This window comes from Serratia sp. CY33802 (assembly GCF_052169095.1).
GTDB classification, from domain to species: domain Bacteria; phylum Pseudomonadota; class Gammaproteobacteria; order Enterobacterales; family Enterobacteriaceae; genus Serratia; species Serratia bockelmannii.
Genome location: NZ_JBJNLL010000006.1, coordinates 171,036 through 255,013 on the forward strand (window position 1 = coordinate 171,036; position 83,978 = coordinate 255,013).

Annotated in this window: 86 protein-coding genes; 39 read left to right on the forward strand and 47 right to left on the reverse strand. The window is 59.8% G+C overall.

The window, feature by feature from the left end; translation table 11 throughout:
- Positions 1–39: 39 nt before the first annotated feature.
- Positions 40–978 carry a TIGR01212 family radical SAM protein gene (locus tag ACJ8HA_RS18355; RefSeq protein WP_151428201.1) on the reverse strand — a complete coding sequence of 313 codons (939 nt, stop codon included), beginning with the start codon at positions 976–978 and terminating at the stop codon, positions 40–42.
- Between the two features lie 691 nt (positions 979–1,669).
- Here ACJ8HA_RS18355 and gltB point away from each other — a divergent pair.
- From gltB to ACJ8HA_RS18370, 3 genes are all read left to right on the forward strand, one after another.
- Entirely contained in the window at positions 1,670–6,130 is a 4,461-nt protein-coding gene (gene gltB, locus ACJ8HA_RS18360; protein WP_049208322.1) for a glutamate synthase large subunit, read from the forward strand.
- 14 nt (positions 6,131–6,144) lie between these two features.
- Positions 6,145–7,563 (forward strand): glutamate synthase small subunit, encoded by a 1,419-nt coding sequence (locus ACJ8HA_RS18365; RefSeq protein ID WP_043141970.1) that lies wholly within the window; start codon positions 6,145–6,147, stop codon positions 7,561–7,563.
- Between the two features lie 164 nt (positions 7,564–7,727).
- The gene (locus tag ACJ8HA_RS18370) at positions 7,728–8,207 is read left to right on the forward strand and encodes a hypothetical protein (RefSeq protein ID WP_025304364.1); all 480 of its coding nucleotides are present in this window, start codon (positions 7,728–7,730) and stop codon (positions 8,205–8,207) included.
- Between the two features lie 62 nt (positions 8,208–8,269).
- Here ACJ8HA_RS18370 and sspB read toward each other — a convergent pair whose 3' ends face one another.
- The 6 genes from sspB to zapE form a co-directional block, all read right to left on the reverse strand.
- Positions 8,270–8,770, reverse strand: coding sequence for a ClpXP protease specificity-enhancing factor (gene sspB / locus ACJ8HA_RS18375; protein WP_025304365.1), 501 nt, complete (start codon positions 8,768–8,770; stop codon positions 8,270–8,272).
- A gap of 5 nt (positions 8,771–8,775) precedes the next feature.
- Positions 8,776–9,417, reverse strand: coding sequence for a stringent starvation protein SspA (gene sspA, locus ACJ8HA_RS18380; RefSeq protein WP_025304366.1), 642 nt, complete (start codon positions 9,415–9,417; stop codon positions 8,776–8,778).
- A gap of 52 nt (positions 9,418–9,469) precedes the next feature.
- Entirely contained in the window at positions 9,470–9,682 is a 213-nt protein-coding gene (locus ACJ8HA_RS18385; RefSeq protein WP_197770759.1) for a hypothetical protein, read from the reverse strand.
- Positions 9,683–9,742: 60 nt separating this feature from the next.
- Positions 9,743–10,135: a 30S ribosomal protein S9 gene (gene rpsI, locus ACJ8HA_RS18390; RefSeq protein ID WP_004937080.1), complete on the reverse strand. Its 393-nt coding sequence runs from the start codon at positions 10,133–10,135 to the stop codon at positions 9,743–9,745.
- A 15-nt stretch (positions 10,136–10,150) separates the two neighbouring features.
- A complete protein-coding gene (gene rplM / locus ACJ8HA_RS18395) occupies positions 10,151–10,579 on the reverse strand; it encodes a 50S ribosomal protein L13 (RefSeq protein WP_004937079.1) in 429 nt (142 codons plus the stop codon).
- Positions 10,580–10,854: 275 nt separating this feature from the next.
- Positions 10,855–11,982 carry a cell division protein ZapE gene (zapE, locus tag ACJ8HA_RS18400; RefSeq protein ID WP_197770758.1) on the reverse strand — a complete coding sequence of 376 codons (1,128 nt, stop codon included), beginning with the start codon at positions 11,980–11,982 and terminating at the stop codon, positions 10,855–10,857.
- 231 nt (positions 11,983–12,213) lie between these two features.
- Between zapE and zapG the strand changes: the two genes are divergently transcribed.
- The 3 genes from zapG to degS all read left to right on the forward strand — a co-directional run bounded on the left by zapG (position 12,214) and on the right by degS (position 15,307).
- Complete coding sequence (gene zapG, locus ACJ8HA_RS18405) at positions 12,214–12,615, forward strand: Z-ring associated protein ZapG (protein ID WP_004937074.1); 402 nt, start codon at positions 12,214–12,216, stop codon at positions 12,613–12,615.
- 174 nt (positions 12,616–12,789) lie between these two features.
- Positions 12,790–14,160 (forward strand): serine endoprotease DegQ, encoded by a 1,371-nt coding sequence (degQ, locus tag ACJ8HA_RS18410; protein WP_442515436.1) that lies wholly within the window; start codon positions 12,790–12,792, stop codon positions 14,158–14,160.
- 88 nt (positions 14,161–14,248) lie between these two features.
- Entirely contained in the window at positions 14,249–15,307 is a 1,059-nt protein-coding gene (degS, locus tag ACJ8HA_RS18415) for an outer membrane-stress sensor serine endopeptidase DegS (RefSeq protein ID WP_025304369.1), read from the forward strand.
- A gap of 71 nt (positions 15,308–15,378) precedes the next feature.
- Here degS and murA read toward each other — a convergent pair whose 3' ends face one another.
- The 7 genes from murA to mlaF all read right to left on the reverse strand — a co-directional run bounded on the left by murA (position 15,379) and on the right by mlaF (position 20,190).
- Positions 15,379–16,638 (reverse strand): UDP-N-acetylglucosamine 1-carboxyvinyltransferase, encoded by a 1,260-nt coding sequence (gene murA / locus ACJ8HA_RS18420; protein ID WP_004937068.1) that lies wholly within the window; start codon positions 16,636–16,638, stop codon positions 15,379–15,381.
- Between the two features lie 55 nt (positions 16,639–16,693).
- Positions 16,694–16,948: a BolA family iron metabolism protein IbaG gene (gene ibaG / locus ACJ8HA_RS18425; RefSeq protein WP_025304370.1), complete on the reverse strand. Its 255-nt coding sequence runs from the start codon at positions 16,946–16,948 to the stop codon at positions 16,694–16,696.
- A gap of 140 nt (positions 16,949–17,088) precedes the next feature.
- Complete coding sequence (mlaB, locus tag ACJ8HA_RS18430) at positions 17,089–17,391, reverse strand: lipid asymmetry maintenance protein MlaB (protein WP_025304371.1); 303 nt, start codon at positions 17,389–17,391, stop codon at positions 17,089–17,091.
- Positions 17,391–18,020, reverse strand: a complete 630-nt coding sequence (gene mlaC / locus ACJ8HA_RS18435) for a phospholipid-binding protein MlaC (protein ID WP_442515437.1) — start codon at positions 18,018–18,020, stop codon at positions 17,391–17,393. The genes mlaB and mlaC overlap by 1 nt, the downstream gene beginning before the upstream one ends.
- Positions 18,021–18,034: 14 nt before the next feature.
- Positions 18,035–18,583, reverse strand: coding sequence for an outer membrane lipid asymmetry maintenance protein MlaD (mlaD, locus tag ACJ8HA_RS18440; protein ID WP_004937061.1), 549 nt, complete (start codon positions 18,581–18,583; stop codon positions 18,035–18,037).
- Between the two features lie 4 nt (positions 18,584–18,587).
- Positions 18,588–19,370 (reverse strand): lipid asymmetry maintenance ABC transporter permease subunit MlaE, encoded by a 783-nt coding sequence (gene mlaE / locus ACJ8HA_RS18445; protein ID WP_004937059.1) that lies wholly within the window; start codon positions 19,368–19,370, stop codon positions 18,588–18,590.
- 4 nt (positions 19,371–19,374) lie between these two features.
- Complete coding sequence (gene mlaF / locus ACJ8HA_RS18450) at positions 19,375–20,190, reverse strand: phospholipid ABC transporter ATP-binding protein MlaF (protein WP_043141965.1); 816 nt, start codon at positions 20,188–20,190, stop codon at positions 19,375–19,377.
- A gap of 303 nt (positions 20,191–20,493) precedes the next feature.
- On the opposite strand from mlaF, the gene ACJ8HA_RS18455 reads away from it, so the two are divergent.
- The 13 genes from ACJ8HA_RS18455 (at position 20,494) to ACJ8HA_RS18515 (ending at position 29,553) form a co-directional block, all read left to right on the forward strand.
- Positions 20,494–21,471: a calcium/sodium antiporter gene (locus ACJ8HA_RS18455; protein WP_033644493.1), complete on the forward strand. Its 978-nt coding sequence runs from the start codon at positions 20,494–20,496 to the stop codon at positions 21,469–21,471.
- 16 nt (positions 21,472–21,487) lie between these two features.
- Positions 21,488–22,474, forward strand: a complete 987-nt coding sequence (gene kdsD / locus ACJ8HA_RS18460; RefSeq protein WP_025304376.1) for an arabinose-5-phosphate isomerase KdsD — start codon at positions 21,488–21,490, stop codon at positions 22,472–22,474.
- 17 nt (positions 22,475–22,491) lie between these two features.
- On the forward strand, positions 22,492–23,046 hold the full coding sequence (gene kdsC / locus ACJ8HA_RS18465) for a 3-deoxy-manno-octulosonate-8-phosphatase KdsC (protein WP_021505108.1): 555 nt from the start codon (positions 22,492–22,494) through the stop codon (positions 23,044–23,046).
- Complete coding sequence (gene lptC, locus ACJ8HA_RS18470; protein ID WP_004937047.1) at positions 23,043–23,621, forward strand: LPS export ABC transporter periplasmic protein LptC; 579 nt, start codon at positions 23,043–23,045, stop codon at positions 23,619–23,621. The genes kdsC and lptC overlap by 4 nt, the downstream gene beginning before the upstream one ends.
- Positions 23,590–24,129, forward strand: a complete 540-nt coding sequence (gene lptA / locus ACJ8HA_RS18475) for a lipopolysaccharide ABC transporter substrate-binding protein LptA (protein ID WP_025304377.1) — start codon at positions 23,590–23,592, stop codon at positions 24,127–24,129. Before lptC ends, lptA begins: the two co-directional genes overlap by 32 nt.
- Before the next feature lie 6 nt (positions 24,130–24,135).
- The gene (gene lptB, locus ACJ8HA_RS18480) at positions 24,136–24,861 is read left to right on the forward strand and encodes an LPS export ABC transporter ATP-binding protein (RefSeq protein WP_004937040.1); all 726 of its coding nucleotides are present in this window, start codon (positions 24,136–24,138) and stop codon (positions 24,859–24,861) included.
- 52 nt (positions 24,862–24,913) lie between these two features.
- Positions 24,914–26,347, forward strand: coding sequence for an RNA polymerase factor sigma-54 (rpoN, locus tag ACJ8HA_RS18485; RefSeq protein ID WP_004937039.1), 1,434 nt, complete (start codon positions 24,914–24,916; stop codon positions 26,345–26,347).
- Between the two features lie 23 nt (positions 26,348–26,370).
- A complete protein-coding gene (hpf, locus tag ACJ8HA_RS18490; protein WP_004937038.1) occupies positions 26,371–26,658 on the forward strand; it encodes a ribosome hibernation promoting factor in 288 nt (95 codons plus the stop codon).
- Positions 26,659–26,813: 155 nt separating this feature from the next.
- Positions 26,814–27,275 (forward strand): PTS IIA-like nitrogen regulatory protein PtsN, encoded by a 462-nt coding sequence (ptsN, locus tag ACJ8HA_RS18495; RefSeq protein WP_016930212.1) that lies wholly within the window; start codon positions 26,814–26,816, stop codon positions 27,273–27,275.
- Positions 27,276–27,404: 129 nt separating this feature from the next.
- Positions 27,405–28,259 (forward strand): RNase adapter RapZ, encoded by an 855-nt coding sequence (gene rapZ / locus ACJ8HA_RS18500; protein ID WP_015379177.1) that lies wholly within the window; start codon positions 27,405–27,407, stop codon positions 28,257–28,259.
- Complete coding sequence (npr, locus tag ACJ8HA_RS18505; RefSeq protein ID WP_043141958.1) at positions 28,256–28,528, forward strand: PTS phosphocarrier protein NPr; 273 nt, start codon at positions 28,256–28,258, stop codon at positions 28,526–28,528. Before rapZ ends, npr begins: the two co-directional genes overlap by 4 nt.
- 294 nt (positions 28,529–28,822) lie before the next feature.
- On the forward strand, positions 28,823–29,134 hold the full coding sequence (locus tag ACJ8HA_RS18510; RefSeq protein ID WP_004937033.1) for a type II toxin-antitoxin system HigB family toxin: 312 nt from the start codon (positions 28,823–28,825) through the stop codon (positions 29,132–29,134).
- Positions 29,131–29,553: a helix-turn-helix domain-containing protein gene (locus tag ACJ8HA_RS18515; protein WP_049208318.1), complete on the forward strand. Its 423-nt coding sequence runs from the start codon at positions 29,131–29,133 to the stop codon at positions 29,551–29,553. Before ACJ8HA_RS18510 ends, ACJ8HA_RS18515 begins: the two co-directional genes overlap by 4 nt.
- A 4-nt stretch (positions 29,554–29,557) precedes the next feature.
- Here the strand turns inward: ACJ8HA_RS18515 and ACJ8HA_RS18520 are convergent, their stop codons facing one another.
- The 10 genes from ACJ8HA_RS18520 to ACJ8HA_RS18565 all read right to left on the reverse strand — a co-directional run bounded on the left by ACJ8HA_RS18520 (position 29,558) and on the right by ACJ8HA_RS18565 (position 38,487).
- Entirely contained in the window at positions 29,558–31,474 is a 1,917-nt protein-coding gene (locus ACJ8HA_RS18520; protein ID WP_261464288.1) for a BglG family transcription antiterminator, read from the reverse strand.
- Between the two features lie 51 nt (positions 31,475–31,525).
- The gene (locus ACJ8HA_RS18525) at positions 31,526–32,740 is read right to left on the reverse strand and encodes a lactonase family protein (RefSeq protein ID WP_197813186.1); all 1,215 of its coding nucleotides are present in this window, start codon (positions 32,738–32,740) and stop codon (positions 31,526–31,528) included.
- A 211-nt stretch (positions 32,741–32,951) separates the two neighbouring features.
- The gene (gene dagF, locus ACJ8HA_RS18530) at positions 32,952–33,692 is read right to left on the reverse strand and encodes a 2-dehydro-3-deoxy-phosphogluconate aldolase (protein WP_025304381.1); all 741 of its coding nucleotides are present in this window, start codon (positions 33,690–33,692) and stop codon (positions 32,952–32,954) included.
- Complete coding sequence (locus ACJ8HA_RS18535; protein WP_043141950.1) at positions 33,689–34,807, reverse strand: DgaE family pyridoxal phosphate-dependent ammonia lyase; 1,119 nt, start codon at positions 34,805–34,807, stop codon at positions 33,689–33,691. The genes dagF and ACJ8HA_RS18535 overlap by 4 nt, the downstream gene beginning before the upstream one ends.
- The gene (locus ACJ8HA_RS18540; protein ID WP_099816649.1) at positions 34,791–35,930 is read right to left on the reverse strand and encodes an amidohydrolase/deacetylase family metallohydrolase; all 1,140 of its coding nucleotides are present in this window, start codon (positions 35,928–35,930) and stop codon (positions 34,791–34,793) included. The genes ACJ8HA_RS18535 and ACJ8HA_RS18540 overlap by 17 nt, the downstream gene beginning before the upstream one ends.
- 63 nt (positions 35,931–35,993) lie before the next feature.
- On the reverse strand, positions 35,994–36,644 hold the full coding sequence (locus tag ACJ8HA_RS18545) for a DUF4310 family protein (protein WP_004937013.1): 651 nt from the start codon (positions 36,642–36,644) through the stop codon (positions 35,994–35,996).
- An 11-nt stretch (positions 36,645–36,655) separates the two neighbouring features.
- Complete coding sequence (locus ACJ8HA_RS18550) at positions 36,656–37,432, reverse strand: DUF4311 domain-containing protein (RefSeq protein ID WP_004937006.1); 777 nt, start codon at positions 37,430–37,432, stop codon at positions 36,656–36,658.
- Between the two features lie 30 nt (positions 37,433–37,462).
- A complete protein-coding gene (locus ACJ8HA_RS18555) occupies positions 37,463–37,759 on the reverse strand; it encodes a DUF4312 family protein (protein WP_004937003.1) in 297 nt (98 codons plus the stop codon).
- On the reverse strand, positions 37,759–38,124 hold the full coding sequence (locus ACJ8HA_RS18560) for a glycine-rich SFCGS family protein (protein WP_004937000.1): 366 nt from the start codon (positions 38,122–38,124) through the stop codon (positions 37,759–37,761). The genes ACJ8HA_RS18555 and ACJ8HA_RS18560 overlap by 1 nt, the downstream gene beginning before the upstream one ends.
- A 36-nt stretch (positions 38,125–38,160) precedes the next feature.
- Positions 38,161–38,487, reverse strand: a complete 327-nt coding sequence (locus tag ACJ8HA_RS18565; protein WP_089180543.1) for a glycine dehydrogenase — start codon at positions 38,485–38,487, stop codon at positions 38,161–38,163.
- Positions 38,488–38,931: 444 nt separating this feature from the next.
- Here ACJ8HA_RS18565 and rnk point away from each other — a divergent pair, with 444 nt between their 5' ends.
- Positions 38,932–39,342, forward strand: a complete 411-nt coding sequence (gene rnk, locus ACJ8HA_RS18570; RefSeq protein ID WP_004936993.1) for a nucleoside diphosphate kinase regulator — start codon at positions 38,932–38,934, stop codon at positions 39,340–39,342.
- Positions 39,343–39,379: 37 nt separating this feature from the next.
- On the opposite strand, the gene ACJ8HA_RS18575 is transcribed toward rnk, so the two are convergent.
- Genes ACJ8HA_RS18575 through ACJ8HA_RS18585 form a run of 3 tightly spaced genes read right to left on the reverse strand, consistent with a single transcriptional unit; the run spans position 39,380 to position 42,493 of the window.
- A complete protein-coding gene (locus ACJ8HA_RS18575; protein WP_049204363.1) occupies positions 39,380–40,168 on the reverse strand; it encodes a sulfite exporter TauE/SafE family protein in 789 nt (262 codons plus the stop codon).
- Positions 40,161–41,042 (reverse strand): formyltransferase family protein, encoded by an 882-nt coding sequence (locus ACJ8HA_RS18580; RefSeq protein WP_049204362.1) that lies wholly within the window; start codon positions 41,040–41,042, stop codon positions 40,161–40,163. The genes ACJ8HA_RS18575 and ACJ8HA_RS18580 overlap by 8 nt, the downstream gene beginning before the upstream one ends.
- A complete protein-coding gene (locus tag ACJ8HA_RS18585) occupies positions 41,039–42,493 on the reverse strand; it encodes an FAD/NAD(P)-binding protein (protein WP_049208308.1) in 1,455 nt (484 codons plus the stop codon). The genes ACJ8HA_RS18580 and ACJ8HA_RS18585 overlap by 4 nt, the downstream gene beginning before the upstream one ends.
- A 283-nt stretch (positions 42,494–42,776) precedes the next feature.
- On the opposite strand from ACJ8HA_RS18585, the gene ACJ8HA_RS18590 reads away from it, so the two are divergent.
- Entirely contained in the window at positions 42,777–43,559 is a 783-nt protein-coding gene (locus ACJ8HA_RS18590) for an AraC family transcriptional regulator (protein ID WP_025304388.1), read from the forward strand.
- Positions 43,560–43,563: 4 nt separating this feature from the next.
- On the opposite strand, the gene cybC is transcribed toward ACJ8HA_RS18590, so the two are convergent.
- Positions 43,564–43,950: a cytochrome b562 gene (gene cybC, locus ACJ8HA_RS18595; protein ID WP_016930224.1), complete on the reverse strand. Its 387-nt coding sequence runs from the start codon at positions 43,948–43,950 to the stop codon at positions 43,564–43,566.
- Positions 43,951–44,088: 138 nt separating this feature from the next.
- Positions 44,089–45,429, reverse strand: coding sequence for a metalloprotease PmbA (gene pmbA, locus ACJ8HA_RS18600; RefSeq protein WP_025304390.1), 1,341 nt, complete (start codon positions 45,427–45,429; stop codon positions 44,089–44,091).
- A 179-nt stretch (positions 45,430–45,608) separates the two neighbouring features.
- Here pmbA and yjgA point away from each other — a divergent pair, with 179 nt between their 5' ends.
- On the forward strand, positions 45,609–46,157 hold the full coding sequence (yjgA, locus tag ACJ8HA_RS18605; RefSeq protein WP_004936968.1) for a ribosome biogenesis factor YjgA: 549 nt from the start codon (positions 45,609–45,611) through the stop codon (positions 46,155–46,157).
- Between the two features lie 30 nt (positions 46,158–46,187).
- Here yjgA and ACJ8HA_RS18610 read toward each other — a convergent pair whose 3' ends face one another.
- The 5 genes from ACJ8HA_RS18610 to aaeX all read right to left on the reverse strand — a co-directional run bounded on the left by ACJ8HA_RS18610 (position 46,188) and on the right by aaeX (position 50,354).
- Positions 46,188–46,487, reverse strand: a complete 300-nt coding sequence (locus ACJ8HA_RS18610) for a barstar family protein (RefSeq protein WP_004936963.1) — start codon at positions 46,485–46,487, stop codon at positions 46,188–46,190.
- Between the two features lie 5 nt (positions 46,488–46,492).
- Positions 46,493–46,960: a ribonuclease gene (locus ACJ8HA_RS18615; RefSeq protein WP_043141934.1), complete on the reverse strand. Its 468-nt coding sequence runs from the start codon at positions 46,958–46,960 to the stop codon at positions 46,493–46,495.
- 280 nt (positions 46,961–47,240) lie between these two features.
- Positions 47,241–49,208 carry a p-hydroxybenzoic acid efflux pump subunit AaeB gene (aaeB, locus tag ACJ8HA_RS18620; RefSeq protein ID WP_323711933.1) on the reverse strand — a complete coding sequence of 656 codons (1,968 nt, stop codon included), beginning with the start codon at positions 49,206–49,208 and terminating at the stop codon, positions 47,241–47,243.
- Positions 49,208–50,143 (reverse strand): p-hydroxybenzoic acid efflux pump subunit AaeA, encoded by a 936-nt coding sequence (gene aaeA, locus ACJ8HA_RS18625; RefSeq protein WP_033644462.1) that lies wholly within the window; start codon positions 50,141–50,143, stop codon positions 49,208–49,210. The genes aaeB and aaeA overlap by 1 nt, the downstream gene beginning before the upstream one ends.
- A 7-nt stretch (positions 50,144–50,150) precedes the next feature.
- Positions 50,151–50,354, reverse strand: a complete 204-nt coding sequence (gene aaeX / locus ACJ8HA_RS18630) for a p-hydroxybenzoic acid efflux pump operon protein AaeX (protein WP_004936952.1) — start codon at positions 50,352–50,354, stop codon at positions 50,151–50,153.
- Positions 50,355–50,668: 314 nt separating this feature from the next.
- Here aaeX and aaeR point away from each other — a divergent pair, with 314 nt between their 5' ends.
- Positions 50,669–51,580 (forward strand): HTH-type transcriptional activator AaeR, encoded by a 912-nt coding sequence (aaeR, locus tag ACJ8HA_RS18635; RefSeq protein WP_025304394.1) that lies wholly within the window; start codon positions 50,669–50,671, stop codon positions 51,578–51,580.
- Here aaeR and ACJ8HA_RS18640 read toward each other — a convergent pair.
- Both ACJ8HA_RS18640 and ACJ8HA_RS18645 read right to left on the reverse strand, forming a co-directional pair.
- Positions 51,571–51,915, reverse strand: coding sequence for a hypothetical protein (locus ACJ8HA_RS18640; RefSeq protein ID WP_043141909.1), 345 nt, complete (start codon positions 51,913–51,915; stop codon positions 51,571–51,573). The two genes, aaeR and ACJ8HA_RS18640, sit on opposite strands and share 10 nt — an antisense overlap.
- Entirely contained in the window at positions 51,912–52,187 is a 276-nt protein-coding gene (locus ACJ8HA_RS18645) for a zinc ribbon domain-containing protein (protein WP_025304396.1), read from the reverse strand. Before ACJ8HA_RS18645 ends, ACJ8HA_RS18640 begins: the two co-directional genes overlap by 4 nt.
- Positions 52,188–52,394: 207 nt before the next feature.
- Here ACJ8HA_RS18645 and uriH point away from each other — a divergent pair, with 207 nt between their 5' ends.
- Both uriH and ACJ8HA_RS18655 read left to right on the forward strand, forming a co-directional pair.
- On the forward strand, positions 52,395–53,336 hold the full coding sequence (gene uriH / locus ACJ8HA_RS18650; RefSeq protein WP_025304397.1) for a uridine-preferring nucleoside hydrolase UriH: 942 nt from the start codon (positions 52,395–52,397) through the stop codon (positions 53,334–53,336).
- Between the two features lie 694 nt (positions 53,337–54,030).
- Positions 54,031–55,713 carry a Wzy polymerase domain-containing protein gene (locus tag ACJ8HA_RS18655; RefSeq protein ID WP_442515438.1) on the forward strand — a complete coding sequence of 561 codons (1,683 nt, stop codon included), beginning with the start codon at positions 54,031–54,033 and terminating at the stop codon, positions 55,711–55,713.
- Between the two features lie 60 nt (positions 55,714–55,773).
- Here ACJ8HA_RS18655 and ACJ8HA_RS18660 read toward each other — a convergent pair whose 3' ends face one another.
- From ACJ8HA_RS18660 to csrD, 10 genes are all read right to left on the reverse strand, one after another.
- Positions 55,774–56,523, reverse strand: a complete 750-nt coding sequence (locus tag ACJ8HA_RS18660) for a CDP-diacylglycerol diphosphatase (RefSeq protein WP_240275318.1) — start codon at positions 56,521–56,523, stop codon at positions 55,774–55,776.
- Between the two features lie 120 nt (positions 56,524–56,643).
- The gene (tldD, locus tag ACJ8HA_RS18665) at positions 56,644–58,089 is read right to left on the reverse strand and encodes a metalloprotease TldD (RefSeq protein WP_049208303.1); all 1,446 of its coding nucleotides are present in this window, start codon (positions 58,087–58,089) and stop codon (positions 56,644–56,646) included.
- 25 nt (positions 58,090–58,114) lie between these two features.
- Entirely contained in the window at positions 58,115–58,957 is an 843-nt protein-coding gene (gene nit1 / locus ACJ8HA_RS18670; RefSeq protein WP_038629939.1) for a deaminated glutathione amidase, read from the reverse strand.
- Entirely contained in the window at positions 58,954–62,757 is a 3,804-nt protein-coding gene (yhdP, locus tag ACJ8HA_RS18675; RefSeq protein WP_342117262.1) for an AsmA2 domain-containing protein YhdP, read from the reverse strand. Before yhdP ends, nit1 begins: the two co-directional genes overlap by 4 nt.
- Before the next feature lie 88 nt (positions 62,758–62,845).
- Positions 62,846–64,315 carry a ribonuclease G gene (rng, locus tag ACJ8HA_RS18680; protein WP_025304418.1) on the reverse strand — a complete coding sequence of 490 codons (1,470 nt, stop codon included), beginning with the start codon at positions 64,313–64,315 and terminating at the stop codon, positions 62,846–62,848.
- A 38-nt stretch (positions 64,316–64,353) separates the two neighbouring features.
- Complete coding sequence (locus ACJ8HA_RS18685; RefSeq protein ID WP_004936921.1) at positions 64,354–64,938, reverse strand: Maf family protein; 585 nt, start codon at positions 64,936–64,938, stop codon at positions 64,354–64,356.
- A 10-nt stretch (positions 64,939–64,948) separates the two neighbouring features.
- A complete protein-coding gene (mreD, locus tag ACJ8HA_RS18690) occupies positions 64,949–65,437 on the reverse strand; it encodes a rod shape-determining protein MreD (protein ID WP_004936918.1) in 489 nt (162 codons plus the stop codon).
- Complete coding sequence (gene mreC, locus ACJ8HA_RS18695) at positions 65,434–66,450, reverse strand: rod shape-determining protein MreC (RefSeq protein WP_025304420.1); 1,017 nt, start codon at positions 66,448–66,450, stop codon at positions 65,434–65,436. The genes mreD and mreC overlap by 4 nt, the downstream gene beginning before the upstream one ends.
- A gap of 94 nt (positions 66,451–66,544) precedes the next feature.
- Positions 66,545–67,588, reverse strand: coding sequence for a rod shape-determining protein MreB (gene mreB, locus ACJ8HA_RS18700; RefSeq protein WP_003855260.1), 1,044 nt, complete (start codon positions 67,586–67,588; stop codon positions 66,545–66,547).
- A 413-nt stretch (positions 67,589–68,001) separates the two neighbouring features.
- Positions 68,002–69,936, reverse strand: coding sequence for an RNase E specificity factor CsrD (csrD, locus tag ACJ8HA_RS18705; protein WP_025304421.1), 1,935 nt, complete (start codon positions 69,934–69,936; stop codon positions 68,002–68,004).
- 204 nt (positions 69,937–70,140) lie between these two features.
- On the opposite strand from csrD, the gene acuI reads away from it, so the two are divergent.
- From acuI to fis, 11 genes are all read left to right on the forward strand, one after another.
- Positions 70,141–71,118 (forward strand): acrylyl-CoA reductase (NADPH), encoded by a 978-nt coding sequence (gene acuI, locus ACJ8HA_RS18710; RefSeq protein ID WP_004936902.1) that lies wholly within the window; start codon positions 70,141–70,143, stop codon positions 71,116–71,118.
- A 156-nt stretch (positions 71,119–71,274) separates the two neighbouring features.
- A complete protein-coding gene (msrP, locus tag ACJ8HA_RS18715) occupies positions 71,275–72,276 on the forward strand; it encodes a protein-methionine-sulfoxide reductase catalytic subunit MsrP (protein ID WP_025304423.1) in 1,002 nt (333 codons plus the stop codon).
- Positions 72,277–72,876 carry a protein-methionine-sulfoxide reductase heme-binding subunit MsrQ gene (gene msrQ, locus ACJ8HA_RS18720; protein WP_004936895.1) on the forward strand — a complete coding sequence of 200 codons (600 nt, stop codon included), beginning with the start codon at positions 72,277–72,279 and terminating at the stop codon, positions 72,874–72,876.
- A gap of 287 nt (positions 72,877–73,163) precedes the next feature.
- Positions 73,164–73,616: a type II 3-dehydroquinate dehydratase gene (gene aroQ, locus ACJ8HA_RS18725; RefSeq protein WP_004936891.1), complete on the forward strand. Its 453-nt coding sequence runs from the start codon at positions 73,164–73,166 to the stop codon at positions 73,614–73,616.
- A 32-nt stretch (positions 73,617–73,648) separates the two neighbouring features.
- Entirely contained in the window at positions 73,649–74,116 is a 468-nt protein-coding gene (accB, locus tag ACJ8HA_RS18730; RefSeq protein WP_004936889.1) for an acetyl-CoA carboxylase biotin carboxyl carrier protein, read from the forward strand.
- A 12-nt stretch (positions 74,117–74,128) separates the two neighbouring features.
- Positions 74,129–75,478 carry an acetyl-CoA carboxylase biotin carboxylase subunit gene (gene accC, locus ACJ8HA_RS18735; RefSeq protein WP_019453177.1) on the forward strand — a complete coding sequence of 450 codons (1,350 nt, stop codon included), beginning with the start codon at positions 74,129–74,131 and terminating at the stop codon, positions 75,476–75,478.
- Between the two features lie 152 nt (positions 75,479–75,630).
- Positions 75,631–75,873: a YhdT family protein gene (locus ACJ8HA_RS18740; protein ID WP_025304424.1), complete on the forward strand. Its 243-nt coding sequence runs from the start codon at positions 75,631–75,633 to the stop codon at positions 75,871–75,873.
- Positions 75,863–77,308, forward strand: coding sequence for a sodium/pantothenate symporter (panF, locus tag ACJ8HA_RS18745; RefSeq protein ID WP_049208301.1), 1,446 nt, complete (start codon positions 75,863–75,865; stop codon positions 77,306–77,308). Before ACJ8HA_RS18740 ends, panF begins: the two co-directional genes overlap by 11 nt.
- Positions 77,309–77,319: 11 nt before the next feature.
- The gene (gene prmA / locus ACJ8HA_RS18750; protein ID WP_049208300.1) at positions 77,320–78,201 is read left to right on the forward strand and encodes a 50S ribosomal protein L11 methyltransferase; all 882 of its coding nucleotides are present in this window, start codon (positions 77,320–77,322) and stop codon (positions 78,199–78,201) included.
- Between the two features lie 393 nt (positions 78,202–78,594).
- On the forward strand, positions 78,595–79,599 hold the full coding sequence (dusB, locus tag ACJ8HA_RS18755; protein WP_025304426.1) for a tRNA dihydrouridine synthase DusB: 1,005 nt from the start codon (positions 78,595–78,597) through the stop codon (positions 79,597–79,599).
- Positions 79,581–79,877 (forward strand): DNA-binding transcriptional regulator Fis, encoded by a 297-nt coding sequence (fis, locus tag ACJ8HA_RS18760; RefSeq protein WP_000462905.1) that lies wholly within the window; start codon positions 79,581–79,583, stop codon positions 79,875–79,877. Before dusB ends, fis begins: the two co-directional genes overlap by 19 nt.
- 451 nt (positions 79,878–80,328) lie before the next feature.
- Here fis and ACJ8HA_RS18765 read toward each other — a convergent pair whose 3' ends face one another.
- A complete protein-coding gene (locus ACJ8HA_RS18765; RefSeq protein WP_016930249.1) occupies positions 80,329–80,670 on the reverse strand; it encodes a hypothetical protein in 342 nt (113 codons plus the stop codon).
- A gap of 248 nt (positions 80,671–80,918) precedes the next feature.
- On the opposite strand from ACJ8HA_RS18765, the gene lpxO reads away from it, so the two are divergent.
- From lpxO to ACJ8HA_RS18780, 3 genes are all read left to right on the forward strand, one after another.
- The gene (gene lpxO / locus ACJ8HA_RS18770) at positions 80,919–81,824 is read left to right on the forward strand and encodes a lipid A hydroxylase LpxO (protein WP_025304427.1); all 906 of its coding nucleotides are present in this window, start codon (positions 80,919–80,921) and stop codon (positions 81,822–81,824) included.
- A 303-nt stretch (positions 81,825–82,127) separates the two neighbouring features.
- Complete coding sequence (gene lpxP, locus ACJ8HA_RS18775) at positions 82,128–83,048, forward strand: kdo(2)-lipid IV(A) palmitoleoyltransferase (RefSeq protein ID WP_016930250.1); 921 nt, start codon at positions 82,128–82,130, stop codon at positions 83,046–83,048.
- A gap of 114 nt (positions 83,049–83,162) precedes the next feature.
- The gene (locus tag ACJ8HA_RS18780; protein ID WP_442515439.1) at positions 83,163–83,861 is read left to right on the forward strand and encodes a CTP synthase C-terminal region-related (seleno)protein; all 699 of its coding nucleotides are present in this window, start codon (positions 83,163–83,165) and stop codon (positions 83,859–83,861) included.
- Positions 83,862–83,978: the final 117 nt, after the last annotated feature.

The following is an 83,978-nucleotide window of genomic DNA, read 5'->3' on the forward strand; positions in this document are numbered from 1 at the left end:
ATAAGGCGGCAAACGCCGAAGTGTGGCAAAGATTGCACTTCAGAACGGCATTCCAGGGCGGTAGCGCCACTTTTCATCCAGCGCGCTGCCCTGCCCACCGCGCTGTTGCAGATAAGCACCGACCGCCTGCATGCCACTCCAGCGGTTTTCGCACCACAGCGGCGCCAGCAGCGTCGGCCGACGGGCGCTGGCGGAAAGACGGTGATACACCACCTCGCCCGGCGTGTGGCGGATCATCTCCCCGGCGCTGACGGCGTAGTCCTCCAACGCCAGTTCGGACAAGCGCCCGGCGCGCCACGCTCGTGCCAGGGTACTGCCGGTCACGACGTGCAGCGGATGCAGTTTGATGCCATCCACGCCAGTCTCCACCACCCGCTGCAGCGTGAGCAGATGATCGCGCTGAGTTTCTCCCGGCAGCCCGACGATCAGATGGCAGCACACCTTCAGCCCGCGCTGCCGGGCCAGCCGCGCCGTCTGCTGATAACAGCGAAAATCATGGCCGCGGTTGATGCGCTTCAGCGTTTTATCGTGCGCCGTCTGCAGCCCCAGCTCCAGCCACACTTCATAGCCTTGCTCGCGGTATCCCGCCAGCAGATCCAGCGCGGCGGGCGGCACGCAGTCCGGCCGGGTGCCGACGCACAGGCCGACCATGGCGCTCTGCGCCAACGCCTGCCGATACATCGACGCCAGCCGTTCGATCTGCGCATAGGTGCTGGTATAGGCCTGGAAATAGGCCAGATAGCGCCGCGCCCGATCGACCCGCGCGGCCTGTTGCGCCAGCTGTTCGTCGATGCTCTGGCGCTGCATCGCTTCATCGGCGAACGAGGCGACATTGCAGAACGTACAGCCGCCGCGCCCCAACGTGCCGTCGCGGTTAGGGCAGCTGAATCCGCCGTGCAGCGTGAGTTTATGGATCTTTTCGCCATAGCGGCGCTGGAGATCTGCGCCAAACATATTGACTAATTGCGGCAACTGCATAATCTTGGTGATTCTCTGTGTTCAAAGCCGCGATGCTAATAAGAAACGGCTTTTCCCGCGATGACAGAGATCAACGCTTTCCCCGCAAGGCGCCACCAGGCATAACTATTCATCATAAACGCAAATCAATTCACTATAATTCTGATGAATTATTCTAATCGTCACGCAACCGTTAACGGCAATATGACAACACGGTGAAAAATAGTCATAAACATCATCCAAGCAATATCTTATAGAATAAAATTCTGGCATTAACCCCCGCACTAGCATGGTGCAGAGATTAAGGGGTTGCACTATAGTGAGACAGCTCACACTTCTGCGGGGATCGGTGTTGCCCCACGACAGTGCAAAAATGCATTAAATTACTTATTTATCAAATAAATAAACATCATTAATTCGATAAGAATCTATCTTAAGCCCACATTTGACCTGCGAATTCTTTCTCGCTAAGTTGGAAGTCCGCTGGAAGCTTTCTGGACGGGCAAACGTCTCGTCATATTTATGCAGTAATTGAAGACTCCCTCTTAAAACAAGTCCTATACCACTTGTGAGACCGTCACGAGAGGCCATTGATGGAGGGCGGAAAAGCAGATTGGCGGGGTTAACTTGCTGATTGGACTTCTGCCTGAAATTGGGAAGCCCCCTCGCAGTAGGTTGTGAGAGTCACGCAGAGCCTGGGGAGGTTCACGATATGTTGTACGATAAATCCCAAGAGAGGGACAACTGTGGTTTCGGCCTGATCGCCCACATAGAAGGCGAACCTAGCCACAAGGTGGTGCGCACCGCCATTCACGCGCTGGCCCGCATGCAGCACCGCGGCGCGATCCTGGCCGACGGCAAGACCGGCGACGGCTGCGGCCTGTTGCTGCAAAAACCCGATCGCTTCTTCCGCATGGTGGCGGAAGAGCGCGGCTGGCGTTTGGCCAAGAACTACGCCGTCGGCATGATGTTCCTCAGCCAGAATGAAGAGGAAGCGCGCCTCAGCCGCCGCATCGTGGAAGAAGAGCTGCAAAACGAAACGCTGTCGATCGTCGGCTGGCGTGAAGTGCCGACTAACCCGGACGTGCTGGGTGAAATCGCCCTCTCCTCCCTGCCGCGCATCGAGCAAATCTTCGTTAATGCCCCGGCCGGCTGGCGCCCGCGCGATATGGAGCGCCGCCTGTTCGTGGCGCGTCGCCGCATCGAGAAACGCGTGCAGGACAACAGCTTCTACGTCTGCAGCTTCTCCAACCTGGTGACGATCTATAAAGGCCTGTGCATGCCTGCGGATCTGCCGCGCTTCTATCTCGATCTGGCGGACCTGCGCCTGGAGTCGGCCATTTGCCTGTTCCACCAGCGCTTCTCCACCAACACCGTGCCGCGCTGGCCGCTGGCGCAGCCGTTCCGCTACCTGGCGCACAACGGCGAAATCAATACCATCACCGGCAACCGCCAATGGGCGCGTGCCCGTACCTACAAATTCCAAACGCCACTGATCCCGGATCTGCAGGCCGCCGCGCCGTTCGTCAACGAAACCGGCTCCGACTCCAGTTCGCTGGACAACATGCTGGAGCTGCTGCTGGCGGGCGGGATGGATCTCATCCGCGCCATGCGCCTGCTGGTGCCGCCGGCCTGGCAAAACAACCCGGACATGGACGGCGATCTGCGCGCCTTCTTCGACTTCAACTCGATGCACATGGAGCCGTGGGACGGCCCGGCCGGCATCGTGATGTCCGACGGCCGCTACGCCGCCTGTAACCTCGATCGCAACGGCCTGCGCCCGGCGCGCTACGTGATCACCAAAGACAAGCTGATCACCTGCGCCTCCGAAGTCGGCATCTGGGATTACCAGCCGGATGAAGTGGTGGAAAAAGGCCGCGTCGGCCCCGGCGAGCTGATGGTGATCGACACCCGCAGCGGCCGTATCCTGCACTCAGCGGAAACCGACAACGATCTGAAAAGCCGCCACCCGTATAAAGAGTGGATGGAGAAAAACGTCAAACGCCTGGTGCCGTTCGAAGATCTGCCGGACGATCAGGTCGGCAGCCGCGAGCTCGACGACGCGCAGCTCGAAACCTACCAGAAACAGTTCGGCTACAGCAGCGAAGAGCTGGATCAGGTGATCCGCGTGCTGGGCGAGATTGGCCAGGAAGCCACCGGTTCGATGGGCGACGATACCCCGTTCGCCGTGCTCTCCAGCCGGCCGCGCATCGTTTACGACTACTTCCGCCAGCAGTTCGCGCAGGTCACCAACCCGCCGATCGATCCGCTGCGCGAAGCGCACGTCATGTCGCTGGCCACCAGCATCGGCCGTGAAATGAACGTGTTCTGCGAAGCCGAAGGCCAGGCGCACCGCCTGAGCTTCAAATCGCCGATCCTGCTGTACTCCGATTTCAAACAGCTCACCACGCTGGAAGGCGAATACTATCGCGCCGAGACGCTCGATCTGACCTTCGATCCGCAGCAGCAGGATCTGGAGCAGACCATTCGCGCCCTGTGCGACGAAGCGGAACGCAAGGTGCGCGAAGGCGCAGTGCTGTTGGTGCTGTCCGACCGCGCCATCGCGCCCGGCCGCCTGCCGGTACCGGCTCCGATGGCCGTGGGCGCCGTGCAAACCCGCCTGGTGGAGAAGAGCCTGCGCTGCGACGCCAACCTGATCGTTGAAACCGCCAGCGCCCGCGATCCGCACCACTTCGCCGTGCTGCTCGGCTTCGGCGCGACCGCCATCTACCCGTACCTGGCCTATGAAACCCTGGCCAAGCTGGTGGACAGCCAGGCGATCGACAAGAAATACCGCGACGTGATGCTGAACTACCGCAACGGCATCAACAAAGGCCTGTACAAGATCATGTCCAAGATGGGCATCTCGACCATCGCCTCTTACCGCTGCTCCAAGCTGTTCGAAGCGGTCGGCCTGCACCGCGATCTGGCGGATCTGTGCTTCCAGGGCGTGGTCAGCCGCATCGGCGGTGCCAGCTTCAGCGACTTCCAGCAGGATCTGCAGAACCTCTCCAAGCGCGCCTGGCTGAAACGCAAACCGCTGGAGCAAGGCGGCCTGCTGAAGTTCGTACACGGCGGCGAATACCACGCCTACAACCCGGACGTGGTGAACTCACTGCAAAAAGCGGTGCACAGCGGCGAGTACAGCGACTACCAGGCCTACGCCAAGCTGGTGAACGAGCGACCGATCGCCATGCTGCGCGATCTGCTGGCCATCACGCCGAAAGGTGAACCGATCCCGGTCGATCAGGTCGAACCGGCGGAGTCGCTGTTCAAACGCTTCGACACCGCGGCGATGTCGATCGGCGCACTGAGCCCGGAAGCGCACGAGTCGCTGGCGATCGCCATGAACGGTCTCGGCGGCTTCTCCAACTCTGGCGAAGGCGGCGAAGATCCGGCGCGCTACCGCACCAACAAGGTGTCGCGCATCAAACAGGTGGCCTCCGGCCGCTTCGGCGTGACGCCGGCCTACCTGGTGAACGCCGACGTGATCCAAATTAAGGTCGCGCAAGGCGCCAAGCCGGGCGAAGGCGGCCAGCTACCGGGCGACAAAGTCACTCCGTACATCGCCAGATTGCGCTATTCAGTGCCGGGCGTGACGCTGATCTCCCCGCCGCCGCACCACGACATCTACTCGATCGAAGATCTGGCGCAGCTGATCTTCGACCTGAAGCAGGTCAACCCGAAGGCGGTGATCTCGGTGAAACTGGTGTCCGAGCCGGGCGTGGGCACCATCGCCACCGGCGTGGCGAAAGCCTATGCCGATCTCATCACCATCGCCGGTTACGACGGCGGCACCGGCGCCAGCCCGCTGTCCTCGGTGAAATATGCCGGCTGTCCGTGGGAACTGGGCCTGGTGGAAACCCAGCAGGCGCTGGTGGCCAACGGCCTGCGCCACAAGATCCGCCTGCAGGTGGACGGCGGCCTGAAAACCGGCGTGGACATCGTCAAAGCGGCGATCCTGGGCGCGGAAAGCTTCGGCTTCGGCACCGGGCCGATGGTGGCGCTGGGCTGCAAATACCTGCGCATCTGCCACCTCAACAACTGCGCGACCGGCGTCGCGACTCAGGACGACAAGCTGCGCCGCGATCACTACCACGGCCTGCCAGAACGCGTGACGAATTACTTCCAGTTTATCGCGCGTGAAACCCGCGAGATCATGGCCCAACTGGGCGTGAGCCAACTGGTGGATCTGATCGGCCGCACCGAGTTCCTGACCGAGCTGGACGGCATCTCCGCCAAGCAGAACAAGCTGGATCTGTCGCCGCTGCTGAAAACCGCCACGCCGCATCCGGGCAAAGCGGTGTACTGCACCGAAAGCAGCAACCCGGCGTTCGACAAGGGCCTGCTGAACAAAGAGCTGCTGGCGCAGGCGCAGCCGTACATCGAAGCGAAGCAGGGTAAAACCTTCTACTTCGACATTCGCAACACCGACCGCTCCGTGGGCGCCATGCTGTCCGGCGCGATCGCCGACGTGCACGGCGATCAGGGCATGGCGGCCGATCCTATTAAGGCGCACTTCTCCGGCACCGCCGGGCAGAGCTTCGGCGTTTGGAACGCCGGCGGCGTCGAGCTGACCCTGACCGGCGATGCCAACGACTATGTCGGCAAAGGCATGGCCGGCGGCAGCATCGCAGTGCGTCCGCCGATCGGCTCCGCCTTCCGCAGCCATGAAGCCAGTATCGTCGGCAACACCTGCCTGTACGGCGCCACCGGCGGCAAGCTGTTCGCTGCCGGCCGCGCGGGCGAACGCTTCGCGGTGCGCAACTCCGGCGCCATCACCGTGGTGGAAGGCATCGGCGACAACGGCTGCGAATACATGACCGGCGGCATCGTCTGTGTGCTGGGTAAAACCGGCATCAACTTCGGTGCCGGCATGACCGGCGGCTTTGCCTACGTGTTGGACGAAGATGGCGAGTTCCGCAAGCGCGTGAACCCGGAGCTGGTGGAAGTGCTGGATGTCGATCAGCTGGCGATCCATGAGGAGCACCTGCGCGGCCTGATCACCGAACACGTGCAGGCGACCGGCTCTTCCCGCGCGGAAGAGATCCTGGCCAACTGGCCGGAGTGGGCGCCAAAGTTCGCCCTGGTCAAACCGAAGTCTAGCGATGTCAAAGCGCTGTTGGGTCACCGTAGCCGCTCCGCAGCCGAGCTGCGGGTGCAGGCGCAGTAAGAGGTAGGTCATTAATGAGCCAGAACGTTTATCAATTTATCGACCTGCAGCGTGTTGATCCGCCAAAGAAACCGCTGAAGATCCGCAAAATCGAGTTCGTCGAGATCTACGAACCGTTTTCGGAAACCCAGGCCAAGGCCCAGGCGGACCGCTGTCTGTCCTGCGGCAACCCGTATTGCGAGTGGAAGTGCCCGGTGCACAACTACATCCCGAACTGGCTGAAGCTGGCCAACGAAGGCCGCATCATGGAAGCGGCGGACCTGGCGCATCAGACCAACAGCCTGCCGGAGGTGTGCGGCCGCGTATGCCCGCAGGATCGCCTGTGCGAAGGGTCTTGCACCCTGAACGACGAGTTCGGCGCGGTCACCATCGGCAATATCGAGCGTTACATCAGCGATAAGGCCATCGAAATGGGCTGGAAGCCGGACATGTCGCACGTGCAGCCGACCGGCAAGCGCGTGGCGATCGTCGGTGCCGGCCCTGCCGGGCTGGCCTGCGCCGACGTGCTGACCCGCAACGGCGTCAAAGCGGTGGTGTATGACCGTCATCCTGAGATCGGCGGCCTGCTGACCTTCGGTATCCCGGCCTTCAAGCTGGAAAAGGAAGTGATGGTCAAACGCCGCGGCATCTTCAGCGAGATGGGCATCGAGTTCCAGCTGAACACCGAAGTGGGCAAAGACATCAGCATGGAGACCTTGCTGAGCGAGTACGATGCGGTGTTCCTCGGCGTCGGTACCTATCAGTCGATGCGCGGCGGCCTGGAGAATGAGGAAGCGCAGGGCGTGTACGACGCGCTGCCGTTCCTGATCGCCAACACCAAGCAGCTGATGGGCTATGAAACCGAGCAGCACGAGCCTTACGTCAGCATGGAAGGCAAGCGGGTAGTGGTGCTGGGCGGCGGTGATACCGCCATGGACTGTGTGCGTACCTCGGTGCGTCAGGGCGCGACGCAGGTCGTCTGCGCCTACCGCCGCGACGAGGCCAACATGCCGGGTTCCAAGCGCGAAGTGAAGAACGCGCGGGAAGAAGGGGTGGACTTCCAGTTTAACCTGCAGCCGCTGAGCATCGAACTGAACAGCGCCGGCCGCGTGGCCGGGGTGAAAATGGTGCGCACTCAGCTGGGCGCACCGGATGCCAACGGCCGTCAGGCGGCGGAGCAGGTACCGGGTTCCGAACACGTTATCGACGCCGACGCGGTGGTGATGGCGTTCGGCTTCCGCCCACACCGTATGGACTGGCTGGCGGCGCACGACGTGCAGCTCGATAAACAGGGCCGCATCGTGGCGCCGGAAGGCAGCGACAACGCATTCCAGACCAGCAACCCGAAAATCTTCGCCGGTGGCGACGCGGTCCGCGGCTCCGACCTGGTGGTGACGGCGATCGCCGAAGGCCGCAAAGCGGCAGACGGCATCATGAACTACCTGGAAGTGTAAACCTTCCGTACCGCCAAAGGCCCGGCACGTTGCCGGGCCTTTGTTTTAACCGGCCACGCTTTGTAACAACCGCCCCTCTCCTCACTGCCTCAACGCGCTATAGTATTGAGTTAGCACCATTGCAGGGCGCGGCTGCGCCTGACACCGAGATAAGGATAGCGAACATGAAATGCTCCATTTCCCTGTTGGCCGGCGCGCTGCTGGCCGTCAGTTTCAGCGCCTCAGCCCTGGCGCTGGATTCGCAGGAGGTCGGTTACAATATCGAAGCGCGCGGCGCGCGGCCGGTCGTGGCGCAGTTGGGCAAGGCCGGGCAGTTCAGCGCCGTGGAAAACAGCATCCGGTTGGGGGACGACAACTGGATTGCTCTGGCGCCCAAGCTGGCCGGCGGCGGCAATGCCGGATTTACCGCCGGCATTAAATCTGCCCTCTCCGCGGCCCTGATCTACAACCCGGCAGCGGTATTGCAGGCGCTCAACAAAGGCAACGATCTGCCGCTCAATGACATCTGCACCGCGCCACCGGAAGTGCAAGGCGACACCGCCATCACCAGCTTCCGTGAGCGTGCAGCCCACGCGCTGTCCACCGTGCGCGTAGGCGATCTCAGCGCGCCGCGCGATGCCTGCATTGCCGCCTTGAAAGGCTGATCCGCTTCGTCCGGGCAAAAAAAAGCACCCCACGGGGTGCTTTTTCGTTTGTTCACGCGGGCTTATTTCACCACACGCAGCGCCGGGCGGCCACCGCGCGGCGGCTGCGGCGGTTCGTCGTCCGGGCCGTCATCTTCCGCGGTATCCGGGCGATCGCCGTCGATCACTGACATCAGGGTTTCCGAAGGGATCGTCTCATTGTCCAGACCTTCGAACACGCCTTCGCTCTCGTCGTAGGCGGCTTCCGGTTCGAACATCGTGCCGGCGCCGTTTTCACGCGCATAAATCGCCAGTACGGCTGCCATCGGCACCGAAACCTGACGCGGCACGCCGCCGAAACGTGCGTTAAACTGCACGTCTTCGTTGCCCAACGCCAGGTTGCCTACCGCGCGCGGCGCGATATTCAACACGATCTGGCCATCACGCGCGAACTCCATCGGCACCTGAACATCCGGGCGAGTCACGTCGACCACCAGGTGCGGCGTCAGCTGGTTATCCAGCAACCAGTCGTAGAACGCCCGCAACAGATACGGGCGACGCGGCGTCATCTGAGACATGTCCATCGCGCTTAGCCCCGGGTTTGCAGGCGCATTTCACGCTCGGCTTCGGTCAGGGAAGCCAGGAAAGCGTCGCGTTCGAAGACGCGGGTCATGTAGCCTTTCAGCTCTTTAGAGCCGGCGCCGCTCAATTCGATGCCCAGCTGCGGCAGACGCCACAACAGCGGTGCCAGGTAGCAATCCACCAGGCTGAACTCTTCGCTCATGAAATACGGCGTCTGGCCGAAGATAGGCGCGATCGCCAACAGCTCTTCACGCAGCTGACGACGGGCGGATTCCGCTTCCTGACCGCTGCTCTTCTCGATCTTGTCCATCAGCGAGTACCAGTTCTTCTCGATGCGCAGCATCATCAGACGGCTCTCACCACGGGCAACCGGGTAAACCGGCATCAGCGGCGGGTGCGGGAAGCGCTCATCCAGGTATTCCATGATGATGCGGGATTCATACAGGGTCAGTTCGCGATCGACCAGCGTAGGCACCGTCTGGTAAGGGTTGAGGTCAATCAGATCTTGCGGCAGGTTATCCATTTCGACCTGCTCGATCTCGACGCTGACACCTTTCTCCGCCAGTACGATACGTACTTGATGGCTAAAAATGTCGGTCGGGCCAGAGAACAGCGTCATTACCGAACGTTTGTTGGCAGCGACAGCCATGAAAACCTCCAAGTTATCTAGAAAATACTGCGAATAGCCAACTGACAGGCTGCTATCCTGAATAATCTTGCCGCAGGCCGGCAGCACGCAGCGCGACCCGAACCCATAAAAAACCGGCCCAGGAGATCAACTGCACGGCGAACAGGCGCAAAAGTGGGTGATAGTTTACCAGATTTTGCTTGTTTTGTGGGGGCAGTGCGGCGAATTCATGTTGAATTGTCTGATATGCCACATATTTTAGTCGGGGACGGCGGATTTCAGGCATAAAAAAACCCGGTGAAGCACCGGGTTTTTTGCGTAAATCGCACTGCCGAAGCAGCGAAAATTAACGCTTGGAGAACTGCGGACGACGACGTGCTTTACGCAGACCGACTTTCTTACGTTCAACCTGACGAGCGTCACGGGTGACGAAGCCAGCTTTACGCAGTTCAGAACGCAGAGTCTCATCGTACTCCATCAGTGCACGGGTGATACCGTGACGGATAGCGCCAGCTTGACCGGAGATACCACCACCTTTAACGGTGATGTACAGATCCAGTTTGCCAACCATGTCGACCAGTTCCAGCGGCTGACGAACTACCATGCGGGCAGTTTCGCGACCGAAGTACTGTTCCAGGCTGCGCTGGTTGATAACGATGTTACCGTTGCCCGGCTTGATGAAGACGCGAGCGGCGGAGCTTTTGCGGCGACCAGTGCCGTAGTATTGATTTTCAGCCATTGCCATTAATCCCGATTAAATGTCCAGAACTTGCGGTTGCTGTGCCGCGTGATTGTGCTCGGTGCCCGCGTAAACTTTCAGTTTACGGAACATAGCACGACCCAGCGGGCCCTTTGGCAGCATGCCTTTAACCGCGATTTCAATCACGCGCTCAGGACGGCGGGCAATCATCTCTTCAAAGGTCGCTTGCTTGATACCACCGATGTGGCCGGTGTGGTGGTAGTACACTTTGTCTGTACGCTTGTTGCCGGTTACAGCAACTTTGTCAGCGTTCAGAACGATGATGTAATCACCGGTATCCACGTGCGGGGTGTATTCCGCTTTATGCTTGCCGCGCAGGCGACGAGCCAGTTCAGTAGCGAGACGGCCTAAAGTTTTACCATCTGCATCAACAACGTACCAGTCGCGTTTTACGGTTTCTGGTTTAGCTGTAAAAGTTTTCATTAGAAAGCTTACCCAATAATTAGTTACACGTTGGTGAACACCCAAACGCTCGAAAACAGTTGAGGCTCACACGACCATACAAGTCCAGCAAACCTACCCCTTCGAATAGCCATTGCCGGCACTATAAAGTTTTTGGGAAAAAAAACTTTGTTGTAACGTGGGGTCGCAAGATTATAGAGAAGTCGCTCACAAAGATCGAACGGTTTTTGAATGGAAAATAAATTTATCGCCGGCGGCGGACAACCGGCGATATGGCGGCGGCAAGCCCGGCAGATTCAGGGCAGATGCGGCAGCTTGAGGTACTCTTCGCTCTGCATTTCCTGCAGGCGCGACAGGCAGCGCTGGAATTCAAATTTCAGCTGCACCCCCTGATAGATCTCGAACATCGACGCTTCGGCGCCGATCACCAGCTTGATGTGCCGTTCGTAGAATTCGTCCACCAACGCCAGGAAACGGCGCGCGGTATTCTCTTTCAGCGGCCCCATCACCTGCACATTATACAGGATCACGCTGTGATACAGCCGCGACAGCGCGATGTAGTCCAGTTGGCTGCGCGCCTCTTCGCACAACGTGTGGAAATCCACCGCCAGCACGCCGTCCACCGAACGGATCGCCTGCAGCGGCCGATGGTTGATCTGCAGCACCGGCGCGTCCTCCCCCGCCTTGCCCGCCAGCTTGACGAACATCCGATCCAGCGTCTCGCGCGTCTGGTCGCTCAGCGGCGTCAGGTAGAGGTGCGCCTGGGTCAGGGTACGCAGACGATAGTCGATGCCGGCGTCGACGTTCATCACGTCGCAGTACTCGTTGATCAGATCGATGGCCGGTAGGAAACGCGCCCGCTGCAGACCGTTGCGGTACAGATCGTCCGGCGGGATGTTCGACGTGGCCACCAGCGTGATGCCGCGCGCGAACAGCGCCTGCAGCAGCGTGGCCAGCAGCATGGCGTCGGTGATGTCGGACACGAAGAATTCGTCGAAGCACAGCACGTCGGTCTCGGCCTTAAAGCCGTCGGCGACGATTTCCAGCGGGTTTTCCCGCCCCTGCAACTCGGTCAGCTCTTCATGCACCCGCAGCATGAAGCGGTGAAAGTGCAGACGCATTTTGCGATCGCCCGGCAAACTGTGGAAGAACATATCCATCAACCAGGTTTTGCCGCGCCCGACGCCGCCCCACATATACAGCCCCTGCACCGGGCGCTGTGGCGCCGTGTCGCCGCCCTTGCCCAGCAAGCGGCTGAGCTTGCCGCGCAGCCTGCCGGCAGGCGCGCTCGCCGCCGGCTTTTGCAGCAGAGCCTGATAAATGCGATCCAGTTGAGTCACGGCCCGGCGTTGAACCTCATCGGCCTGATATTCACCCGCATCCAGCGCCTGCTGGTAGCGAGATAACGGTGATAGTGCCTGCATCTGTTCGATGTTCCCTAAGAACGCTTAGAAATTATTTAGCCAACGTTGGCGGCAAGTTGATGCCGATTCGCACCGTTATCGCCACAAATGCCCGCTGCGGGCACCGCTGAAAACCCTGTAAAAATTAGGTGGAAGCGCATCAGGATTCCACTCGGACAAGGTTAACGGTTATAGTGGATATTATTAAGTGAAAAATCCCTGCGGAACAACGAAGTCAAAATAGGAGTCATCATGACCTGGGAGTATGCGCTGATTGGTTTGGTCGTCGGTATCGTGATTGGTGCGGTGGCGATGCGTTTTGGCAACCGTAAATTACGTCAACAACAAGTCCTGCAGAACGAATTGGACAAGAGCAAAACCGAGCTGGAAGAGTACCGTCAGGAGCTGGTCGGCCACTTTGCCCGCAGCGCCGAGCTGCTGGACAACATGGCACGCGATTATCGTCAGCTGTATCAGCACATGGCGAAAAGCTCCAACAACCTGCTGCCGGACCTGCCGATGCAGGAAAATCCGTTCCGCTATCGCCTGACCGAAGCGGAAGCAGACAACGATCAGGCGCCGGTGGAAATGCCGCGCGACTATTCGGAAGGCGCCTCCGGCCTGCTGCGCGGCCAAAGCGCGCGCCGCGACTGATATCCCTTCGCCCGCGGGGCCACCCGCGGGTTTTCCCCGTTTACCGTCTTGACCTTCCCTCGTATTACCTTTACTGAACTTTGCACGCAAATTCACGGTCTTACCCTTCACTATGACAAGGTGATTGCCTTATCATCAAATTTTCATCGGCAGGTATTGAGAGAGTTATCATCAATGAAGAAAAAGTCTTTAATTCTTAGTGCATTGGCAATTAGCCTCGGCCTGACGCTCAGCTCCGTACCGGTGGCCAACGCGGCCCTGCCCGTTGCCGTTCAGGGGCAGCCGCTGCCGAGCCTGGCACCGATGCTGGAAAAAGTCCTGCCCGCCGTAGTGAGCGTGCATGTCGCTGGCACTCAGGTGCAGCGTCAACAGTTGCCGGAAGAGTTCAAACGCTTCTTCGGCCCTAACTTCCCCGGTCAACAGCAGAGCTCCCGCCCGTTTGAAGGGCTGGGTTCCGGCGTCATCATCGACGCCACCAAAGGCTATGTGCTGACCAACAACCACGTCATCAACAACGCCGATAAAATCCGCGTGCAGTTGAACGACGGGCGCGAGCTGGACGCCAAGCTGGTTGGCCGCGATGAGCAATCCGATATCGCCTTGCTGCAGCTCAGCGACACCAAAAACCTGACCGCCATCAAGATGGCCGACTCCGATCAGCTGCGCGTCGGCGACTTTGCCGTCGCGGTCGGCAACCCGTTCGGCCTGGGCCAAACCGCTACCTCCGGCATTATCTCGGCGTTGGGGCGTTCCGGCCTGAATCTGGAAGGGCTGGAAAACTTCATTCAGACCGACGCCTCGATCAACCGCGGTAACTCCGGCGGCGCGCTGGTTAATCTGAATGGTGAGCTGATCGGCATCAATACCGCCATTTTGGCGCCGAGCGGCGGCAACGTCGGCATCGGCTTCGCTATTCCGAGCAATATGGCGCAGAACCTGAGCCAGCAGCTGATTGAATTCGGCGAAGTGAAACGCGGCCTGCTGGGCATCAAGGGCAGCGAAATGACTCCGGATATGGCCAAAGCCTTCAACACCGACGCACAGCGCGGCGCCTTCGTCAGCGAAGTGTTGCCGAAATCCGCCGCCGCCAAGGCCGGCATCAAGGCCGGCGATATTCTGGTTTCCGTCGACGGTAAACCGGTGAGCAGCTTCGCTGAGCTGCGCGCCAAGGTGGGCACCACCGCGCCGGGCAAAACCCTCAAAGTGGGCCTGCTGCGCGACGGCAAACCGCAGGAAGTCTCGGTCACGCTGGACAACAGCGAGAGCGCCTCGACCAATGCCGAAACGCTGTCGCCGGCGCTGCAGGGCGTTTCCCTCAGCAACGGTGCGCTGCCGACTGGCGACAAAGGCGTGAAGGTGGAAAACGTGGACAAAGGCTCGACGGCGGCGCAGATCGGCCTGCAGAAAGGCGACGTGATCATCGGCGTCAACCGTCAGCGCGTGGACAACATCACTACGCTGCGCAAAGTGCTGGAGGCCAAGCCACCGGTGATGGCGCTCAATATCGTGCGCGGTAACGAAACCATTTATCTGCTGCTGCGTTAATTTGTGCAAAAACCGGGCTCGGTGACATACTGCGCCCGGTTAACTCATGCTATCCTCCGAACATCGTTCACCACACCACGAAAACTCCATGTTTGCTAAGCTCTTGCGTTCTGTCGTTATCGGTCTCATCGTTGCCGGCCTGCTGTTGGTCGCTCTGCCCATGCTGCGCTCTTCCAACGGCCTGTTTGCAGAGAAAACCGAGAATACCAGCGACGAAACGCCGGTGAGCTACAACAAGGCGGTGCGCCGCGCCGCGCCCGCCGTGGTGAACATCTACAACCGCAATCTGAACGGCGCCGCCAACGTGCTGTCGCTCGGTTCCGGCGTGATCATGAACGAACGCGGCTATATCATCACCAACCGCCACGTGATCAAAGACGCTCAGCAGATCACCGTGGTGTTGCAGGATGGCCGCCGCTACGAAGCGCTGTTGGTCGGCTCCGACGGCCTGACCGATTTGGCGGTGCTGAAGATCGATCCCGGCAATTTACCGGTGATCCCGACCAATAAAAATCGCGTTGCCCACGTCGGCGACGTGGTGCTGGCAATCGGCAACCCGTATAACCTGGGGCAAACCGTGACTCAGGGCATTCTCAGCGCTACCGGGCGCATCAGTATGAGCACCACCGGCCGCCAGACGTTCCTGCAGACCGACGCCTCAATCAACCGCGGCAACTCCGGCGGCGCGCTGGTCAACTCGCTGGGTGAGCTGATCGGCATCAATACCCTGACCTATGACAAAATCACCGACGGCGAAACGCCGGAGGGTCTCGGTTTTGCCATTCCGATCGAGCTGGCCACCAAAATCATGGACAAGCTGATCCGCGACGGCCGCGTGATCCGTGGCTATTTCGGCATTCAGGGCAAGGAGATCATTCCGCTGCGCTCCTCCAATTCCGGCATCGATCGCCTGCAGGGCATCATCGTGACCGAAATTACGCCGAACGGCCCGGCGAGCAGCGCCGGTTTCCAGATCAACGACATCATCATCAACGTGGATAACAAACCGGCGGTATCCGTGCTGGAAACCATGGACCAGGTCGCGGAGATCAGGCCGGGCACCGAGATACCGGTTATCGTACTGCGCGACGGCAAACGCATTACGCTGAAAATGACGGTGGGTGAATTCCCGGAAGACAGTAATTAAAAAAGGGCCGGCATTGATAGCCGGCCCTTTGATTTTCATCCTGCCGACGCAGCCGCGCCGGCGCTAATGACTTACTCGCCTTTCACACGCTCGATGTTCGCACCCAGCGCGCGCAGCTTGTCTTCAATACGCTCATAGCCGCGATCGATGTGATAGATGCGATCGACGACGGTCACGCCGTCGGCGATACAGCCGGCGATCACCAGGCTAGCGGAAGCGCGCAGATCGGTCGCCATCACCTGAGCGCCGGACAGCTGCTCAACGCCATGGCAGATCACGGTATTGCTCTCGATTTCCGCGTGTGCGCCCATGCGGATCAATTCCGGCACGTGCATGAAGCGGTTTTCGAAGATGGTCTCGGTGATAACGCCGGTGCCTTCCGCCACCAGGTTCAACAGGCTGAACTGGGCCTGCATGTCGGTCGGGAAGCCCGGGTGCGGCGCGGTGCGCACGGTGACCGCTTTCGGGCGTTTACCGTGCATGTCCAGGCTGATCCAGTCTTCACCCACTTCGATATCGGCACCGGCTTCGCGCAGCTTGGCCAGCACCGCATCCAGCGTATCCGGGCGGGTGTTGCGGCACATCACTTTGCCACCGGAAACCGCGGCGGCGATCAGGAAGGTCCCGGTCTCGATGCGGTCAGGCAGCACGCGATACACGCCGCCGCCCAGACGCTCGACGCCTTCGATGGTGATCTTGTCGCTACCGGCGCCGCTGATCTTCGCGCCCAGCGTATTGAGGAAGTTGGCGGTATCGACAATTTCCGGCTCACGTGCGGCGTTCTCGATAACGGTGGTGCCGGTCGCCAGAGTCGCGGCGCTCATGATGGTTACGGTCGCGCCCACGCTCACCTTATCCATGACGATGTGTGCGCCCTTCAGACGGCCCTCGACGGACGCCTTAACGTATCCTTCTTCCAGCTTGATCTCGGCACCCAGTTGCTCCAGGCCGGTGATGTGCAGATCGACCGGACGCGCGCCGATCGCGCAGCCCCCCGGCAGGGAAACCTGACCGCGGCCGAAGCGCGCCACCAGCGGCCCCAGCGCCCAGATGGAAGCGCGCATGGTTTTCACCAGATCGTAAGGGGCGCAGAACTCGTTCACGCCGCTGGCGTCCACGAAGACCGAACCGTTACGCTCAATCTTGGTACCCAACTGGTTGAGTAGTTTAATGGTGGTGTCGATGTCCTTCAGCTTCGGGACATTCTGCAGCTCGACCGGCTCTTCCGCCAACAGGGCGGCGAACAGGATCGGCAGGGCGGCGTTTTTGGCCCCGGAAATAGACACTTCACCGCTCAGGCGGGTCCGACCCTGCACACGAAATTTATCCATCTGACTACTCTCTGTTATCTAATCTGAAGCTGCCCGCCCAGCAGGGCAAACAGCCTTAAAATCCGTTGAGTTTGCGGTCTCGCTGCCACTCTTCAGGGGTGTACGCCTTGATAGACAAGGCATGAATGCGGTTGTCAGCAATGTATTCCATCAGCGGTGCGTAAACCGTCTGCTGTTTTTTGACGCGGCTCATGCCGGCGAACAGTTCACCGACCACGATCGCTTGAAAATGGCTGCCGTCGCCCGTCACATGTGCTTCATCCAGTGCCAATGCCTGCATCAGCACGTCTTTAATCTCGTTGGTTTCCATAGTATCCAGTTCTGCCGCTAAAGGATCATAAACAGCCTAGTATCTTAGTGGAATACGATGTTTTCTTAAACTAAAGAAAAAGCCCCTGCATAACAGGGGCTTTGTATCGTTTTACCACGCAATGGCGGCGTAAAACGCCGCTAACCGACGGTATCGACAGGCATTATCGCCTGCAGGTTGTAGAGCGCGATCAGCGTTTTCAGGCGCTCGGTGGCACCGAAAATTTTCAGCGCTACGCCGCGTTGGCGCTGCTCTTCCTGCAGATGCAGCAACAGCGCCAGCCCGGCGGAGTCCACGCGCTGCAGTTGCGCCACGTCGATCGCGGTTTTATCCGCCATCAGCGCGTCGCGCTGCCGCCACAGCGGCTGCAGCGTTTCCCGATCCAGTTCACCGCGCAGGATCAGCGTCTGCTGCTCTGATTCGAAGCTGAGCGCTGCCGACATCAGTTTTTCTTGTCCAGCGTGATAGGCTGCGCGGCGGCGGCCTGCAGCTGTTTGGTCAGGCCGTCGATGCCCTGAGTACGCAGCGTAGACGCCCACTCGTTCTGCTTGGTAGTGATCATGCTGACGCCTTCGGCGATCATGTCATACGCCTGCCAGTAGCCGGTTTTGCTGTTCTTACGCCATTGGAAATCCAGACGCACCGGCGGACGGCCGCCGTTGTCGATGATGGTGACACGAATAGCCACGATATCGGCATTGCCCAGCGGCTGTTCAGGCGCGATCTGGTAAGTCTGGCCGTGATACATCGCCAGCGCCTGGCCGTAAGCCTGCTCCAGGTAAGCCTGGAAGGCGGTGAAGTAAGCTTCGCGCTGCGCAGGCGTTGCCTCTTTGTAGTAACGCCCCAGCACCAGCGCGCCGGCGTATTTCACCTGCACGAACGGCATCAGTTCCTGATGCACGATGGCACGCAGGTAGTTCGGGTCCTGCTTGATCTTCGGCTGTTCGTTCTTCAAACGGCTGAAAGTCTTCTGCGCCGCGTCTTGCATCATGCTGTAAGGATTGGTTTGGTCGGCTGCGCTCGCCAGCGGTGCAACCACCAGCAGAACCACCATCAGTAAACGTTTAAACATGCAGGTATCCTCTCTTAATGATTTGGAACAGCGGGTTGCGGTGCGGCGCCGGCAGCCGGCTCAGCGGCCGCGTCTCCCGATTTGGCGCTGTCCTGACCGCCGCTTTTATACAGGAACTGGCCGATCAGGTCTTCCAGAACCATGGCTGATTTGGTGTCCTGAATGGTACCCCCGTCTTTCAGGATGGTGGTGCCCATATCAGGATCTTCAAAGCCCACGTTAAGCGCCAGATATTGCTCGCCCAGCAGGCCGGAGGTGCGGATCGCCAGCGAGCTGGTATCTGGGATTTGGTCGTACTTTTTCTGGATATCCAGCGCCACGCGCGGCGTGTAGGTTTTCGAATCGAGTTCGATGTCAGCAACGCGGCCGATCACCACGCCGCCAATCTTCACCGGCGAACGCGGTTTCAGGCCGCCGATGTTGTCGAACGTTGCGTAAATGCGGTAGGTCGGCTCGCTGCCGATCGATTTAAGGTTCGCCACCTGCAGGCAGATAAACACGATGGCGCACAGCGCGATCAGCATAAATGCCCCAACCCAGATTTCACTCTTCTTCGTTTGCATCGAATCAATTCCCAAACATCAGTGCTGTCAGCACGAAATCCAATCCCAACACCGCCAGTGACGAATGCACCACGGTACGCGTCGTCGCCCGGCTAATCCCTTCAGAGGTAGGCACGGCGTCGTACCCGTTGAAAATGGCAATCCAGGTTACGGTAATGGCGAATACCACACTCTTGATCAGGCAGTTGAGCAGATCTTTTTTCCACTCTACGGCGCCCTGCATCGCCGACCAGAAGAAGCCGCTGTCGATGCCTTTCCAGTCCACGCCGACCACCGAGCCGCCCCAAATGCCGATCGCCACGAAAATGATGGTCAACAGCGGCATGCTGATCAGCCCCGCCCAGAAGCGCGGCGCCACGATGCGCCGCAGCGGATCGACCGCCATCATTTCCAGGCTTGAGATCTGCTCCGTCGCCTTCATCAGGCCGATTTCCGCCGTGAGCGCGGAACCGGCGCGGCCGGCGAACAGCAGCGCCGTGACCACCGGCCCCAGTTCGCGCAGCAGCGACAGCGCCACCATCATGCCGAGGCTGGCCTCGGCGCTGTAGGTGGTGAGCACGATATAGCCCTGCAGGCCCAGCACCATGCCGATAAACAGCCCGGAAACCATGATGATCAGCAGCGACTGCACGCCGACGCTGTAGAGCTGTTTCAACAACAGCGGCCACTGCTTGCCGGGTTCCGGCCGGCCAATCAACGCGTTGAACAGCATCAACCCGGCGCGGCCGAAGCTGGCGCTGGTGTTGATGCCACTGCGCCCCAACGACGCTAACGCTCTTAATAACATGAGCTTATTTACTCCCTAAGCCTAGCAGTTCGGCCTGATAATCCCCGGCCGGATAGCGGAACGGCACCGGCCCATCCGCTATACCATCCAGGAACTGGCGCACGCGCGCATCAGGATTGTTCTGCAATTGCTGCGTGGTGCCTTCAGCGATCACCCGGTGATCGGCCACGATGTAAGCGTAGTCAGCGATGCTCAGCACCTCCGGTACGTCGTGCGACACCACGATGCAGGTAATGCCCAGCGCATGGTTCAGCTCGTCGATCAGCTTGACCAGCACCCCCATGGTGATCGGATCCTGGCCAACGAAAGGTTCGTCGAACATGATCATTTCCGGGTCCAGCGCGATCGCACGCGCCAACGCCGCCCGGCGCGCCATACCGCCGGAAAGCTCATTGGGCATCAGCTGAGCCGCGCCGCGCAGCCCCACGGCTTCCAGCTTCATCAGCACCGTGCTGCGCAACAAAGGCTCCGGCAGGTTGCTGTGCTCGCGCAGCGGGTAAGCCACGTTTTCGAATACGGTCAAATCGGTAAACAGCGCGCCCGACTGGAACAGCATGCTCATCTTTTTGCGCGCGTCGTATAACTGACGGCGGGACAACGCGGGAATGTTGTCGCCGTCGAACCAAATCTCCCCGCTGTCCGGCGCCAGCTGGCCGCCTATCAGGCGCAGCAGCGTGGTTTTGCCGATGCCCGATGGCCCCATGATCGCCGTGACCTTACCGCGAGGCACCGTCAGGTTGATGTCTTCAAATATCCGTCGGTCGCCGCGCGAGAAGCTCATGTCGCGCACTTCGACCAAATTATCTGCCTTTTGGAGCATGTTAATGGACCCTTTACGACTCATCTTTTGCTGAATCTACCCGTGATGTTAAAGCAATGGGCGCAATCCGTCTCATCTTTACAAAAACTTACTGCCATTTCGCAACCAATGGTGCCATTGGTTTTACTTTTCCGCGCCACCCGGTCAAAATTGGCGCCATAACGAAAAAAAACGAAACTGTTCAACAATTAGCCGGGAAAAACCGTTGCTGCGGCTCAAACGCGTGCAACGGAGGGCAAGCAATACCGCCGCATTGACGGCTTTAACCAACGAACCGGGATAATACCCGACAAAGGACCCTGCATGTTTCTCGCGATAGCATTATTAATCGTTGGTTTATTTCTACTGGTGTATGGTGCAGACCGCTTAGTTTATGGTGCTGCCGTGATTTCCCGCTCGCTCGGCGTACCGCCGTTGATCATCGGCATGACCATCGTCGGCATCGGCACGTCGCTGCCGGAGCTGATCGTGTCCACCACCGCCGCGTTGAACGGGCAGATAGATATGGCCGTTGGCAACGTATTAGGGTCCAACATCACCAACATCTTATTGATCCTGGGGGTGGCGGCGCTGATTCACCCGCTGGCCGCGCGCTCCGAGATACTGCGGCGCGAACTGCCGCTGATGTTAGCGGTCACAGTATTGTGCGGTTTCGTGTTGATGGACGGTACCCTGAGCAGGCTGGACGGCGTGCTGCTGCTGACCGCCGCCGCCGGCTTCATCTTGTTGATGCTGAAAATCGCGCGGCTGGCGCAGCGCGAGGGAAGCGACAGCCTGACCATGGAGCAGATCGCCGAACTGCCGCAGGACAGCAGCAATACCGTGGCGGTGCTGTGGCTGGTGCTGGCGTTTATCATTCTGCCGCTCTCTTCCAGAATGGTGGTCGATAATGCGACGGTGATTGCACACTATTTCGGCCTAAGCGAACTGGTGGTTGGTTTGACCATTATCGCCATCGGCACCAGCCTGCCCGAACTGGCCACCTCCATCGCCGGGGCGCTGAAGGGCGAGGATGATATGGCGATTGGGAATATCATCGGCTCCAATATTTTCAACACGGTGATCGTGCTGGGCGTCCCCGCCCTGCTGTCGCCGGGCAGCGTGGATGCCGCCGCCTTCCAGCGCGATTACTGGGTGATGCTGGCGGCCAGCGTGCTGCTGAGCGTGCTGTGCATCGGCCGCAAACATCGCATCGGCCACCTGGCGGGCGCGCTGTTATTATGCGGCTTTATTGCGTATCTTGCGGTGCTGTTCTTTAACCCTTTCAGTACTTTCGGCTAAACCGACGGGAATGAGTATGTCGAACATTGAGTTGCAACCGGGCTTCGATTTTCAACAGGCCGGCAAAGAAGTGCTTCAGATAGAGCGTGAAGGGCTGGCTCAGCTCGACAGCTACATCAACGCAGACTTCACTCGCGCCTGCGAAACGATCGCCGCCTGCGGCGGCAAAGTGGTGGTGATGGGCATGGGCAAATCCGGCCATATCGGCTGCAAGATCGCCGCGACCTTCGCCAGCACCGGCACCCCCTCATTCTTCGTTCACCCGGCGGAAGCCAGCCATGGCGATTTGGGCATGGTCACCCCGCAGGACATCGTGCTCGCCATCTCCAACTCTGGCGAGTCCAGTGAGATCCTGGCGCTGATCCCGGTGTTGAAACGCCAACAGATCACCCTCATCTGCATGACCAACAATCCGGAAAGTTCGATGGGCAAAGCGGCGGATATCCACCTGTGCATCAAGGTGCCGCAGGAGGCCTGCCCGCTGGGGCTGGCGCCGACCACCAGCACCACCGCCACGCTGGTGATGGGCGATGCGCTGGCCGTCGCGCTGCTGAAGGCGCGCGGTTTCACGCCGGAAGATTTCGCGCTGTCGCATCCGGGCGGCGCACTCGGCCGCAAACTGCTGCTGCGGGTTAGCGATATCATGCACAGCGGCGACGAAATGCCCCACGTCAGCGCCGACGCCTCGTTGCGCGACGCGCTGCTGGAAATCACCCGCAAAAATCTGGGCCTGACGGTTGTCTGCGACGACCTGATGAAAATCGCCGGCATCTTCACCGACGGCGACCTGCGCCGGGTGTTCGACATGGGCATCAACCTGCACGAGGCGAAGATCGCCGATGTCATGACGCCGGGCGGCGTGCGGGTGCGCCCCAACATCCTGGCGGTCGATGCATTGAACCTGATGCAACAACGCCACATCACCGCGCTGCTGGTTGCCGATGGCGACCAACTGCTGGGTGTGGTACATATGCATGACATGCTGCGCGCCGGCGTCGTTTAATTAAGGAATAGAACGGAATGGGTATGGTAGAAACCTGCTACGGGCCGGTAGAACAAGAGGTTATGGCGCGTGCCGGTAACATCCGCCTGTTGATTTGCGACGTTGACGGCGTTCTGTCGGACGGCCTGATCTTCATGGGCAACAACGGTGAAGAACTGAAGGCGTTCAACGTGCGCGATGGCTACGGCATCCGCTGCTTGAAAACCTCGGACATCGAGGTGGCGATCATTACCGGACGCTCCGCCAAGCTGCTGGAAGACCGTGCGCAAACGCTCGGTATCACCCATCTGTATCAGGGGCAGTCCGATAAGCTTTTGGCCTTCCGTGAACTGTTGGATAAACTGTCGTTAACGGCGGATCAGGTCGCCTATATCGGCGATGACCTGATCGACTGGCCGGTGATGGCGCAGGTCGGCCTGGCGGTCGCGGTGGCGGACGCCCACCCGCTGCTGACGCCGCGCGCCCACTACGTCACCCGCATTGCCGGCGGCCGCGGTGCGGTACGCGAACTGTGCGACATCATTCTTTTGGCTCAAAATAAGCTGGAGGACGCCAAAGGGCTGTCGATATGAGTAAAACCAAACTGTGGATCACCATCCTGTTGACGGTGATCGTTCTGGCGCTGATCGGCTGGAACATGACGGACTTCAGCGACGACACGGCCCCAGGCCCGGTCAACGATCAGGATCCGACTTACCAGAGCCAGCACACGGTCACCGTGGTGTACAACCCAGCCGGCAAGCTGAATTATAAACTGGTGGCGGAAGACGCGAAGTATTACACCGCCGGCGAGCTGAGCTGGTTCACCCAGCCGGTGATGACGCTGTTCGATGAGAATGCGGTGGCCACCTGGTCAGTTCGCGCCGATCGCGCCAAACTGACTAAAGACCGGATGCTGTATCTGTATGGTCACGTCGAGGTGAACAGCCTGACCACCACCTCGCAGCTGGAAAAAATTAAGACGGACAACGCTCAGGTAAACCTGGTCACCCAGGACGTCACCTCCGATGACGAAGTCACGCTTTACGGGACCAATTTTACCTCTAACGGCATGAAAATGCGTGGGAACCTGCGGACCAAAACCGCTGAGCTGATTGATAAGGTTAAGACCAACTATGAAATTCAGAACCAAAAACCAACTCCGTAACCTGTTGCTCGGCAGCTTAGTTTTGGCCGCCAGCGCCCCCGCTCTGGCGCTGAAATCCGACTCCAGCCAGCCGGTCAGCATCGACTCGCTCAAGCAGTCGTTGGACATGCAAAGCAACGTCAGCACCTTCACTGACAACGTGGTGATCAAACAGGGCACCATCGATATTCGCGCCGACAAGGTGGTCGTCACCCGCCCGGGCGGAGATCAGAATAAGACCTATATTGAAGCGTTCGGCAACCCGGTAACCTTCTACCAGATGCAGGACAGCGGCAAGCCGGTCAAAGGCCACGCGCAAAAAGTGCGCTACGACGTGGCGACCCAGCTGGTGACCCTGACGGGCAACGCCTATCTGGAGCAGCTCGACAGCAACGTGAAAGGCGATCGCATCACCTATCTGGTGCAACAGCAGCAAATGCAGGCGTTTAGCGACAAAGGCAAACGCGTGACAACGGTTCTGGTACCGTCGCAGTTGCAAGACAAAAACGGGCAAAAAAAGAGTAACTAATCACTTATGGCAACACTCATCGCAGAAAACCTGGCGAAAGCCTACAAGGGCCGTAAAGTTGTCGAAGACGTCAGCCTGAAAGTGAAATCCGGCGAGATCGTCGGCCTGCTCGGGCCGAACGGCGCCGGTAAAACCACCACCTTCTACATGGTGGTCGGCATCGTGCCGCGCGACGCCGGGCGCATCGTGATCGACGAAGAAGACATCAGCCTGCTGCCGCTGCACGCCCGCGCGCGCCGCGGCATCGGCTATCTGCCGCAGGAAGCGTCGATCTTCCGCCGCCTGAGCGTGTACGACAACCTGATGGCGGTGCTGGAGATCCGTCCCGATCTCACCAGCGAACAGCGCGAAGACCGCGCCAAAGAGCTGATGGAAGAGTTCCATATCTCCCATCTGCGCGACAGCCTCGGCCAGGCGCTGTCCGGCGGCGAACGCCGCCGCGTCGAAATCGCCCGCGCGCTGGCGGCCAACCCGAAATTCATTCTGCTGGACGAACCCTTTGCCGGGGTGGATCCGATTTCCGTTATCGATATCAAGAAAATCATCGAGCACCTGCGTGACAGCGGCCTGGGCGTGCTGATCACCGACCACAACGTGCGCGAGACGCTGGACGTGTGTGAACGCGCCTACATCGTCAGCCAGGGCAAACTGATTGCCCACGGCACGCCGGATGCTATTCTGGCCGACGAGCAGGTTAAACGCGTTTATCTGGGCGAAGAGTTCCGCCTCTAAGCGCCGGCGCGCCCTGCGGGGCGACACCGTTAACGGAAGTAGACAGAAAACTATGAAGCAAGGTTTGCAACTCAGGCTCAGCCAACAGCTGGCCATGACACCTCAGCTCCAGCAGGCGATCCGCCTGCTGCAGTTGTCCACGCTTGAGCTTCAGCAAGAGATCCAGCTGGCGCTGGAGAGCAATCCGCTGCTTGAACAGACCGATCTGCACGACGAAATCGACGCCAAAGAAACCCAGGAGACCGAGGGGCTCGATACCCGCGAGGCGCTGGAACAGAAAGACATGCCGGAAGAGCTGCCGCTGGACGCCACCTGGGATGAGATCTACACCGCCGGCACACCGTCCGGCACCGGCACCGACTACAGCGACGACGAGCTGCCGGTCTATCAGGGCGAAACCACCCAAACGCTGCAGGATTATCTGATGTGGCAGGTGGATCTGACGCCGTTCTCCGATACCGACGCCGCCATCGCCACTTCCATCGTCGACGCGGTGGATGACACCGGCTATCTCACCGTCCCGCTGGAAGACATTCTGGAAAGCCTGGGCGACGAGAACGTGACCCTCGAGGAAGTCGAGGCGGTGCTGAAGCGCGTGCAGCGTTTTGATCCGATCGGCGTCGCCGCGCGCGATCTGCGCGATTGCCTGCTGGTGCAGCTCTCCCAATACGCCAAAGATACGCCTTATCTGGCCGAAGCGCGGCTGATCATCAGCGAGCATCTGGATCTGTTGGCCAACCACGACTTTCGCAGCCTGATGCGATCAACCCGGCTAAAAGAAGATACACTGAAAGAAGCGATGCTGCTGATTCAGTCGCTCGATCCGCGCCCGGGGCAGTCGATCAATACCGGCGAATCGGAATATGTGATTCCGGACGTGCTGGTACGCAAGACGCAGAACAAATGGACGGTCGAGCTCAACGGCGACAGCGTGCCGCGTTTGAAGATCAATCAGCAGTACGCCGCGCTGGGCAACAGCGCCCGCAGCGAAGCCGACGGCCAGTTTATCCGCAGCAACCTGCAGGAAGCCAAGTGGTTGATTAAAAGCCTGGAGAGCCGCAACGAAACGCTGCTGAAGGTCACCCGCTGCATCGTCGATCAGCAGCAGGCGTTCTTCGAGCAAGGCGAAGAGTTTATGAAACCCATGGTGCTGGCGGATATCGCCCAGGCCGTGGAGATGCATGAATCGACGATCTCGCGCGTTACCACGCAGAAGTTTCTGCACAGCCCGCGCGGCATTTTCGAATTGAAATATTTCTTCTCCAGCCACGTGAATACCGACAGCGGCGGCGAAGCCTCCTCGACGGCGATCCGCGCGTTGGTGAAGAAATTGATTGCGGCGGAAAACCCCGCCAAACCACTCAGCGACAGCAAGCTGGCCACCCTGCTCGCCGATCAGGGGATCATCGTGGCCCGGCGCACCGTCGCCAAGTACCGAGAGTCTTTGTCCATCCCGCCGTCGAACCAGCGTAAACAGTTGGTTTGACCTCTATTGAGAAGGAAGACACTATGCAGCTCAACATTACCGGACACCACATCGAAATCACCGATCCGTTGCGCGAGTTCGTGAACAACAAGTTCGCCAAACTCGAACAGTATTTTGATCGCATCAATCAGGTGTATGTTGTATTAAGTGTGGAAAAAGTGCAGCAAATTGCGGAAGCAACGGTGCACGTGAATGGAGGCGAGTTGCACGCCACCTCGGAAGACGAGAATATGTATGCCGCAATTGATACGCTGATCGATAAATTGGCACGTCAATTGAACAAACATAAAGACAAATTGAAGCAACACTGACACCCTAACCCATTCCGTGAGGTTGCCTCCGTCGCAGCCTCGCCCTTCGGCGCGTGACCCGCATGGGTGACGCGCCGAACGGTAATCAGGGTTAAAACCGACGAAAAACCGCCTTGCCGGGTGCGCCCGGCGGCGCGGTTTTAAGTGAAGATGAGATGAACAACGAATATATGCAATTAAGCTCGGTGTTAAACATCGAGTGCACCAAAAGCTCGGTACACTGCACCAGCAAGAAGCGGGCTTTGGAAATTATCAGCGAACTGGCCGCCAAACAGCTCAATCTGCCTTCACAGGTGGTGTTTGACGCGGTTCTCACCCGGGAACGCATGGGCAGCACCGGTATCGGCAACGGTATCGCCATTCCCCACGGCAAACTGGAAGAGGACACACTGCGGGCCGTTGGCGTGTTTATCCGTCTCGACCAACCCATCGCTTTCGACGCTATCGACAACCAGCCGGTCGACCTGCTGTTCGCGCTGCTGGTGCCTGCCGATCAGTGCAAAACCCATTTGCATACCCTGTCGCTGGTCGCCAAACGCCTGGCCGACAAAACCGTATGCCGCCGCCTGCGCGCCGCGCAAAGCGACGAAGAACTTTACCAAATCATCACCGAGTGATACCCGGTCGGCGTGACTTCCAGCCCGGATAACGTTACTGTTTCACGATGATGGATCCGGCCTCGGCCGGAATAACAAAGTTTACACCGGTGGCGATGAACGCCGCCGCGATGCCAGGGGAGTTGCCACATGGTGCTGATGATTGTCAGCGGCCGTTCCGGTTCCGGAAAATCCGTCGCCTTGCGGGCGCTGGAAGACATGGGTTTTTACTGCGTTGACAACCTGCCGGTGGTTCTGCTGCCGCAGCTCGCCAATACGCTGGCGGAACGCAATATCTCCGCGGCGGTCAGCATCGACGTGCGCAACATGCCGGAATCGCCGGAAGTGTTCGAATACGCGATGACTCAACTGCCGGACAGCTTCTCGCCGCAGCTGCTGTTTCTCGACGCCGATCGCAACACGCTGATCCGCCGTTACAGCGACACCCGCCGCCTGCACCCGCTCTCCAGCAAAAACCTGTCGCTAGAAAGCGCCATTGACGAAGAGAGCGATCTCCTCGAACCGCTGCGCTCCCGGGCCGACCTGATTATCGACACCTCGGAAATGTCGGTGCACGAACTGGCCGAAATGCTGCGCACCCGCCTGCTCGGCAAGCGCGAGCGCGAACTGACGATGGTGTTCGAATCCTTCGGCTTCAAGCACGGTATTCCGATCGACGCCGACTACGTGTTCGACGTGCGCTTCCTGCCGAACCCGCACTGGGATCCGAAGCTGCGGCCGATGACCGGTCTGGACAAGCCGGTGGCGTCGTTCCTCGATCGCCATACCGAAGTGCACAACTTCATCTACCAGACCCGCAGCTACCTGGAACAATGGCTGCCGATGCTGGAAACCAACAACCGCAGCTACCTGACGGTCGCCATCGGCTGTACCGGCGGTAAACACCGCTCGGTGTACGTGGCGGAACAGCTGGCCGATTACTTTCGCTCGCGCGGCAAGAACGTGCAGTCGCGCCACCGCACGCTGGAAAAGCGTAAACAATGACGGTCAAACAGACGGTTGAAATCAAAAACAAGCTGGGCATGCACGCACGCCCGGCGATGAAACTGTTCGAGTTGGTGCAAAGCTTCGACGCCGAAGTGATGCTGCGCAACGAAAGCGGCACCGAGGCTGAAGCCAGCAGCGTCATCGCACTGCTGATGCTGGACTCCGCCCAGGGCCGGCATATCGAAGTCGAAGCGACCGGCCCCGACGAAGTCAACGCGCTGACGGCGGTGGTCGAGCTGTTCAACTCCGGGTTTGATGAAGATTAGTCGCTGAGACTCTCCCCATGCGTCGCCTCGGCGCATGTGTTGCCTCCGCCCCACCCATAACGTAGCCCTCCCGTTTCTCACTTTGCGAATCCGCTTCCAGAATCAGCCGTAACCGCCTGTAAATTCACGTCATGGATTTACCCCCACCGCGGTAATCGCAATAGTGTGTAACGCAAAAACAGACAACTGGCGGGAGTTTCCCCACGCTTTGCTGGCGGGACAACGAAAAGTTTACAATTTGTGAACTTCACCGACAGTCGCTATAATGTTCACCGGGTAGGAATCGAAGGAACGATGCATATCATTTCCAGGGAACCGTTCAATAACGCAACGAAGCAATATCCCAATGAAGCCACTGCTCTCGAGGCCATTTATAAAGCGTTGCGACGGGGCGAGTTCCGCACGCCGGACGAGTTAAAAGCGCTTTTTCCTTCGCTCGATCGTATGAAATACAAAGAGAAATGGTGGGTCATTGACGTCGGCGGCAACCACCTACGGATCTTGTTCTTTGCCAGCTTCGAGACACAGAAAGTCTTCATAAAGCATATCGTTAGCCACGCCGAATACGACAAGCTGATGCAGCACTATCGAAGGAGTTCGTCATGATTACAGATGCCATTAAGGCGGCCGATGCGCTACTGCGCGCCGTACCCTTATTGCAGGGCAGCCACGCTCAGCAAGACTACCGAGAAGCGCTCGAATTGGTGGAATATCTGCTGGAAAACGATGAACACCATCCGCTGATTGACATGTTGGCAAAAAAAATCGCCGAATATGAAGACAACAGTGCCGAATTTACTGCATTCAACCAGCGTATCGCCCAACTCCCGCAGGGGGTGGCCGCGCTTCGCGTATTGATGGAACAGCACCAACTCAGCCAAAGTGATTTTGAACATGAGATCGGTAAAAAGTCGTTGGTTAACCAAATCCTGAACGGCAAAAGATCGCTGACCATTCCGCACATTATGGCGCTGGCCAAACGTTTCAATCTGCCCCCGGCCCTGTTCCTGCCGGAAGCGGATTAGCCCCTCAACTCCGGCTCAGGCAGTCCAGCGCCACCGCTTTGAAGCTGTCGAAGCTGTCGCTGCCCAGCAGGCGGCTCATTGAGCGTTCACGCACGAAGGTGACGAACAGCTCGTAGATCGCCATCGCCTCTTCATAGTCGCTCTTGCTGATCGCCAGCAGGAAAATCACGTGCGCGACCTCGCCCTCGCCCCAGGCGACGCCCTGCGGCGCCAGCAGCGTCACCACCACGGTCTTTTTCGCCAGCAGCCCCAGCGAGTGCGGCAGCGCGATGCCTTCGCCCAGCAGCGTGGAGACGATCGCCTCGCGCTCGACCACCGACGGATAAAAGTCCGCGCCGACGTACCCTTCCCGCTCCAGCTGGCCGCACACCCGGCTGAAAAGTTCCGCCTGCGTCAGCGGCTCGTTGAGCACCATGAAATGCTCAGCGTCGAAGAACTTCTCCAGCATGTACGGCCTGGTGCGATCCACCAGCACCAGTTTGCCCAGTTGCTCCAGCTGATAATCGGTCGGGAACGGCGACATTACCACCACCGGCTTGTTCTTTTCGCCGATGCGGGCGTTGGAAATCACGAAGTCTTCGTCGATGTGCGCAAGCATCTCGTAATCGCGCAGCGAGACGATGCGCGTCATCACCAGCTGCGGGTACTTGCGCGCAATCTGCGCCTGGATCATCCGCACCGTTGAGTTGCCGGTATCGCACACCAGCATCACCTGCGGGTGGCGTTCATAACCGATGTTGTAATGCCGCTCCAGCCCCACGCCAATATGCAACACCAGATAGCCTATCTCGTTCTCGCTCAGGGTATAGGGGGTGTATTTGCCCCAGCTGGAGACCGCCGCCAGCGTCACGTCGTAAGCCATCGGATAGTGCTGCTTGATATTGGCCAACAGCGGATTGGGGATGTTGATCTGGTATTTCACCCGCGTAATCATGGTTTTGATATGGGTAAGCAGATCGGCCCGCAGCTGCTCGTCGCCCTGCAGGTTATAGTTATAGTGTGCGTTGATGTAGGACAGGATGTAGTCCACCAGCGCTTCTTCATCATCGGCGTTGATCTCGGTCGGCTGCACATCCTGCACGCGCCGCGCGGCAATGTTGACCCGCAGATAGGCCTCTTCGGCCATCGAGATCTCTTTGCCGGAGGCCGCACGCAGCTCCGCCGCCAGGCGGGTCGATACCTGACGCACCGCGTCGTCGCCGTCCTCCACCTCGAAGTCCGGCAGCGGATAGCCGTCGTTGATGCGCCGCAGCGCCACCGCGCAGTAGAAGATCAGGTACTGCTCGCCCTCGTCGGTCAGGCGAATGGCATATTGCGACAACAGCGGGTGCAGCAATCCGGCGAACGCCGCCACCTGTGGCTGCAGCAGGATCTCGTTGTTGAGCAGCGGGTTCTCGGCGTCGGCCAGCTGCAGTTGGAACAGCAGATCGGTGAGGCAGGCGCGGATCGCCATCTCGGCGCCGAACAGCTTCATGCCGTAGCGCGGCTTGGTTTCGATCGTCAATTGATAGTGCGCCAGGCGCTCTCTCACCTCAGCCATGTCGTTTTGCAGCGTGCCGCGGCTGACAAACCACTCGTCGGCCAGATCTTCCAGTTTAAGGGAGAAGGCTGAGGTCAAAAAACGCACCAGCAGATAATGCACCCGCTCCTGCGCGCTGCGCGGGGTGGCGTGCTTGCGGCGCTCCTGATGCTGCAGGGCGCTGAACAGCGCGGCGTTATCGACCTGCAGGCGATAGCCGGCTCCGCGGCTATGCACGAAACGCGCGCCGTACTTGTCCAGGATCTCGTTCAGCGCGGTGATATCCGCCCGCACCGTGCGGGTGGACACGGCGAAACGCTTCGCCAGTTCATCCTGCGGCAAAGTCTCGGTTTGCAAAGCATCGAACAAGTAAGCCAAACGCGGGTAAGGAAATCGCACCATTCTGTATCCGTCAATCAGGCGGCCCACCCGGCGAACCGGGCGGGCCACGGGTTACTTCGCCGGCGGCAGAAACGCCATTTGCGAGGGGCTGCCGATCGGCAGATAGCCGCCCACAAAGCTGAGCTTGCCGTCCGTCGGGTTGACGCTGAAGCGAGTGACGTTATCGCTGCGCTGGTTCAACGCATACAGATAGCGGCCATCCAAGCTCAGCGCCAGCGAACGCGGGTAATCGCCGCGGGTCCAGGTTTCCGCCACCGGTTTCAACTCGCCGCCGGCGCCCACGCTGAACTGGGCAATGCTGTTATGCAGCCGGTTGGCGACGTACAACGTGTCGCCGTTCTTGCTGAGCGCCAGCCCCGAAGCGAAGCTGGTACCCTGATAGTCGGCGGGCAGCGCGGAAACTGCATGCAGTTGTTTCAGAGTACCTTTTTGACGATCAAAACGGTAGCTGGTCAACGTCGAAGCCTCTTCGTTCACCAGCAGCACGGTGTCGCCGTCCGGATGAAACACAAAGTGACGCGGGCCGGCGCCGGCGGACGAGGCAGCGATCCACGGTGGATCGTTCGGCGTCAGCCGGCCGCTCGCGGCGTCAAAGCGCCATTGGTAGATGCGATCCAATCCCAGATCGGTAGAGAACACAAACTTGCCGCTTGGATCGCTGGCGATCATATGGGCATGCGGGCCGTTGTGATCGCTGATGGCGAAGCTGCCGTTCACCGCCGCCGCCGGTTTGGCCGCGCCCGCCGGGCCCTGTTGCTGCTGCACCGAGCTGGCGGCGCCCAGGCTGCCGTCCGCTTCGATCGGGAAAGCCGCCACGCTGCCGCTGACGTAGTTCGCCACCAGCAGATGGCGGCCGTCCGGCGTCGAGGTAAGATACACCGGCCCTGCTCCCTGCGAATCCACCTGGTCGAGCTGCGTCAGGCCGCCGTCGGCCGGATTGATCCGGTAGGCGGTGATGCCGCCGTGCTTACCGCCGTTGAAATCGGCCACTTCGCTGGCGACATACAGCGTCTTGCCATCAGCGCCCAACGTCAGCTGCGCCGGATTCGGCACGTTGCTGACCAGCGTAACCTGGCTCAGCGCGCCGCTGGCCGGATCGACCCGCACCCGGTAAACGCCTTCGCCGTTGGGATTGTAGGTGCCGATATAGGCAAAATGAGATGACGTGGAGTTCATTGCATCCTCAGCATGCAGCGCCGGGCCGGTCACGGCCAGCAGCGCCAGGAACAACGCGGTGCGTCGGGTTGGAGCCTGCCAGTTTCGCATAGTAGTCCTCAGTATATACCCGTCATCTTTCAAGCCGCAGCGTTGTTGGCTGCCCACACTCACCCCAGTCACTTACTTAAGTAAGCTCCTGGGGCTCCTGCGCTTGCCGCCTAGCTGCAACTTGAAAGCTATAGGCTATAGGTAACGGCGCGGCATGCCGCGCCACGGGAAAACCTTCGCCTCCCAGCGTTTACCTCATCCCATTGTGCGTTCAGCCCACCAGCTTTTTGGTCATCGCCAGCAAGGTTTTCACGTCCTGCGGACGCGTGTCGCCGCTGGCGGCGTCGATGATCGAGCTGTAGATATGCGGGATCACGCGTTTCACGCCGGCCGCCAGCGCGATCTCGACGATCGGCTCAAAGTTCTCCAGATCGATGCCGCCGGTCGGCTCCAGCATGAAGTCATGCTCGGCGCAGGCCTTGGCGACGTACTGGTATTCGTCCTTGCACTTCAGGCCGCCCATCGGGAAATACTTGATGGAGCTGCCGCCCATGTCCTTCAGCAAGGCGATGGCGGTTTCCACCGGCACGATGCCGTCCGGCGCCGCGGCGCTCAATGGGCCGGTAGAGATCTTCACCCAACCGACGCGGCCGGTCGGCGACACCAGGCCGTTGACCACGCTGTCGTTCTGGCCCAGCAGCGCGCGGCTAGCGCCGACGCCGGTAAACACCTGGTTAACGTGCTGCGGCTGCACCTGCTGAGCGATCAGGCTGACCATCGCCGACTGCTTCGGATCGCCGGCGCCCAGGCCGACCGACAGCGCGTTTTCGATCAGGCGCGCATAGCGCAGCATGTCGGTCACCGCGCTGTCGACGTCCGGGTAGTTCTTGGAGAGCACGCCCACCAGCACATGGCCTTCCGCCGCGGCGTAGATGTCCTGCGCGTTGGCTTTGGAGCCGGCGAGCACGTTCAGGCAGACGCGGTCGCGATAGTAGTTAGGCTGCAGCTTCATGCTTGTTTCTCCGTAAACAGGTTTTTGATACAGCTAAAGACGGTCATCAGCTGTTGCTCGTCGACGCTGCGCACGTCGACCTCAATCTTGCCCTCGTTGGCCTTATAGCCGCGGAAGTAGATGGCGATATCGCCGGTTTTCAACGCCTGGACGATGTCATAGGTCGAACGCCCCAGCACCGCTTCGTCAAAGGCGATCTCGGCGCGGGCAATATCGCGGCCGGCACTGTCCCAGACGGTCTTGGCGCTGACGCCGGTCAGGGTGTTGAGGCTGTTGAGGAATGGCGTCATCCGCTCCACCATCTGTTGCCCGGTGGTTTTCTCAAGCGTCAGATAGCTTTCAATCGCCTGCGTCAGGCCGAGGATGCCCTCTTTACCGACCTTCATCGCCCGGCCGATGCCGCCGGATTGCAACTTCACCCACTCGACGTACTGTTTCTTGCCGACAACCAGACCGCTGGTCGGCCCCTCGATGGCTTTGGCGCCGCTGTAGATCACCAGATCGGCCCCCATCTGGTAGTAACACATCAGATCTTCTTCCGCCGCGGCGTCGACGATCAGCGGCAGGTTATGCTTGCGCGCCACCACCGCCGCCTGTTCGACGGACAAAATGCTTTTCTGCACGCAGTGGTGCGATTTGACGTACAGGATCGCCGCAGTCTGCGGCGTGATGCAGGCTTCAATCTGCTCCGGCGAACATTCGTTGGCGTACCCCGCCTCCACCACCTTGCCGCCGCCCAGCGCCACCATGGTGTCCACCGGCGCGCCGAAGTTGACGTTGTGACCGCGCGGCAGCACGATCTCGCGCGGCACGGTCACCGGCGCCGAATGCAGGTTCACCAGCAGATTGGCGTTATCTTTAACGATCACCGCCGCCACCGACTGGGCGATGCCCGCCGAGGCGCAGGAGACGATCACCGCATCCTCCACGTTGAGCAGATCGGCGATATAGGCGCCGGTCTTGTTGACCAGATCCTTGATTTCGAAATAGTGGTTCAGGCCGTAATCAACGGCGTCGATCACGTCCTGGCGCGGCGTAGAAACGCCGAGAATGGTCATGCGGCCGGAGGTGTTGATCACCTGCTTCAAACCGTATTTTTCATAAATCGAAGACATGGCTTGCCTCCCCTTGTTCGGTTAATAGGATTTCCCCGGCCACCACCGCGGCCAGCGGTACCAGCAGCCGTTCGCCCTCGGCGGTTTGCCCTTCGGCGTCGGCGAAGACCTGCGGTTCGCGGCGCAGTTCAAACAGCGTGAAATCGGCGTCATAGCCCGGCTCCAGTCGCCCTTTGCCGCTCAGCTGCAGCGCCGACGCGGCGTTCTCCGTCACGCAGGCGATCACCTGCGGCAGCGTCAGGCCGACGCTGAAGAATTTGGACATCACCGTCGCCAGGCTGTGCACCGGTCCGTTCATGCGGTTGCGGCAGTAAATATCGGAGCTGATGGTGTGCGGCAAAATACCCAGCGTGATCGCCTGACGCGCCACCTCGAAGCTGAAGCTGGCGGTGCCGTGCCCCACGTCGAGCAATACGCCGCGCCGCAGCGCGCGCTGGATAGACTCGCGCAGCGTGCCCGCCGGCGTCAGAATGCGGTTCGGTTTGCCGTTGTAGCAGTGGGTGATGATGTCGCCACGGGTCAACAGATCGGCAATCTCGTCCAGATCCGGCGGGTTATTGCCGATATGCACCATCAGCGGCAGCTGGCGGTTTTCCTGCTGGATCTCTTTAGCCAACACCAGCGGGCGGGTGCCGTTCTTGCCCACCACGCTGCTGCTCATGCGCGCCTTGATACCGATGATGAAACCGGGATGGTTGGCGATGGCCTGGCCGGCCTCGCGCTTGTCGATGTCCGTCAACTCCGCCAGCTCGTTCTGCCGCAGCAGGCCGATGCGCGAGATATTGAGGAAGGCGAAAACGTTGGTTTTGGCGCTGCGCGTCAGCTGATAAAAGGCGTCGATATCGTCGGCGCCGGTGCTGCCGGCATCGACCACGCTGGTGACGCCGCTGGCGACGCCGACCCGATCCGGCTCGTCATGATAAATCGGCGATTCGGGATAGCAGTGCACGTGCGCATCGATCCAACCGGCGCTCAGGCGGCAGTTGCCCGCCAAATCCAGCTGGCGAACGGCGCTGATGTCCGCCGCCAGCCGCCCCACCGAGGCTATTTTGCCGTCTTTCACCGCCAGATCGATCAGCGTATCGTCCGCCAGTCTGGCGCCTCTGATTACTAAGTCATACATACCGCATTGCTCCTGTTAGCCCGGGCGCCGCCGCAGCATCGGGCGGCGCCTGGCGCAGGCCTCTTAAGAAATGGCTACCGGGAAGATCGCCCCCAGGATCATCGCGCCGAGGATCGCTCCGCCGGTGATCGGTTTACCCCAGATATAGAACAGCAGCGCGCCGAGCAGCGAACCGATGCCGATCGGGATCGAGGCGGTCATTGCCGACAGGATGATCAACGGCCCGAGGAAGCGGCCCGAGGAGTTGCCCGCCCCCATCATCACGTCCGCCCCGTAGGTGGAGTTGCTTTGATTGATGGTGAATTTTCGCGCCAGAATGATCACATAACCGATCGCCAGGCCGATGATCAGGCCGGTAGCCAGCGAAGCGGCGAAGTTGGCGACCGGGAACACGATGCCGGCCCCCAAAAGCAGCGCCGGTACGCCCAGCCCGACGCCGGTCTGGATCGCGCCGCCGATGTCCAGGATGCCCACCAGCGAGCCTTCGATGATGCGCGCGAACAGGAAGCTGGCGCCGAACGCCGCCACCGCGCCATACACGCCGGTATCCATCCCCGCCCGCAGCATGGAAACGAACGCCACTTCGTTAAAGGCGCCGATGCCGTACAGGTAGTACATGTGCGTCCCGGCGAACACGCCGGAGGACAGCAGGCCAACAAAAATCGGGAATGACCAGTCGGCGTACCAGAAGCCTTTTTGGGTTTGTTCTTCCATCATCCCGCTCCTTATTTACCGCTCAGGGTATTGTGAATGGCGTCCAGCCAGCCCGGCACGCCGAGGCTGAAGGACTCGAGAACTTTCATGTCGAAGCCGCGGAAGAAGCCGCTCAGCACGAACAGCAGCACGATCACCGCCATCATGATCTTGGTGATCTTGTTCCAGCCGCTCTCTTCCACGCCTTTGCCGATCAGAATGCCCAGCACCAGGCCCGGTACGGCGTTGCCCATGATCAGCTGCGCCAGGCCGCCGAAGATGGTGCCCCAGAAGCCGGAACGGCGCCCGGCGTCGATCGCCGCCAGCCAGAAGATCACCGGCATCACGGTATTCACCAGCAGGTTGGCCGCCGGCACCAGCACCTTGATCGCGGTGACCTGCAGCGCGGCAGGCACGGCGGAAGCGGTGGTATTGAGGAAGGCCACCACCAGCATGCCGATGATGCCGCAGGCGATGGCCATTTTTTTCGGATCGTGCAGCGTTTGCGCCAGATTGCGGTTCTTGACCATCAGGGCCGCCGCGCCCCAGTGCGGGATGATGCGGTGATCGACGTCCTGCGTGAAGGAACCCGCCGCTACGGAAGACGCCCAGGCGTTGAAGAAGAAGCCCAGACCGAATGAGAAGTGGGAAGCCGGATCGCCCTCGCAGGAGTTCAGCTCGCCCAGGGTGCGAAACGCCCCCATGCCCTGTGTTGTCGGTGCGTGGAACATGCGTGCGGCGCCGGCCCCTACGCCGACTCCCACCAGCCCACCGATAATTATCGATTTAAATAAGATGATTAAAAACATCAGTATACCCTTTCATTTATGCTAACGTTTTTATTTCGTGACGAAGACAACCTTCTCGGTATTGATAATGGTTACGTTCACGGTTATTTCCAGAGAAACGGCATAGCTCTTTCTTTCACGCGGCAAAAAGAAGAAAAGAAATTTCTCTTTAGTTATTTTCTCTTCCGCTTTCACTACGCTGACGTCCTGCGGCTCGATGCGCAGCAGAATATTGTTGGTGGACTTTAATACCGCGCCCTGCACATTAGCCAAGGCGGAAGCAAAAGCTTTCGCTTTGCTGTCGCCTTTACCCTCCACCTTTACCGATGTGGTATATTGCTCTTTCATTATGGGTTGCCATGTTTTTTGACGTAGGCTTCCACCAATTTCTGGCCCAGCTCTTCTTTATCCATAAAGCCGAAACCCAGCACGTTGCAGCCTTCATTAATTGCCGTCACGCCCTCTTCCACCGAACGCATGCCGTATTTGGCTTTGTAGCCGTATTTGGTTTGCGCGGTAATTGCGCCGGCGCCACCGCTACCGCAAAAAGAGATGCCCAGCTGCGCGTTTTCCGCTTTCATGACGTCGCCCAGCTTCATGTCCGCCGCCACGCCGGGGATAACCACCGCTTTTCCGCCTGCGTTTTCAACACCCTGGCCGACTTTTTGCCCTTTGCCCAAACGATCGCCGATCACTACGGTAATTTGACCCATGTTATATTCTCCTGATTTAAATCGATGCATTAACCGCTATGCGTTATTATCTTTCGCCACTTCGAAGTGCACTGACAATAAATAGGCTTCTTCGATAGGCAATGTGTCAAACTGATCCACCACGCGCTCCGCCATTTGCATGGATTCGGCGGAGATTTCGTCGAACAATGATTTATCTACCTCCGGCAACGGCTCGCCGGTTATTGAACGCAGCACCATGGCACGAATATGCGATTCCAGCATCTGTTGCTGCACCGCATTGGTATAAATATTTTCAGCATTCAGCATCGCGGTAATATCCGCCAACACCCGAGCGGTGATCGCCCCGGCCTCGCTGACATCGGATTGTTCAATTTCTTTTATCGAAGCAGATCCATCATTCACTTTTCAGTACCCCTAGATCCCACATTAATCAGTAAGCCGTAAAGCGCATCACCTGAATAACCCGCTTTCTGTGATGTCTTTACCCTACTCCCGGTAGGATTTTCTGTGTAGACCGGTTTTTTCCAGTTCGAAGTGGAAATCGAATGACGCGCGGAGATCCATTTCGCAAAACGGCGCTGCGGCGAAAAAGTGAATGAGATAACAATTACATAACCCGGCTAACGGTTTTTTTTGCCTCGATTGACGATAAAAGCCTTCGTGATCGGGATCTCTTTCTTTTCTTGCCCCAACCGCCTACTATCACTAGGACAAATCGACATTACCCACACCCCCGCTCCTCTGGCGCGGGGGTGTTGCTTTGTGTTGTTTTTCCGAATTTATGGGCGCACAGACTGGCGCCCTTTGATTTGACTGGAGAGTGGAATGACCAAACCCATCATTACTATTAATGAGCTGGATGCGGAACGCCTGGATGCGCTATTGGAACAACCGGCCTTTGCCAATACCGACGTCGCCGCCGCGCTCAACGACGAATTGGATCGCGCGGAAATCCTGCCGCCGGAGAAAATGCCGGCCAACGTGGTGACCATGAACAGCCGCGTGCGTTTTCGCGATCTGCACACCGATGAAGAGCACGTGCGCACGCTGGTTTACCCGGCATCGCTGAAAGACAGCCACGATCAGCTGTCGGTGATGGCGCCGCTGGGCGCAGCGCTGCTTGGCATGCACGTCGGCAAGCAGATCTCCTGGCAATTGCCGAACGGTGAAGAAGCGCGGATTGAAGTGCTGGAGTTGTTGTACCAGCCGGAAGCGGCGGGCGAATACCACCGTTAAGCGGTTTTCAGGGCGGCATCCGGCCGCCCTTTCTGCCTCAGAGGCAGATAGCGATCAGCACGGCGATCAGCAGCAGCACGTAGATTTTGGCATGCAGCGCATCGCTCACCTTCGGCAAACAGCGCCTGGCAAACACGATCCCCGCAATCCCCGCCACCACCAACAACCCCAGAATGTTCAGATTGACGTAGCCCAGATACTGCGGCCCGCTCATCTCGTGCCACCCCAACACGATATACATCAGCGCCCCGATCACCGCCACCGGGATCGACAATGGATTGGCGGCGCTGACGCAATATTTCATGTCGTAGCCGTGGCGGCGCAGCAGTGGCACCGTCATAACGCTGCCGCCCACCCCCAGCAGCGTGGCGATACCGCCTATCAGCGGGCCGCCGCCCCACAACGTGGCGGGGGACAGGTCGGCGCGCGCCGGTTTGACCAGAAAACCCCGGCGGAACAGACAGTCGGCGATGGTCACCGCCATATAGACCACAAACAGCCCGCGGATCACGCCGTCCGCCAGCAGTGAGGAGGCGAACGCGCCCAGCGCAGCGCCGATGCCGATGAAAAAGATCAGCGGCACGATGGTTTCGCGCAGCAGGTTGCCGCTGCGCCAGTTGGCCAGCGTCGCGTAACTCGCGTTGAGGATCATCACCGCCGTCGAGGTTGCCACCGCGATATGCATCGCCTGGCCGGGCTGCTCGCCCGACACAGAGATCAAGTGATAGACGAAAGGCACCACTACAAAGCCGCCGCCGAAGCCGAACAGAATGGTGGTGATGCCGGTCAGAAAACCGGCCCCCAGTACAATCAACGTTTCAATCATGGCCGTGCGCCCGCACGAAGTCGTCGAACCCGGCGCAGAACTGCCCCGCCAGCGGGTGGAAGCGATCGCCGACGAACAGCCCCAGATACTGCTCACGCACGGCGTCATGGTCCACCAGCTCAATGCCCGCCTGTTCCGCCTGCGCCAGCGTCTGCGCATCCGGGAAACCCCAGTAGCACGAATCGCCCTGCTTTTCCGCCGTTATCGCTTCGCTGTGCTCCGCCCGCATCAGCTGGCGCGCCAAAAAGGTGCCGCTTTGTACGCCCAGCAACATCATGTTTTCCAGGAACGACAGATCGTGGCGCAGCTCGGCGGGCAGACGGGCGATCACCGGGCCGGCGTCCCAGTGCTCATCCATTTCATGCAGCGTTACCGCACAGTCCCTGTCACCGTTCATCATCGCGCGGAACAGCGTCATCACCCCGCGATAGCGTGGCAAATCTCCCGGATGCAGGTTCCACAGCAGCTTGCCGCGCCGGCTGAAGGCGCGCACATAGTCGGCGGAAAATTTCTGATAACAGCGTAAAGAGATCACCCCGTCCATATGGCCCAGGCTGCTGATAAACGCGGCGTCATTGATGTCGAGAACGCGATGCGCTTTGACCCCGGCGGCGGCCAGGAACAGAGCCGGCGGCTGATAGGCGCCCTCACAGGCGGCGGCGTTACGGCCAACGAACGGGAACACGAAATCATTCAGCACCTCGCGCTCATACAGCCCCAGGCGGCGAACCGCCGGCTCCTGCGTGCGCCCGGCGCTTTTCGCCAGGGGAAAATACACCGTAAAAGTACACTCGTCCCTCAGGGCGGCGATCAGATCCTGACACACCAGCCAGGAGAAAATGTCGTTGCCGACAAAGAGCGCTACGTTTTTCATACTTCAGCCTTCTTTGCATTGAAAATAGGGTTGTTGAACACGATCTTGCTGATATCCCGCGTGATGGATTCCATCGCCGAGGTGTAAAACAGATCGCCCTTGGCGGGCGCGCCGAGCGAGTAGAGATGCTGCTCACGGCCGCGTCGGTCGGCGATTTTCAGCGTGTGCGGGTTGCACTTCACGCCGCCGAACAGGTTCTCTTGCACCAGCCCGTCTTGCAGCAGCTGATGGCTCAGGCGGTTGGGCGGCAGTTGATAAGAAGGCGTGGTGCAGTTGAACAGATACTGCGCATGCACCCGCGTCTCATGGCAACGAAGGATAAACCCGTCCGTCCCCTTACTGATATCCACCAGGCCGCCGCAGGCACGCAAGCGTTGGCTCTCAAGCGCCGCCACGATCTTGCTGGCGTTCTTTAGCGGCATGGCATGTCGATTGCGCATCCAGGAGGAGTTGTAAAAGCGCATGAAGACCTGCCGGTTGTTGGCATCCATCTTGACCCAGGCGGCGCACACCGCCGGGTGGATCGCCGCCAGATAGCTGCAGATATGCTCCCGGGCAAAACGCGCGCGATCGAGACTGTCTGCCAGATCGCGATAGCAATCGCGCCTTTCCCCCAGCGCCGAGAGCACCGTCAACCGCTCCGGCCCCGGATAGTGGCGCGCCAGCGCGGCATTGATCGCATGTACCAGCTGATGCGCGTCAATAAAATCGCGGCCGGCGACAAAGCGCCGCAGCGCCTCAACAAACGCTTCCGGCGGCGGACGCATCAGCGCCGGCTGCACGCTGGGGAACAGGCCCGAGCGCGACAGGGCACAGATGTCGGTCGCCCCCAGGCGCTCCATCAGCTCAACGATGGCGTCAATCGCCGTCAGGCTGCAGCCGATCACGCCGATGCTCGAATAAGGGTTGATCGGCGGCAGATCCTGGTGGGCCTGATAAGCGATCACGCCATCCACCGGATAGAGACATTCCGGCGGGTTGTGCCCCGAACACAGCACCAGCGCATTCATCTGTTCGGCGCTGCCACAGGTGGTGGTCAGCCGGTAGCCGGCTTCGAGCGGCGCGATGGCATTTACTTCGGCGGTCACGAAATTCAGCGCGACGTTACTGTCCGCCGCCATATAAATCGTCATGTCGCGAATAAAATCGAGATATTCCCGATACAGCCAGCGCGGCGGATAACGATCCTGGCAAAACTGCGGGAAATGCATGGCGATCCAATCAACGAAGTGCGTGTCGTCGAAAATATCCGCCGACATATTTTCCGGCGTCATATTTAATATATGGCTGTCAAAATCGCTGCTGTATGCCATTCCGCCCTTGAAGCCCTGCTTGTCGAACACCGTCAGGGAAAGCGGCCTTTTGCAATGATTAACCGACTTATTTTTTATAAAGTTATACGCAAAAGCGATCCCGGCGGCTCCGCCGCCAACCACACCGAACTTATACATGAAATATCACCTTATAGTCATTGAACTGCGCTAAGAACTATTGCTTCAGGTGTTGGAATAAAATGACGCTTTATTCCTTATTAACTTCTTGTATTGCGAGAACGAAAACCTTCGTCCCACCCCGGTGTGAAAACTTGCACGGGCTTTATGGCCGATAAAATAACGGCACCGCGAACAAGCATTATTTTTCTGCCCCGATAGTAGGGCGGCGGCCGCTGGCTTGCTTTATATGAAAGGCCAACTATCATTGCGTTTCGGCCAATCTGCCCGCCAAAGGAAACACATGCGCAACGTCCGCATTGATGACATCGACCACGTAACGCGCGCGGTGATCGCCATCGGCACCGATTATCCGCCGGGACACCTGCTGCCGATGCACAGCCACCGGCGCGCGCAGTTGCTGTACGGCGCCACCGGCGTCATGCACGTTTTCACGCAGCAAGGCAATTGGGTCGTCCCGCCGCAGCACGCGGTATGGCTGCCGCCGCAGATGCCGCACGCGGTGAGGATGGTCGGCGTCACCACCCGCAGCCTGTACCTCGAACCCGGCGCGTTGCCCGCCGAACGGCCGCAGGTATGCCAGGTGGTCAGCGTCACTCCGCTGATGCGCCAGCTGTTGATGGCGGCGGTGGATATGCCGCTGGAGTATGAACAAGAGGGGCGCGACGGAGCGCTGGCAACACTGCTGCTGCATGAGCTGGCCAGGCTGCAGCCCTTGCCGTTGCACATCCCGCTACCCGCCGATCCTCGGTTAGGCGAGCTGTGCCGCGCCTTTTTGCAGCACCCCGACGCCCACGACTCCGCGCAGCGGTGGGCGCCTCGTCTGTACATGAGCATTCGCACCTTCAGCCGCTTCTTTCGCGCGCAGACCGGCCTGCCGTTTTCGCAATGGCGCCAGCGCGCCTGCGTGGTACTGGCGTTGGCGCTGCTGGCCGAAGGGCGCAGCGTAACGCAGGTGGCGATGGAAATGGGATATGACAGCAGCGCGGCGTTTTCAACCATGTTTCGCCGCGTGCTCGGGCAGGCGCCCTCCTCCTATTTGACGGAAGACGGGCGCGACGGTTGACGGATTAGCGGAATTTCTTGTGGTTGGCGTCGCGGGTTTGCTTGAAGCCCTGCGCCAGCTGCTTCGCTTCGGCGACTTTGCCCTGATTGGCCAGGGCCAGCGCCTGATCGATCTGGCCGATCAGGGTATCCAACCCGCTGCGGAAATCTTTCATCTCCGGGCTGTCGGCGGCTTTGTCTTCCAGCTTCGGCGGAGTGCCCTGTTTGGCATCCTGCGCGGCGGCGCGCATGTTTTGCAGGCTCTGTGTGAGGGTAGCGGCGGAATCGGTATTCAGCACCGTTTTATAGTTTTCCGCCAGGGTGTCCATATCGTCGCCCAGATCGGCAGCGACCGCCAGCGAACTGGCTGCCAGCAGCGTCAACGCCGCCAGCGCTTTCAGGGTATTCTGCATGTTTGCTCACCTTCCAGTTATTGTTTTAATTAACCCACCGTTACCATAGGCAAGGCCGGGCAAAACCGAAACCGGAGATTTGTAAGCAAGGTTGAGACGGGATAACGCGCGACCGGCGGGCGCCGGCCGCGCAGAGGATCACTGACCGGCGATCTTCATTTCCGGCAGCAGCACCGAACCGCACTGGATATTGCTGCGGGTTTCAATATCGCTGCCGACGCTGACGATGTTGCGCAGCATGTCTTTCAGGTTGCCGGCAATGGTGATCTCGCTGACCGGGTACTGGATCTCGCCATTTTCCACCCAGAAACCGGCGGCGCCGCGCGAGTAATCGCCGGTGACGCCGCTGACGCCCTGGCCCATCAACTCGGTGACCACCAGGCCGGTGCCAAGCTGTTTCAACATGCCGGCGAAGTCCGCGCCCTGCCCGGCAATGCGCCAATTATGGATGCCGCCGGCATGGCCGGTGCTGTGCAGGCCCAGCTTGCGCGCCGAGTAGCTGGTCATCAACCAGGTCTGCAGCACGCCGTCCTTGATGATATCGCGCCGCTGGGTGCGCACGCCCTCGCTGTCGAACGGCGTTGACGCCAGCCCTTTCAGCAGGTGCGGATGCTCCTCGACGGTCAACCATTCCGGCAGGATCTGTTTGCCGAGCGAGTCCAGCAGGAAAGTGGATTTACGGTAGACGCTGCTGCCACTGATGGCGCCCACCAGATGGCCGAAAAGCCCGGTGGCCACTTCGGAGGCGAACAGCACCGGCGCCTTCATGGTCGACAGTTTGCGCGGCGCAAGACGTGCCAGCGTGCGGCGGGCGCACTCCTGCCCCACCCACTCGGGGCTGTGCAGATCGCCCATCGCACGGCCGATGGTGTAAGCGTAATCCCGCTCCATATCGCCGTCCTGCTCCGCAATGACGCAGCTGGACAGCGAGTGGCGGCTGGAACAGTAGCTTTGCAGCATGCCGTGGCTGTTGCCGAACACCTTGATGCCGTAGTGGCTGTTGAAGCTGCCGCCTTCGGTATTGGTAATGCGTTTGTCCGCCGCCAGCGAAGCCTGCTCGGCGCGCGCCGCCAGCTCGATGCCGCGCTCGGCGTCCAGCTCGGTCGGGTGGAACAGATCGAGATCCGGCGCCTCGAACGCCAGCAGATCTTTCTCCGCCGGGCCGGCGCAGGGATCTTCAGAGGTGTAGCGCGCGATGTCCAGCGCCGCCTGTACGGTGCGGGCGATGGCGTCCGGACTGAGATCGGTGGAAGAGGCGCTGCCTTTGCGTTGGCGGTGATACACGGTGATGCCCAGCGCGCCATCGCTGTTGAACTCGACGTTTTCCACCTCGCCGAAGCGGGTGCTGACGCTGATGCCGGTCGATTTGGTGACCGCCACTTCCGCCGCGTCGGAACCGGCGCGGGCCAGCTCCAGCGCCTGAGAAACGGCCTGTTCCAGCGCCTTGCGCTGTTCTGCAACTTGAGTGACTACTTTCATCAATCTGCCATAATTAATCAGAAAATCGTTGAGAAAAGTGCCGGAGCGGCGTAGTTGTGCACGCGGGGCGGCGCGCAAAAATCCTGAGATCTCTGCCGTTGAGTCTAACAGGAACCGCGTTGAATTTCGCATAAAGCCGGCAACCTGTTAGGATTAGCCTCTTTTTAACGGAGCCTACCATGAACAAACAGCCTGAAGACTGGCTCGACGATGTCCCGGAGAATGAAAACGAGGACGATGACGAGATTATCTGGGTCAGTAAAAGTGAAATTAAACGTGATGCCGAAGCGCTGAAAGACCTGGGGGCCGAAATGGTCGATCTGGGCAAAAACGCGCTGGATCGCATTCCGTTGGACGAAGATTTGCGCGCCGCCATCGAGCTGGCGCAGAAGATCAAGAAAGAAGGCCGTCGCCGTCAGCTGCAGCTGATCGGCAAGATGCTGCGCGCCCGCGATATCGAGCCGATTCAGACCGCGCTCGACAAGCTGAAAAACCGCCACAACCAGCAGGTTTCGCTGTTCCATAAGCTGGAAGCGCTGCGCGACCGCCTGGTGGAAGAAGGCGATGACGTCATTCCGTCGATCCTGGATCTGTATCCAGCAGCCGATCGTCAACAGCTGCGTTCACTGGTGCGCAACGCGCAGAAAGAGAAGGCCGCCAACAAGCCGCCTAAGGCTTACCGCCAGATCTTCCAATACCTGCGCGAGCTGGCCGAAGCGGCTGACTAAGCGCCGCCGCCGTCCCGGGATGAACCCGTTTCATCCCCGGTGATGCGCCGGTTCGCCGCTGCTTTCGCGGATATTGAAGCGCAGGCTGCCTTCCAGCTCTTCTTCCGCTTCTTCAAACAGCAGAATGATTGCGCCGAAACGACGCTTGCTGCGGGCATTGAGGTGGGTGAACTCGATTTCCACCGGCAGACCGATATCGCCGGTCACCACGTCCCACAGCGCGTCGAGGTTGGCGCCAAACCCCTCGTCCAGCGCAAACTTGTGCGCGAAATCGCGGTAGAAGGTTGGCACGTCCTGGATCTGCTCAAAATCAAACTCTACTTTTGCCATCAAACTCACTCCACACGAATGAAGTTTTTGTAATGGTCGCGCGTAACGAAGATCAGACCGTCGCTCGAATACAACAGGCGATCGGCGCCGCGCCGGCCACACTGGTAATTGATGTCCGCTTCGCGCCAGACCCGGCCGCCGGCGCTCGGCAGTTGCCCTTCACGGTTAGAGAATCGATCGCCGCCAATCGCCTTGCCCGGCAATACTGCACAGAGGTTGCCTGAACGCGGATCCCAGCCCTGCTCGCGCGCCTGCTTCTTGGTGACGTAATAGTCCGGCAGCCGCTGATGCTGCTGCAGGTAGCTCACCACCGTTTGCTGCTGCGTGAGCCGGTCGATGCTCTGCTGCTGGCCCGCCGATGCCGGCACCCTCGCCGGATTGCCGTCGATCGCACGGTGCTCGTTGCCGCGCAGCGCGCTGAAGACGGCGATGACCACGGCGATGACAATCGCCAACAGAATCCGCTTGTTCATGACATTCCCTGAAATTATGCCGCCGAAGGCGCCGCAGCTCCCCCAGGCTAGTTAGGTATATAGTCGACCTGGATGAAACTAAGATGACCGGCACGTCACGTTTTCGCGGCGGTAAGCGTTTCATCCATTCATGACAATGATGCCACTTTCCAGCCGTTCTGGCACTCGGAGTCTCTCTGAAAACGGGCCGCCTCTTATGAGACGGCCCGCCAGATCGGGCACTGCTTTCAGTATAGTCAGGGAAGACGCCGCACAACGCGGCGCAGCAGGAGGGAACGCATCAATCGATCAAGGCATGACGATAGCGATGCAGCATATCGGCCAGGCGTTTCACCGGCCCGGTGACGCTGAGCGGCGCCTGATTGTCCACCAGCTTCTGCTGGTACTCGTTCATTTCACCCAGCAAGCGATCGTAGTAATAGGCGCGCTTGACGTCGTTTTTGGCGGAGACCACCCGATCGGCGGTGCTGCGGATCTGACGGTGGAAGGCCGACAGCTCTTCGCTGACCGGAATTTCCGCCCGTTGCATGCGCTGGTGAGCGATGATCAGGTTCAGCGCCAGACGATACTTGGCGATGTCGTTCGGGAACATCATCAGCAGCTGGTTAAGCTGCTGATACAGCGCAGGCAGGTGGTTTTGCCGACGGCGCGCCGCCTTGGTAGTCAGCGCCGACACCGCGCTGCTGACGAACTGGTTGAGCAACGTGCGGCCGGTGCGTTCGCGCGAATTATCGCGGATCAGCAGCAGCACCATCAGCCCAACGCAGCTGCCGAGGAACTGGCCCAGCGCCCCATCGAGAAACTGGGTCACGTTGAACTCCATCGGGTTGCTCAGCACCAGAATGTTGATGGTCCCCGCCAGCAGCCCCAGCGAACCGAGCCGCCGCTTCTGAACCTCGATGCCGATGAAAAACGCCAGCAGGCCGAGGCTGAGACACAGCAGCAAAATGCTCTGCTGGGTCGCCGGCAGGATCACCATGAAGAACAGGGAACCGACCGGGATCGCCGCCAGCATGCCCAGCACGAAATCCATCGCCACCATGCGCGGCGCCGGGGTGCGCATCGCCAGCGAGGTGATCACCGCGATGATCACCATAAAACCGCTGCCGGACGTCCAGCCGGTCCACAGCCACAGCAGGCTGCCGAAGGCCGTCGCCACAAAGGTACGCAAGCCGTTGATCATCGCGTGATGCCCTTCCGCCGAGGTCGGTTTGACCACGGTTTCGTTGCTCAGCACCCCTTCTTCCACCGCGCTGATGCTGCAGTTGGCGTGCACGCCTTTCGACAGCAACAGGTAGCGCGTCGCCGCGCCGACCCAGCCGGTGATGGTCGGCAGCGTTTCCTCGGAACGATGCGTGGTCAGCACCTGGCGCAACAGCTTCATGCGCTTGTGGATCTCCTGCGGGGTTTCCGCCGGGACCATCAGTTGCTCCCGCAGGCTGTCTTTCAGTGCCTCCGGGTGATTCAACAAGATCAGATAGGTTTCGCAGGCCTGGGTGATCAGCGTCAGCGACAGTGTATGCAGCGCCTTCACCCGTCGATTGACCTTCTGCCAGCGCGAGGACTCCATCATCAGGTTGTTGCGCATGCCGTCCAGGGCCGTGGTGCTCTTGACCAGATTGCTCCAGGCGCGATCGATGTCTTCTTTGTCGGCGTTGCTGATGCACATCTGCATCAGGCGGTATTGAGCCACCAGCAGCTGATCCACCGCCCGATCGATGTCCTGTTTGATCGAACGCGGCGAGAACAGCAGATCCGCCAACACGGCGCTGACGATCCCCAGCACGATCTCGCTGCAACGCTCGATGGCGAACTGCGGCGCTTCCAGCAGATGAGACTCGCTGGTAGCGACCGTCACGATGATGATCAGCGCGGTATATCCGGCCAGCCCCCAGGCATAGGAGTTCTCCACCTTGATGAGTGAAGAAAGCCAGGTGCAGAAACCGGCCCAGATGCAGCACAGCAGCAGCATCACCACCGGCGCGCGGGCGGTGGTGATGATAATGATCAGGCCGACGAAGCAGCCGATAAAGGTGCCGATGATACGCAGCCAGCCGCGGTGGCGGATGGCGCCGGAGAAGGGTTCACCGCCGGCGGCAAAGGCCGGGCCGGCGGCGACGATGGCGGCGGTCATCGCCGACCAGCGCGGGGTTTCCAGATTGAGATGGAAGCCGACGAACAGCGCAAACACAATCGCGAAGCTGAGTTTGAAGGCGAATCTCAGCCGGATAAAGGTTGGGCTGCTCATTAGCCGAACTCACGCAGCCGGTGCATCAGGCGCACAAAAGGTGAGCCGCTGTCGGCATTGCGATCGTTTTTGCCAACGATCACCACGGTGGCAGTGGTGCCGGCCGGGTACGGATGCTGTTGATCCTTGGCGTCCAGCAGGATTTTCACCGGCACGCGCTGCGCCAGGCGTACCCACTCCAGGTTGCTGTCGATCGAGGCCAACCCTTTGTTGTTCACCGTGCTGCTGCTGTTGTTCACCGCCGCCGCCACGCTGTCGACGGTGCCGTGCATGATGCGGTTACTGCCGAGCGGAGTGATCTCCGCGCGATCGCCCTTATTCAGGCCGTTCAGCTTGGTCTCTTCCAGGTACGCCAGGATGTAGAAGGAATCTTTCTTCACCAGCGCCACCGCCACCGACCCACGGGTGATGTATTCACCGGCGTGTACGTTGAGGTTGGTGATCCAGCCATCGGCCGGGGCGCGCACCGTGGTGCGCTCCAGATCCAGCTGCGCCAGCTCGCGCGCCGCAATGGCCTTCGCCAGCTGGTGCTGCACGGTCTGCAGCGAGTTGTTCGACTGGTCAATCTCTTCCTGCGACATCGCCTGCACGCCCAACTTCACGCGGCGGCCGGCCTCACGCCGTTTCTCCGCCGCCAACGTCTGATAGTAGGCGACGTCGGCGCCGGCTTCCGCCAAGGCCTGCTCATAACGCGGCCGATCGACCACGAACAGCACCTGACCTTTCTTCACCAGCTGGTTGTCCACCACCGGCACGTCGGTCAGCAGGCCGCTGACGTCCGGCGCGATCGCCACCACGTCGGCGGTGAACTTGGCATCACGCGTCCACGGCGACTCGGTGTAGAACACCCAGGCCTTGAATACCGCGGCAATGCCCAGCAGCACAAGAATCAAAGTGATCGCGATTCGGGTTATTTTTATCGAAAAATTTTTCACAGCGACCTCAAACAAAAAGACACGAAATCAGATAAAACAAGCAGCAATACAGCGCGGTGTTAAACAGCGCCGGATGCCAGACAAAATCGTAAATCCCCGTCGGCTGCAGCAGGCGGCGCAAGAGAAAAAACAGCGCCAGCGACACCAGCAGCTCGAAAAACACCGGCGGAAACGACAGTCCGAAGATGACCATAACCGGAAGCAAACTCATCACTTTTTCCTTATTGTTCACTGCGCCGGGGAAAGACACATCTCGCCATTCACATTCTCTTTACATTTTAGCGTGCGCGCGCCACAAATCTTGACCAGACAGCTTGTCCAGGTCACGAACCCGAAAAAAGGTTAAACTTTGGGGCAGACGTCCACGACAGGGATTGCGAGGGTGCCGGAGGAGCGGCAGGATTACGTCGCCGATCGCTCTCGCACGTTGGTAAGGTCTATTCACCCGACCACGTTATATTAGCCTGCTTACTATCAAGGCATCAACAATCTGTGATCTAAATCACTTTTAAGCCAGAGTGAATAATGGAAAGATTAAAACGGATGTCGGTATTCGCCAAAGTGGTTGAGTTCGGGTCGTTTACCGCGGCCGCGCGCCAACTCGGCATGAGCGTTTCATCGATCAGCCAAACCGTCTCGAAACTGGAAAATGAGCTGCAGGTCAAGCTGTTGAACCGCAGCACGCGCAGCATCGGCCTGACCGAGGCCGGCAAAATCTACTATCAGGGCTGCCGACGCATGCTGCAGGAAGTCAGCGAAGTGCATGAGCAACTGTATGCGTTTAACAATACGCCCGCCGGTACGCTGCGTATCGGCAGCTCATCCACCATGGCGCAAAACGTGCTGGCGAACATGACCGCCGAGATGATGAAAGAGTATCCGGGTCTGACGGTCAACCTGGTGACCGGCATTCCGGCACCGGACCTGATCACCGACGGGCTGGATCTGGTGATCCGCACCGGCGCGCTGCAGGACTCCAGCCTGTTCTCCCGCCGCCTGGGGCAGATGCCGATGGTGGTGTGCGCCGCCAAAAGCTACCTGAGCCAGCATGGCACGCCGCAGAAGCCGAGCGACATGGTCAACTTCTCCTGGCTGGAGTACAGCGTGCGGCCCGACAGCGAATTCGAACTGATGTCGCCGGAAGGCATCACCACGCGCATTTCCCCGCAGGGGCGCTTCGTCACCAACGACTCTTCCACCATGATCCGTTGGCTGAAAAACGGCGCCGGCATCGCCTACGCTCCGCTGATGTGGGTGATCGAAGAGATCAAACGCGGCGAAATTGAGATCCTGTTCAAAAGCTACCATTCGGATCCGCGGCCGATCTACGCGCTCTATACCGAGAAGGACAAACTGCCGCTGAAGGTGCAGGTGTGCATCAATTATTTAACCGACTATTTCGAACGCGTCGCGGCAGTCTATCAGGGCTATCGCTGAGCCGTGCTCAAATAACGGTGCGCCAGCGCGCCCAGCAGCACCAGCGCCAGCATGCCGAGGCCCCATAGCAGCCAGACGGCGTAGCCCGCCCAGGTCAGCAGCAGAGGAAAATAGCTCGCCAGCCCGCTGCCCAGCTGTTTCAGCCACGGCAGCCAGGCATCCAGCACCGTCTGCGGCACCAGGCTCAGCGCACCGTTCACCGGCAACGATGCGTTCCCGGCCGCCTCCGCCAACGACGGGAGCCAGGCCAGCACCCCGGCGACGCCCCAGGCTAGCAGCGTCCACAGCACCATGGCGCCCAGCAGCAGCGCGAGTGTCCAACCGCCCCGGTTCACGGCACACCGCCGCCGCACTGCGGACAAAAGCGGCTCCCCGGCGGCAGCGGCGCGGCGCACTGTCCGCAGGTGGCGCTCGCCGCGGCAAACGGCTGACCGCAGCGGTGGCAATAACGGGCGCCCGATTTATTCACGGCCCGGCATTCCGGACACTGCGGCCCCGGCTCGCCATGCTGGTTATAGCGGTTGCCATGATGCCCACCGCCGTGGCTCGCACGCAGATGACCGCCGTTAATACCGCCTTGCCCCAACAACCGTTTCAGTAAGCTCATCCCGCCTCTCCTCTGTGCATTGACGCTGAACCTCACTGTAAACCCTGGAGTAAACTCCAGGGTAAAGCCCGACGAGCAGGATTTACGTTTCATTACATCGTAAAAGTGGCAAGGCTTTGATGCCGTTAACAAAAGCACCATCGGCATTATCCCACGCCACCGCGCTGCGTTATGCTGCGGAAACCTCTCCCTGCATCAGGAATAACCATGAAAAAAATCATACTGGACTGTGACCCGGGGCATGACGACGCCATCGCCCTGTTGCTGGCCTGGGGCAATCCGCAGATCGACCTACTGGCGGTCACGACCGTGGTGGGTAACCAAACGCTGGACAAAGTGACGCGCAACGCGCTGGCGGTGGCCCGCATCGCCAATATCACCGGCGTACCCTTCGCCGCCGGCTGCCCGCGCCCGCTGGTGCGCAATATCGAAGTGGCGCCCGACATTCACGGCGATTCCGGCCTCGATGGCCCGGTGCTGCCGGAACCCCACCTGCAGCTGGACTCGCGCCACGCGGTGGATCTGATCATCGAGACCGTGATGGCCCACCCGCCCGGCAGCGTGACGCTGGTGCCTACCGGCGGCCTGACCAATATCGCCATGGCGGTGCGTAAAGAGCCGCGCATTGCCGAGCGGGTCAAGGAAGTGGTGCTGATGGGCGGCGGCTACCATGTGGGCAACTGGAGCGCGGTGGCGGAGTTCAATATCAAAATCGATCCCGAAGCGGCGCACATTGTATTTAACGAAAAATGGCCGCTGACCATGGTCGGGCTGGATCTCACTCACCAGGCTTTGGCCACGCCGGCAGTCTGCGAACGCATCGCCGCCCTCGGCACCCGGCCGGCCGCCTTCGTCGGCGAACTGCTGGCATTCTTTGGCCGTATGTACCGGCAGGCGCAGGGCTTCAGTGCCCCGCCGGTGCACGATCCTTGCGCGGTGGCCTATGTGATCGATCCGAGCGTCATGTCGGTGCGCAAAGCGCCGGTGGATATCGAGTTGACCGGCACCCTGACGTTGGGCATGACGGTCGCGGACTTCCGCGCGCCGCCGCCGCCGGACTGCCACACCCAGGTCGCGGTCAAACTGGATCAGGATAAATTCTGGGATCTGGTGGTGGATGCGCTGGAACGGATCGGCGACGTGGAGTAAGCGCACAAGAGACGAGACTAACGCGCTTGGGCAAGCGCGTTAGTCTGTATTCTGCCGCGGCAACGGGGAGGCTCAAGTCATAACTGCTTTTATTTCCAATGCAGCAGAACAATCCTAATAATAAATCATTTCATGAAAATTTAAAAAAACAGATAAAGACAAGAAGAATCCTAATAAAAATAATAAAATGAAAATCACATTGAATTTAAAAATCAGCAATGAGAAACGATGAGATAAATTTCCGCCGTCGCGCCGACACTGACGACATCAATTAAAAAAGCAGATACCTCTTCTATTCTTCACAGGGCCTGCCAATATAGGCCATTGCCGGGATACTCCACGATATTCGCGCACGTAGAAATCACAACCAACCATTTGATTTCAATTGATAAAAACAAGAATTAGATAATGAATTGACTGAATCACAATAGATTTGAGAAAATGGCGCGTCTGTTTTTGCAAACAACAAACATACCTTTTGCGGGTGAAAAATACGGCTTAAACTTTCTTTGGGTACACAGCCTCGCGCATTCTCAGGGCAAACATTATTTATCGCTTCACCATAAAGACGGTTTAAATTTCCCGTGAGACATTTGCGAATTGAACATTACACGCATTTCAATATCAGGACAAAGGAAAGGGAATAATAAAAACATGCATTCAATAAACGCTATCAGGCCATGGCAGGTTAACCATGGCCGATAAATCTTCCGCTAACGCAGCGACCATCGCCGTGCTGCCCCTGCTGCTGATCTGGATGACGGTGATCCTGCCGATTTATTACCCCAATATGGGCGGCGACGGTCTGGCGCTGCCGCAAAACATTCTGGCCTGGGCCGTCATGGCGCTCACCACGCTGATAGTGACGTTCACCGTTTGCCTTGGCCGTACCCGTCTTTCGCTGACCCCCACCGCACGCCTGTTGCTGCTCGGCATCGCCGTGCTGGCGCTGCCGCTGCTGTATACTCGCTCCGAGTGGCGCGAAGACGCCCTGTGGCGCTGCGCCGGTCTGCTCGGTGGTTGGCTTTTCTATGTCGCCTGCCTGCAGCTGCGCCTAACCCCCAGGCAGCGCAACCTGTTGCTGTACGGTCTGCTGTTCGCCGTCGGCGTTCAGGCACTGCTGGCGGCTCTGCAACTGTTCGCCCCCGCGCTGGCTTGGGTATCCCCTAACGGCAGCCGGGTCTACGGCGTCTTTCAGCAACCGAACGTGCTGGGCAGCTTTATCGCCACCGGGTTGGCTTTGGCGCTCTGGCAGCTGCTGGCTCCCCTCTCTGCGCCAACGCGGCGGCGGCAAATCCCGCTGCTCGCGCTGCTGGCCGCGTTCTCAGCCCTGCTGGTGCTGATCCAGTCGCGCGCCGCCTGGTTGGGGGCCGCATTGGCGGCGCTGCTACTGCTGTGGCGCTTTGCCCGCCACCGCACGCTCGAAAGCCGCTGGGCGGGTGGCGCGCTGCTGCTGGGCGCCGCGATCGGTCTGACGGTGCTGTTCACCGGCTTTGGCCTGGATGGCCGCGCAGGTCTCATCGCACGCGAAGGCTCTAATTATTCACGTCTGACCATGCTGCAAGACACCGTCGCCATGATTTTCGCCAAACCGCTGCTGGGCTGGGGCTATGGCGGCTTTGAATACAGCTTCGCGCACTTCCGCCTGCAGACAATGCCCTGGCGAGAAGTGCTGGAAGTCGCCGGGCATCCGCACAATGAAATCCTGCTGTGGTGGGTTGAGGGCGGCCTGCCGGCGCTGGCAGGTATCGCTATCGTCATCGTCGCCGGCGCGCTGCTGCTGAAACGCGCCTGGCAACGGGATCGCGAAGCGCCGGCCGGTGCGCGCGTCGGGCTGTTTCTGGTGCTGCTGCCAATGTTGATACACACCCAACTGGAATACCCTTTCTATCTGTCTGCGCCGCATTGGCTGGCGTTTCTGCTGCTGCTGGCACTGTTGGACGGCCAAACCGGCGCCCCACGCCCGCTGCCGTTAGCCAAAGCCCTAAGTCTGCCTGTAGCAATGGCGGCGCTCGGCGTGTTAGTGATGGCGGTCTTCGCCTGGCAAGGGCGCATGGCGCTCACCCAATCGGAGCGCACGATGCTGGCCTCCATCGACAGCATCGAGCAGATGCCGCCGCCGGCCGCCTGGATCTACCGGGAGCGCAAAACGTTCGACGAGCAATCTCACGCGCTGCTGGTCTATAACCAAACGCGCGATGATGCCCTGTTGACCGGCTATCGGCAGTGGGCCAATGCCTATCTGCAGCGCCGCATCGACGCCAACGTCTACGCCACGCTGATCATGATCTTGCGCTATCAGGGGGATCAGGCACAAGCCGAGGCTCGCCTGCGGGAAGCCGCTTTTCTGTTTTCTCGGGATGCGCGGTTTAGGTAGGGACAACAAGGTGAGAGCGATGCCTCGTCGCTCTCACCTGTGTCATTTTATGTAGTAAAATCAACGCGGCAATATCGCGCACTCTTTATCCAGCAGCGACTCTACCGAAGCGCGGTTGCCAACGTCCCAGCCGCGCTTCGAGGCCAGCAAGATAAAACCCCGTTGGCCGGCAAACGTGGTGGGCACTAACGCCACGCCATATTCCGCCAGCTGCTGCGGCGACAGATGGAAATAACCCGCCAGATCCTTAATCGGGTAAATGCCCATCGCGGTTGGCTGCATCACGCGTCGGGCATAGTAAGTGTGGCGCAACAGCTTATCCGGCAAAGGCCGCCATTGTTCCTGTATGTAGGGGCGTTCCGCCTGCAATTGACGCCGAACATCTTCGCGCAGACAGGTCAGGTGAATATGCAATTGGTTCTGGCTACGGCCGTAAGCGGAGTTGATCGCCATGCCCAACATATCATCCGGCACCGGCCCGCCATACTCGGCGGCCAACCGGTAACGCATCAGCCATGCATAGCCAAAATAGTCCGTCCGTTCCCCGGCCAGCAGCTGCGGGCTTTCAATACCGGAGAGCGGCGCCGTCGGCACCAGGATGAAGTGATAGGGATAACGCGGGTTTTGCAGCACGCTGAAGCCTTGCGCTTTCCCCTGCGGCATATAAATCTGCTCACACGGGGCCGGATCGCGCTTTTGCTGATAGTTGGCCATGCAGAGCTTATCGACCACGCCCCACAGCGCATCGGAACGGGCGCACCCCGTCAAGGAGAGAACCCCCAGCACCAGCAGCCAACGCCGGGTAGACACACCAAAGCACGCCATCGTCATCTTTCTCGGCATCATCGCCGCACAGCACTCTTTGCGCGGGCGAGAGAAAACTCAAAATGGGGAATGAACAAGGGGCCAATGCGGCCCCTTGAGGAAAAATTACGCCGTGCCGCCGACGGTCAGCGTGTCCAGTTTCAGCGTCGGTTGGCCGACGCCCACCGGCACACTCTGGCCTTCCTTGCCGCACACACCCACGCCTTTATCAAGCGCCAGATCGTTGCCGACCATCGAAATCTGCTGCATCGCCTCGATGCCGGAGCCGATCAGCGTCGCCCCCTTCACCGGCTTGGTGATACGCCCTTTCTCGATCAGATAGGCTTCGGTGGTGGAGAACACGAACTTGCCGGAGGTGATGTCCACCTGGCCGCCGCCAAAGTTCGGCGCGTACAGACCGTACTCGACGCTGGCGATGATCTCTTCCGGCGTCGATTTACCCGCCAGCATGTAGGTGTTGGTCATGCGCGGCATCGGCAGATGCGCATAGGACTCGCGGCGGCCGTTGCCGGTCGGCGCAACGCCCATCAGCCGCGCGTTGAGCTTGTCCTGCATGTAGCCTTTCAGCACGCCGTTTTCGATCAGTACGTTGTACTGGCCCGGCACGCCTTCGTCGTCGATCGCCAGCGAGCCGCGGCGCCCTTGCAGGGTGCCGTCATCCACCACGGTGCACAGCTCGGACGCCACCAGCTCGCCCATATGGCCGCTGAACACCGAGGTGCCGCGCCGGTTGAAGTCGCCTTCCAGGCCGTGGCCCACCGCCTCGTGCAGCAGCACGCCTGGCCAGCCGGCCCCCAGCACCACCGGCATATTGCCGGCCGGCGCCGCCACTGCGCCAAGATTGACCAGCGCCATGCGCACCGCCTCTTGGGCATAGATATCGGCGCGCACCTCGCCGTCGACGGCTTCCAGGAAGTAGTCATAGCCGAAACGGCCGCCGCCGCCGCTGGAGCCGCGCTCACGCTTGCCGTCCTGCTCCACCAGCACGCTGACGGAAAGGCGCACCAGCGGGCGAACGTCCGCTGCCAGCGTGCCGTCGGTGGCGGCTACCAGCACCTGCTCGTAAACGCCGGTGATGCTGGCGTTCACTTCCTGCACCCGCGCATCGGCGGCGCGCGCCACCTTGTCGACGCGGTGCAGCAGGGCGATTTTCTCTTCGCGCGGCAGGCTTTGCAACGGATCGAGCAGCGGGTACAGCGCCTGATAACCGATTTCGCCCAGAGTATGCGCCCGCCCGTCGCCCTGCTCACGCACGATGCTGCGCGCCGCCTGGGCGCTCTGCTGCAGCGCATTCAGGGTGATCTGATCGGCATAGGCGAAGCCGGTCTTCTCGCCGCTGACGGCGCGCACGCCGACGCCCTGGTCGATATTGTAAGAGCCATCCTTGATGATGCCGTCCTCGATCACCCAGGCTTCGTGATAGCTGGACTGGAAATAGAGATCGGCGTAGTCGATACGGCGTTCTGCCAGTTGACCCAGTACCCTGTACAGGTCTTGATGACTCAGCTTGTTGGTAGCGAGTAACTGCTCACTGACAAACGTCAGGCTCATAATGGTTTCACTCTTGATTGGAGGATTACTTGTCAGACGGCGCCGTCAGCGACGTCTGGAATCGGTTGTGCTGCAGCACCGGCATCTGCGCACGAATATTTTTCAGGCTTGCGGCGTCCACACGCACCTTCAGTGCCGCCACGGCGTCCGCGTTCTCGGCCAACACCTTGCCCCAGCCGTCGACAGCCATCGAGTGGCCCCAGGTGCGGCGGGTCGGCCCGTGGCGCCCCACCTGCGCCGGCGCCAGGATCATGCACTGGTTTTCGATCGCCCGGGCGCGCAGCAGGATTTCCCAATGCGCCTCGCCGGTCACCCGGGTAAAGGCAGCCGGCACCGAAATCAGTTCGGCGCCCTGCGCCCGCAGTGCCTGGAACAGCGCAGGGAAGCGCAGATCGTAACATATGGTCATGCCCAAACGCCCGACCGGCGTATCCACCACCGTCAGGTGCTGCCCGTGCTGGTAGGTATCCGACTCGCGGTAATGGCCGTGCGCGTCGTTGATGTCCACATCGAACATGTGCAGCTTGTCGTAGCGGGCGCGGATCTCGCCCTGCTCGTCGAACAACAGGCTGCTGGTGGTGATAAGCTCCGGGTTCTCACGGCTGACGAGCGGCATCGAGCCCACCAGCAACCACACGCCATAACGGCGCGCCAGTTCGCGCACCGCGTTCTGCAGCGGACCATCGCCCTGTTTTTCCGCCTGTTGGCGATAGGCCGCGGAGTTGGCGAACAACAACGCGTTCTCCGGCGTCATGACCAGTTTTACCCCGGCATTGAGCTGCTTGATCTGCTGTTCAATCTGGGCCAGGTTATCGCGCACCTGATCGCCACTGCACAACTGCAACAACGCAACGTTAGCATTCCTCATGACGCCTTATCCTCCTTTGCCTTACGAAGTACCTCATTGATCTTCGGCTGGTCGAGATCGCCGCTGATATGGTAGCGAATCAGCGAAATCTTGCTCCACAGCGGCCCCAGCACCTGCGAGGCGGCAAATACCGCCGCGCCGACGATCGGGTTAACGACAAACGCCGTGGCCACGCCGACCGTCGCCGAAATCGCCGGCGCCACCACCGCTTCCATATCGATGCGGCGGCGCGCCAGATCGATCTGGCCGCTCATGGCGATATCCGCCGCCAGGCCGTCGATCAATAGATTATCTGTATGCATTATGCCATCTTTCAGCCAGGCGGTACTGCGGATGGAATCAAAGTAGAAGCCTTTGCCGAAGGTATCGCTGAAATCGAACTGCAGCTTGCGCAGCAGGGCATCGAAACTGACCAGCCGCAGCAGCTGACCGGCACGGCCACCGCCCATACTGTCGATTTCACCCTTGCCCATCTTGACCTGCAGCGCACCGCTCAGCGTATCGACCCGTGGCTGCCACGGCGTGCCATGCCAGTACAGATCGAAATCCACGTCATAAGGCGCGCCTTTAAGCGGAATGGTGATGCCGAAGAAGGCGGCGGTTTCATCGATCTTGCCGCCAAGCAGCTTGCCTTTCAGCGAGCTGCGCTCTTCCTGCGCATTTTGTTTCCACAGGCCGGTGGCGGTCATGCGCCCTTTGCCGGTATCGACCAGGCCGTGATCCAGCGTCAGGGTATCGCCCCGATTGGTCAGATCCGCCTCGACCCTGCCGAGGTTCTGCCCCAGCACCCAGCACGATTTGCAGCGCAGCATCAACGAAGGCCAGTCGCGGAAGGAAACGTTCTCGGTCGACGGCGGCGGCGTGCCCGCCGCGTTTTTCGTCTCTGCGAACTGCGGGTTGTAATACAGGTAGTTGATATCGGCGCGCCACGGCCCGCGATCGGCCACCCGCAGGCTACCATCCACTTCGTCGCTCTTGGCGCTCACCAGGGTAGCGCCAAGCTGTTTCTCGGCCGACAGCGTCAGCTTATGCCAGGCCTGGCCGCCCAACAGCAGCTGCGGCGTGGTCAGCGCCACGGTGGTGGGGAAGCTGAAACCGCCCACCTGACCGCTGCCGCCGCCCTGTTTCAGCGCCGGTGCCAACAGCGCCAGCCACTGCTCGCCGTCCAGCGCCGGCAGGTTCAACGTCATCGACTTGCCGGCCGGCAGAGGCGGGGTGCCGCCCCCGTTGGTTTGCCAGGCGGCGCGCGCCAGGTTCACCTGTTTTTTATCGAAGTTCCATTCGCTGTTGAAGCGGTTCTGTTTGCCCGCGCTGCCGGTCAACATAAAGCCGTTCAAACCGCCTTTGACCTTGACGTTCACCGGCAGCGCCTCTCCCGACGCCTTGTCCAGTGGCGAAGGTAAGTGACTGCTCACTTTCTTCAGGTCTGCGTCAAGGCCGATATCGTAGCTGGCCGAGCCCTGATGCGGCAGCGTGATGGCCACCTGGCTCTGCCAGGGCGCACTGCCGCTGAGCGCATCGGCGGCCTCTTTTGGCAGGCCGGGGAACTTGCCCGGCTGCCAGTCTCCTTTCAGACCGACGTTGACCTTGTAGTCACGCTCGCCTTCCTGCGTAGTGAAATTGACCGCCACCGGTTGCCCGAACCAGTTGGCCGACAGGGTGTCGCTCTCCAGATTGCCATTGTCGAAGCGGAACTTGCCGCTGAGCTTCTGCAGCTCGCTTTCCAGCGGTTTTATCAGCAACGAATTGTTGTTCAGCGCCACTTCACCGGTGGCTCTGACCTGCTCGCCGTCCAGGGGGATATCGAGATGTAAGCGCCCACTGACATCACCGCCAATCTGCAGCTGATCCAGCGCCGCCCCCAGCGAATCGTGCAACGGTGTCTGCATGAAGTAGTCATGTACGTCGCTGCCCGCACCCGCGACTTCGGCGTCGATCAGCAACCGCTCTTTCAGGTAATCCGGGATCACCGCGCTGATATTTTTGCCCGCCACCTTGCCCAAGCGGGTTTGCGGCGCATGCATCCACAGCCCCTCGTTGGCGAAATCGAGATCGATCGCCAAATCGGTCAGCGCCGGCCAGCCCGGTTGGAACTGGAAGGTGGCGTGACGCAGCGGTACGAAGACTTCGAACTGCCCTTCGTTTTTGCGGTACGGGAAATGCTGCGGATCGCCGGAATAAATCAGCGTGGCGTTATCCACCTGGCCGCCCTGAATGGCGCCGCCCAGGTAGTCCACCAGATGCTTGCCCATCAGCGGTTCCGGGAAATAGCGCCAGGCGTCGGCGCCGTCATACAGGCGGATGCCCGCCAGGATATTCAGCCACGGATCGCCCTTGGCCGGCTGCTGATAACGGAAATCGCCGTTGACCCACAGCGACTTCGCCTTGACGTCCAGCCCCTGACTCGCCAGCTCCCAGCCTTGATCGTTGTAACGCCAGGTCAGCGCGCCACGCGCGCTGCTGATTTCAAGCGGGGCGCGGAACATGTCGCCGTAAGGCAGGGTGCTGTCGGTGAGCCCCAGCGTCAGGCGGCCGTTCTCCACCCCGCCACTCAACGCGCCGGAGAAGTGGTTGACGCCCGGCAGCAGTTCCCAACGCTGCCAGCTGACATCGCGCCACAGCGCCTGAAAACGGCTCTTTTCCGGCTGCTTGAGCGGGATGTCCAGCGCCAGCGCTTCCACCTGCCCCTGCGGCTGCAGATCGTTCCAGCGATCGAGCACGTCCGGGCTGAGGAACGAGAAGGTCGGCAGCAGCGCCGACAGACGCTCCAACTGAAGATGGGTCGCGCGCACCCGCAGCTCTTCATTCTGCGCCGGCCCCATAAATTCGGTGTTTTCCGGCAGCCACAGCGCGGAAAGCGCGCCCTGCGGCCAGGCCTGGCCGTCGGTGCTCAACCGCAACTGCGGCACGTCGAGCTGCCAACCGGTGCCCTGGCGGCGCAGCGAAAGCGCCAGATTGTCGACGTCCAGCCGGTGCTGCGCGGCGCCGGTATTCCAGTTGGCCGCCCCCTGCTTGAGCAACGCATGGCCGCCGGCGATCTCGCCGTTTTGCACCTGCAGCCAGGCCGCCAGGCTGAAGTCGGCGCTTTCCAGCCCGGTGTTGGCGCGCAGCCAGCGGGTAAACCAGGGTTTCATGTCGATGTTATCGGCCTGCAGATAGACCGTGCCGGTGTCCAGCAGGCCCTGATTATCGCGCAGGTCCATGCGCAGCTGCACCACACCGTGCTGGCCGTTCAGCGTCGACAGGCTGATCTGCCCCTCGGCGCGGTGGCGATCGCGGCCGTTGAGCCAGGTCAGTTGGGGAATGTCGAATTCGGCGCGCGCGCCGGCGGGCGTCAGGAACGAGATACGGCTGTCGCGCAGATCGAAATGGTCGAGCTGGCGCAGCATCAGATCGCTGATTTTACCGGGCTCAAGGCCGTCGCCCTCACGATCGCCGCCCAGCGTGGCGTTCAGATCGAGGCGGAATTGATAGAAGGTCAGATCGCGGAACTGCCAGCGCCAGTGCAGCAGGGATTGCCACACGTCCAGCGCCAGCGTCACGCGTTCGATATGCACATCGCTTTTGGGCAGCGTAACGCTCAGGTTGCGCACTTCAAGCTGTGGGCCGAACGTTTCCCAACTGCCCTGCAGGAAATCCATCTGCACAGGCACACCGGATAGCTTCTCCACCTGCGCCAGCAGTTGGGGACGATAGTCGTTCAGCTTCGGCAGCATCAGGCGCAGCCCGCTGATCAGCAGCGCCACAATCACGATTAGGGTGGCGCCTGTTGCTAACAGAATCCCAGGCAGTCGCCTCACGCAGTTCTCCTTGCTCCGCTGCCTGGCAACGGGAATATCTATGCACTGACGGGCCCGGCGTGCCGGGCCCCTACCGATGTCGGGCGGGCTACATCATGACGACGTCGAACTGCTCCTGGCTGTACAACGGTTCGATCTGCACCTTCACCTGTTTGCCGACGAAGATCTCCACTTCGGCCAGCGCATGCGACTCTTCGCTCTTCAGCGCTTCGCCAACCGCCGCGGAGGCGTACACCAGGAAGCGATCGGAATCGTAAGCATGGTGCACGCGTACAATCTCGCGCAGGATCTCGTAGCACACGGTTTCCACCGTTTTCACGGTGCCGCGCCCATTGCAAGTAGGACAATCGTGACAGAGCACATGTTCAATGCTTTCACGCGTGCGTTTACGCGTCATTTCAACTAAGCCTAGCTGAGAGAAGCCGTTGATCGTGGTTTTTACCCGATCTTTACTCAATGCCTGCTCCAGCGAGTGCAGCACCCGGCGGCGATGCTCTTCGTTGTTCATATCGATAAAGTCGATGATGATAATGCCGCCCAGGTTGCGCAGCCGCAGCTGGCGCGCGATGGCCTGCGTCGCCTCGATGTTGGTATTGAAGATGGTTTCGTCGAGGTTGCGGTGGCCGACGAAGGCGCCGGTATTGATATCGACGGTGGTCATCGCCTCGGTCTGATCGATGATCAGATAGCCACCGGACTTTAGCTCAACCTTGCGCTCCAGCGCGCGCTGGATTTCGTTTTCCACGTCGTACAGATCGAAAATTGGCTGGCTGCCGGTGTAGAGTTCGAGCTTGTTGGTAATGTCCGGGATGTACTCGCCGGTAAACTCCACCAACAGATCGTGCGTCAGCCGCGAATCGACGCGAATGCGATCCAGCGCCGCGCCGGCGAAATCGCGCAAGATGCGCTGCGCCAGCGCCAGCTCGCCGTACAGCTTGTATTTGGTCTGGTTGCGCTTCTTGCGCTCCATCACCTTGGTCCACAGGCGTTTGAGGAACGCGGCATCCTGCGCCAGCTCTTCCTCGCCGATGCCTTCCGCCGCGGTGCGGATAATAAAGCCGCCCAGCTCGTCGCAGTGCGGCGCAACGATGGACTTCAGGCGCTCGCGCTCGGCTTCGCTGTCGATGCGCTGCGAAACGCCGACGTGCGCCGCGCCCGGCATGAAGACTAGATAGCGCGAAGGCAGCGTGATATCCGTGGTCAGACGCGCGCCCTTGGTCCCGAGCGGATCTTTCACCACCTGCACCATCAGGTCTTGCCCCTGGCGCACCAGCTCGGCGATGTCGCGCACATGAAAGTTTTTCCGCTCGTCGCCGGCGACGCATTCGGTATGCGGCATGATGTCGGAGGCGTGCAGGAAGGCGGCCTTGTCCAGGCCGATGTCGACGAACGCCGCCTGCATCCCCGGCAGGACGCGGCTAACGCGCCCTTTATAGATATTGCCGACGATGCCGCGTTTGGATTCGCGTTCGATATGAATCTCTTGCAGAATGCCGCCATCGATATAGGCGACCCGCGTTTCAGACGGTGTGATATTAACCAGTAGCTCAGCTGTCATGCCTTCTCCTCAGAGCCGGTCGATAATGGCAGCGCCCATCAACCGGTTCTTACATCACGTAATGCGACAAAATTACTGAGCAGCTCATGTGTTTCGACCAGCGGCAGACCGACCACCGCGTGATAACTCCCGGTTATCGTTCTGACGAAACAACCACCCTTTCCTTGAATTCCATAGGCGCCCGCTTTATCCATCGGTTCGCCCGTAGCAATATAGTCGCGGATATCCTGTTGTGACAGGCTGCGGAACGTCACGTCGGTCACCACCAGCTGGCAGCGCACGTCGTGGCGATCGGCGATCGCCACCGCCGTCATCACCTGATGCTGTTTGCCCGACAGAGCCGCCAGCATGTCCGCCGCATGGGCTTCGTCGCGCGGCTTCTCCAGCACCCGGCCGTTGAGCACCACGATGGTGTCTGCGCCCAGCACCGGCCGATCTTCCTGCGCCAGCGCCACGCCCGCCTTGGCCTTGTCCTGCGCCAGACGGCGCACATAGGCCTCTGCGGCTTCGCCTTCCCGGCGCTGCTCTTCGGTATGCGTCAGCAGAATGTCAAACGACACGCCCAACAGGGTCAACAGTTCACGTCGACGTGGGGAGCCGGAGGCCAGATAAAGCGAAGTCATTGATATACCCTTACTGTACGGCGAACTGACGGCGGATTTTGCGCATCAACAGGAATAACCACGGCCACAAAATGCCGTTTACCACACTACTCCAGAATACCTCTGGGCGGAAAGAGACGTTGATCACTAAAAACTCAGCCCAGAACACCACCACATCCATCGACAGCGACAGCAGCACGACGATCAGCGCCTGTTGCCACAGCGCCATATTGCGGAACAGTTGGAATTTGAACGCCACCAGATAGGCGATGATGCCCAGCGCCAGCGCGCGTACGCCCAGCGTAGAGCCGAGGATCAGATCCATAATCAACCCCAGCACGAAGCCGGTACCGACGTTGACACGATGCGGCAAGGCCATTACCCAGTAGATCAGGATCAGCACCAGCCAGGAAGGCCGGAACATGTAGATCTGCTCCGGCCACGGCATGATTTGCAGCACCAACGCCACCAGGAACGACAGCCAGATGATCCAGCGCCCGTGGCTGCGGTAACTGTTCATTGCACCACTCCCGCCGCGGCAGGCTGAGCCGATGGCGTAGCGCCGGCGGGTTGCGGCGCCACGCCGGTGGCCGGTGCGGGCAGCTGCGGCCCAACGGAACCGGCAGGCGGCAACACCTGCGGCATCATCTGCATCAGGCGCTCATTGGCGACGCGGTGCACTTCGTCCGGCGGCAGCGGCATGTCGCCGTTGCGATCGGCGCCCCACAGCAGCAGCAGGTAGCGCAAGCGCTGCAGACCGGCGGTCGGCCGCGCCTGAATCACGGTGTAAGCGCGCTGATTGTCGACCTTGACCGAGGAAACGACCGCCACCGGATAGCCTTCCGGGAAGCGGCCGCCGAGGCCGGAGGTCACCAGCACGTCGCCAACGCGGATATCGGTGTTGTTCGGCAGATGCTCCAGTTGCAGATCGTCGGCGCAGCCGCTGCCCGCGGCGATCACTCGAATATCGTTACGCAGCACCTGAATCGGCAGCGCGTGCGAGGCGTCGCAGATCAGCAGCACGCGGCTGGTGACTTTCGCCACCGCCACCACCTGGCCAACCACGCCCTTGTCGCTGATCACCGGCTGGCCTTCATAGACGCCGTTGTCCGACCCTTTGTCGATAACGACCTGATCGCTGTAAGGATCGGAGCCGGTGGAGATCACCTGGGTGACCATCTTGTGTTCGTCCTGGCGCAGCGGAGAACCCAGCAGCTCGCGCAAGCGGGCGTTTTCCTGCTTGAATTGGCCAAGAAGAAGAATATCGCTGTTTTTCAGCAGCAGTTCCTGCCGCAGAGCGCGGTTTTCCAGCTCCAGCTGTTGGCGGGTGGCCAGTGTCTCTGACACGCTGTCCAAAACTTTACGTGGCCCGTTGGCCAGAAAATAGAAAGGGCTGACTGCGGTGTCCATGTAGTTGCGTATCTTCACGAACGTGCCGAGCCGGCTGTCGGCAACGATCAGGCCAATGGCCGCAATCACCGCCAAAAAAAGTCGCAGTTGCAGGGAAGGCCCCCTGCTAAAAATCGGCTTCATAAATTATGCGAGTTCCTCGACAACAGAAAGAGGAACCGTACCCGATTTTCGCTGTGCGCATTCATCCGATACGATTCCTCCTTCCTGGGGCTGACTATTCTTCGCTGAACAAATCGCCGCCGTGCATGTCGATCATTTCCAACGCCTTGCCGCCACCGCGCGCCACGCAGGTCAGCGGATCTTCCGCCACCACGACCGGAATGCCGGTTTCTTCCATCAGCAGGCGATCAAGGTTGCGCAGCAGCGCGCCGCCGCCGGTCAATACCATGCCGCGTTCGGAAATGTCGGAGGCCAATTCTGGCGGGCACTGCTCCAGCGCAACCATCACCGCGCTGACGATACCGGTCAGCGGCTCTTGCAGGGCTTCGAGGATTTCATTGGAGTTCAGGGTAAAGCCGCGCGGTACGCCTTCAGCCAGGTTACGGCCGCGCACTTCGATTTCGCGCACTTCGTCGCCCGGGTAGGCAGAACCGATTTCGTGCTTGATGCGCTCTGCGGTGGCTTCGCCGATCAGCGAGCCGTAGTTGCGGCGCACATAATTGATGATGGCTTCATCGAAACGGTCACCGCCGATGCGCACGGAAGAAGAGTACACCACGCCGTTCAGCGAGATCACCGCCACTTCAGTGGTACCGCCACCGATATCCACCACCATGGAGCCAGTCGCTTCGGAGACCGGCAGACCTGCGCCGATCGCCGCCGCCATCGGCTCTTCAATCAGGAACACTTCACGCGCGCCGGCCCCTTGGGCGGACTCGCGGATAGCGCGGCGTTCAACCTGGGTCGCGCCGACCGGCACACAGACCAGCACGCGCGGGCTTGGGCGCATAAAGCTGTTGCTGTGAACCTGTTTGATAAAGTGCTGCAGCATTTTTTCAGTCACGAAGAAATCGGCGATCACGCCGTCTTTCATCGGGCGAATGGCCGCGATGTTGCCGGGGGTGCGGCCCAGCATCTGTTTGGCGTCATGACCGACGGCCGCGACGCTCTTTGGGGAGCCGGCACGATCCTGACGAATGGCAACCACCGAAGGTTCATTCAGTACGATGCCTTGCCCTTTAACATAAATCAGGGTATTGGCGGTACCCAAGTCGATGGACAAGTCGTTGGAAAACATGCCACGAAATTTCTTAAACATAACGAAAGGATAATCCTGCAAGCTGGGGGCGGAAAATAAAATCCGCCTACTTTACCAACCACACGAAGCAGCGACAAGGCGCAAAAACGTTCTACTTCGGTGAAAAATAGTCTGTATTGTTTCTGCTCGAATGCACGGAAATTGGATGAGGCCTGAATTCCCTGAACAAAGGCTCAGTTTACCACCCTGTCAACGCACGAAACGGCGTAACACAGCTCATAAAATCTAACATATTCCCTGATTGCCGCCGATGGTAAGCACCTACCAACGCCAACCAGATAAAAGCTGACAAGAGCCTATCTCAAATAGGCGTCGTTGTCGCAGGCAGATTGGAGAAAACTCCAAAATGACGGGTGACATGGCCCAGATGGATCCGGCGCTCATTCTACGTCAATTTTTGTCCGGCAATCAGCTTAAACACGATAACGACGTGAATATTTTTTACGCCCCGCGTCGATAGGTTCCGGCGATGCGAAAAAGTCGCCCTGCCCGCCGTGGATCCCCCGCTCTTTCAGCGTCTGCCATTCGTTGCGCGTACGTACGCTGGCGGCGAACACCTGAGCACGCGTGCCCGCGCAGGCGCCGGTCAGGCTCTGCACGAACAGCTGGTTTTCGTCCCGCTTATCAATGCTCCGCACCAGCCCCGGGTGGAGCTTGACGATCTCCACCTGCAGCGACTTGATATAGGACGTACTGACCACGGTTAACCCCGCTTTGGACACCGCGAGACGGCAGCCCAGCCCTGACAACAGCCTCAGCACCGGACGCAAACGGTCGATATGTTGACACACATCTGCCTCCGCAAGTTCAATCAGAATTCGCCGACGTTGGCTTTTTTCGCATTGCAACAGCGTATCGCGCAGCCAGCGCTGGAAAGAGCGCTGCAAAATCGAGTCCACGCACAGCGGAAACGCCAGCGTTTCCTCGGGCCACTGCGCCAACAAGGGAATGATGCGGCTCACCTGTTGGCGATCGTAACTCTCCGCCAACCCCAACTGCTGCACCAGCGGCATATATTCCGCCGGTAGCAATTCCTGGGTGCCGTCATAGATCCGGCTCATGATCTCACGATGGTGCACCTCGCCTTCCACGGTCACCGCCGGTTTCTGATACAGCCGCGGGCCGCCGCGCGCCAGCACCTGTTCCAGCAGCGTGCGCCACTTGACGCTGCCGCGCCCCTTTTCCGGCACCTGGCTGTCGTACACATACCACCCGTTTTCGCCCTGCAGCGTAGCGTGGCGCGTCGCCTGCTCCGCATAGTCGATTACCTGCTCGGTGGTTTGACCGCTGCGGTACGCCACGATGCCGATGTGCAGGAAGGCCTCGCGATCGATCAGCGCCGTGGAAGGCAAGGCATCGATGGCGTTGACCAGCTGTGAAGCGATGCCGTCGGCTTCCTTCAGGGTTCGATGCGGCAACAGCACGGTAAAATCGCTGTGGAAGTAGCGCGCCAGCAGCGCCGACGGGTAGCGCATCACGAAGGTAGACAGCAGGTTGACCAGCGAATACATCAGCTCTTGCACCGCCATGCTGCCGTGCGTCTCGCGCAGGGTCTCGAAGTCGGGCAGCCGCACCATCATCACGATGCCGTGCGAGCCTTCATCTTCCAACTGAGTGGTCAATTGGTTATCGAAAAACAGGCGATTATTCAGCCCGGTTTTGGCATCCTGCGCGGCGAAGGCGCGGATCAGCGTATCGACCCGGCTGCGCTCTTCCCGCGCTTCCGCCAGATCGGCCAGCAGGCGGTCGAGCGCGCCGCTGACGTTGGCTGGCCACTCACGCACGTCGCCCTGCATGACGTTTTCACGCTCGCCGTTCAGAATGCGCCGCGCACGGCGTTCCAGACGATCTTCGCCGTCGGCCTGCTCACGCAGCCAGCGCAGGCTGAACAGCAAAACCACCACCATGACGACGATCGACAGCGTGACGGCGGCGGTGGATTGCAGCGTGCGCACGTCGCTGGCGAAGGGATCGAGGTAGGTGATGTGCAGCGTACTGCCCGGGTGCTGCAACAGAGTTCGCGAGACCTGACGATAGCCGTTCAGCGCATCCCAGGGCTCTTTTTTCAGCGTCGGCAATTTATAGTCGAGGAGCTTGCTGGTACCGGCCTCTACGCGGATCGACACAATGCCGAGCGGACGCATGACAATCGGCAACCATTTCTCCTGATCGCGCGGCGATTCCTGCAACATGGCTTGATCGAGAGAGGTGACCAGCGAATCAAAGCGGCGCTCCTGGCGATCCTGGGTAACGTAAAAGAAGCTGTATGAGCATCCCATCAGCATCAAAAACATCGCCAGCGCGACCAACAGAGTGATCAATGCAGAGAGTTTGGTGGTAAATCGCATCCCTGTGCCTTGTCCGCTATGGTTAAGTGAGTGTTCACCCTTTAGCTAAAAGGGGCCGTCCAACCCTAACAAGCCTTGCCGAGGAATTAAACCTGCAAGCGCCGTTTTTGTCCTTTATCAGGACTTGGGCCGCTTATTATGCATATAGTCAAATAAATGTGATTCAGCCATTGATAGAAAAGTGTAAACGAGAGGAAGAGTGACATGCGTGCACTGTTATTGGAACAACAAGACGACCAAACTCTGGCTCATATCAAAGATATCGGCAGCGATCGGTTGCCGGAAGGCGATGTCACCGTCGACATCAACTGGTCAAGCCTGAACTATAAAGATGCGCTGGCGATCACCGGCAAAGGCAAGATCGTGCGCAACTTCCCGATGGTGCCGGGCATCGACTTCGCCGGCACCGTGCGCCACAGCCGCGACGATCGCTTCAAAGAGGGGCAAAGCGTGGTGCTCACCGGTTGGGGCGTGGGCGAACACCATTGGGGCGGCCTGGCCGAGCAGGCGCGCGTCTCCGGTGAGTGGCTGGTGCCGCTGCCGAACGGCCTGGATGAGCGCAAGGCGATGATCATCGGCACCGCCGGCTTTACCGCCATGCTGTGCGTGATGGCGCTGGAAGAAGGCGGCGTGCACCCGGACGACGGCGATATCCTGGTCACCGGCGCCAGCGGCGGCGTGGGCAGCACCGCCATCGCCCTGCTGGCGGCGCTGGGTTACCGGGTGACCGCCATCAGCGGCCGCGACAGCAATACCGAGTACCTGAAAGCGCTCGGCGCCAAAGAGGTCATGTCGCGCGATGGCTATATCGACACGCCGCGTCCGCTGGAGAAACAGCTGTGGGCCGGCGCGGTGGACACCGTCGGCGACAAACTGCTGGCGCGGGTGCTGGCGCAGATGAACTATAACGGCACCGTCGCCGCCTGCGGCCTGGCGGGCGGTTATCAACTGCCGACCACCGTGATGCCGTTCATTCTGCGCAACGTGCGCCTGCAGGGCGTGGATTCGGTGCATACGCCGCTGCACCGCCGCCAAACCGCCTGGGAACGGCTGGCCGGCATTCTGCCGGACAGCTTCTATCAGCAGGCCACGCATGAAATCGCCCTCGAGCAGGCGCCGGCCACCGCCGCCGCGCTGCTGAACAACCAAATCACCGGCCGCACCCTGGTGAAAATCCGCTGACCTTCTCCCCCCGGCAACGGGGGGTTCGCCCGCATCTGCGAAATTTCATATTTTCCCGCGTCCCCTCGCTTCCGGCCGGCTTTAGCGCCATGCTTATTTCATAAAGCCCCGTTAACCGCTCGCGGGCGGCGGGCATCAGTCGCGGAGAACATAAGCATGAACAAACACCCGAAATTAACCGAGGCCGACGTCACGCCGGAGAGCGTGTTCCACCAGCGGCGCAAGGTGCTGCAGGCGCTCGGCATCACCGCCGCCACGCTGGCGCTGCCTACCGGCGCGCAGGCGGACCTGCTGTCGTGGTTCAAGGGCAACGATCGCCCCAAGGCGCCGCCGGGCAAAGCGCTGGAATTCAGCAAACCGGCCGCCTGGCAGGCGCAGCTGGCGATGACGCCGGAAGACAAGGTCACCGGCTACAACAACTTCTATGAGTTCGGCCTCGACAAAGCCGATCCGGCCGCCAACGCCGGCGGGCTAAAGACCGAAGGCTGGAAAGTGCGCATCGACGGCGAAGTGGCGAAGCCGATCACGCTGGACATCGACGATCTGATGAAGCGTTTCCCGCTGGAACAGCGCATTTACCGCATGCGCTGCGTCGAGGCCTGGTCGATGGTGGTGCCGTGGATCGGTTTCGAACTGGGCAAGCTTCTCAAGCTGGCCGAACCGAACAGCAACGCGCGCTACGTGGCCTTCCAGACGCTGTACGATCCGGAGCAGATGCCCGGCCAGAAAGATCGCTTTATCGGCGGCGGCCTGAAATATCCCTACGTCGAAGGGCTGCGGCTGGACGAGGCGATGCATCCGCTGGCGCTGCTGACCGTCGGCGTATACGGCAAAACCCTGCCGCCGCAAAACGGCGCGCCGCTGCGGCTGATCACGCCGTGGAAATACGGCTTCAAAGGCATCAAATCGATCGTGCATATCCGTTTGGTGCGCGATCAGCCGCCGACTACCTGGAACCAATCCGCGCCGAACGAGTACGGTTTTTACGCCAACGTGAATCCGCACGTCGATCATCCGCGCTGGTCGCAGGCCACCGAGCGCTTTATCGGCTCCGGCGGCATTCTCGACGTCAAACGGCAGCCGACGTTGCTGTTCAACGGCTATGCTGATCAGGTAGCGTCGCTGTATCGCGGCATGGATCTGCGGGAGAATTTCTAAGTGCGCCTGACGCCTGTTCATATCAAATGGCTGAAAGCCGCCCTGCATCTGGCGGCGTTTTTGCCCTTTTTGTGGTTGGTGCTGGCAGTGGATCAAGGCTGGTTCAGCGCCGATCCGTCCAAGGACATCCAGCATTTCACCGGCAGGATGACGCTGAAACTGCTGCTGGCCACGCTGATGATAGCCCCGCTGGCGCGCTACGCCCGGCAGCCGCTGCTGATCCGCTGTCGCCGTCTGGTGGGGCTGTGGTGCTTTGCCTGGGGCACGCTGCACCTGATAAGCTACTCCACGCTGGAGCTGGGGCTGAGCAATCTCGGCCTGCTGGGCAGCGAACTGGTGAACCGGCCCTATCTGACGCTCGGCATCCTCACCTGGCTGATCCTGCTGGCGCTGGCGGCCACGTCGACGCTGTGGGCGATGCGCAAGCTGGGGGCCAAATGGCAAACGTTGCACAACTTCGTCTATCTGGCGGCGATCCTCGCCCCCATCCACTACCTGTGGTCGGTCAAAACGTTTTCCCCCCAGCCGTTCATTTACGCGCTGTTAGCGGTGGCGCTGTTGGGCCTGCGTTACAAGAAATTCCGCGCCTGGTGGCGCTGAATCGCACGGCGGTGCGCGTTATTGGCGCGGAAAAACGCGCGCCGCCGGCGGGAACTTTTTCTGTGTTCCAGCGCTCATATTCCTGTCACGGATCCCCCAGTTCCTCGATTTGGGGTTGAATATCTTCGCTGATAAGACCAGTATTTAGCTGCGAATTGCTACGATATCGTTATAATGCCCGACCTTGTTTCTGTTCTCAGGGTGAATTTGCCCCTTAACAGGTGACAAATCGGTAACATCGGGTTATTTTCTACGATGATGGTTTTATTGCCGGAGATACCAGCACAATGGCGGATAAGTTTCACATTTTGCTTCTGAACGGCCCCAATCTCAATCTGCTGGGGACGCGTGAGCCGGAGAAGTACGGCAGCACGACGCTGACAGAGATTGTTAACGGATTGGAAAACCAGGCATCCGCATTGGATATTACCCTGAGCCATCTGCAATCCAACGCCGAGCATCAGCTGATCGATCGCATTCATCAGGCGCGCGGCAACACCGATTTCATTCTGATAAACCCGGCGGCGTTCACGCATACCAGCGTGGCGCTGCGCGATGCGTTGCTGGCGGTGCAGATCCCGTTCATCGAGATCCACCTGTCCAACGTGCACGCCCGCGAACCTTTCCGCCATCACTCTTATCTCTCAGACGTAGCGGTAGGCGTGATTTGCGGCCTCGGCGCGGATGGCTACGCTTTCGCTTTACAGGCAGCGGTTAACCGTCTGTCGAAAACCCACTAATTGCTCCACAAAAAGAGTACGGAATCACACTCATGGATATTCGTAAAATCAAGAAACTGATCGAACTGGTTGAAGAATCAGGTATTTCTGAACTGGAAATCTCTGAAGGCGAAGAATCGGTTCGCATCAGCCGTGCCGCACCGGCGCAGGCTTATCCCGTCATGCAGCAGGCTTACGCGATGCCGGCACAGCAGCAGCCAGCCCTGGCTACCGCCGTTGCCACCGCGCCTGCGGCAGAAACCCCTGCAGCACCGGCGGCCGTGAGTGGCCATGTCGTTCGTTCCCCAATGGTAGGCACCTTCTACCGCACCCCAAGCCCGGACGCGAAAGCCTTCGTGGAAGTGGGCCAGAAAGTGAACGCCGGCGATACCCTGTGCATCGTTGAAGCCATGAAAATGATGAACCAGATCGAAGCGGACAAGTCCGGCGTCGTGAAAGCCATCCTGGTGGAAAACGGCCAGCCGGTCGAATATGACGAGCCGCTGGTCGTCATCGAATAACGAGGCGCCCCCATGCTTGATAAAATTGTTATCGCCAACCGCGGCGAGATCGCGCTTCGCATCCTGCGTGCCTGTAAAGAATTGGGCATCAAGACCGTTGCGGTTCACTCCGCGGCCGACCGCGATCTGAAACACGTTCTGCTGGCCGACGAGACCGTCTGCATCGGTCCTGCGCCATCGGTAAAAAGCTACCTGAACATCCCGGCCATCATCTCGGCGGCGGAAATCACCGGCGCCGTGGCGATCCACCCGGGCTACGGCTTCCTGTCGGAGAACGCCGACTTCGCCGAGCAGGTTGAACGCTCCGGCTTCATCTTCATCGGCCCGAGAGCCGAAACCATCCGCCTGATGGGCGACAAGGTTTCCGCGATCAACGCCATGAAAAAAGCCGGCGTGCCCTGCGTACCGGGCTCCGACGGCCCGCTGACCGACGACATGGATAAAAACCGTGCCTTCGCCAAGCGAATCGGTTATCCGGTGATCATCAAGGCCTCCGGCGGCGGCGGCGGTCGCGGCATGCGCGTCGTGCGCAGCGACAAAGACCTTGAGCAGTCCATCAACATGACGAAAGCGGAAGCCAAAGCGGCTTTCAACAACGACATGGTGTACATGGAAAAATACCTGGAGAATCCGCGCCACATCGAGATTCAGGTATTGGCCGACGGCCAGGGCAACGCCATCTATCTGGCCGAGCGCGACTGCTCCATGCAGCGCCGCCACCAGAAAGTGGTCGAAGAGGCGCCGGCGCCGGGCATCACCAGCGAAATGCGCCGCTACATCGGCGAGCGCTGCTCGAAAGCCTGTGTGGAAATCGGCTACCGCGGTGCGGGCACCTTCGAGTTCCTGTATGAAAACGGCGAGTTCTATTTCATCGAAATGAACACCCGTATTCAGGTAGAACACCCGGTTACCGAAATGATCACCGGCGTGGATCTGATCAAAGAGCAGCTGCGCATCGCTGCCGGTCAGCCGCTGTCGATCAAACAGGAAGAAGTGAAGATCCACGGCCACGCGGTAGAATGCCGCATCAACGCCGAAGATCCGAACACCTTCCTGCCGAGCCCGGGCAAGATCACACGCTTCCACGCGCCAGGCGGTTTCGGCGTGCGTTGGGAATCTCATATCTACGCCGGTTATACCGTACCGCCGTACTATGACTCCATGATCGGCAAACTGATCACCTTCGGCGAAAACCGTGACGTGGCGATAGCCCGCATGAAAAACGCCTTGGCTGAACTGATCATCGACGGCATCAAAACCAACGTTGAGCTGCAGCAGAAGATCATGAACGACGAAAACTTCCAGCACGGTGGCACCAACATCCACTATCTGGAGAAGAAGCTGGGTCTGCAGGAAACCTAAGGCAGCCACGCAGCATCGTCTGACGAAAGGCCGGTTAATCACCGGCCTTTTTCTTTGGCGCTGCCGCCAGTAACGGCTTGGCAAAACGCCGTCATGCCGTAAAATTCCCTACCTTTGATGAATCCATCACCGTAAACCTATGGGAGACACGGATGGACAAACGCTTTATTCAGGCGCACCGCGAAGCGCGCTGGGCGCTGGGGCTGACGCTGCTCTACCTCCTGGCCTGGGGGCTGGCGGCCTACCTGCCGGACAGCGCCATCGGCGTCACCGGCCTGCCGCACTGGTTCGAAATGGCCTGCCTGCTGGTCCCGCTGCTGTTCACCGGCCTGTGCTGGCTGATGGTGCGCACGGTGTTCCGCGACATTTCGCTGGAGGACAGCGATGCAAACTGAAGTGATCCTGCCGCTGGTCGCCTACCTGTTGCTGGTATTCGGCCTGTCGGTGTATGCCTACAGCCGCCGCCAGAGCGGGAATTTCCTCAGCGAATACTTTCTCGGCAACCGCTCGATGGGCGGCTTTGTGCTGGCGATGACCTTGACCGCCACCTACATCAGCGCCAGTTCGTTTATCGGCGGCCCCGGCGCCGCCTATAAATACGGCCTGGGCTGGGTGTTGCTGGCGATGATCCAGCTACCGGCGGTGTGGCTGTCGCTCGGCGTGCTGGGCAAGAAATTCGCCATCCTGGCGCGGCGCTACAACGCCATCACCCTCAATGACATGCTGTATGGCCGCTACCAAAGCCGCCTGCTGGTGTGGCTGGCCAGCCTCAGTCTGCTGGTGGCGTTCCTCGGCGCCATGACGGTGCAGTTTATCGGTGGCGCCCGCCTGCTGGAGACCGCCGCCGGCATTCCCTACGACACCGGCCTGCTGATCTTCGGCATCAGCATCGCGCTGTACACCGCCTTCGGCGGCTTCCGCGCCAGCGTGCTGAACGACGCCATGCAGGGGCTGGTGATGCTACTCGGCACCGTACTGCTGCTGGTGGCGGTGATCCACGCCGCCGGTGGGTTGCACAGCGCGGTGGACAAGCTGCAGCAGATCGATCCGGCGCTAGTGTCGCCGCAGGGCGGCGATCAAATCCTCAGCCTGCCGTTTATGGCGTCGTTCTGGATCCTGGTGTGCTTCGGGGTGATCGGCCTGCCGCACACCGCCGTGCGTTGCATCTCTTACAAAGACAGCAAGGCGGTGCATCGCGGCATTCTGCTCGGCACCGTGGTGGTGGCGGTGCTGATGTTCGGCATGCACCTGGCCGGCGCACTCGGCCGCGCGGTCTTGCCGGACCTCAAGATCCCCGATCAGGTGATCCCGACGCTGATGATCACCGTGCTGCCGCCGTACGCCGCCGGGATCTTTTTGGCGGCGCCGATGGCGGCGATCATGTCGACCATCAACGCCCAGCTGCTGCAATCCTCCGCCACCATCATCAAGGATCTCTATCTGGGCGTACGCCCACAGCAGATCCACAACGAGCGGTTGATCAAGCGCTTCTCCAGCCTGACCACGCTGATCCTCGGTCTGCTGGTGCTGCTGGCGGCCTGGCGGCCGCCAGAGATGATCATCTGGCTCAACCTGCTGGCTTTCGGCGGGTTGGAGGCGGTCTTCCTGTGGCCGCTGGTGCTGGGCCTGTATTGGGAACGCGCCAATGCTCAGGGAGCGCTTAGCTCAATGGTGTCGGGTGCGGTATGCTATACGCTATTGGCCAGCTTCAACCTGCAACCGGCGGGGCTGCATCCTATCGTGCCTTCGCTGTTGCTCAGCCTGTTGGCGTTTTATCTCGGTAACGTCGTCGGCGAAAAGCGCCGGGCGGCGTCATCATTACCCTCTTAAAGAGAATTGCTATGCCTTGGATCCAACTCAAACTGAACACCACCGGCAGCCAGGCGGAAGACCTGAGCGACGCGCTGGTGGAAAGCGGCGCCGTGTCGGTGACCTTCCAGGACACCCACGACAACCCGGTGTTCGAACCGCTGCCGGGTGAAACCCTGCTGTGGGGCGATACCGACGTGATCGGCCTGTACGACGCCGAAACCGATATGGCCGAGGTGGTGGCGATGCTGGAACAGCACCCGCTGCTGGGCACCGGTTTCCGCCACAAGATAGAACAGCTGGAAGACAAGGACTGGGAGCGCGAGTGGATGGACAACTTCCACCCGATGCGCTTCGGTGAGCGCTTGTGGATCTGCCCGAGCTGGCGCGACGTTCCCGATCCCGACGCGGTTAACGTGATGCTCGATCCGGGCCTGGCGTTCGGCACCGGCACCCACCCGACCACCGCGCTGTGTCTGCAGTGGCTGGACGGCCTCGATTTGGCGGGCAAAACCGTCATCGACTTCGGCTGCGGTTCCGGCATCCTGGCAATCGCCGCGCTGAAGCTGGGTGCGGCGCGCGCTATCGGCATCGACATCGATCCCCAGGCCATTCAGGCCAGCCGCGATAACGCACAGCGTAACGGCGTTTCAGAGCGTCTGGAGCTGTATCTGCCGAAAGACCAGCCGGCGGACCTGCTGGCGGACGTGGTGGTCGCCAACATCCTCGCCGGCCCGCTGCGCGAGCTGGCGCCGCTGATTGGTTGCCTGCCGAAGGCCGGCGGTCATCTGGGGCTGTCCGGCGTGCTGGCCAGCCAGGCGAGCAGCGTAGCGGAAGCCTACGAAGAGAAGTTCACGCTCGATCCGGTCGCCGAGCGCGAAGAGTGGTGCCGTATCACCGGCCGCCGCAAGTAAGCGTCACGGTCTATTGCCCCCTCATCCACCGACCCTGCGCCGGTGGATTTTTTTTGTCCGGCGATCGCCAGACGGACGAGACAAAATTTTATGCAATTTTTTGCCGTTCAACGACGGATCGCCCTGACAATGCGCCTTCCAGGCAGGCTATACCAGCAAAAATAGCGGGCGAATGCAGATAATATTCTGCACAAAGGCGAATATTTTGCCGCACACAAAATAAGCACTTTTCGTCAACTCATTGTAAAATATATATAATATTTTTATGAATCGCCGCGTAGCGCATTTTTCGCCCTAATACAGGGCCAATTGGTTAAAGTTTGGCCTTTCATCTCGACGCAAAAATGCGTAATATACGCGCCCTTGCGGACACAGTATGGTCACTCTTTGTCTATGCGCATTGGACACCACCAGCTTACTAATTGCCTGATTGCGGCCCCGATGGCCGGTATTACAGATCGCCCGTTCAGAACCCTCTGTCATGCAATGGGTGCTGGGATGGCTGTATCCGAAATGCTCTCCTCCAACCCGGAGGTGTGGCGGACGGATAAGTCGCGTCTGCGTATGGTGCATAGCGATGAACCAGGGATCCGCTCCGTGCAGATTGCCGGATGCGATCCTGATGATATGGCCGCCGCCGCGCGTATCAACGTGGCCAGCGGCGCGCAGATCATCGACATCAATATGGGATGCCCGGCCAAAAAAGTGAACCGGAAGCTTGCCGGGTCCGCTTTGTTGCAGTACCCGGATCTGGTTAAACGGATCCTCCACGCGGTGGTTGACGCAGTGGATGTGCCGGTAACGCTGAAGATTCGCACCGGCTGGGCGCCAGAGCATCGTAACTGTGTAGAGATTGCCCAACTGGCCGAAGACTGTGGTATTCAGGCCCTGACGATTCACGGCCGAACCCGCGCCTGTCTGTTTAACGGCAACGCGGAATACGACAGCATTCGGGCAGTTAAGCAGAGTGTTTCCATTCCGATTATCGCGAATGGGGATATTACTGACCCGCATAAAGCCAGAGCAGTGCTCGACTACACCGGGGCCGATGCCCTGATGATAGGCCGCGCTGCTCAGGGGAGACCCTGGATCTTCCGGGAAATCCAGCATTATCTGGACACTGGGGAGTTGCTGCCGCCGCTGCCGCTTGGCGAGGTGAAGCGCTTGTTGATTGGGCACATTCGGGAATTGCACGGCTTTTATGGCCAAGGCAAGGGATTCCGGATTGCTCGTAAGCACGTGTCCTGGTATCTCCAGGAACACGCTCCGAATGACCAGTTTCGGCGCACATTCAACGCCATAGAGGATGCCAGCGAACAGCTGGAGGCGTTGGAGGCATATTTCGAAAATCTTAGCGTAAAAAAAGAGCTGACAGAACTATGTTCGAACAACGCGTAAATTCTGACGTACTGACCGTTTCTACCGTTAACTCACAAGATCAGGTGACTCAAAAGCCTCTGCGTGACTCGGTTAAACAAGCACTGAAGAACTATTTTGCTCAACTGAACGGTCAAGACGTAAATGACCTGTATGAGCTGGTACTGGCTGAAGTTGAACAGCCACTGTTGGACATGGTGATGCAATACACCCGTGGCAACCAAACCCGCGCAGCCCTGATGATGGGCATCAACCGCGGCACGCTGCGCAAGAAGCTGAAAAAATACGGCATGAACTGATACTAGTCAGTTAACGTGTTGAAAAGGCGCTTTATCTCATTTGATAAGCGCCTTTTTCTTTGTCTGATTTATGCCTACATTGGCGGGGCTTTGCGCGGAATGCGCTTATCAATATATCCGGCAATGAAATAGCAAATACCCGCCACGGCCGCGACCATCACGGAGCGCTTCCACCCGTCCAACTCCACACCCAGGCTATCCAGCCCGCTCAACACCCCAAACACCAGCAGACCCAAGATAACCGATGCTCTGCCTGTCCAGGTTGGTGAGGGTGTCAATAAACGCCTTACCCAGTGGGATCTCATAGAGCTTCCTCCTTGCTTACGATTGAGTCGCCAATCGATGAAGAATACTCTCACGTTTTACTCGGGGCGACAAAGCGGGGGCATAGGCTCTGGTTTGCGGGCAATAAAAAAGGCCGCAGCGCGGCCCTTGGGGTAAAGCGGAGACCTTATTCGGTCGCTTTGTTCTTGAGGCTTTCCGCCCCTTGCTTGGTCTTGTCCCAAGCCTTCTCCGTACCCTGTTTGGTGGAGTGCCAGGCCTTTTGCGAGCCTTCGCTCACTTTGCTGCCGACGCTGTCGCTCTTGCCTTCGGCGGCGTGCTTGGCTTTCAGCTTCAGCTCTTCACCCTTGTCCTGAGACTGGTGCAGCTTTTCTTTGGCGGTATCCGCCCCTTTATGCGCCTCAGCGACGACCTCGTTGCTGGCGTGAGCGGCGGTGTCGGTCGCAGTTTCAGCAGCGAACACCGGGGAAGCGAGCAGCAGTGCAGACAAGGCAATGATTGATTTCTTCATAAGTCCCTCTTTTCTCAGATACGTGCCATTCGTCATGAAACAAGATGGCATGAAATGCCCCTTGAACGATTTAAGAATAGGACTAAAACCAAAAAAATCGATACAAAATTTTATTACCAACGGTTTTATTGATTTTTTATGCCACCAAGCAGTATGAGCGGGGAAAGCGCACGAAAAAGTTAAATTTTTCCTGTCACAAAACTATAATTTGTACGAATTTTTAACAAGCACCAACAGGGATGGATTCTATGGTTGCCGCGATCATTATCGGCATTTTTATCATCAGCTTCCTCTACGCACACTCCCGCGGCAAAGAGAAACAAAAGCTTACCCGCCAACTGTTCGATCACTCCACCTTTATGGGGCCGATCAACATGTTTATGACCGGCTTCTCCCGTTTGCCCGCCAAACAGCCCTATTTCGACGAAAAAGGCTTCCCGGAGCTACAGACGCTGACCGACAACTGGCAGGTGATCCGCGAGGAAGCCGTGCGCTTGCAGGATCACATCAAAAAGGCGCAGTCGCACAACGACGCCGGATTCAACACCTTCTTCAAACGCGGCTGGAAACGTTTTTATCTGAAGTGGTACAGCGACAGCCACCCTTCGGCGCAAACGCTGTGCCCGAAAACCGTCGAGCTGCTCAACCGCATCCCGTCGGTCAAGGCCGCGATGTTCGCCGAGCTGCCGCCCGGCAGCCATTTAGGTAAACACCGCGATCCTTACGCCGGCTCGGTGCGCTACCATCTGGGGTTGATGACGCCCAACGACGATCGCTGCTTCATCGAGGTCGATGGCGAGCAGCACAGTTGGCGCGACGGCGAGGCGGTGATCTTTGATGAAACCTACGTGCACTGGGCGCAGAACGCCACCGATCAGACGCGCATCATTCTGTTTTGCGACGTCGAACGGCCGATGAAATGGCGCTGGGCGCAGGCGGTCAACCACTGGGTCGGCGCCACGCTGATGTCGGCAGCCAGCTCGCCGAACGACGATCAGGACCGCACCGGCGGCATCAACCGCATCTTCAAGTACGTCAACGCAGTGCGCGATGCCGGCCAACGCCTGAAAGCGCGCAACCGCCGCGGTTACTACCTGCTGAAGTGGCTGGTGATCGTCGCTATTTTCGCCGCCATCATCCTCCCCAGCCTGTAAACCGTCGCCAATCGTCAACACAGGGGCAACGCGAATGAGAATATTCGCATGCCCCTCTTCCGCCACACCCCGTACCCTGTGTTAACATACACGTTCCTAGAGCCGCCTCCGCTGGCCAACAGCTATCCCTCCGAAGCCTGATAGCAGCGCAAACCGCCCTTCGAATGTAAATGTTTAGTCAATTATGGAATTCCGACTAAACCCTGGCCGTACCTGGGTGTCTGAGTAGTCGTATCGCTATCGAGTGGAACCTTTATATGCGTTACAGCTTGCTGCCCCTTTTAACGTATAAAAAGAGTTTCTATGAAATCAGCCAAAGCATTTCAACTGGCCTTGCTGCACCCGCGCTACTGGTTAACCTGGTTCGGCCTCGCCCTGCTGTTCCTGCTGGTCCAGCTCCCCTACCCGTTGCTCAATCGGCTGGGAGTGTGGATGGGGCGTACCTCGATGCGATTTCTCAAACGCCGCGTCACCATCACTCGTCGCAACCTCGAGCTGTGTTTCCCCGAGATGGACGAAGCGCAGCGCGAGCGCAAGGTGGTGGGCAACTTCGAATCGCTCGGCATGGGCCTGTTGGAAACCGGCATGGCCTGGTTCTGGTCGGATAAACGCGTCAAACGCTGGTTCAACGTCTCCGGCATCAACCACCTCAAAATGGCGCAGCGCGACGATCGCGGCGTGCTGGTGATCGGCGTGCACTTCATGTCGCTGGAGCTGGGCGGCCGGGCAATGGGCCTGTGCCAGCCGATGATGGCGATGTACCGTCCGCACAACAATAAAGCGATGGAGTGGGCGCAGACCAAAGGCCGCATGCGTTCCAACAAGGCGATGATCGACCGCAAAGATCTGCGGGGCATGGTGCACGCGCTCAAGCGCGGCGAGGCGGTATGGTTCGCGCCGGATCAGGACTACGGCCCGCGCGGCAGCGTATTCGCCCCGCTGTTCGCCGTCGATCAGGCCGCTACCACCAGCGGCACCTTTATGCTGGCGCGCATGGCCAACCCGGCGCTGGTGCCGGTGGTGCTGATCCGCCGCGAAGGCGGCCGCGGCTACGACCTGCTGATCCAGCCGGCCCTGGAAGACTATCCACTCAGCGACGAACAGGCGGCGGCGGCTTACATGAACAAAGTGATCGAGAAAGAGATCATGCGAGCGCCGGAGCAATACATGTGGCTGCACCGCCGTTTCAAAACCCGACCGGCTGGTGCGCCCTCGCTGTACTGACCTTTTTTTTCAGCCCGGCCAATGCCGGGCTTTTTTGTGCGCCACCTTTAAAAAAACGGCGGCTCGACACTCTACTTTCCTGTAATCTCCTTCTTTACCCGCACAGGAACGGAAATGATGAAAGCTCAAGTTCGCATTGCTCTGGTCGGTGATTACAACCCGCAAGCCGTGGCCCATCAGGCCATCCCCGTGGCGCTCCAGCTCACCGCCGCCCATCTCGATATTGACGTGCAGCCCCAGTGGCTACCGACCGAAACCTTGATCTCCCCCGAAACGCTGCAAAATTTCGACGCCATCTGGGTGGTGCCAGGCAGCCCGTATCGTTACGACGACGGCGCCTTTATGGCGATCCGTCATGCGCGGGAAAACGACGTGCCGTTCCTCGGCTCCTGCGGTGGTTTTCAATACGCCATCGTCGAATACGCCCGCAACGTGATGGGCTGGCACGACGCCGGCCATGCGGAAACCGACAGCGGTGGCCGGCTGGTGATCGCCCCGCTGAGTTGCTCGCTGGTGGAAAAAACCGGCGACATCGTTTTTCAGCCCGACACCCGCGTCGCACAGGCCTACGGCAGCCTGAACACCCATGAAGGCTACCACTGCAACTTTGGCGTGAATCCGGAATTCGTCGCCGATCTTGAGCGCTTCCCGCTGATCATCAGCGGCCACGACAGCGAAGGCGAAGTGCGCGCCATCGAACTGCCGGGCCGGCGTTTTTACGTCGCCACGCTGTTCCAGTCGGAACGCGCCGCGCTGCGCGGCGAGCTTTCACCGCTGGTGGTGGAACTCGTCAAAACAGCCGCCAACGGGTAATAAATATCCTCCGGCATAGCCGGAGGTTTTTCATATGCGCCTATAAGGCTCTCTTGCCAGCTGCGCCCTAACAGGCGCATCGCGATCTGACATTTGCTTCTATCGGTTACTTACGAC

Bases quoted from the DNA above. Each gene is read 5' to 3' on its own strand.
- ACJ8HA_RS18510 (WP_004937033.1), top strand. From the start codon at position 28,823: ATGCATATCATTTCCAGGGAACCGTTCAATAACGCAACGAAGCAATAT.
- rpsI (WP_004937080.1), bottom strand. From the start codon at position 10,135: ATGGCTGAAAATCAATACTACGGCACTGGTCGCCGCAAAAGCTCCGCC.
- ACJ8HA_RS18355 (WP_151428201.1), bottom strand. From the start codon at position 978: ATGCAGTTGCCGCAATTAGTCAATATGTTTGGCGCAGATCTCCAGCGC.
- csrD (WP_025304421.1), bottom strand. From the start codon at position 69,936: ATGCGATTTACCACCAAACTCTCTGCATTGATCACTCTGTTGGTCGCG.
- rnk (WP_004936993.1), top strand. From the start codon at position 38,932: ATGACCAAACCCATCATTACTATTAATGAGCTGGATGCGGAACGCCTG.
- ACJ8HA_RS18365 (WP_043141970.1), top strand. From the start codon at position 6,145: ATGAGCCAGAACGTTTATCAATTTATCGACCTGCAGCGTGTTGATCCG.
- kdsD (WP_025304376.1), top strand. From the start codon at position 21,488: ATGTCGAACATTGAGTTGCAACCGGGCTTCGATTTTCAACAGGCCGGC.
- ACJ8HA_RS18560 (WP_004937000.1), bottom strand. From the start codon at position 38,124: ATGGGTCAAATTACCGTAGTGATCGGCGATCGTTTGGGCAAAGGGCAA.
- degS (WP_025304369.1), top strand. From the start codon at position 14,249: ATGTTTGCTAAGCTCTTGCGTTCTGTCGTTATCGGTCTCATCGTTGCC.
- ACJ8HA_RS18610 (WP_004936963.1), bottom strand. From the start codon at position 46,487: ATGGCAAAAGTAGAGTTTGATTTTGAGCAGATCCAGGACGTGCCAACC.
- mlaC (WP_442515437.1), bottom strand. From the start codon at position 18,020: ATGTTTAAACGTTTACTGATGGTGGTTCTGCTGGTGGTTGCACCGCTG.
- degQ (WP_442515436.1), top strand. From the start codon at position 12,790: ATGAAGAAAAAGTCTTTAATTCTTAGTGCATTGGCAATTAGCCTCGGC.
- lptB (WP_004937040.1), top strand. From the start codon at position 24,136: ATGGCAACACTCATCGCAGAAAACCTGGCGAAAGCCTACAAGGGCCGT.
- prmA (WP_049208300.1), top strand. From the start codon at position 77,320: ATGCCTTGGATCCAACTCAAACTGAACACCACCGGCAGCCAGGCGGAA.
- lpxP (WP_016930250.1), top strand. From the start codon at position 82,128: ATGAAATCAGCCAAAGCATTTCAACTGGCCTTGCTGCACCCGCGCTAC.
- ACJ8HA_RS18585 (WP_049208308.1), bottom strand. From the start codon at position 42,493: ATGTATAAGTTCGGTGTGGTTGGCGGCGGAGCCGCCGGGATCGCTTTT.
- accB (WP_004936889.1), top strand. From the start codon at position 73,649: ATGGATATTCGTAAAATCAAGAAACTGATCGAACTGGTTGAAGAATCA.
- accC (WP_019453177.1), top strand. From the start codon at position 74,129: ATGCTTGATAAAATTGTTATCGCCAACCGCGGCGAGATCGCGCTTCGC.
- ACJ8HA_RS18455 (WP_033644493.1), top strand. From the start codon at position 20,494: ATGTTTCTCGCGATAGCATTATTAATCGTTGGTTTATTTCTACTGGTG.
- sspA (WP_025304366.1), bottom strand. From the start codon at position 9,417: ATGGCTGTCGCTGCCAACAAACGTTCGGTAATGACGCTGTTCTCTGGC.
- zapE (WP_197770758.1), bottom strand. From the start codon at position 11,982: ATGCAGGCACTATCACCGTTATCTCGCTACCAGCAGGCGCTGGATGCG.
- hpf (WP_004937038.1), top strand. From the start codon at position 26,371: ATGCAGCTCAACATTACCGGACACCACATCGAAATCACCGATCCGTTG.
- aaeR (WP_025304394.1), top strand. From the start codon at position 50,669: ATGGAAAGATTAAAACGGATGTCGGTATTCGCCAAAGTGGTTGAGTTC.
- lptA (WP_025304377.1), top strand. From the start codon at position 23,590: ATGAAATTCAGAACCAAAAACCAACTCCGTAACCTGTTGCTCGGCAGC.
- yjgA (WP_004936968.1), top strand. From the start codon at position 45,609: ATGAACAAACAGCCTGAAGACTGGCTCGACGATGTCCCGGAGAATGAA.
- aaeX (WP_004936952.1), bottom strand. From the start codon at position 50,354: ATGAGTTTGCTTCCGGTTATGGTCATCTTCGGACTGTCGTTTCCGCCG.
- lpxO (WP_025304427.1), top strand. From the start codon at position 80,919: ATGGTTGCCGCGATCATTATCGGCATTTTTATCATCAGCTTCCTCTAC.
- rplM (WP_004937079.1), bottom strand. From the start codon at position 10,579: ATGAAAACTTTTACAGCTAAACCAGAAACCGTAAAACGCGACTGGTAC.
- ACJ8HA_RS18385 (WP_197770759.1), bottom strand. From the start codon at position 9,682: ATGCCTGAAATCCGCCGTCCCCGACTAAAATATGTGGCATATCAGACA.
- ACJ8HA_RS18525 (WP_197813186.1), bottom strand. From the start codon at position 32,740: ATGCGAAACTGGCAGGCTCCAACCCGACGCACCGCGTTGTTCCTGGCG.
- rpoN (WP_004937039.1), top strand. From the start codon at position 24,914: ATGAAGCAAGGTTTGCAACTCAGGCTCAGCCAACAGCTGGCCATGACA.
- murA (WP_004937068.1), bottom strand. From the start codon at position 16,638: ATGGATAAATTTCGTGTGCAGGGTCGGACCCGCCTGAGCGGTGAAGTG.
- ACJ8HA_RS18645 (WP_025304396.1), bottom strand. From the start codon at position 52,187: ATGAGCTTACTGAAACGGTTGTTGGGGCAAGGCGGTATTAACGGCGGT.
- ACJ8HA_RS18535 (WP_043141950.1), bottom strand. From the start codon at position 34,807: ATGTCTTCGATTTATGAAAAATACGGTTTGAAGCAGGTGATCAACACC.
- mlaF (WP_043141965.1), bottom strand. From the start codon at position 20,190: ATGCTCCAAAAGGCAGATAATTTGGTCGAAGTGCGCGACATGAGCTTC.
- ACJ8HA_RS18515 (WP_049208318.1), top strand. From the start codon at position 29,131: ATGATTACAGATGCCATTAAGGCGGCCGATGCGCTACTGCGCGCCGTA.
- pmbA (WP_025304390.1), bottom strand. From the start codon at position 45,429: ATGAAAGTAGTCACTCAAGTTGCAGAACAGCGCAAGGCGCTGGAACAG.
- rapZ (WP_015379177.1), top strand. From the start codon at position 27,405: ATGGTGCTGATGATTGTCAGCGGCCGTTCCGGTTCCGGAAAATCCGTC.
- ACJ8HA_RS18740 (WP_025304424.1), top strand. From the start codon at position 75,631: ATGGACAAACGCTTTATTCAGGCGCACCGCGAAGCGCGCTGGGCGCTG.
- ACJ8HA_RS18580 (WP_049204362.1), bottom strand. From the start codon at position 41,042: ATGAAAAACGTAGCGCTCTTTGTCGGCAACGACATTTTCTCCTGGCTG.
- nit1 (WP_038629939.1), bottom strand. From the start codon at position 58,957: ATGAGGAATGCTAACGTTGCGTTGTTGCAGTTGTGCAGTGGCGATCAG.
- fis (WP_000462905.1), top strand. From the start codon at position 79,581: ATGTTCGAACAACGCGTAAATTCTGACGTACTGACCGTTTCTACCGTT.
- ACJ8HA_RS18555 (WP_004937003.1), bottom strand. From the start codon at position 37,759: ATGAAAGAGCAATATACCACATCGGTAAAGGTGGAGGGTAAAGGCGAC.
- mreB (WP_003855260.1), bottom strand. From the start codon at position 67,588: ATGTTTAAGAAATTTCGTGGCATGTTTTCCAACGACTTGTCCATCGAC.
- ACJ8HA_RS18550 (WP_004937006.1), bottom strand. From the start codon at position 37,432: ATGTTTTTAATCATCTTATTTAAATCGATAATTATCGGTGGGCTGGTG.
- uriH (WP_025304397.1), top strand. From the start codon at position 52,395: ATGAAAAAAATCATACTGGACTGTGACCCGGGGCATGACGACGCCATC.
- ACJ8HA_RS18545 (WP_004937013.1), bottom strand. From the start codon at position 36,644: ATGGAAGAACAAACCCAAAAAGGCTTCTGGTACGCCGACTGGTCATTC.
- dagF (WP_025304381.1), bottom strand. From the start codon at position 33,692: ATGAAGCTGCAGCCTAACTACTATCGCGACCGCGTCTGCCTGAACGTG.
- zapG (WP_004937074.1), top strand. From the start codon at position 12,214: ATGACCTGGGAGTATGCGCTGATTGGTTTGGTCGTCGGTATCGTGATT.
- ACJ8HA_RS18520 (WP_261464288.1), bottom strand. From the start codon at position 31,474: ATGGTGCGATTTCCTTACCCGCGTTTGGCTTACTTGTTCGATGCTTTG.
- tldD (WP_049208303.1), bottom strand. From the start codon at position 58,089: ATGAGCCTGACGTTTGTCAGTGAGCAGTTACTCGCTACCAACAAGCTG.
- ACJ8HA_RS18765 (WP_016930249.1), bottom strand. From the start codon at position 80,670: ATGAAGAAATCAATCATTGCCTTGTCTGCACTGCTGCTCGCTTCCCCG.
- npr (WP_043141958.1), top strand. From the start codon at position 28,256: ATGACGGTCAAACAGACGGTTGAAATCAAAAACAAGCTGGGCATGCAC.
- panF (WP_049208301.1), top strand. From the start codon at position 75,863: ATGCAAACTGAAGTGATCCTGCCGCTGGTCGCCTACCTGTTGCTGGTA.
- ACJ8HA_RS18575 (WP_049204363.1), bottom strand. From the start codon at position 40,168: ATGATTGAAACGTTGATTGTACTGGGGGCCGGTTTTCTGACCGGCATC.
- msrP (WP_025304423.1), top strand. From the start codon at position 71,275: ATGAACAAACACCCGAAATTAACCGAGGCCGACGTCACGCCGGAGAGC.
- mlaE (WP_004937059.1), bottom strand. From the start codon at position 19,370: ATGTTATTAAGAGCGTTAGCGTCGTTGGGGCGCAGTGGCATCAACACC.
- kdsC (WP_021505108.1), top strand. From the start codon at position 22,492: ATGGGTATGGTAGAAACCTGCTACGGGCCGGTAGAACAAGAGGTTATG.
- ACJ8HA_RS18615 (WP_043141934.1), bottom strand. From the start codon at position 46,960: ATGAACAAGCGGATTCTGTTGGCGATTGTCATCGCCGTGGTCATCGCC.
- ptsN (WP_016930212.1), top strand. From the start codon at position 26,814: ATGAACAACGAATATATGCAATTAAGCTCGGTGTTAAACATCGAGTGC.
- ACJ8HA_RS18590 (WP_025304388.1), top strand. From the start codon at position 42,777: ATGCGCAACGTCCGCATTGATGACATCGACCACGTAACGCGCGCGGTG.
- ACJ8HA_RS18780 (WP_442515439.1), top strand. From the start codon at position 83,163: ATGATGAAAGCTCAAGTTCGCATTGCTCTGGTCGGTGATTACAACCCG.
- ibaG (WP_025304370.1), bottom strand. From the start codon at position 16,948: ATGGAAACCAACGAGATTAAAGACGTGCTGATGCAGGCATTGGCACTG.
- dusB (WP_025304426.1), top strand. From the start codon at position 78,595: ATGCGCATTGGACACCACCAGCTTACTAATTGCCTGATTGCGGCCCCG.
- lptC (WP_004937047.1), top strand. From the start codon at position 23,043: ATGAGTAAAACCAAACTGTGGATCACCATCCTGTTGACGGTGATCGTT.
- rng (WP_025304418.1), bottom strand. From the start codon at position 64,315: ATGACAGCTGAGCTACTGGTTAATATCACACCGTCTGAAACGCGGGTC.
- mreC (WP_025304420.1), bottom strand. From the start codon at position 66,450: ATGAAGCCGATTTTTAGCAGGGGGCCTTCCCTGCAACTGCGACTTTTT.
- ACJ8HA_RS18655 (WP_442515438.1), top strand. From the start codon at position 54,031: ATGGCCGATAAATCTTCCGCTAACGCAGCGACCATCGCCGTGCTGCCC.
- cybC (WP_016930224.1), bottom strand. From the start codon at position 43,950: ATGCAGAATACCCTGAAAGCGCTGGCGGCGTTGACGCTGCTGGCAGCC.
- ACJ8HA_RS18685 (WP_004936921.1), bottom strand. From the start codon at position 64,938: ATGACTTCGCTTTATCTGGCCTCCGGCTCCCCACGTCGACGTGAACTG.
- sspB (WP_025304365.1), bottom strand. From the start codon at position 8,770: ATGGACATGTCTCAGATGACGCCGCGTCGCCCGTATCTGTTGCGGGCG.
- mlaB (WP_025304371.1), bottom strand. From the start codon at position 17,391: ATGTCGGCAGCGCTCAGCTTCGAATCAGAGCAGCAGACGCTGATCCTG.
- mreD (WP_004936918.1), bottom strand. From the start codon at position 65,437: ATGAACAGTTACCGCAGCCACGGGCGCTGGATCATCTGGCTGTCGTTC.
- mlaD (WP_004937061.1), bottom strand. From the start codon at position 18,583: ATGCAAACGAAGAAGAGTGAAATCTGGGTTGGGGCATTTATGCTGATC.
- acuI (WP_004936902.1), top strand. From the start codon at position 70,141: ATGCGTGCACTGTTATTGGAACAACAAGACGACCAAACTCTGGCTCAT.
- gltB (WP_049208322.1), top strand. From the start codon at position 1,670: ATGTTGTACGATAAATCCCAAGAGAGGGACAACTGTGGTTTCGGCCTG.
- ACJ8HA_RS18540 (WP_099816649.1), bottom strand. From the start codon at position 35,930: ATGTATGACTTAGTAATCAGAGGCGCCAGACTGGCGGACGATACGCTG.
- ACJ8HA_RS18370 (WP_025304364.1), top strand. From the start codon at position 7,728: ATGAAATGCTCCATTTCCCTGTTGGCCGGCGCGCTGCTGGCCGTCAGT.
- aaeB (WP_323711933.1), bottom strand. From the start codon at position 49,208: ATGAGCAGCCCAACCTTTATCCGGCTGAGATTCGCCTTCAAACTCAGC.
- aroQ (WP_004936891.1), top strand. From the start codon at position 73,164: ATGGCGGATAAGTTTCACATTTTGCTTCTGAACGGCCCCAATCTCAAT.